At 66.1% G+C, this 110,476-nt stretch carries 111 protein-coding genes, 1 tRNA gene and 1 riboswitch (2 of these 113 only partly in view); of the genes, 60 read left to right on the top strand and 52 right to left on the bottom strand.

Features of this window, described 5'->3' with window-relative positions; genetic code table 11:
* A protein-coding gene (locus FRF71_RS05270; protein ID WP_192900050.1) for a peptidoglycan DD-metalloendopeptidase family protein crosses the window boundary here: on the bottom strand, positions 1 to 509 show its 5' portion. The gene continues 124 nt to the left of window position 1, outside the view; 509 of the gene's 633 nt are visible here — the first part of the coding sequence; the start codon lies at positions 507 to 509; its stop codon lies beyond the left edge, outside the window.
* A 273-nt stretch (positions 510 to 782) separates the two neighbouring features.
* Positions 783 to 1,778 carry an AraC family transcriptional regulator gene (locus tag FRF71_RS05265; RefSeq protein ID WP_147089572.1) on the bottom strand — a complete coding sequence of 332 codons (996 nt, stop codon included), beginning with the start codon at positions 1,776 to 1,778 and terminating at the stop codon, positions 783 to 785.
* A 112-nt stretch (positions 1,779 to 1,890) separates the two neighbouring features.
* Between FRF71_RS05265 and FRF71_RS05260 the strand changes: the two genes are divergently transcribed.
* The 22 genes from FRF71_RS05260 to FRF71_RS05155 all read left to right on the top strand — a co-directional run bounded on the left by FRF71_RS05260 (position 1,891) and on the right by FRF71_RS05155 (position 23,709).
* Positions 1,891 to 2,874 (top strand): quinone oxidoreductase family protein, encoded by a 984-nt coding sequence (locus tag FRF71_RS05260; RefSeq protein ID WP_147089571.1) that lies wholly within the window; start codon positions 1,891 to 1,893, stop codon positions 2,872 to 2,874.
* Between the two features lie 2 nt (positions 2,875 to 2,876).
* On the top strand, positions 2,877 to 3,725 hold the full coding sequence (locus FRF71_RS05255) for a TauD/TfdA dioxygenase family protein (RefSeq protein ID WP_147089570.1): 849 nt from the start codon (positions 2,877 to 2,879) through the stop codon (positions 3,723 to 3,725).
* A gap of 11 nt (positions 3,726 to 3,736) precedes the next feature.
* The gene (locus FRF71_RS05250; protein WP_147089569.1) at positions 3,737 to 4,216 is read left to right on the top strand and encodes a 2,4'-dihydroxyacetophenone dioxygenase family protein; all 480 of its coding nucleotides are present in this window, start codon (positions 3,737 to 3,739) and stop codon (positions 4,214 to 4,216) included.
* A 6-nt stretch (positions 4,217 to 4,222) separates the two neighbouring features.
* Entirely contained in the window at positions 4,223 to 5,101 is an 879-nt protein-coding gene (locus FRF71_RS05245; RefSeq protein ID WP_147089568.1) for an alpha/beta fold hydrolase, read from the top strand.
* Complete coding sequence (locus FRF71_RS05240; RefSeq protein WP_147089567.1) at positions 5,098 to 5,505, top strand: GFA family protein; 408 nt, start codon at positions 5,098 to 5,100, stop codon at positions 5,503 to 5,505. Before FRF71_RS05245 ends, FRF71_RS05240 begins: the two co-directional genes overlap by 4 nt.
* Before the next feature lie 12 nt (positions 5,506 to 5,517).
* Positions 5,518 to 6,588, top strand: coding sequence for a beta-keto acid cleavage family enzyme (locus tag FRF71_RS05235; RefSeq protein ID WP_147089566.1), 1,071 nt, complete (start codon positions 5,518 to 5,520; stop codon positions 6,586 to 6,588).
* Positions 6,589 to 6,672: 84 nt separating this feature from the next.
* Positions 6,673 to 7,050 (top strand): carboxymuconolactone decarboxylase family protein, encoded by a 378-nt coding sequence (locus FRF71_RS05230; RefSeq protein WP_147089565.1) that lies wholly within the window; start codon positions 6,673 to 6,675, stop codon positions 7,048 to 7,050.
* On the top strand, positions 7,047 to 7,871 hold the full coding sequence (locus tag FRF71_RS05225) for an SDR family NAD(P)-dependent oxidoreductase (protein ID WP_147089564.1): 825 nt from the start codon (positions 7,047 to 7,049) through the stop codon (positions 7,869 to 7,871). Before FRF71_RS05230 ends, FRF71_RS05225 begins: the two co-directional genes overlap by 4 nt.
* The gene (locus tag FRF71_RS05220; protein ID WP_147089563.1) at positions 7,872 to 9,143 is read left to right on the top strand and encodes an MFS transporter; all 1,272 of its coding nucleotides are present in this window, start codon (positions 7,872 to 7,874) and stop codon (positions 9,141 to 9,143) included.
* Between the two features lie 125 nt (positions 9,144 to 9,268).
* Positions 9,269 to 10,585, top strand: coding sequence for an ABC1 kinase family protein (locus FRF71_RS05215; RefSeq protein WP_147089562.1), 1,317 nt, complete (start codon positions 9,269 to 9,271; stop codon positions 10,583 to 10,585).
* A gap of 52 nt (positions 10,586 to 10,637) precedes the next feature.
* Complete coding sequence (locus FRF71_RS05210; protein WP_147089561.1) at positions 10,638 to 11,135, top strand: (2Fe-2S)-binding protein; 498 nt, start codon at positions 10,638 to 10,640, stop codon at positions 11,133 to 11,135.
* A gap of 5 nt (positions 11,136 to 11,140) precedes the next feature.
* Complete coding sequence (locus FRF71_RS05205; RefSeq protein ID WP_238339438.1) at positions 11,141 to 13,378, top strand: xanthine dehydrogenase family protein molybdopterin-binding subunit; 2,238 nt, start codon at positions 11,141 to 11,143, stop codon at positions 13,376 to 13,378.
* 11 nt (positions 13,379 to 13,389) lie between these two features.
* Entirely contained in the window at positions 13,390 to 13,839 is a 450-nt protein-coding gene (locus FRF71_RS05200; RefSeq protein WP_147089559.1) for a c-type cytochrome, read from the top strand.
* 13 nt (positions 13,840 to 13,852) lie between these two features.
* Positions 13,853 to 14,797, top strand: coding sequence for an XdhC family protein (locus FRF71_RS05195; protein WP_147089558.1), 945 nt, complete (start codon positions 13,853 to 13,855; stop codon positions 14,795 to 14,797).
* Entirely contained in the window at positions 14,790 to 15,398 is a 609-nt protein-coding gene (locus tag FRF71_RS05190; RefSeq protein WP_161597883.1) for a nucleotidyltransferase family protein, read from the top strand. The genes FRF71_RS05195 and FRF71_RS05190 overlap by 8 nt, the downstream gene beginning before the upstream one ends.
* 45 nt (positions 15,399 to 15,443) lie before the next feature.
* On the top strand, positions 15,444 to 16,673 hold the full coding sequence (locus tag FRF71_RS05185; protein ID WP_147089556.1) for an NAD(P)/FAD-dependent oxidoreductase: 1,230 nt from the start codon (positions 15,444 to 15,446) through the stop codon (positions 16,671 to 16,673).
* A gap of 65 nt (positions 16,674 to 16,738) precedes the next feature.
* Positions 16,739 to 17,647 (top strand): SDR family NAD(P)-dependent oxidoreductase, encoded by a 909-nt coding sequence (locus FRF71_RS05180; protein ID WP_147091534.1) that lies wholly within the window; start codon positions 16,739 to 16,741, stop codon positions 17,645 to 17,647.
* A gap of 11 nt (positions 17,648 to 17,658) precedes the next feature.
* A complete protein-coding gene (locus FRF71_RS05175; protein ID WP_147089555.1) occupies positions 17,659 to 18,834 on the top strand; it encodes an acyl-CoA dehydrogenase family protein in 1,176 nt (391 codons plus the stop codon).
* A 3-nt stretch (positions 18,835 to 18,837) separates the two neighbouring features.
* The gene (locus tag FRF71_RS05170; protein ID WP_147089554.1) at positions 18,838 to 20,070 is read left to right on the top strand and encodes a CoA transferase; all 1,233 of its coding nucleotides are present in this window, start codon (positions 18,838 to 18,840) and stop codon (positions 20,068 to 20,070) included.
* Complete coding sequence (locus tag FRF71_RS05165; protein ID WP_147089553.1) at positions 20,067 to 21,281, top strand: acetyl-CoA C-acetyltransferase; 1,215 nt, start codon at positions 20,067 to 20,069, stop codon at positions 21,279 to 21,281. Before FRF71_RS05170 ends, FRF71_RS05165 begins: the two co-directional genes overlap by 4 nt.
* The gene (locus FRF71_RS05160) at positions 21,278 to 22,858 is read left to right on the top strand and encodes an acyl-CoA dehydrogenase family protein (protein ID WP_147089552.1); all 1,581 of its coding nucleotides are present in this window, start codon (positions 21,278 to 21,280) and stop codon (positions 22,856 to 22,858) included. The genes FRF71_RS05165 and FRF71_RS05160 overlap by 4 nt, the downstream gene beginning before the upstream one ends.
* On the top strand, positions 22,858 to 23,709 hold the full coding sequence (locus FRF71_RS05155; protein WP_147089551.1) for an HTD2 family dehydratase: 852 nt from the start codon (positions 22,858 to 22,860) through the stop codon (positions 23,707 to 23,709). Before FRF71_RS05160 ends, FRF71_RS05155 begins: the two co-directional genes overlap by 1 nt.
* A gap of 130 nt (positions 23,710 to 23,839) precedes the next feature.
* On the opposite strand, the gene FRF71_RS05150 is transcribed toward FRF71_RS05155, so the two are convergent.
* Genes FRF71_RS05150 through thrS form a run of 3 tightly spaced genes read right to left on the bottom strand, consistent with a single transcriptional unit; the run spans position 23,840 to position 26,986 of the window.
* Positions 23,840 to 24,598: a sulfite exporter TauE/SafE family protein gene (locus FRF71_RS05150; protein WP_238339437.1), complete on the bottom strand. Its 759-nt coding sequence runs from the start codon at positions 24,596 to 24,598 to the stop codon at positions 23,840 to 23,842.
* 19 nt (positions 24,599 to 24,617) lie between these two features.
* Complete coding sequence (locus FRF71_RS05145; RefSeq protein WP_238339435.1) at positions 24,618 to 24,956, bottom strand: hypothetical protein; 339 nt, start codon at positions 24,954 to 24,956, stop codon at positions 24,618 to 24,620.
* Between the two features lie 38 nt (positions 24,957 to 24,994).
* Entirely contained in the window at positions 24,995 to 26,986 is a 1,992-nt protein-coding gene (thrS, locus tag FRF71_RS05140; RefSeq protein ID WP_147089548.1) for a threonine--tRNA ligase, read from the bottom strand.
* Positions 26,987 to 27,314: 328 nt separating this feature from the next.
* Here thrS and FRF71_RS05135 point away from each other — a divergent pair, with 328 nt between their 5' ends.
* Positions 27,315 to 28,388 carry a YjgN family protein gene (locus tag FRF71_RS05135; RefSeq protein ID WP_147089547.1) on the top strand — a complete coding sequence of 358 codons (1,074 nt, stop codon included), beginning with the start codon at positions 27,315 to 27,317 and terminating at the stop codon, positions 28,386 to 28,388.
* Between the two features lie 2 nt (positions 28,389 to 28,390).
* A complete protein-coding gene (locus FRF71_RS05130) occupies positions 28,391 to 29,464 on the top strand; it encodes a M48 family metallopeptidase (RefSeq protein ID WP_147089546.1) in 1,074 nt (357 codons plus the stop codon).
* Positions 29,465 to 29,468: 4 nt separating this feature from the next.
* Here the strand turns inward: FRF71_RS05130 and FRF71_RS05125 are convergent, their stop codons facing one another.
* Positions 29,469 to 31,121: an alkaline phosphatase D family protein gene (locus FRF71_RS05125; protein WP_147089545.1), complete on the bottom strand. Its 1,653-nt coding sequence runs from the start codon at positions 31,119 to 31,121 to the stop codon at positions 29,469 to 29,471.
* Between the two features lie 74 nt (positions 31,122 to 31,195).
* Here FRF71_RS05125 and FRF71_RS05120 point away from each other — a divergent pair, with 74 nt between their 5' ends.
* The 4 genes from FRF71_RS05120 (at position 31,196) to FRF71_RS05105 (ending at position 38,598) form a co-directional block, all read left to right on the top strand.
* Positions 31,196 to 31,927 carry an alpha/beta fold hydrolase gene (locus tag FRF71_RS05120; protein WP_147089544.1) on the top strand — a complete coding sequence of 244 codons (732 nt, stop codon included), beginning with the start codon at positions 31,196 to 31,198 and terminating at the stop codon, positions 31,925 to 31,927.
* Positions 31,924 to 32,772 (top strand): tetratricopeptide repeat protein, encoded by an 849-nt coding sequence (locus FRF71_RS05115; RefSeq protein WP_147089543.1) that lies wholly within the window; start codon positions 31,924 to 31,926, stop codon positions 32,770 to 32,772. Before FRF71_RS05120 ends, FRF71_RS05115 begins: the two co-directional genes overlap by 4 nt.
* Positions 32,769 to 33,752: an LLM class flavin-dependent oxidoreductase gene (locus FRF71_RS05110; protein WP_147089542.1), complete on the top strand. Its 984-nt coding sequence runs from the start codon at positions 32,769 to 32,771 to the stop codon at positions 33,750 to 33,752. The genes FRF71_RS05115 and FRF71_RS05110 overlap by 4 nt, the downstream gene beginning before the upstream one ends.
* Positions 33,753 to 33,909: 157 nt before the next feature.
* The gene (locus FRF71_RS05105) at positions 33,910 to 38,598 is read left to right on the top strand and encodes an NAD-glutamate dehydrogenase (RefSeq protein WP_147089541.1); all 4,689 of its coding nucleotides are present in this window, start codon (positions 33,910 to 33,912) and stop codon (positions 38,596 to 38,598) included.
* A gap of 517 nt (positions 38,599 to 39,115) precedes the next feature.
* On the opposite strand, the gene queG is transcribed toward FRF71_RS05105, so the two are convergent.
* A complete protein-coding gene (gene queG / locus FRF71_RS05100; protein ID WP_147089540.1) occupies positions 39,116 to 40,177 on the bottom strand; it encodes a tRNA epoxyqueuosine(34) reductase QueG in 1,062 nt (353 codons plus the stop codon).
* A gap of 68 nt (positions 40,178 to 40,245) precedes the next feature.
* On the opposite strand from queG, the gene FRF71_RS05095 reads away from it, so the two are divergent.
* The 4 genes from FRF71_RS05095 (at position 40,246) to msrB (ending at position 44,381) form a co-directional block, all read left to right on the top strand.
* The gene (locus FRF71_RS05095; protein ID WP_238339434.1) at positions 40,246 to 41,223 is read left to right on the top strand and encodes an ABC transporter ATP-binding protein; all 978 of its coding nucleotides are present in this window, start codon (positions 40,246 to 40,248) and stop codon (positions 41,221 to 41,223) included.
* 1 nt (position 41,224) lies between these two features.
* Positions 41,225 to 42,472 carry an ABC transporter permease gene (locus FRF71_RS05090; protein WP_147089538.1) on the top strand — a complete coding sequence of 416 codons (1,248 nt, stop codon included), beginning with the start codon at positions 41,225 to 41,227 and terminating at the stop codon, positions 42,470 to 42,472.
* Between the two features lie 101 nt (positions 42,473 to 42,573).
* Positions 42,574 to 43,905, top strand: a complete 1,332-nt coding sequence (locus FRF71_RS05085; RefSeq protein WP_147089537.1) for a cytochrome P450 — start codon at positions 42,574 to 42,576, stop codon at positions 43,903 to 43,905.
* Positions 43,905 to 44,381 (top strand): peptide-methionine (R)-S-oxide reductase MsrB, encoded by a 477-nt coding sequence (gene msrB / locus FRF71_RS05080; RefSeq protein WP_147089536.1) that lies wholly within the window; start codon positions 43,905 to 43,907, stop codon positions 44,379 to 44,381. Before FRF71_RS05085 ends, msrB begins: the two co-directional genes overlap by 1 nt.
* On the opposite strand, the gene FRF71_RS05075 is transcribed toward msrB, so the two are convergent.
* The 8 genes from FRF71_RS05075 to FRF71_RS05040 all read right to left on the bottom strand — a co-directional run bounded on the left by FRF71_RS05075 (position 44,374) and on the right by FRF71_RS05040 (position 51,544).
* A complete protein-coding gene (locus FRF71_RS05075; protein ID WP_147089535.1) occupies positions 44,374 to 46,122 on the bottom strand; it encodes a hypothetical protein in 1,749 nt (582 codons plus the stop codon). The two genes, msrB and FRF71_RS05075, sit on opposite strands and share 8 nt — an antisense overlap.
* Before the next feature lie 9 nt (positions 46,123 to 46,131).
* Positions 46,132 to 46,551, bottom strand: a complete 420-nt coding sequence (locus FRF71_RS05070) for a GtrA family protein (protein WP_238339432.1) — start codon at positions 46,549 to 46,551, stop codon at positions 46,132 to 46,134.
* Positions 46,552 to 46,561: 10 nt separating this feature from the next.
* Positions 46,562 to 47,974, bottom strand: coding sequence for a sulfatase-like hydrolase/transferase (locus tag FRF71_RS05065; RefSeq protein ID WP_147089534.1), 1,413 nt, complete (start codon positions 47,972 to 47,974; stop codon positions 46,562 to 46,564).
* Between the two features lie 44 nt (positions 47,975 to 48,018).
* Positions 48,019 to 49,599, bottom strand: a complete 1,581-nt coding sequence (locus FRF71_RS05060; RefSeq protein WP_147089533.1) for an NAD(P)/FAD-dependent oxidoreductase — start codon at positions 49,597 to 49,599, stop codon at positions 48,019 to 48,021.
* Between the two features lie 50 nt (positions 49,600 to 49,649).
* Positions 49,650 to 50,282, bottom strand: a complete 633-nt coding sequence (locus FRF71_RS05055; protein ID WP_147089532.1) for a PilZ domain-containing protein — start codon at positions 50,280 to 50,282, stop codon at positions 49,650 to 49,652.
* A 102-nt stretch (positions 50,283 to 50,384) separates the two neighbouring features.
* Positions 50,385 to 50,469 (bottom strand) — tRNA-Leu (locus tag FRF71_RS05050).
* 301 nt (positions 50,470 to 50,770) lie between these two features.
* On the bottom strand, positions 50,771 to 51,052 hold the full coding sequence (gene ihfB / locus FRF71_RS05045) for an integration host factor subunit beta (protein WP_147089531.1): 282 nt from the start codon (positions 51,050 to 51,052) through the stop codon (positions 50,771 to 50,773).
* 153 nt (positions 51,053 to 51,205) lie between these two features.
* Positions 51,206 to 51,544 (bottom strand): GntR family transcriptional regulator, encoded by a 339-nt coding sequence (locus tag FRF71_RS05040; RefSeq protein WP_147089530.1) that lies wholly within the window; start codon positions 51,542 to 51,544, stop codon positions 51,206 to 51,208.
* Between the two features lie 177 nt (positions 51,545 to 51,721).
* Between FRF71_RS05040 and FRF71_RS05035 the strand changes: the two genes are divergently transcribed.
* From FRF71_RS05035 to FRF71_RS05020, 4 genes are read left to right on the top strand one after another with little or no spacing between them, the layout of a single operon-like run.
* On the top strand, positions 51,722 to 53,296 hold the full coding sequence (locus FRF71_RS05035) for a peptide MFS transporter (RefSeq protein ID WP_147089529.1): 1,575 nt from the start codon (positions 51,722 to 51,724) through the stop codon (positions 53,294 to 53,296).
* Complete coding sequence (locus tag FRF71_RS05030; RefSeq protein ID WP_147089528.1) at positions 53,296 to 54,699, top strand: amidohydrolase; 1,404 nt, start codon at positions 53,296 to 53,298, stop codon at positions 54,697 to 54,699. Before FRF71_RS05035 ends, FRF71_RS05030 begins: the two co-directional genes overlap by 1 nt.
* The gene (locus FRF71_RS05025; protein WP_147089527.1) at positions 54,696 to 56,024 is read left to right on the top strand and encodes an amidohydrolase family protein; all 1,329 of its coding nucleotides are present in this window, start codon (positions 54,696 to 54,698) and stop codon (positions 56,022 to 56,024) included. The genes FRF71_RS05030 and FRF71_RS05025 overlap by 4 nt, the downstream gene beginning before the upstream one ends.
* A 46-nt stretch (positions 56,025 to 56,070) precedes the next feature.
* Entirely contained in the window at positions 56,071 to 56,751 is a 681-nt protein-coding gene (locus tag FRF71_RS05020) for an NnrU family protein (RefSeq protein WP_147089526.1), read from the top strand.
* 16 nt (positions 56,752 to 56,767) lie between these two features.
* Here FRF71_RS05020 and dxs read toward each other — a convergent pair whose 3' ends face one another.
* From dxs to rpe, 7 genes are all read right to left on the bottom strand, one after another.
* Positions 56,768 to 58,690 carry a 1-deoxy-D-xylulose-5-phosphate synthase gene (gene dxs, locus FRF71_RS05015; protein WP_147089525.1) on the bottom strand — a complete coding sequence of 641 codons (1,923 nt, stop codon included), beginning with the start codon at positions 58,688 to 58,690 and terminating at the stop codon, positions 56,768 to 56,770.
* An 80-nt stretch (positions 58,691 to 58,770) separates the two neighbouring features.
* Entirely contained in the window at positions 58,771 to 59,235 is a 465-nt protein-coding gene (locus FRF71_RS05010) for a Fur family transcriptional regulator (protein WP_147089524.1), read from the bottom strand.
* Positions 59,236 to 59,255: 20 nt separating this feature from the next.
* On the bottom strand, positions 59,256 to 59,933 hold the full coding sequence (gene msrA / locus FRF71_RS05005; RefSeq protein WP_147089523.1) for a peptide-methionine (S)-S-oxide reductase MsrA: 678 nt from the start codon (positions 59,931 to 59,933) through the stop codon (positions 59,256 to 59,258).
* A complete protein-coding gene (locus FRF71_RS15415; protein WP_161597882.1) occupies positions 59,930 to 60,097 on the bottom strand; it encodes a hypothetical protein in 168 nt (55 codons plus the stop codon). The genes msrA and FRF71_RS15415 overlap by 4 nt, the downstream gene beginning before the upstream one ends.
* A 132-nt stretch (positions 60,098 to 60,229) precedes the next feature.
* Positions 60,230 to 61,819, bottom strand: coding sequence for a bifunctional phosphoribosylaminoimidazolecarboxamide formyltransferase/IMP cyclohydrolase (gene purH / locus FRF71_RS05000; RefSeq protein WP_147089522.1), 1,590 nt, complete (start codon positions 61,817 to 61,819; stop codon positions 60,230 to 60,232).
* 7 nt (positions 61,820 to 61,826) lie between these two features.
* Positions 61,827 to 63,677 carry a heparinase II/III family protein gene (locus FRF71_RS04995; protein WP_238339430.1) on the bottom strand — a complete coding sequence of 617 codons (1,851 nt, stop codon included), beginning with the start codon at positions 63,675 to 63,677 and terminating at the stop codon, positions 61,827 to 61,829.
* An 8-nt stretch (positions 63,678 to 63,685) separates the two neighbouring features.
* Positions 63,686 to 64,354 (bottom strand): ribulose-phosphate 3-epimerase, encoded by a 669-nt coding sequence (rpe, locus tag FRF71_RS04990; RefSeq protein WP_147089520.1) that lies wholly within the window; start codon positions 64,352 to 64,354, stop codon positions 63,686 to 63,688.
* Between the two features lie 152 nt (positions 64,355 to 64,506).
* Here rpe and FRF71_RS04985 point away from each other — a divergent pair, with 152 nt between their 5' ends.
* The 6 genes from FRF71_RS04985 (at position 64,507) to FRF71_RS04965 (ending at position 70,495) form a co-directional block, all read left to right on the top strand.
* The gene (locus FRF71_RS04985; protein WP_161597881.1) at positions 64,507 to 65,370 is read left to right on the top strand and encodes a hypothetical protein; all 864 of its coding nucleotides are present in this window, start codon (positions 64,507 to 64,509) and stop codon (positions 65,368 to 65,370) included.
* Positions 65,367 to 65,630 carry a PqqD family protein gene (locus FRF71_RS15410; protein ID WP_161597880.1) on the top strand — a complete coding sequence of 88 codons (264 nt, stop codon included), beginning with the start codon at positions 65,367 to 65,369 and terminating at the stop codon, positions 65,628 to 65,630. The genes FRF71_RS04985 and FRF71_RS15410 overlap by 4 nt, the downstream gene beginning before the upstream one ends.
* Entirely contained in the window at positions 65,627 to 66,028 is a 402-nt protein-coding gene (locus FRF71_RS04980; protein WP_147089519.1) for a lasso peptide biosynthesis B2 protein, read from the top strand. Before FRF71_RS15410 ends, FRF71_RS04980 begins: the two co-directional genes overlap by 4 nt.
* A gap of 235 nt (positions 66,029 to 66,263) precedes the next feature.
* Positions 66,264 to 68,180, top strand: coding sequence for an asparagine synthase-related protein (locus FRF71_RS04975; protein WP_147089518.1), 1,917 nt, complete (start codon positions 66,264 to 66,266; stop codon positions 68,178 to 68,180).
* A complete protein-coding gene (locus FRF71_RS04970) occupies positions 68,177 to 69,859 on the top strand; it encodes an ATP-binding cassette domain-containing protein (protein WP_147089517.1) in 1,683 nt (560 codons plus the stop codon). Before FRF71_RS04975 ends, FRF71_RS04970 begins: the two co-directional genes overlap by 4 nt.
* Positions 69,860 to 70,000: 141 nt before the next feature.
* Positions 70,001 to 70,495: a DUF2141 domain-containing protein gene (locus FRF71_RS04965; protein WP_147089516.1), complete on the top strand. Its 495-nt coding sequence runs from the start codon at positions 70,001 to 70,003 to the stop codon at positions 70,493 to 70,495.
* Here the strand turns inward: FRF71_RS04965 and FRF71_RS04960 are convergent.
* Both FRF71_RS04960 and FRF71_RS04955 read right to left on the bottom strand, forming a co-directional pair.
* Positions 70,492 to 71,232, bottom strand: coding sequence for a phosphocholine cytidylyltransferase family protein (locus FRF71_RS04960; RefSeq protein WP_147089515.1), 741 nt, complete (start codon positions 71,230 to 71,232; stop codon positions 70,492 to 70,494). The two genes, FRF71_RS04965 and FRF71_RS04960, sit on opposite strands and share 4 nt — an antisense overlap.
* 68 nt (positions 71,233 to 71,300) lie before the next feature.
* Entirely contained in the window at positions 71,301 to 72,401 is a 1,101-nt protein-coding gene (locus FRF71_RS04955; RefSeq protein WP_147089514.1) for an inositol-3-phosphate synthase, read from the bottom strand.
* Between the two features lie 355 nt (positions 72,402 to 72,756).
* Between FRF71_RS04955 and FRF71_RS04950 the strand changes: the two genes are divergently transcribed.
* Together FRF71_RS04950 and FRF71_RS04945 are read left to right on the top strand one after the other, a co-directional pair.
* Positions 72,757 to 73,653: a CDP-alcohol phosphatidyltransferase family protein gene (locus tag FRF71_RS04950; protein ID WP_147089513.1), complete on the top strand. Its 897-nt coding sequence runs from the start codon at positions 72,757 to 72,759 to the stop codon at positions 73,651 to 73,653.
* Positions 73,654 to 73,684: 31 nt separating this feature from the next.
* Entirely contained in the window at positions 73,685 to 74,893 is a 1,209-nt protein-coding gene (locus FRF71_RS04945) for a M20 metallopeptidase family protein (RefSeq protein ID WP_147089512.1), read from the top strand.
* Here FRF71_RS04945 and FRF71_RS04940 read toward each other — a convergent pair.
* From FRF71_RS04940 to FRF71_RS04930, 3 genes are read right to left on the bottom strand one after another with little or no spacing between them, the layout of a single operon-like run.
* Positions 74,890 to 75,492, bottom strand: coding sequence for a GNAT family N-acetyltransferase (locus tag FRF71_RS04940; protein ID WP_147089511.1), 603 nt, complete (start codon positions 75,490 to 75,492; stop codon positions 74,890 to 74,892). The genes FRF71_RS04945 and FRF71_RS04940 overlap by 4 nt on opposite strands.
* Before the next feature lie 3 nt (positions 75,493 to 75,495).
* Positions 75,496 to 75,927, bottom strand: coding sequence for a hydrogenase (locus FRF71_RS04935; RefSeq protein WP_147089510.1), 432 nt, complete (start codon positions 75,925 to 75,927; stop codon positions 75,496 to 75,498).
* The gene (locus tag FRF71_RS04930) at positions 75,924 to 76,271 is read right to left on the bottom strand and encodes a hypothetical protein (protein ID WP_147089509.1); all 348 of its coding nucleotides are present in this window, start codon (positions 76,269 to 76,271) and stop codon (positions 75,924 to 75,926) included. Before FRF71_RS04930 ends, FRF71_RS04935 begins: the two co-directional genes overlap by 4 nt.
* Positions 76,272 to 76,380: 109 nt before the next feature.
* Between FRF71_RS04930 and FRF71_RS04925 the strand changes: the two genes are divergently transcribed.
* From FRF71_RS04925 to FRF71_RS04920, 3 genes are all read left to right on the top strand, one after another.
* Positions 76,381 to 76,689, top strand: a complete 309-nt coding sequence (locus FRF71_RS04925; RefSeq protein WP_147089508.1) for an alkylphosphonate utilization protein — start codon at positions 76,381 to 76,383, stop codon at positions 76,687 to 76,689.
* 78 nt (positions 76,690 to 76,767) lie between these two features.
* Positions 76,768 to 76,899 carry a hypothetical protein gene (locus FRF71_RS15690; protein WP_272949960.1) on the top strand — a complete coding sequence of 44 codons (132 nt, stop codon included), beginning with the start codon at positions 76,768 to 76,770 and terminating at the stop codon, positions 76,897 to 76,899.
* Positions 76,900 to 76,912: 13 nt separating this feature from the next.
* Positions 76,913 to 77,374 carry a YaiI/YqxD family protein gene (locus tag FRF71_RS04920; RefSeq protein WP_147089507.1) on the top strand — a complete coding sequence of 154 codons (462 nt, stop codon included), beginning with the start codon at positions 76,913 to 76,915 and terminating at the stop codon, positions 77,372 to 77,374.
* On the opposite strand, the gene FRF71_RS04915 is transcribed toward FRF71_RS04920, so the two are convergent.
* Both FRF71_RS04915 and FRF71_RS04910 read right to left on the bottom strand, forming a co-directional pair.
* Positions 77,371 to 77,778: a GFA family protein gene (locus FRF71_RS04915; RefSeq protein ID WP_147089506.1), complete on the bottom strand. Its 408-nt coding sequence runs from the start codon at positions 77,776 to 77,778 to the stop codon at positions 77,371 to 77,373. The two genes, FRF71_RS04920 and FRF71_RS04915, sit on opposite strands and share 4 nt — an antisense overlap.
* Before the next feature lie 79 nt (positions 77,779 to 77,857).
* Positions 77,858 to 78,262 carry a BLUF domain-containing protein gene (locus tag FRF71_RS04910; protein ID WP_147089505.1) on the bottom strand — a complete coding sequence of 135 codons (405 nt, stop codon included), beginning with the start codon at positions 78,260 to 78,262 and terminating at the stop codon, positions 77,858 to 77,860.
* A gap of 390 nt (positions 78,263 to 78,652) precedes the next feature.
* Here FRF71_RS04910 and FRF71_RS04905 point away from each other — a divergent pair, with 390 nt between their 5' ends.
* Positions 78,653 to 79,306 carry a DUF2726 domain-containing protein gene (locus FRF71_RS04905; RefSeq protein WP_238339428.1) on the top strand — a complete coding sequence of 218 codons (654 nt, stop codon included), beginning with the start codon at positions 78,653 to 78,655 and terminating at the stop codon, positions 79,304 to 79,306.
* On the opposite strand, the gene FRF71_RS04900 is transcribed toward FRF71_RS04905, so the two are convergent.
* From FRF71_RS04900 to FRF71_RS04870, 7 genes are all read right to left on the bottom strand, one after another.
* Positions 79,300 to 79,665, bottom strand: a complete 366-nt coding sequence (locus FRF71_RS04900; RefSeq protein ID WP_147089504.1) for an excalibur calcium-binding domain-containing protein — start codon at positions 79,663 to 79,665, stop codon at positions 79,300 to 79,302. The two genes, FRF71_RS04905 and FRF71_RS04900, sit on opposite strands and share 7 nt — an antisense overlap.
* Before the next feature lie 71 nt (positions 79,666 to 79,736).
* Positions 79,737 to 80,210 carry a RidA family protein gene (locus FRF71_RS04895; RefSeq protein ID WP_161597879.1) on the bottom strand — a complete coding sequence of 158 codons (474 nt, stop codon included), beginning with the start codon at positions 80,208 to 80,210 and terminating at the stop codon, positions 79,737 to 79,739.
* Positions 80,211 to 80,304: 94 nt separating this feature from the next.
* Positions 80,305 to 80,778 carry a RidA family protein gene (locus FRF71_RS04890; protein ID WP_147089502.1) on the bottom strand — a complete coding sequence of 158 codons (474 nt, stop codon included), beginning with the start codon at positions 80,776 to 80,778 and terminating at the stop codon, positions 80,305 to 80,307.
* Positions 80,779 to 80,871: 93 nt separating this feature from the next.
* Complete coding sequence (locus FRF71_RS04885; RefSeq protein ID WP_147089501.1) at positions 80,872 to 81,738, bottom strand: hypothetical protein; 867 nt, start codon at positions 81,736 to 81,738, stop codon at positions 80,872 to 80,874.
* A 73-nt stretch (positions 81,739 to 81,811) separates the two neighbouring features.
* On the bottom strand, positions 81,812 to 82,186 hold the full coding sequence (locus FRF71_RS04880; protein ID WP_147089500.1) for a hypothetical protein: 375 nt from the start codon (positions 82,184 to 82,186) through the stop codon (positions 81,812 to 81,814).
* Between the two features lies 1 nt (position 82,187).
* Positions 82,188 to 84,080: a phosphomethylpyrimidine synthase ThiC gene (gene thiC / locus FRF71_RS04875; protein ID WP_147089499.1), complete on the bottom strand. Its 1,893-nt coding sequence runs from the start codon at positions 84,078 to 84,080 to the stop codon at positions 82,188 to 82,190.
* Between the two features lie 33 nt (positions 84,081 to 84,113).
* Positions 84,114 to 84,219, bottom strand: a riboswitch (TPP riboswitch).
* Positions 84,220 to 84,255: 36 nt separating this feature from the next.
* Complete coding sequence (locus FRF71_RS04870) at positions 84,256 to 84,882, bottom strand: TetR/AcrR family transcriptional regulator (RefSeq protein WP_147089498.1); 627 nt, start codon at positions 84,880 to 84,882, stop codon at positions 84,256 to 84,258.
* A gap of 160 nt (positions 84,883 to 85,042) precedes the next feature.
* On the opposite strand from FRF71_RS04870, the gene FRF71_RS04865 reads away from it, so the two are divergent.
* Positions 85,043 to 85,558, top strand: a complete 516-nt coding sequence (locus FRF71_RS04865; RefSeq protein ID WP_147089497.1) for an FG-GAP repeat protein — start codon at positions 85,043 to 85,045, stop codon at positions 85,556 to 85,558.
* Positions 85,559 to 85,673: 115 nt separating this feature from the next.
* On the opposite strand, the gene FRF71_RS04860 is transcribed toward FRF71_RS04865, so the two are convergent.
* Both FRF71_RS04860 and FRF71_RS04855 read right to left on the bottom strand, forming a co-directional pair.
* Positions 85,674 to 86,534 carry a metal-dependent hydrolase gene (locus FRF71_RS04860; protein ID WP_161597878.1) on the bottom strand — a complete coding sequence of 287 codons (861 nt, stop codon included), beginning with the start codon at positions 86,532 to 86,534 and terminating at the stop codon, positions 85,674 to 85,676.
* Positions 86,531 to 87,028: a styrene oxide isomerase gene (locus FRF71_RS04855; protein ID WP_147089495.1), complete on the bottom strand. Its 498-nt coding sequence runs from the start codon at positions 87,026 to 87,028 to the stop codon at positions 86,531 to 86,533. The genes FRF71_RS04860 and FRF71_RS04855 overlap by 4 nt, the downstream gene beginning before the upstream one ends.
* A 74-nt stretch (positions 87,029 to 87,102) precedes the next feature.
* Here FRF71_RS04855 and FRF71_RS04850 point away from each other — a divergent pair, with 74 nt between their 5' ends.
* From FRF71_RS04850 to FRF71_RS04840, 3 genes are read left to right on the top strand one after another with little or no spacing between them, the layout of a single operon-like run.
* Positions 87,103 to 87,750 (top strand): SOS response-associated peptidase family protein, encoded by a 648-nt coding sequence (locus tag FRF71_RS04850; RefSeq protein ID WP_147089494.1) that lies wholly within the window; start codon positions 87,103 to 87,105, stop codon positions 87,748 to 87,750.
* 33 nt (positions 87,751 to 87,783) lie between these two features.
* On the top strand, positions 87,784 to 88,371 hold the full coding sequence (locus FRF71_RS04845; RefSeq protein ID WP_147089493.1) for a DUF4142 domain-containing protein: 588 nt from the start codon (positions 87,784 to 87,786) through the stop codon (positions 88,369 to 88,371).
* A 44-nt stretch (positions 88,372 to 88,415) separates the two neighbouring features.
* A complete protein-coding gene (locus FRF71_RS04840) occupies positions 88,416 to 90,116 on the top strand; it encodes an N-acyl-D-amino-acid deacylase family protein (RefSeq protein ID WP_147089492.1) in 1,701 nt (566 codons plus the stop codon).
* On the opposite strand, the gene FRF71_RS04835 is transcribed toward FRF71_RS04840, so the two are convergent.
* A complete protein-coding gene (locus FRF71_RS04835; protein ID WP_147089491.1) occupies positions 90,113 to 90,514 on the bottom strand; it encodes a hypothetical protein in 402 nt (133 codons plus the stop codon). The two genes, FRF71_RS04840 and FRF71_RS04835, sit on opposite strands and share 4 nt — an antisense overlap.
* A 171-nt stretch (positions 90,515 to 90,685) precedes the next feature.
* Between FRF71_RS04835 and FRF71_RS04830 the strand changes: the two genes are divergently transcribed.
* From FRF71_RS04830 to FRF71_RS04810, 5 genes are read left to right on the top strand one after another with little or no spacing between them, the layout of a single operon-like run.
* Positions 90,686 to 92,059 carry a flavin-containing monooxygenase gene (locus FRF71_RS04830; protein WP_147089490.1) on the top strand — a complete coding sequence of 458 codons (1,374 nt, stop codon included), beginning with the start codon at positions 90,686 to 90,688 and terminating at the stop codon, positions 92,057 to 92,059.
* A gap of 1 nt (position 92,060) precedes the next feature.
* On the top strand, positions 92,061 to 93,278 hold the full coding sequence (locus FRF71_RS04825) for a cytochrome P450 (protein WP_147089489.1): 1,218 nt from the start codon (positions 92,061 to 92,063) through the stop codon (positions 93,276 to 93,278).
* Positions 93,275 to 94,144: an enoyl-CoA hydratase-related protein gene (locus FRF71_RS04820; protein ID WP_147089488.1), complete on the top strand. Its 870-nt coding sequence runs from the start codon at positions 93,275 to 93,277 to the stop codon at positions 94,142 to 94,144. The genes FRF71_RS04825 and FRF71_RS04820 overlap by 4 nt, the downstream gene beginning before the upstream one ends.
* A 5-nt stretch (positions 94,145 to 94,149) precedes the next feature.
* Positions 94,150 to 95,133: a glutathione S-transferase family protein gene (locus tag FRF71_RS04815; protein ID WP_147089487.1), complete on the top strand. Its 984-nt coding sequence runs from the start codon at positions 94,150 to 94,152 to the stop codon at positions 95,131 to 95,133.
* A gap of 1 nt (position 95,134) precedes the next feature.
* Entirely contained in the window at positions 95,135 to 95,545 is a 411-nt protein-coding gene (locus FRF71_RS04810; RefSeq protein ID WP_147089486.1) for a VOC family protein, read from the top strand.
* Here the strand turns inward: FRF71_RS04810 and FRF71_RS04805 are convergent.
* Positions 95,542 to 97,362: a DUF885 domain-containing protein gene (locus tag FRF71_RS04805; protein WP_147089485.1), complete on the bottom strand. Its 1,821-nt coding sequence runs from the start codon at positions 97,360 to 97,362 to the stop codon at positions 95,542 to 95,544. The two genes, FRF71_RS04810 and FRF71_RS04805, sit on opposite strands and share 4 nt — an antisense overlap.
* Before the next feature lie 151 nt (positions 97,363 to 97,513).
* Positions 97,514 to 98,782 (bottom strand): metal-dependent hydrolase family protein, encoded by a 1,269-nt coding sequence (locus FRF71_RS04800; RefSeq protein ID WP_147089484.1) that lies wholly within the window; start codon positions 98,780 to 98,782, stop codon positions 97,514 to 97,516.
* A 133-nt stretch (positions 98,783 to 98,915) separates the two neighbouring features.
* Between FRF71_RS04800 and FRF71_RS04795 the strand changes: the two genes are divergently transcribed.
* Positions 98,916 to 100,421, top strand: coding sequence for a L,D-transpeptidase family protein (locus FRF71_RS04795; RefSeq protein ID WP_238339425.1), 1,506 nt, complete (start codon positions 98,916 to 98,918; stop codon positions 100,419 to 100,421).
* A gap of 63 nt (positions 100,422 to 100,484) precedes the next feature.
* Positions 100,485 to 100,775 (top strand): GIY-YIG nuclease family protein, encoded by a 291-nt coding sequence (locus FRF71_RS04790; RefSeq protein WP_147089483.1) that lies wholly within the window; start codon positions 100,485 to 100,487, stop codon positions 100,773 to 100,775.
* Between the two features lie 65 nt (positions 100,776 to 100,840).
* Here FRF71_RS04790 and FRF71_RS04785 read toward each other — a convergent pair whose 3' ends face one another.
* Genes FRF71_RS04785 through FRF71_RS04760 form a run of 6 tightly spaced genes read right to left on the bottom strand, consistent with a single transcriptional unit; the run spans position 100,841 to position 105,157 of the window.
* Positions 100,841 to 101,545 carry a murein L,D-transpeptidase catalytic domain-containing protein gene (locus FRF71_RS04785; RefSeq protein ID WP_147089482.1) on the bottom strand — a complete coding sequence of 235 codons (705 nt, stop codon included), beginning with the start codon at positions 101,543 to 101,545 and terminating at the stop codon, positions 100,841 to 100,843.
* 55 nt (positions 101,546 to 101,600) lie between these two features.
* A complete protein-coding gene (locus tag FRF71_RS04780; RefSeq protein ID WP_147089481.1) occupies positions 101,601 to 102,098 on the bottom strand; it encodes a GNAT family N-acetyltransferase in 498 nt (165 codons plus the stop codon).
* The gene (locus FRF71_RS04775) at positions 102,095 to 102,988 is read right to left on the bottom strand and encodes an EamA family transporter (RefSeq protein ID WP_147089480.1); all 894 of its coding nucleotides are present in this window, start codon (positions 102,986 to 102,988) and stop codon (positions 102,095 to 102,097) included. Before FRF71_RS04775 ends, FRF71_RS04780 begins: the two co-directional genes overlap by 4 nt.
* On the bottom strand, positions 102,985 to 104,124 hold the full coding sequence (gene ispG / locus FRF71_RS04770) for a flavodoxin-dependent (E)-4-hydroxy-3-methylbut-2-enyl-diphosphate synthase (RefSeq protein ID WP_147089479.1): 1,140 nt from the start codon (positions 104,122 to 104,124) through the stop codon (positions 102,985 to 102,987). Before ispG ends, FRF71_RS04775 begins: the two co-directional genes overlap by 4 nt.
* 59 nt (positions 104,125 to 104,183) lie before the next feature.
* Complete coding sequence (locus tag FRF71_RS04765; RefSeq protein WP_238339424.1) at positions 104,184 to 104,714, bottom strand: GNAT family N-acetyltransferase; 531 nt, start codon at positions 104,712 to 104,714, stop codon at positions 104,184 to 104,186.
* Complete coding sequence (locus FRF71_RS04760) at positions 104,693 to 105,157, bottom strand: GNAT family N-acetyltransferase (protein ID WP_192900033.1); 465 nt, start codon at positions 105,155 to 105,157, stop codon at positions 104,693 to 104,695. Before FRF71_RS04760 ends, FRF71_RS04765 begins: the two co-directional genes overlap by 22 nt.
* A 203-nt stretch (positions 105,158 to 105,360) precedes the next feature.
* Here FRF71_RS04760 and FRF71_RS04755 point away from each other — a divergent pair, with 203 nt between their 5' ends.
* The gene (locus FRF71_RS04755; protein ID WP_238339423.1) at positions 105,361 to 105,810 is read left to right on the top strand and encodes a hypothetical protein; all 450 of its coding nucleotides are present in this window, start codon (positions 105,361 to 105,363) and stop codon (positions 105,808 to 105,810) included.
* A 46-nt stretch (positions 105,811 to 105,856) separates the two neighbouring features.
* Here the strand turns inward: FRF71_RS04755 and FRF71_RS04750 are convergent, their stop codons facing one another.
* The 5 genes in view from FRF71_RS04750 to crtY are tightly spaced (at most 50 nt apart) and all read right to left on the bottom strand, a layout consistent with a single transcriptional unit that may run on beyond the window.
* Positions 105,857 to 106,750, bottom strand: a complete 894-nt coding sequence (locus tag FRF71_RS04750) for a prephenate dehydratase (RefSeq protein WP_147089478.1) — start codon at positions 106,748 to 106,750, stop codon at positions 105,857 to 105,859.
* A 12-nt stretch (positions 106,751 to 106,762) separates the two neighbouring features.
* Positions 106,763 to 107,665: a phytoene/squalene synthase family protein gene (locus FRF71_RS04745; RefSeq protein ID WP_147091526.1), complete on the bottom strand. Its 903-nt coding sequence runs from the start codon at positions 107,663 to 107,665 to the stop codon at positions 106,763 to 106,765.
* A gap of 50 nt (positions 107,666 to 107,715) precedes the next feature.
* Complete coding sequence (locus FRF71_RS04740) at positions 107,716 to 108,297, bottom strand: LOG family protein (RefSeq protein WP_147089477.1); 582 nt, start codon at positions 108,295 to 108,297, stop codon at positions 107,716 to 107,718.
* Entirely contained in the window at positions 108,294 to 109,817 is a 1,524-nt protein-coding gene (locus FRF71_RS04735; RefSeq protein ID WP_147089476.1) for a phytoene desaturase, read from the bottom strand. The genes FRF71_RS04740 and FRF71_RS04735 overlap by 4 nt, the downstream gene beginning before the upstream one ends.
* A gap of 2 nt (positions 109,818 to 109,819) precedes the next feature.
* A protein-coding gene (gene crtY, locus FRF71_RS04730; RefSeq protein WP_147089475.1) for a lycopene beta-cyclase CrtY crosses the window boundary here: on the bottom strand, positions 109,820 to 110,476 show its 3' portion. It continues 525 nt past the right edge of the window; 657 of the gene's 1,182 nt are visible here — the last part of the coding sequence; its start codon lies beyond the right edge, outside the window; the stop codon is at positions 109,820 to 109,822.

Below are 110,476 nucleotides of genomic sequence, written 5' to 3'. Positions count from 1 at the left end.
CCTTCCTGCACGGAAAGTTGGGAAAGGTGGCCATAGCGGGTTTCGACTCCAGCCCCATGGTCCAGCGCCACCAGCAAACCATATCCGCCCTGCCAACGCGCGGCGGACACTCTTCCGTTTGCGGATGCGACGACTGGCGAACCATATGCAGCGGCGAGATCAACGCCAGCATGTGCGCGCCAACCGGCACCAAGCGGATCCCAGCGCAAGCCGTAACCGCTGGTGACGCGGCGACTTGAAGTCTGCGGCAAGAGGTCCCGCTTCGCGCTGCCTCCGCCAAGCTTTAAAGTGGAGCCGGGCTTCACAACCAACGTAAGCGACCGACCTTCCAGGTCGGCCGCTCGCCCAATGATCAGGGCCGGTCGATCCGACATGCTTGTGGCTGGTTCCGAACCCGCGCCGACAAACAAGATTCGCGATGACCCGACAAGCTCGGAAGGAGCCACAAGGTCACTATCGTGCAATTCCGGTTTGCTGGAAGCCACGGACGGTTGCGCAATGGCGATCATGGCGGACAATGCTCCCGCCCAACACAGTTTGCCCATGCCCCTGTCAAATGAACCGCAAGCCACGGTCATCGATTGCCCCCAACGCAGCGCGAGTCGCACCAGAGGCTATAGAATAACAGAAAAGCGCGTGATTGCTAACAACTGCCAACGACTTGGATCACTCGAGCTGATTTGGGGAGTTCAAGATAACGACGGGTTCTTGTTCGAGAAGGAGGCAAACCTGGACATGCGGTCGTCCATGATGACCTCCGAGCCTTCTCTCGGTCCGCCAGCTCAGCTCCGACGGTTTCGGGGCGATGCGCCGAATGCCTGGCTATGCCACCGGCTGAATGCTCCGATCGAGCCATAGCCTAGCATTTCGGCAACATCGGTGATCCGCATGCGCGGGTTGGCAAGGTACTGGGTGGCGAGCTGCATCCGCGCTCCGTTGAGCAGCGCGCTGAAGCTCGTGCCTTCGCCATCGAGCATCCGCTGCAAGGTCCGCACGGTGACGCCCATCGAGGCGGCGCAGTTCTGGATCGAGGCACGGCCGGCCGGCATCAGCAGGCGGATCAACTGATCAACATCCTGGGTCGCGGTTCGCTCCACCGGGCTCATCGCCTTGTCGAGCAATTGCCGCGCATGGCGGGCCAGTTGGTCGTCGGCGCGCAGGTTGGGCCGGTCGAGGTCTGCGCGGTGCAGGACGATGCCGTTAAGTTCGCTGTCAAACTGCACGGGGCAGCGGAATATGCGGGTGAAGATCGGCAGTTCAGCGGGTGGCGGTGCTTCGTGCGAAAAGCAGACCGTGCGGGGCGACCAATCGCTGCCCAGGACTTCGCTGCATAAACGCATCAGCACGCCAAGGGTGAGGTCGGATGATTGGCGCGACGGTTCCGGCCGGCGCAGCACGAAATCTTCGCGCAGGATCGCATCGTCGCCGATCTCCTCGACATTGAAGATCAGGGTGGAGTTAATCCGCGCGCGGAATTCCCGCAGTGCCGTAATTGCATGACGCAGGGTCGGCTGGTGGGCGATCAACAAGCTAGTCGCCCCCAGGTTGGCCAGTGCGCGACCTTCGGCCATGCGCAGTCCCAAGGTGATGCAGCCTGTTTCAGCGGCGCTGCGCTCAAGCAGGCGGATCGCGGCCCGCGCCGAGATCAGCTGTTCCGGGTTGACCAGCAAGTCGGCCGACAGCCCCTGTTCCTTGAGCAGGGGGCGCGGATCGCAGCCGAGGCCGGCCATGGTCTCGAAGTAATTGGTCAGCGCGGCAACACGGACGAGCTCAGCCATCGCACCCCACCACCAATGACATCAATTGGTAAAAGAATGTCATGAAATGTGAAAAGTGCAAGCGAGGACTCGCCTAGCTTCCGGCCAAAGAGCTTGGGAGAGCAGATTGGCTATGGCGAAGGCAGTGCGCCTTTACGAAACCGGTGGGCCGGACGTCCTCAAAGTGGAGGAAGTAGCGGTCGGCGCTCCGGGACCGGGCGAAGTGCTGATCCGCCACGGCGCGATCGGATGCAACTTCGCTGACACCTATTTTCGCTCAGGCTATTATCCGGTCCAGCCGCCGTGCGGAATGGGCGTCGAGGGCGCGGGGACAGTCCTGGCCGTTGGCGAAGGGGTCACCCAGGTCGCGGCGGGCGACCGGGTCAGCTACAACGGGGGCCCGCTTGGGGCCTATGCAAGCGAACGCGTGATGCCAGCCGCGCCGTTGTTCAAGCTGCCGGACAATGTCTCGTTCGAGACCGCTGCCGCTTCGACCATGCGCGGCCTTTCGGCCACCTACTGGCTGATGAAGACTGACCCGCGGCTTAAAGCGGGTGATACGATCCTGCTCCATGCCGCGGCTGGCGGCGTTGGCCTTTTGGCAGTCCAGGTGGCCAAGCTGCTCGGGCTGCGGGTGATCGGCACGGTTTCGAGCGAGGAAAAGGCGGCCAAGGCCCGCGAGCTCGGCTGCGACGAGATCATTTTCTACCGCCGTGAGGATGTTGCGGCACGGGTCAGGGAACTGACCGGTGGTGAAGGCGTGCAGACCGTGTTCGATTCGGTCGGCAAGGATACCTTTGAAGGTTCGCTGAAGTCGCTGCGGCGGCGCGGCGTGCTGGTTGGCTGCGGCACGGCTTCGGGGCCGTTCCCGCCGATCGATGCCTTCCAGACCATGCTGCAGGGCTCGGTCTATTTCATCCGCCCCGCCTTTGCCGATTTCTTCGCCGATCCGGCCGAACGCGCCGAACTGGCCGGCTTTTGGTTCGACCACCTCGCAGCCGGGCGGATCAAGGTGGAGATCGGCGCACGTTACACGCTCGACCAGTGCGTCCAGGCGCACCGCGATCTCGAAGCGGGCAAGACCATCGGATCGACAATTTTCACTTTGGGAGACTGACCATGCATGTCGAACAGCTCACGTGCGCGTTGGGCGCCGAAATAAGCGGCATCAGCCTCGCCGAGGCAGGCACCAACGACGATCTGGCCGGCGCGGTCAACGAGCTGCTGCTGAAGCACAAGGTTCTGTTCTTCCGCGATCAGGATATCACCGACGCGGAGCATGCTGCCTTCGCGCGCCGCTTCGGCGAGCTTGAGGACCATCCGCTTGCCGCCAGCGCAACTGGTGAGCCCGGGATCATCCACATCTGGAAGAGCCCCGAGAGCCCCCCCGAGCGCTATGAGAACGCCTGGCACAATGACGCGACCTGGCGCGAAATCCCGCCGATGGGCGCGGTGCTGCGCTGTGTCGAATGTCCGCCGGTGGGCGGCGACACGATGTGGGCCAACATGGAACTGGCCTATGCGCGGCTGCCGGACCGGGTGAAAGAAGATATCGCAGACCTGTGGGCACGCCATTCGATGGAAGCCAGCTTCATGGCGGCCAAGCCAGTCGATGAGCGGCTGGCGATGAAGGCCCGCTTCCCGGATCCCGAGCATCCGGTTGTGCGGACCCATCCAGTTACGGGCAACAAGTCGTTATTCGTCAACGGTTTCACGACCCATTTCACCAATTACCATACCGCCAGCCGGGTCCGGGTTGGACAGGACTTTACGCAGGGCTCGAGCAATCTCCTGCAGTATCTCACCAACCAGGCGGCCATTCCCGAATACCAGGTGCGATGGCGTTGGACACCGAACTCGGTTGCGCTCTGGGATAACCGCTGCACCCAGCACTATGCGGTAATGGATTACCCGCCCTGCGTGCGCCGGATGAACCGCGCGACAATCATCGGCGACCGGCCGTTCTGAGGAGAATTGGAATGACCTTCTTTGCCGATTCCGTGGGCACCGCCCTGGTCGAAGTCGACGCCTTGCCGTGGATCCCGTTCGCGCCCTATTCGGACGAGATCTTTCTGAAGCTGATCAAGGTCAATCCGGTCAACGGCGAATGGACCACGCTGCTCAAGCTGCCCGCCGGGACCGAACTACCCAAGCATCATCATGCCGGCACGGTCCACGTCTATACCGTTGCCGGGCGCTGGTTTTACAAGGAGCACGACTGGGTAGCCGGTCCGGGCAGCATGGTGTTCGAGACCGCCGCCTCGGCGCACACCCCGGTGGCCATGCCCGAGGCGGAGGTGATCACGCTCAACATCATCGTCGGTGACTGGAACCTGCTCGACGAGAACGACAACATCCTTGCGGTCGAAAACTGGCGGACGATGCTTAAGCGCTACGCGGACTATTGCGCGGCGCAAGGGATCGCGCCGGTCGATGTCAGCAGCTTCGCCGGCAACTGACGCATCATGACCGCGCCATGGAGCCATGCCCAAGTCCCGGTTTCCCGCGCAGTGCTGCATTGCGTCTGCGCGGGGCCAGAGCATGGGCCGGCGCTGCTGCTGCTCCACGGCTGGCCGCAAACCTGGTTCATGTGGCGCGATGTGATCCCGCCGCTTGCCGCTGCCGGATATCGGGTGATCGCTGCCGACCTGACCGGGCTGGGCGACTCAACGCGTCCGGACAGTGGCTATGACAAGATGACGGTCGCGCGCGACATGGCCGAGTTGATGGCAGCGCTGGGCCACGCATCCTTTGGGGTCGTCGCGCATGACTGGGGCGGTCCGGTCGCATTCGCGCTGGCCGCGCAGTATCCGGAGCGGGTTACGGCCATGGCGATATTTGACGCGCCGGTCCTGGGCGATGGCGGGCCGATCGAACATCAGGCCCGCTGGCATTTCGGGTTCCATGCGCTTCCCGGACTGCCTGAAGCGCTAACCGAGGGCCGCGAGGACACTTACCTGCGCTTCTTCTTCCGCATGGCCGGTGCACGCGCAGATGCGATCTCGGAAGAGGCCCAGGCCGAGTATGTTCGCGCCTACTGCCGGCCCGGAGCAATGACCGCTGGCTTCAACTACTACCGCGCAGTGCCGCAGGACATTGCCGACAATACGGCTTTCCGCGAAGCTCGCCGGCGGCTGCCTATGCCGGTCCTTGTCTACGGCGGCGCTCCCGAAACCCGCGGCCGCGGTATGTCCGCGCTGGAAAGCTGGGCCCGGGTGGCTGATCAGGTTTCCGGCGGTGTGGCCGAACGCTGCGGGCACTGGATCCCCGAAGAACGGCCAGACTTTGTTGCCAGCGTGGTTGAGCAGCATTTCCGCAACAACGCCGTGCGAGCGGCGTCATGAAAATCGACGGCACCTGCCACTGCGGCGAGATCGCCTGGGAGGCTGAGATTGACCCCCAGGCGATCCTCGTTTGCCACTGCACCGACTGCCAGGTGCTGGGGGGCGGCGCGTTCCGCTGGGGCACCCTGATCGCCAAGCAGGACTTTGCGCTGCTGCAGGGCACGCCCCGGTTCTACCGCAAGACCGCAGCCAGCGGCGCGCTCCGCGATCTGGCTTTTTGCGGCACCTGCGGCACTTCGCTTTACGGCACCCAGGCTGAAAATCCGACGCACCTCTCGCTGCGCCTGAGCGGTGCCCGGCAGGCCCGCGAACTTGCCCCGGCGATGCAGCTGTGGAGCGAGAGCGCGCTGCCGTGGGTCAGTACCGTCACCAAACTTCCTGCCATCGCCCAACCCAATCCCTGAAAGGAGAACGCCATGCAATTCTTCGACGATAGCCTGCTGCCAGAAACCCAGGATCCGCTGGTGATCCAGGTGGCCCCCTATGCGCCAAGTTTCCTGCCGCGCGATTCGGATGACATTCCGGTGAGCTTCGCCGAACAGGTCCAGAAGGCGGTCGACTGCTACAACGCCGGGGCGACCGTGCTTCATGTCCACGTCCGCGAGCCGGATGGTACCGGTTCCAAGAACCTCGATCGCTTCAACGAGATGCTCGACCGGCTGCGGACTGCAGTGCCGGGGATGATCCTGCAGGTTGGCGGCTCGATCAGCTTCGCGCCGAAGGATGAGGGCGAGGCTGCCCTCTGGCTGAGCGACGACACCCGGCACATGCTGGCCGATCTCAAGCCGGCACCGGATCAGGTCACTCTGGCGGTCAACACCAACCAGATGAACGTGATGGAACTGATCAGCGAGGACGACGCACGCGGCACCTCGATGGGTGAGACCAACTACGCCGAGGCCTATACCGAGATGTACTACGAGGCAGGGCCGAAGTTCATGAAGGAACACATGAAGCGGCTGACCGCTTCAGGCATCCAGACCCATTTCATGATCACAAGTGCGCGCGATCTTGAGACCGTCGAGCGGCTGGTCCGCACCGGACACTACATGGGCCCAATGGTCTGCAACTGGGTCGCGATCGGCGGCGGCGCCGATGGCCCCAACCCGCGTAACCTGATGGAGTTCGTCAATCGCTTGCCGCAGAACGCGGTCTTCACGGTCGAAGGCCTGATGCGCAATGTCTACCCGCTTTGCGCGATGAGCATCGCGATGGGCTTCCACGTCCGCGTCGGGCAGGAAGACAACCTGTGGGGCCGCAAGGGCGAACGGGCGACTTCGGTCCAGCAGATCGAGAAGATGGTGCGCATTTCGGAAGAGCTTTACCGTCCGATCGCCACGGCGGAACAGGCGCGGCGAATCTACAAGATCGGCACCTTCTATTCGAGCATCGATGAGACACTGCGCGAGAACGGCTGGCTGCCCAACCGCAATCCGCAGAACTTTGGCGTGGCCAACGTGCGTTCCGCACCGCTGGTTGCCGCCTGACGAGCCTGGGAGGGGGACGGGAGGCGACCGGGGCCCAGCCCTGGCCGCCTCCCGCTTGCCGTCCGGGAGAAGGAGATCGATCCAATGAGCAATACTCCGGTCAGCGATGCCGCCCGCGCCAACGGGTTCTGGAACAAGGCCTGGGACGAAGCGGCCGAGCTTGATCCCGAATGGATCGAAAAGTTTCTCGACATGGCCACCCTGCCGGTGCGCAAGGGCGTGCTCGATCCCAAGACCTATGAACTGATCGCGATCGCGGTCGATGCAAGCTGCACCCATATGTATGCCCCCGGCACGCGGCGGCATATCGCCAAGGCGCTCGACGTCGGTGCCACCCCGGAAGAGATCATGGCCGTGCTGGAATGCGTGGCGGTGCTGGGCATCCATTCGGTGGCACTTGGCGTGCCGATGCTGGCCGAAGAGATGAGAGCGCGCGGGATCAGCGCCGCCGTCACTGAATGAGCGGGGTGCAGGACAGGGTTTGCGTTGTAACGGGCGCGGGACGGGGCCTTGGGCGGGCGATCGCGCAGGCCTTGGCTGCGGGCGGCGCCCGCCTTGCGCTGTGCGATATCCGTGCGGATGACCTGGCCGAGACGGCTGCTGCGCTGCGCGCCGGCGGGAGCGAGGTCTTCACTGCGATCTGCGATGTCAGCGACAGCGCTGCGGTCGATCGGTTCTTTGCCGAGGTGGAGCGTGTGCTTGGACCGGCCGAGGTGCTGGTCAACAACGCGGCGGTGGTCCCGGGTGGGCCGGAAGACGAGGCCCGCCGCAATAAGCACTATGAATGGCTTACCACCCCGGTCGAGCGCGGCTCGCTTGGATTCACCAGCGCCATGAGCGATGCAGACTGGCTCAAGTACTGGGGGGTCAATGTCCACGGCGTGTTCTTCTGCACCCGCGCCGCGCTGCGCCAAATGGAGCCGCGCCGCTATGGGCGGATCGTCAACATTGCCTCGATCGCCGGCCTCTCGGCAATGAGTGCGCACAGCCCGCACTATTCGGCCACCAAGGGGGCCGTGATAGCCTTCACCCGTTCGGTCGGGGCTGAGGTTGCCGGAGCCAACGTGTTCGTCAACGCAATCGCGCCGGGCGGCGTTGCGACCGAGATGTTCGACGAATACCTCGCCCGGATCGGCCCGGAAGCCCGCCACCGGCTGTTCCAGATCATCCCCGCTGGACGACTTGGGACGATGGAAGAGTATGCCGGACTTGCGCTCTATCTCGCAGGGGACAATCATTACCTGGCCGGGCAGACAATCAGCCCGAATGGGGGGATGTTTTAGGTGGCCGGTCCGGTCGTAATCGATGATACCCCTGGCCCCGCGCGCGCTTCTGCATTTGGCTGGGCGGTTTTCGCGCTGAGCTTCGGCCTGCTGATGAGCGACCACATGGCGCGGCAGGTGCTCGCGGCAGTCGGCCCGCAGATCAAGACCGAATGGTCACTCAGCGATGCCGAGCTGGCTTCGCTGTCGAGCGTGGTCGCGCTTGCAGTCGGGTTGCTGACCCTGCCCCTGTCCTATCTTGCCGACCGGTTTGGACGGGTGAAGAGCCTGGTTGCCATGGCCATGCTGTGGAGCCTGGCGACACTCGCCGGGGCCTGGGCGCAGGACTATCCGCAGATGCTTGTGGCGCGGCTGCTCGTCGGGGTGGGGGAAGCGGCTTATGGTTCGGTCGGGATCGCAGTAGTCCTGGCGGTCTTTCCGGTGCACATGCGCGCCACCCTGTCGGCCTCGTTCCTGGCCGGATCGATCTTCGGCCAAATGGTCGGGGTGACCCTTGGCGCGCAGATCGCGGCCCTGCATGGCTGGCGCACGGCCTTCGCCGCGATCGGCCTGTTCGGCCTGGTGCTGGCGCTGATCTATCCGCTGGTGGTGCGCGGGGACCGGCTGGGTGCGGCGCCCGCCCGGCCGAAACAGGACTGGGGCGAACTGGCGCGGCTGCTGATCGGGCGGCCGCTGTTGCAGCTGACCTATTTCGCCGGCGGGATCCAGCTGTTCTGCACCGGCACGCTGGCGGTGTTCCTGCCGATCCTGCTGACCCGGCACTATGGCATGGCGCTGGCGACCGCCGGGCGGACCACTGCGGTGTTCCTGCTGATCTGCGCGGTCGGGATGATTGCCTGCGGCATGCTGGTCGACCGGCTGTCGCGCAGCAATCCGACTTCGACCCCGCGCATTTCGGTGCTGTTCTCGTTGTTGTCGGCCGCGCTCTTTGCGGGGGCCTTCCTGTCGCCGCCCGGGGCGGTGCAGCTGGCACTGATCGGCGGGGCACTGCTGGTGGTCGCGGGGATTACCGGGGTGACCGGATCGATGATCGCCAACGCCACCCCGCGGGCGATCCACAGCAGCTCGATGGCAGTGCTCGCGCTGGCCTACAACCTGCTTGGCCTTGCGCCGGGGCCAGTGGTGACCGGCTGGCTTTCGGACAATTACGGCCTGCTGACCGCGCTGAAGTTCCTGCCCGTGCCCTGCCTGCTGAGCGCACTGGCGATGATCTTCGCCGGCCGGCGCTATGCGGCAGAGATGGCGGAGAAGGCGGCCAAGGCGAACCTATAGCGCTGCTGGTCGCTTTGCATTGCAGCCTCCCGTCTCGCCAATTGCGCTGCTGGTAAATCAGCCGGCGTCAAGATGCGACATCGCCCAGTTGGTAACGTCGCACCGCCCGTGCGAAGGAGCGGGCAATGAGCAACGACCGCTATCGCAGGGTCCCCTCGGCGCGCCTTTCGCGCCTGGCTTCGTTTGGCCAGCTGGCAGGCGGGATCGCCGGAGGCATGCTGGCCGAAGGGGCGCGGCGGCTGGCGGCAGGGGAGCGCCCGCAATTGTCCGACATGCTGCTCACCCCCGGCAATGCCCTGCGGCTGACCGAGCAGCTCTCCCGCCTGCGCGGCGCGGCCATGAAGCTGGGGCAGATGATCTCGCTTGATGCCGGGGACCTGCTCCCGGCCGAGCTGACCGCAATCCTCGCTCGGCTGCGCGATTCGGCCCATTACATGCCGCCCTCGCAGCTCAACCAGGTGCTGATCGGCGAATGGGGCAAGGATTGGCGCAAGCGCTTTGCCCGGTTCGAGGCGACGCCGATTGCCGCCGCCTCGATCGGCCAGGTCCACCGCGCGACCCTGCCTGATGGGCGCGTGGTGGCGATCAAGGTGCAGTATCCCGGCGTTGCCGCCAGCATTGATGCCGATGTCGATAATGTCGCGACGCTGCTGCGGCTCTCCACCCTGCTGCCGGACAGCCTCGACATCGCGCCGCTGCTGGCCGAGGCCAAGCAGCAGCTGCGCGAAGAGGCGGACTATGTCCGCGAGGCCGAACAAATGCGCCACTATGGCGCGCTGCTGGCGGGCAATCCGGCCTTTGTCGTCCCGGTCCCGGTGGCCGAGCTATCGGGCGAGCGGGTATTGGCGATGGACTTCATCCCCGGCGCGCCGATCGACACGCTGGAGAGCGCCGATCAGGCCACCCGCGATGCGGCCATGGGCGCCCTGCTAGGGCTGGTGCTGCGCGAGCTGTTCGAGTTCGGCTTCATGCAGACCGATCCCAACTTCGCCAATTATCGCTGGCAGGCCGATACCGGCCGGGTGGTGCTGCTCGACTTTGGCGCGGCGCGCCCGGTGCCTGAAGCGACTACGGCGGCCTATCGCCGGCTGATGCACGCCGGCCTGGCTGAGGACCCGGCGGCGCTGAAGGCCGCGCTGCTGGAGGTCGGCTTCGTCTCACCTGTCACGCTGGAGCGGCACGCCCCGGCGTTCGATGCGATGATCGCGGTGCTGATCCAGCACCTGGGACGGCCGGGGCTGTTCGAATTCGCCGATCGCTCGTTCGTCGCAGAAGTGCGGCGCAGCGTCGAAACGGTCGCGGCGGACCGGGCCGCCTGGCACATCCCGCCGGCCGAAACGCTGTTCGTCCAACGCAAGGTCAGCGGCACGGCGCTGCTGGCGGTGCGGATGGCGGCGCGGCTGCCGCTGCGCGACATGGTGGCCGAAGCGGTTGGCGCTTGAGCGCAAGGGCGCTTCCGGAGTAGCGTGCAGACAAACAAGGGGATCTGGCGGCATGGTGAAGTTCACGATCAACGGGCAGCCCGCGTCGGTAGAGGCCGATCCGGCCATGCCGATCCTGTGGGTGGTGCGCGAACAGCTGGGGTTGACCGGGACCAAATTCGGCTGCGGTGCGGCGCTGTGCGGGGCCTGCACGGTCCACCTTGATGGCCAGCCGGTGCGCTCTTGCTCGACCCCGATTGCCGAGGCCGAAGGCAAGGCGATCACCACGATCGAGGGGATTGCCGGTCCCGAGGGCGAACTGAGCAAGGTCCAGCAGGCCTGGATCAGCGAGCAGGTGCCGCAGTGCGGCTATTGCCAGTCGGGCCAGATCATGGCGGCGACGGCGCTGCTGCGTGACAATCCAAGGCCCAGTGATGAACAGATCGATGCCGCCATGGCCGGCAATATCTGCCGCTGCGGCACCTATGTCCGCATCCGCCGCGCGATCAAGGTGGCGGCCGGGATCGAACCGGCCAAGGGCGCCGCGCAAGCTGCAGAGGTGAAGGCATGAACGACATGGCCAAACCCCCACGCAGCCGGGCTGCCAAGTGGACCCGCCGCGGCTTTATCGGCGCTGGTATCCTCGCTGGCGGCGCGCTGCTGATCGGCGTTGGTGTCCGCCCCGGCAATCCGGTTGGCGAACTCGGTCCCAAGGTTGCGGGCGGCGAGGGCGAGCAGCTGATCAATTCCTGGCTCAAGATCGATGCCGACAATGTTGTCACCGCGATCGTCCCGCACTGCGAGATGGGCCAGGGCGCGCATTCGGTGCTGGCGCAGATGCTGGCGGACGAGCTGGATGCCGACTGGTCGCTGGTCAAGGTGATGCAGGCGCCGACTGATGGCAGCTATGTCGTGACCGACACGATCCGGATGTTCATCGCCGGCGGTACGGTCGGCGCGCCGGACTGGCTCGAGCCGACCTGGAACGGCCTGTTCACCAAGATCGGCCAGCTGGCGGACGGGCTGATCACCGGCGGCAGCTCCTCGATCCGCACTACCGGCCAGCACACCATGCGCATTGCCGGCGCGGCCGCGCGGCAGATGCTGGTCGGCGCGGCGGCCAAGGAATGGGGCGTTCCCGCCAGCGAGATTGTCACTGCGGGCAGTACGCTGAGCCACAAGGCCTCGGGCAAGTCGGCCCCCTATGCCCAGTTCGCCGCCGCTGCGGCCGAGCAGGACATGCCGCAGACCCCGGTGCTGAAGGCGCCCAAGGACTATCGCCTGATGGGGACCGACGCCCCCCGCACCGATATCCCGGCCAAGGTCAACGGCACGGCCGAGTTCGGGATCGATACCAAGATCCCCGGCCAGACCATGACCTATGCCGCCGTGCGCCGCGTGCCGGTGCCGGGCACGCGGGTGGCCAAGATGGATGCCGGCGCGGCCAAGGCCATGCCCGGCGTGCTGCAGATCCTCAACATGGGGGATTTCATCGCGGTTGTTGCCGACAGTTACTGGCAGGCGCAGCAGGCGCTGAACGGGATTACGGCGGAATATACCGCGGCCGAAAGCAAGATCCGCTCAAGCGCCGATCAGTCCGCCGCCTTTGCCGCCGCGCTCGACCAGGCCGGGGATGGCGGCGGCGAGGAAGTGATCGGCAAGGGCAAGGTGGCCGAGGCGATGCAGGTCGCGGCCAAGAAATTGAGCGCCGAATACCAGGCGCCCTACCTGGCCCATGCCCCGCTCGAGCCGATGAATGCGACTGTCTGGGTCCGCGATGGCAAGTGTGAGATCTGGACCGGCACGCAGGTCCCGCTGTTCGCGCGCAGCGCTGCGGCCAAGGCGCTGGGGCTTTCGGCAGACGATGTGACCGTCCACCACCCGATCATGGGCGGCGGCTTCGGGCGGCGGCTGGAGACCGATTACGTGATCCAGGCGGTGCGGATTGCCCAGGCCACCGGCTATCCGGTCAAGATGATCTGGTCGCGTGAGGAGGACACCCAGAAGGGCCTGTTCCGCCCCGCCGACATGAGCCGCTTCACCGGCGGTCTTGATGCCAAGGGGCGGCTGGTTGCCTACAACAATGTCTTCACCCAGCGGCACGATCCGCAGGAAGCCTGTGACTGTGCGTTCTATGAAATTCCGCACAAGTCGATCCGCGTTGCTGAGGCGCCGCTGCACCTGCCCTTCGCGGCCTTCCGCTCGGTCGATCACAGCCAGCAGGCCTTCTTCATCGAAAGCTTTATCGACGAGGCGGCCCATGCCGCCGGGCACGATCCGGTCGAATTCCGGCTGGGCATGCTGGGCAATTCGCCGCGTCACAAGGCGGTGCTCGAAAAGGTCACTGCGATGGCGAACTGGAGCAGCAAGCCAGCCGCAGGGCGAGGCCGCGGCGTGGCGCTGACCGAATCCTTCGGCAGCATCGTTGCCGAAGTGGTCGAGGTTGACATGACGGGCGGCAAGCCGCGCGTCACCAACGTCTGGTGCGCCGCCGATCCCGGCTATGCGATGAACCCCGATGGCTTCCGCAACCAGATGGAAGGCGGGATCGTGTTCGGCCTGACCGCCGCGCTCTATGGCGAGATTTCGCTGAAGGACGGCGCGGTTGAGCAGGGCAACTTCAACGATTACCAGCTGATGCGGATCAACGAATGCCCGGTCATCGCGGTCGAGATCATCAACGGCAACCATGAGAAGCTGGGTGGTGCGGGCGAACCGGGCCTGCCGCCGGCGGCGCCGGCGCTGGCCAATGCGATATTCGCCGCCAGCGGCAAGCGCATCCGCGTGCTGCCGATCGCCAAGCAGTTCGCCTGAGGGGAAGAGTGATGCACCGTTCAGTCCTGCTGGCATGCGCCACGCTCGCTCTTGCCGCCTGCGGTTCCAAGGCCGAAGATCCGGTTGAACAGATCGTGGTCCGCAAGCCTGGCGAAACGGCCGATGCTGCCGCGGCTCCGGCCGTTGCGGGTGACCTGCTCGCCAAGGGCAAGGCCGCCTTTGCCGCCTGTTCATCATGCCATGCCGTTGAAGCTGGCGCGGCGGCGGGGATCGGCCCCAACCTCAACGGCGTGGTCGGTCGCAAGGCCGGGTCGCTGGCCGGGTTCGCCTATTCAGAGGCCATGGCCAAGTCGGGGATTACCTGGAGCGAGGATGAGCTCAATGCCTTCCTCGCCAACCCCGCGGGCAAGGTGCCTGGCACGGCGATGGCCGCTGGCAAAGTTGCCGATGCCGAACGCCGCGCCGCCGTGGTTGCCTATCTCGCCAGCCTGAAGAACTGAGCGCCCGCCACCAATGGACCAACGCAGGATCTTCCGGTTCCTGATCGAGCAGAGCGCGGCCGGGCAGGCCTGCGTGCTGGTCACGGTCCTCGCGGTCGAAGGCAGCGCGATGCGCAATCCCGGCACGCATATGGCGGTGGCGGCGGACGGCAGCTTCGTCGGCTCGCTCTCCGGCGGCTGTATCGAAAACGCCGTGGTGGCCGAGGCGCTGGCGGCGCTCAAGGCCGGCGCGGCGCGGACCGTCCGGTTCGGTGCGGGCTCGCCGTATCTCGACATTCGCCTGCCCTGCGGCGGTGGGCTCGATATCCACTTTCAGCCGCTGGCTGATGCCGCGCTGGCCGCTGAGTGCCTGGCCGCCAGCGAAGCGCGGCAGCCCTTCACGCTCGCGATTGCGCCAGGCGGGGTGGCGTTTCGCGCCGGCTGGGATCCGGCGCCCTTCGATCCGGTAGCGGGCACGGCCCGCTTCGGTCATTGGCCGGCGCTGCGGCTAGTCCTGATCGGCCATGGCGAGGGACCCTGCGCGCTGGCGCACCTGGCGCTGGCCATGGGGCTTGAAGTCGAGGCGCTCACGCCTGACGAGCGCGCCCTGGCCCGCCTGGCCGAGCTGGCCGTTCCGGCGGCCCGGCTGGAGCGAACCACCGACACCGGCCTGCTCCGCAGCGATCCGTGGACTGCGATCGCCTTCCTGTTCCACGATCACGATTGGGAACTGGCGCTGCTGCAACGCGCGCTGGAATTGCCGCACTGCTACCTTGGCGCAATGGGTGGGCGGCGGGCTCATGCCGCGCGGCTGGCGGCGCTGGAAGCCGCGGGCATTGCCCCGGACCGGCTGGCAAGGATCCACGCCCCGATCGGCCTGTTCCATTCCTCGCGCGATCCGGAAACGCTGGCGCTTTCCACCCTGGCGGAGATTGTCCGGGCCTATCAGGCGGCCGATTTCGAGGCCATGCTTGGCTGAGCCGCGCCTCGCCGTGGCGGTGCTCGCCGCCGGCCAGTCGCGCCGCTTTGGCCCGCAGGACAAGCTGGCCGCACCCTTCGGCGAAGCCCTGCTTGGCGAGCAGGCTGCACGAACGCTGGGTGGCCTGGCTTTCGCGCACCGCTGGGTGATTGCCGCGCGCGGGGACCATCCTTGTGCGCCGGGCTGGGCAGCGGCAGGTTTTGACATCGCGGTCAATGACCGGGCGGCCAGCGGAATGGGCTCATCGCTCGCGCTCGCTGCGCAGCTGGCGCAGGCTGCCGGGGCCGATGCCTTGCTGGTCGCCTTGGCCGACATGCCGCTCGTCCCTGCCGGCCATTTCGCGGCGCTGCTGGCCCGCGCTGTCGCGCTTGGCCCGGGTGCGATCGTCGCGTCCGAAGCGGATGGCCAGCGTTCACCGCCGGCGGTGTTCGGATCGAGCCACTTGCCCGCACTCGCTAAGGCCGCCGGTGATCAGGGCGCACGCGCCTTGCTCGGCCGGGCGGAGCCGCTTGTCTGCGCCGCCGACTGGCTGGCCGATGTGGACGATCCCGCTGCCCTGGCGCGAGTCCGCGCGCTTGTGACCCGGGGGGAATCTTGTTAGCGGCCATGGCGAGGACCGGGCAAGATTCAGTCGGGCGAGGATACGATGCAGCACTATGATGTCGTGATTGTCGGGGGCGGACATGGCGGGGCCCAGGCCGCGATCGCGCTGCGCACCCAGGGCTTCGCCGGGTCGATTGCAATCGTCGGGCGCGAGGACGAACCGCCCTACGAACGCCCGCCGCTGTCGAAGGAATACCTTGCCCAGGAAAAGCCGTTCGAGCGGCTCTATCTGCGTCCGCGCGAGTACTGGACTGATAAGCAGGTTGAGCTGCTGCTGGGGCGCGAAGTCACCGCGGTTGATCCCGCCGCCCGCCAGCTGACCTGCGCCGACGGCTCCGCGCTGACCTATGGCGAGCTGATCTGGGCCACCGGCGGCGATCCCCGCCAGCTGTCCTGCCCGGGCAGCGACCTGGCCGGTATCCATTATGTCCGCACCCGCGCCGATGTCGATGCGCTGATGGCCGAGCTGCCGCAGGTGACCCGCGCCGTGGTGATCGGCGGCGGCTATATCGGGCTGGAAGCGGCGGCGGTGCTGTCCAAGCTGGGCAAGCAGGTCACCCTGCTCGAGGCCCTGCCGCGCGTCCTGGCCCGCGTTGCGGGTGAGGACCTCTCCCGCTTCTACGAGGCCGAGCACCGCGCCCACGGCGTCGATCTGCGCACCGGGATGGCGGTTGAAGGGATCGAGGGCGAAGGCCGCGTTTCGGGCGTGAAGCTGGCCGATGGCACGGTGATCGCGGCGGACGTGGTGATCGTTGGCATCGGCATTATCCCCTCGATCGGCGTGCTGGTCGCGGCCGGGGCCGCGGGCGGCAACGGGGTCGACGTCGACGAACAGTGCCGCACCAACCTGCCGCACGTCTTCGCGATCGGAGACTGTGCTGCCCACGCCAACGGCTTTGCCGATGGTGCGGTGATCCGGCTCGAGTCGGTCCAGAACGCCAATGACATGGCGACCGTGGTGGCCAAGGTCATCACCGGCCAGGAGGCGAACTATGGCGCAACGCCGTGGTTCTGGTCGAACCAGTATGATCTCAAGCTCCAGACCGTTGGCCTCTCGACCGGGCACGATGCCACCGTGCTGCGCGGCGATCCGGCCGCGCGCAGCTTCAGCGTAATCTACCTGAAAGGCGGCAAGGTCATCGCGCTCGACAGCGTCAATTGCGCCAAGGACTATGCCCAGGGCCGCAAGCTGGTTGAACAGCGCGTCGCGGCCGATCCCGCGGCGCTGGCTGACCCGGCAATACCGCTCAAGGACCTCATTCCTGCCAGTTGATTTTCGCCGCCGTCCTCGTAGGGGATTAACCGAACGATTAAGAACGCGGAGTCGGCGAGATGGGAATGCTTGAAGGCAAGGTTGTCGCAGTCACCGGTGCCGGGCGCGGCGTGGGGCGCGAGATCGCGCTGCTCTGCGCCAAGCATGGCGCGGCCGTGGTGGTCAACGACCCCGGCGTCGGCGGCGGCGGTGAGGGCGGGGATGAAGGCCCGGCCCAGGAAACCGTCAACGACATCGTGGCGGCGGGCGGCAAGGCCTGGGCCAACCTCGCTTTCGTGAACGATCCGGCCGGCGCCACCTCGATCATCGAGGATGCGGTCCAGCGGTTCGGGCGGATCGATGCCGTGGTCAACAACGCCGGGATCCTGCGCGACACGATCTGGCACAAGATGAGCCATGAGGACTGGCGCGCGGTGATCGACGTGCACCTCAACGGCACCTTCAACGTTTCCAAGGCGGCGACCCCCTATTTCCGCGAGCAGCAGTCCGGCAGCTTCATCCACTTCACCTCCACCTCGGGCCTGATCGGCAATGTGGGCCAGGCTAACTATTCGGCGGCCAAGCTGGGGATCGTCGGCCTGTCGCAGTCGATCGCGCTCGACATGGCCCGCGCCGGGGTGCGCTCCAACTGCATCGCACCCTTCGCCTGGAGCCGGATGACCGCCTCGATCCCAGCCGAAACGCCCGAGCAGAAGCAGCGGGTCGAACGATTGAAGACGATGAGCGCGGACAAGATCGCGCCGCTGGTGGTCTATCTTGCCTCGGATGCCAGCCAGGAGGTCACCAACCAGATCTTCTCGGTCCGCAAGAACGAGATCGTGCTCTACAACAAACCGCGCCCGATCCGCTCGATGACCAAGCTGGAAGGCTGGACGCCGGAGTCGATCGCTGACGAGCTGATCCCGGCCTTCAAGCCCAGCTTCGCCCGCGCCGACGAAGTTTCGGCCCACGTCTTCCCCTACGATCCTATCTGAGGAACAGCGCCATGAACCCCGGCATGGACCCCGAAATCTTCGACCAGTTCATCGAGCAGCTGCGCCGCTATGTCCGCGAACGGCTGATCCCGGCGGAAGAGGACGTGATCGCGCAGGATCGCATCCCCGACGATATCCTGGCCGAGATGCGCGAAATGGGCCTGTTCGGGATCACCATCCCCGAAGAGTTCGGCGGCGCCGGCATGAACATCAGCCAGTATATCGAGACGGTGAAGCAGCTGAGCTACGCCTCGCCCGCCTACCGCTCGACCATCTCGATCAACATCGGGATGACCGGCAGCGCGATCAAGAATTTCGGCACGCCCGAACAGAAGGCCGAATGGTTGCCCCGGATCGCCAGCGGTGAGATTGCCTGCTTCGGCCTGACCGAACCGGGCTCGGGCTCGGACAGCGCGGCGATGCAGACCAGCGCCGTGCGCGATGGCAACGGCTACAAGCTCAACGGCACAAAGCGCTACATCACCAACAGCCCTTCGGCGAAGATCGGCCTGATCATGGCCCGCACCTCGAAGGAAGCGCTGCCCAAGAACGCCCACGTTTCCTGCTTCATCGTCGACATGACAACGCCGGGGATCACCATCGGCAAGCCCGACAAGAAGATGGGCCAGTCGGGCGCGCATATTGCTGACGTGATCATGGAAGACGTCCATATCCCCGGCTCGGCGCTGGTCGGCGGCGAGGAAGGCCGCGGCTTCCAGATTGCGATGCAGAGCCTCGACAATGGCCGGCTGTCAGTCGCCGGTATGAGCGTCGGCATGGGCCGCCGCGCGCTCGATACCGCGATCCGCTATGCGACCGAACGCAAGGCCTTTGGCGAGCCGATTGCCAACTTCCAGCTGATCCAGGCCATGTTGGCCGATAGTGAGGCCGAGCTCTACGCCGCCGAATGCATGATCGCCGATGCCTGCGCGCGGGCCGACCGGGGTGAGAACATCCAGCGCAAGGCTGCGGCCGCGAAGCTGTTCGCCTCGGAAACCTGCGGCCGGGTCGCCGATCGCTGCGTCCAGGTCTATGGCGGTGCCGGTTACCTCGCCGAATATCCGGCCGAGCGGTTCTTCCGCGATGCCCGCATCCTGCGCATCTACGAAGGCACCAGCCAGATCATGCAGCTCCAGATCGCCAAGCACCTGCTGCGCGAATTCGCCAGCGAAGGGACCGTCTGGTAAGCCATGTATCAGCTGCTTTCCGGGCTCTCGATCATCGAGACATCCTCGTTCGTCGCCTCGCCAACTGCCGGCCTCTACTGCGCGCAGTTCGGAGCCGAGGTGATCCGGGTCGATCACAAGGCGGGCGGGCTCGACTATGATCGCTATCTGCTGACCCGCGAGGGCCGCTCGCTCTCGTGGGAGAACCTCAACCGCGCCAAGAAATCGGTCGCGCTCGATCTGCAAAGTGCCGAGGGGCGCGAGCTGCTGGTCGAACTGGTCCGCAAGACCGGGCAGATGATCACCAACCTGCCGGTGAACAGCTTTCTGGCCCACGACAAGATCGCCGCCGAACGGCCCGATCTGGTTTCGGTGCGGATCATGGGCTGGCACGACGGGCGCCAGGCGATGGACTTCACCGTCAATGCCGCCTCGGGCTATCCGCTGATGACCGGGCCGGAAGAATGGGACCCGGCCACCGCGCCGCCGGTCAACCAGATCCTGCCAGCGTGGGATTTCATCACCGGCGCCTATTGCGCCTTCGCCATGCTGGCCGGACTGCGCCACCGCGACGCCACTGGCCAAGGCAGCGAGCTGCGCGTGCCGCTGGGCGATGTCGCGATCGGCACGGCCTTTAACGCGGGCGCGGCGGCGGAAATGCTCTATCGCGGTGCCGACCGCGAGCGGATCGGCAACGCCATCTGGGGCGCGTTCGGGCGCGATTTCCTCAGCCGCGATGGCAAGCGCTTCATGGTCGCAGCGCTGACCGCGAAGCAGTGGAATGCGCTGCTCGATGCCTTTGAGGTGCGCGGCGAAGTGGCGGCGCTCGAAACGCGGTTAGGAGTGGACCTGTCCGCCGGCGATCACGAACGCTTCCAGAACCGCCACGCCCTGTTCGATCTGTTTCAGGCGGCGGCGGCGCGGTTCGACTATGCCGACCTTGCCGCGCGGATGACCAAGGCCGGGGCGACTTTCGAGCGCTATCGCACCATGCACGAGATGACGACTGACCCCGAGCTTGTCACCAGCAATCCTTTGTTCGGGCCATCCCCCGCCAACCCAAGCGGTTTTGAATATCCCGCCACCCGCAGCTTCGCCAATATCCCTGACCGCGAGGTTGGCGATCCGCAAGCGGCGCCGTACCTCGGGGAGCACAGCGAGGAAGTGCTGGCCGAGCGGCTCGGGCTTTCCTCGGGCCAGATCGCCACGCTGATCGATCGCGGCGTGGTTGCCACTTCAGACAAGGACAGGACATGACCCAACTGCGCCGCGCCGCCATCGTCGCCCCGATCCGCACCGCCGTCGGCAAGTTCGGCGGCAGCCTTGCCCCGCTTACCGCCGGGCAACTGGGCGCGACGATCCTGAAAGCGCTGATGGAGCGCACCAAGATCGATCCCACGCGGGTCGACGATGTGATCTTCGCCCAGGGGTACGGCAACGGCGAAGCGCCCTGCATCTCGCACTGGTCGTGGCTGCTCGCCGGCTTGCCCGAGGAAGTGCCGGGCTATCAGCTTGACCGCCGCTGCGGCTCGGGCCTGCAGGCGATCGTCAATGCGGCGATGATGGTCCAGACCGGGGTGTCGGACGTGGTCGTGGCGGGCGGCTGCGAATCCATGTCCAACGTCGAGCATTACAGCACCGACATCCGCAAGGGCGTGCGCGCCGGTAACCTGACGCTGCATGACCGGCTGACGCGCGGCCGGGTGATGAGCCAGCCGATCGAACGCTACGGCGTGATCAGCGGGATGATCGAGACGGCCGAGAACCTGGCCAAGGACTGGAACATCAGCCGAGAGGCCTGCGATGCCTATGCCGCCCGCAGCCACCAGCGTGCCGCCGCCGCCTGGGCGAACGGGCTGTTCGCCGATGAGCTGGTCTCGGTTGAGATCCCGCAGAAGAAGGGCGATCCGGTGGTCTTCGCGCATGACGAAGGCTACCGCGCCGATGCTTCGCTGGAGACGCTGGGCAAACTGAAGCCGATCGAGGGCGGCGTGGTGACGGCGGGCAATGCCAGCCAGCAGAACGATGCCGCAGCGGCCTGTCTGGTCGTGGCCGAGGACAAGCTGGAGGAACTGGGCCTCGAGCCGATTGCCTACTTCCACTCCTGGGCGGCGGCAGGCTGCGATCCGGCGCGGATGGGCTTCGGCCCGGTCCCGGCGACCGAGCGGCTGTTCGCCAAGAACGGCCTGTCATGGAACGACATCGGCCTGATCGAGCTCAACGAAGCCTTCGCCCCGCAGGTCCTGGCCTGCCTCAAGGGCTGGGGCTGGGCGGACGATGACAGCCGGCACGACATGCTCAACGTCAACGGCTCGGGCATTTCGCTCGGCCATCCGATTGGTGCCACCGGCGGCCGCATCCTCGCCAACCTGACCCGCGAGATGCAGCGCCGCGACGTGAAGTACGGCCTCGAAACCATGTGCATCGGCGGCGGGCAGGGCATCGCGGCGGTGTTCGAGAAGGCATGAGCGTCGACCTCGGCAAGGTGCTTGGCGCGGCGCGCGGTTATCGCGACCTCGCCCGGGCGGCGCTTGCGGATATTCCCGCCACCAACCAGCGCGCCCATCACGGCTTTGCCTGGATCGCAACCTCGGTAGCCGCGCTGGAAGCCGTTGCTGACTGGCTGGCGGCAAATGGCGGCGGGACCGAACTCGACCGCCAGGTGGCCCTGCTCGGCTTTGCCGAGACGCTGGCGCAACTCACCGGCGGCCTGCCGATGGGGCAGAACGAGCTGCTGCGCCCCGGCGACCTGGGCCTCGCCGGCGAAGCGCGCGACCTGGCGCTCGCCTGCGCCGACCTGATCGATGCCGACCATGCCGCAACCCGCACTGCCGTTGCCGCTGCGCTGGCGGCGGGACAGTGGCCAAGCGAGGGTCTGCCCGAAGCCGATCTCGACACGATCCGCGACCAGTTCCGCCGCTTCACCGAGGCCGAGATCCTGCCCAATGCCCACAAGTGGCACCTGGCGAATGACCTGATCCCCGATGCCACGGTCCAGGCCATGGCCGACCTTGGCACCTTCGGCGCGACGATCCCGGCCGAGTTCGGCGGGCTCGGCCTGAGCAAGCTGGTGATGTGCGTGATCACCGAGGAGCTGTCACGCGGCTGGATCGGGGCCGGTTCGCTCGGCACCCGCAGCGAGATCGCGGGTGAGCTGGTCGCCATGGGCGGCACGCCCGAACAGCAGCAGCACTGGCTGCCGAAAATCGCCAGCGGTGAGATCCTGCCGACCGCCGTCTTTACCGAACCCGATACCGGTTCCGACCTCGGCTCGCTTCAGACAAGGGCACGGCTGGTCGAAGGCGAATGGGTAATCGACGGGGCCAAGACCTGGATCACCCACGCCAGCCGGTCTGACCTGATGACCCTGCTGTGCCGGACCCGCCCTGACACCCAGGGCTATGCCGGCCTGTCGATGCTGCTGGTGCCCAAGCCGCGCGGGACCGATGCCGATCCCTTCCAGGCCGCGGGGATGAGCGGCAGCGAGATCGAGGTGCTGGGTTATCGCGGTATGCGCGAATATGCGCTGCAGTTCGATGGCCTGAAGGCGCCCGGCGATGCCCTGCTCGGCGGCGAGGAAGGGCAGGGCTTCAAGCAGCTGATGCGCACCTTCGAGGCCGCGCGAATCCAGACTGCCGCCCGCGCCGTGGGCGTGGCCAAGCGGGCACTGGAGCTGGGGCTGAGTTACGCCCTGTCGCGCAAGCAGTTCGGCAAGGCGCTGCTCCACTTCCCGCGCGTGGCTGACAAGCTGGCGATGAGCCTCACGGATTTCGTCCTCTCGCGCGAGCTGACCTATGCCGCCGCGCGGGCCAAGGACACTGGCAAGCGCTGCGATATCGAGGCCGGCATGGCCAAGCTGCTGGCCGCGCGCGCCGCCTGGGCCAATGCCGATGCCAGCCTGCAGATTCACGGCGGCAACGGCTATGCGCTGGAGTACGAGATCAGCCGGGTGCTGTGCGATGCCCGCATCCTCAACATCTTTGAAGGCGCAGCCGAGATCCAGGCGCAGGTGATCGCGCGCGGGCTGCTGGAGGGACGCAACTGATGAGCGAATGGCAAGCGTGGATTGGCCGCGAAGAGCAGCGCAGCGACCATGCCGACCCGGGCCTGTTCACCCGCTGGTGCGCGACGCTGGACCGCGCTGCCCCGGCTGATGGGCTGGTGCCGCAGGGGTTCCACTGGTGCCTCTGCACCCCCGATGCCGCGACCGCGCAACTGGGCCCGGACGGCCATCCGCGCCGCGACGATAGCCCCGACAGCTTCCTGCCGCCGGTCCCGCTGCCGCGCCGGATGTGGGCTTCCAGCAAGGTCGAATTCCTTGCCCCGCTCAAGGTCGGCGAAGCGGTGACGCGGACCTCGCGGGTTGCTTCGGTCACCGAGAAATCGGGCGGCAGCGGCAAGCTGGTCTTCGTCGACGTGGCGCATGAAACGCATGGACCAGCCGGGTTAGCCGTGCGCGAGGTCCAGTCGCTGGTCTACCGCGAACCGGCTGCCCCCGGCACCCCGCCCGCCCCGCCGCCGCTGGGCGAGGGGCGCTTCGATCCCACCGGCTGGGACCAGCACCGCGTGATCGAACCCGGCGCGCCGCTGCTGTTCCGCTTTTCGGCGCTGACCTTCAACAGCCACCGCATTCACTACGATGCGCCTTATGCGGTGGGCGAAGAGGGCTATCGCGGGCTGGTGGTGCATGGTCCGCTGACCGCGACGCTGCTGCTTGACCTGGCGCAGCGGACACTGGGCGACAATGCGCTCAAGTCCTTTGCCTTCCGCGGCATGAGCCCGGCGGTGGCGGATGAGCCGCTCCACCTGGTGATGCGCGGATCGGGCGAGGCGATCGAGCTGGGGACCTTTGCCGCCGATGGCCGCCAGGTCATGTCGGCCAGCGCCAGCGCTTAAACTTTTGGAAAGCGCGCGGGCGGATAATGCCGCCCATGGCCAAAGCCTTTGCCTTTGCTGCTGCCCACTCGCGCGATCTGCTGCGCGGCACGGTGGTATGCGGCTGCGCGCTGGCGCTGATCCTCGCCGGTTAGGCGTGGAGTAGCCGCCACAGCGCGGCGATTGCCGTTGCCCCCAGCACGACGCCAACAAACAGCCGCCAGGCCGTATCGCTGACCTTGCCGAAGGCCTTGTTGCCCAGCGTGTTGCCGATCAACACACCGGGGAACAGCAAGGCCGCCAGCAGCAGCTCGCGCCAGGTCGCTACCCGCAGCGCCACGGCCGAGCCCACGCCCGCGACCGAAGTGGCGAGGAAGATCGTCATCATCGAGGCCCGCGCCAGCTGCGGCGCAAGTTGCCGGCGCAGGTAGAACGGTACCACTGGCACCCCTGGCATCCCGGCAAAACCGGTCAGCACGCCGCAGGCCACGCCGGTTCCGCCCAGTTCGATGCCGGACGGCTGGTGCCCATCCGGCCGCTTGGGCAGCAGCACCATGACGAATGCGCCAAGTGCAACGACGGCGATGATCAGCCGCGCCAGCGCCGGATCGGTGATCGAGAGCAGCCAGACCCCCAACGGCGTTGCCAGCATCGCCAGGCCGCCAATCACGAAGGCCGAGCGTTCGCTTGCCCCCAGCATGGCCTTCAGGCCGACCAGGCCGATGAAGATGCCCAGCCAATTGGCGGTGACCACGGCCTCGGCCGGCGGAATGGCGAGACCCAGCACCGGCACCAGCAGGATCGCCATACCGAATCCGGCCAGGCCGCGCACAAAGGCTGCCGCCAGGGCAGCAACCACAGCGATTGCGATCTGTCCGGGGGTAAGCCCTGCGACCTGGTCTAACTGCACCTGCTTCCCCTCAGTCCGGCTAGCTCTTGGCCTGAAATATTGTCGCCACCGTCGCCGCATGGACGGCGGCGATGGCCAGGTTGCTCAGCACCACCGGATTGGCGATTGTGCCAACTGTGAACGGCGTGGTCACCTTGTAAACGATCTGCACGATCAGCAGCGCCGCCACCATCGCCGGTACCGGCTTGAACAGCAGGCCGACTGAAACGACCAGGATTGCGAGATAGATCGATAGCAGGATACCCCGCGCCGGACTGGCCGGTCCATAAGCGGCCAAGGTCCAGCCTGCCCCGGTCAGCAGACTGCCGCAGACTGGGACCAGAACCAGGATATTGAGCGCGAGGGACAGCTTGATCATCAGGTTCATTGTCTGTCTCCCGCGCTCCGCCGCAAGCCTCAGCGCCGATCCGGCGGGGTGGCTTCAGCCTTCAGCATGGCGATCGCCTCGGCCAGCGGCATGACCTTCTGGTGTTCGGCGCCCAGGGTGCGGACGGCGACCGTGCCTTCCTCGGCCTCGCGCTTGCCGACCACCAGCAGGTGCGGGACCTTCTGCAGCGAGTGTTCGCGGACCTTGTAGTTGATCTTCTCGTTGCGGCAGTCGGTCTCGGTCCGGATGCCCGCGGCCTTGAGCTGTTCGGCAACGTCGGCGGCATAGCCATCGGCGTCGGAGACGATCGTCGCCACCACGGCCTGTACCGGGGCGAGCCAGACCGGCAGCTTGCCGGCGAAGTGCTCGATCAGGATCCCGATGAAGCGCTCGTAGGAACCGAAGATCGCGCGGTGCAGCATGACCGGGCGGTGCTTTTCGCCGTCCTCGCCGATGTAACTCGCATCCAGCCGTTCGGGCAGAACGCGGTCGGACTGGATCGTGCCGACCTGCCAGGTCCGGCCGATCGCATCGGTCAGGTGCCATTCGAGCTTGGGGGCATAGAACGCACCTTCGCCTGGCAGCTCTTCCCAGCCGTATTCTTCGGTCGCCAGGCCCGCCTCGATCACGGCGTTGCGCAGCTCGTTCTCGGCCTTGTCCCAATCGGCATCGCTGCCGAAGCGCTTTTCGGGGCGCAGCGCCAGCTTGATCGAATAGGTGAAGCCGAAGTCCTTGTAGACCCGGTCAGCCAGTTCACAGAAGGCGCGCACTTCGGCCACGATCTGGTCTTCGCGGCAGAAGATATGGGCGTCGTCCTGGGTGAACTGACGCACCCGCATCAGCCCGTGCAGCGCGCCGTGCGGTTCGTTGCGGTGGCAGCAGCCGTTCTCGTAGATCCGCAGCGGCAGGTCGCGGTAGCTCTTGATCCCCTGGCGGAAGATCAGGACGTGGGCCGGGCAGTTCATTGGCTTCAAGGCCATCCAGTCGGCCTCGCCCGAGATCACCGGGCCTTCGTCTTCGGTGTTCGGCACCTCGTCGGGGATCACGAACATGTTCTCGCGGTACTTGCCCCAGTGGCCGGACTGCTCCCACTGGCGCGCGTCCATCACCTGCGGGGTCTTGACCTCGCGGTAGCCCGCACCGTCAATCGCGCGGCGCATATAGGCTTCCAACTCGCGCCAGATCAGGTAGCCCTTGGGATGCCAGAAGACCGAACCGTGGGCTTCCTGCTGGAGGTGGAACAGGTCCATCTCCCCGCCCAGCTTGCGGTGATCGCGCTTGGCGGCTTCTTCCAGCCGGGTCAGGTGGGCATCGAGCTGCTTCTTGTTCAGCCAGCCGGTGCCGTAGATCCGGCTCAGCATCGCGTTGTTCTGATCGCCGCGCCAATAGGCGCCCGACACGCGCGTCAGCTTGAAGGCCTGGGCATCAAGCTTGCCGGTGGAGGGCAGGTGCGGTCCGCGGCACATGTCGAGCCAGTCATCGCCCGACCAGTAAACCGTCAGCGGTTCATCACCCGGCAGTTCGGCGGCCCATTCGGCCTTGAAGCTTTCGCCCTGCTGCTTCCAGCGGCTGATCAGCTGTTCGCGGCTCCAGACCTCGCGGCGCAGCGGCTTGTCGGCCTGGATGATCTTGCGCATTTCGGCCTCGATCGCCGGCAGGTCTTCCTCGGTAAAGGGGCGATCTTTCGGGGCGAAATCGTAATAGAAGCCATCGTCGGTGCTGGGGCCGAACGTGATCTGCGTGCCCGGGAACAGCGCCTGGACCGCTTCAGCCAGGACGTGGGCATAGTCATGCCGCGCCAGGTCGAGCGCCTCGGCCTCGTCGCGCGAAGTCACCAGCGCGAGCTGGGCATCGGCCGTGAAGGGCCGGGTCAGGTCAACCAGCTCGCCATCGACCTTGGCGGCCAGCGCCGCCTTGGCGAGGCCCGGCCCAATCGCCGCGGCGACATCGGCCGGGGTCGAGCCGAGCGGCATTTCGCGCACGGAACCATCGGGCAGGCTGATCTTGAGCAGTTCGGACATTGCAAGGCACTCGTCTGATTTGCGGGCGCTTTGGCACAAGCCGGGGCGCTCCGCAAAGGGGCGGTGTCGGAAAGGACGATTTCGGGAGGAGACACCAGCCGCCCGAAACCGGACGGCGGGGCAGCGTTCAGCCTTAGGCCAACGCGCTCCGCCCCCGGCCAGCCGGGGTGGTAGTAGTCAGGGTCAGGGCGATCCGCAGAACCATGGCCGCGCTTTTAGCAGGTCAGGGGTTACTGTCCAGTTGCTGCACAAGCCGGTCGCAACTTTGGGCTTTACCTTTGCGTGACAATGGGTTCCTTTCATGGCTTGATCTGCAAGGGGGATGCGCATGACTGACGAGAGTGCCGATAAGGCCTTTGAATTCCACGGCACCTGGCAGGAATATGCGCCGATTGCCTTTACCAATCTGCTGCTGACGATCGTCACGCTGGGCATCTACCGCTTCTGGGCGACGGCGCGGACCCGGCGTTATCTGTGGTCACGCACCCGCTTTATCGATGATCGGTTCGAATGGGCCGGGACGGGGATGGAACTGTTCAAGGGTGCCGTGATGGTGTTCTTGCTGATCGGCTTGCCGCTGATCGGCTTCAACTTTCTGATCCAGCGGCTGGTGCTCAACGGTGATGCCCTGACCGCCGGGGTGCTGGGCGTCGGCTTCTTCATCCTGGTCTACTGGCTGGTCGGTGTCGCCCGGTTCCGCGCGCTGCGCTATCGCCTGGCGCGGACCTATTGGCGCGGGATTCGCGGCGGCAGCGACGATCCGGGGATGGGCTATGGCGTGTCCTATATGTGGAAGAATTTCGTCGGCACCATCGCGCTGGGCCTGCTGATCCCCTGGTCAATGGTCTCGCTGTGGAACGAGCGCTGGCGGGCGATGAGCTTCGGCCCCTACAAGTTCGAAGCAGCCGGCCGGGTCGAGGGGCTGATGGGCCGCTTCCTGCTGTGCTATGCCGCGCCGTTCCTAGCGATGATCGCAGCGGTCGTGGTGGTCGTGCCGATTGCCATGGCCGGCGGTGCCACTAGCGGCGCTGGCGGTATTGGCTCGTTCATGGCGGGCCTGGTCGCCGTGTTCGGCTTCTACTTCATCTTTGGCCTGGTCGTACTGGCCTACTATGCCAAGTTTTTCCGCCAGATGGTCGAAGCGACCAGCCTCCACACCTTGAGCTTCGGCTTCACCGCATCGACCAGGGACTGGCTCAAGCTGTTCCTCGGCGATGTCGCGCTGGTGGTGCTGACGCTGGGGATCGGCACGATTTTCCTGGCCTATCGTCACTGGTCGTTCGGGGTGCGTCACCTCCACGCTTTCGGTTATGTCGAGGTCGATCACCTGACCCAGTCGACCACCAAGGAGCTGCGCGAAGGCGAAGGGCTGCTCGACGCCTTTGACATGGGGGCCATCTGACGATGGCGGACAGCGCCGCTGCCGACCTGTTCGACGGGACCAGCGCGATCCGCCACCCCGTGACGCTGCGCTGGCAGGCGGCGGGGCTGGAGATCGTGCGGGCCGAAGGCGCGGCGGAAGTGATCCCCTTGGCCGCGCTGACCTTCAACGAGCATCGCGGTGACCGGCTGGTCTATGGCCACCGCGACCAGCCCGGCTGGCGGTTGCTTGTCCCCGTCGATGCCGCGCCCGCAGTGCTTGAGCGAATGCCGCAGGGCGGCAAATACGGCGGCTGGATTGATCGCTTCGGACTGGTTCGGGCCAGCGTGGTGCTCGGCCTGGTCAGCGCTGCGGCGGTCGCGGCGGTGATGACCGCGCCAAGCTGGCTCGGGCCGATGGTGCCGGAAAGCTGGGAGCAGCGGATCGGTTCGGCGCTGGTCGGCGATCTTGAGCAGTTCACCTGTTCGACCCCGGAAGGTGACGCCGCCCTGGCCGCGCTGACCCGCGATGTCGATGATGGGAAGAGCCCGATCACGGTCCAGCTGGCCAAGATCGACATGGTCAATGCCGTCGCCCTGCCCGGCGGGCGGGTGCTGCTGTTCGACAAGCTGGTGCAGGAAGCCAAGTCGCCTGACGAGCTGGCCGGGGTCCTCGCGCACGAGGTTGGCCATGTCCGCAAGCGCCACGTGATGCAGGCGCTGCTGCGCCAGTTCGGCCTGTCGATCCTGCTCAGCGGGGCCAACAGCGATATCGGCGGGACGCTCGGCGGGGTGGCGGCGATGGGCTACTCGCGCGAGGCCGAGCGTGAGGCTGACGAATATTCGCGGATGCGGCTGGCCAAGGCGGATATCTCCCCGGCGGCGACAGCGGCCTTCTTCGGGCGGCTGCGCAAGCTGGATCCGACCGCCGGGAACAAGCAGCTGTCCTACCTTAACAGCCACCCGGATTCGGGCGAGCGCGAGCAGGCCTTTGCCAAGGCGGTCCAGCCGGGCAAGGCCTATCGCCCGGCCCTGACGCCCGCGCAGTTCACCGCGTTGAAGACGGCCTGCAAGCAGGACACCAAGGCCAAGGAATGGTCGCTCGGCTGGCCGGACTAGCTGGTCAGCTGAACTTGCGCTGCCCCGCCAGCACGGTCATCCGCTTGGTCCCGGCCAGCGCGGTCGATTTCTGGCGCACGGTCGAGAGGAAGCGATATTCGCCAGTCGCCGCCTTGGGGGTCAGCTCGACCGCCAGGTAGCCACGCTGGCTGGTGTCGCACCACTTCAGCGCCGGGCTGGCTGCCATCACATCCTGCGCCAGGGCATCGGGCTTGATCCAACCGAGGTAGTGCTCGTACCCCGGCGAGGTCACGCTCTGCCCGGCCATTTCGACGCCGACGCGTTCGTTCTGGTGGGTATGGTCAAAGGCCCAGGCGTTGTGGCTGTCACCGGCCAGGACCAGCAGGTTGGCATTGGCATCGAGCGCCGACTGGTAAAGCCGCTCGCGCGCCGCCGGATAGCCCGACCACATGTCCATCGCATAGGGGATGCCGCTCTGCTGGGCGCGATTGGCGGCGAGGATCCGGGCCCGCATGCCCGCATCGACATCCTTGGTCATGCCGGCGATCAGGTCCTTGCCGAAGCCGAACTGGCCCATGATGATCTGCTGGGCCAGCACCTGCCAGGGCTTGCCCGCCTTGGCCGAGCCCTTCAGGCCCTTGGTCAGCCAGGCCTCCTGCTCGGCGCCCATCAGGGTGCGATTGGGATCGCGCCAGGCACCATCGCGGAAGGCCGCCAGCGCTGCTTCCAGCTCGGGCCCGCGCTTGCCCTTCATCAGGTCGCCAAGGTCAAACGGCTTGTCGCGCGCCAGGTGCCGGGTCTCGAGCCGGAACAGCGTGGCGAGCTTGCCGATCTCGTACTGCGCCCAATAGGCTTCGGATACCGGCAGCCATTCGCGGTAAGCCTTCTCGGCCACGCTCTCGCGCACGGCATAGGGGCCTTCCTTATCGGGCTGGTGGTTTTCGGCGCCATCCTTCCAGGCGTCGTTCGCCACCTCGTGATCGTCCCACATGGAGATCACCGGATAGAGCTGGTGCAGCCGCTGCAGGTCGGGATCGTTGCGATAGGTCGAAAACCGCTCACGATAGCCGGCCAGGGTCACTGCCTCGTCGATGGGGAGCAGCCGCTCGGCCAGACCCTCCTTGGCATCGGGATAGGTGCCGCGGGCATATTCATAGAAATAGTCGCCCAGGTGCAGGACCAGGTCGAAATCGCCCGCTTCAGCTGCATGGCCATAGGCGTTGAACCAGCCGAAGCCGAAGTTCGAGCACGAAAAGACTGCGATCCGGAACTTGTCGACCTTGCCAACCGGCAGCGTCTTCGTGCGGCCGACCGGGGACTTCTCACCATCGGGGGCGACGAAGCGGTAGAAGTACCAGCGCCCCGGCTTCAGCCCCTTGGCCCAGGCCCGGGCACAGCAATCGTTGGCGGGGGAGGCGGCGGCATCGCCCTGAACGACGATCCGGGTGAAATCGGCATCTTCGGCCAGCTCCCACTTGAGCGGCGTTTCCTCCGCGCTGGCATAGCGGGTCCACAGCAGCACCTGATCCGGTCCGGGCTCGCCGCTGGCGACACAGTGGGTGAAACCCTTGTTCACCTGCGCCAGCGCCGGCGCGCCGATCCCGGCCCCTATCCCGGCAAAGCCGAGCAGCCCCAGCTTCAGGGCGCTCCGGCGGTTGGCGGCAAGTAGCGGTGCCTGGGGCGGCGGTGGCAGCATCGGTATCTCCCTCATCCTCTTTGCCGGCACACTAGCCTTGAATTGTGACGGGGCAATGGCGCAGGAGGGGGGACATGACCGAACCGCGCTTTCACGCCCTGCCCGGCGGCACCCGCATCGCCTTTCGCCACACCGCCGGGACCGGCCCGACCCTGGTGTTCCTGCCCGGCTACATGTCCGACATGGCCGGCGGCAAGGCGACCGCCGTGTTTGACTGGGCAGCTGCGCAGGGGCGGGCTTGCCTGCTGCTCGATTACTCGGGCTGCGGGCAGAGCGACGGCGACTTTGCCGATGGCACCCTGAGCAGGTGGCGCGACGAGGTGCTGGCGCTGATCGCGGCCCATGTGGACGGCCCGGTGGTGCTGATCGGTTCCTCGATGGGCGGCTGGCTGATGCTGCTGGTTGGTCTCGCGCTGGGCGAGCGGCTGGCCGGGCTGGTCGGCATTGCCGCCGCGCCGGACTTTACCGCTTGGGGCTTCAGCGACGAGCAGCAGTCCGAACTGTTGGCGGGCGAAACCGTGCTCGAAGAAAACGCTTATGGCCCGCAACCAACCCCGACTTTCCCGGGCTTTTGGGCTGATGGCCAAGCCAACCTGCTGCTCGATACCGAGATTGCGCTCGCTTGCCCGGTCCGCTTGCTCCACGGCCAGCGTGATCCCGACGTGCCGTGGGAATTGTCGCTCCGCCTGGCCGAGCAGCTCCATTCGGACGATGTTCAGGTCACCCTGATCAAGGACGGCGATCACCGCCTGAGCCGCGATGGCGATATCGCGCTGTTGCTGCGGGTGATTGCGGAGCTGCCATGATCCTTTCCCTACTGCTGCCTCTCATCGCCCAGGTCGGCCCCAGCGTCGGCGTCGGCGCGGGCGGCTCGCTGCCCCAGGCCCCGCTCGAGATCCCGCGCAAGAAGGCCGAGGCCGCTGCCCCGCCCGCGCCGCTGACCCCGGCGGCGCAGTGCCGCAAACTGCTGGCGGGCAATCCGGCCGAGGCCCAGGCCTATGCTGAAAAGTGGCTCAAGGACCTTAAGGGTTCGGCCCGGGTCGAGCCGGGCCAGTGCCTCGGCATGGCGCTGGCCGCGCAGGGCGAGTGGGACGAAGCCGAGGCGGCCTTTGCCGAGGCGCGCGAGCTGACCCCGGCGAACGAACCGGCAAACCGCGCGCGGCTGGGCGGGATGGCGGGCAACGCCCTGCTCGCCGCCGGCAAGCCCGAGGCGGCATTGGCGCGGCTTGACCAGGCCCATGGCGAGGCGCTCGGCGCTGCCGATCCGCGCCTGGCTGGCGAGATCTCGATCGACCGCGCCCGCGCGCTGGTGGCGCTTAAGCGCGATGGCGATGCGGCAACGGCGCTGGCGACCGCGCGCACCAATGCTGCCGATAACGGCCAGGGTTGGCTGCTTTCGGCCACGCTGTCGCGCCGCCAGGGCAAACTGGCCGAGGCGCAGCAGCAGATCCAGGTCGCGGCCCAGCTCATGCCGCTCGACCCGGAAGTTGGGCTGGAGGCCGGGGTGATCGCGGTCCTCGCCGGCAATGAAGGCGCAGCGCGGCGATCGTGGCTCTCGGTGGTCAAGGCCGCGCCCGGGAGCGAAACCGCGCGGACCGCGCAATCCTATCTTGACCAGTTGGGTCCGGACCCGGCACCATCCGGCCGGTGACCCCGCTATCCGTCCTTGACCTGATCCCCGTCCGCGAAGGCGGATCCGTTTCCGAAGCGCTGACCAGCGCCGCCAGCCTGGCCCGCGCGGCCGAGGCGGCGGGCTACAAACGCTTTTGGGTGGCCGAGCATCACGGCATGGACGGTATCGCCGGCGGCGCCACGGCGGTGACCCTGGCCCATATCGGCCATGCCACCTCCACGATCCGGATCGGCGCGGGCGGGATCATGCTGCCCAATCACAACCCCTTCGTGATTGCCGAGCAGTTCGGCACGCTCGATGCGCTGTTTCCAGGGCGGATCGACCTGGGACTGGGCCGCGCGCCGGGGGCGGACAGCCGGATTGGCCAGGCGCTGCGCAAGGACCTGATGCGCGCGTCAGAGTATTTCCCCCAGGACGTGGTCGAGCTGCGCGCGCTCGTCACGGGCGATCCCGAACTGGCGCTGCGGGCCACGCCCGGCTTTGGTGCAGCGCTGGAATTCTGGATCCTTGGCTCCAGCCTGTTCGGGGCCTCGCTCGCCGCCGCGCTGGGCATGCCCTATGCCTTCGCCTCGCACTTTGCCCCGGATCACCTCGACGCCGCGATCAAGCTTTACCGCGAACGCTTCACCCCGTCGCCCGCGCTCGGCAAACCGCATGTCATGGCCGCGATGACCGTGCTGACGGCGGAAAGCGATGCCGAGGCGACGCTGCTTGCCTCCTCCTTGGACCAGAGCTTCGTCGCGCTGCGCACCGGCAATCCCGGCCGGCTCAAGCCGCCCATTCCGGGCTATCGCGAGAGCCTGCCGCCGCACACCCAGGCCATGCTTGAACACGTTCGCCAGGCCAGCGCAGTTGGCGCGCCCGCCACGGTCCGCGCCGCGATCGGCCGCTTCGTCGAGCGCACCGGGGCGGACGAGATCATTGTGGCCGGGGCCACTTACGACCCGGCGGCGCGCGAACACTCACTGGCGCTGACGATGGAGGCCCTGGCCGGCTAACCAACGGCCTGCAAACGATTAGGCAGGTTTCCCTAGCGGCAAACTGGTTGCAGTGGTGACCACTTGTCCTTAGGATGAATACGAATGCTGCGTTGGTCAGCAATAATATTGTTTGCACGGGCAACGGCAAGAATGGCCGGTCCGCAGGAGTGTGATCATGGTCAAGTCCGCTGGCAGCACTGCCAATGCTCTCGAACAGGCCCTGGCTCAGCGGCTCAGCGCCGCGCTGCTGCCCGGCGATGCGCCGTTCTCCGCTGAAGGCCTGGCTGCCGCCGCCACCTTCCTGTGCACCGCCGCCAGCCAGCGTGATTCTGGGGAAGCCGCGATCACGATCGAGACGGTCTCGGGCTCGGCCGCCGAACGCTTCATGCGCATCGCGGTGATTAACGATGACATGCCGTTCCTGGTCGATTCGATCGCCACCACGATCGCTGCCCAGGGGCTGACGATCGACCGACTGGTCCATCCGGTCCTTCCGGTCCGCCGCGATGGCCAGGGTACGCTGACCGCCGTGGTCGAAGGCGATGCTGCCGGCGAAAAGCGCGAATCGATGGTCTATATCGAGACCCGCCGCGCCGACGCCAGGATCCGCCGCGCGCTCGAGACGGCGCTGCGCACCACGCTGGGCGATGTCCGCGCGGCCGTGGCCGACTGGCCCAAGCTGCAACAGGCCATGGCCGACGATGCCGACAGTCTGGCCGATGGCGAGGGCGCGGCCCTGCTGCGCTGGTTCAAGGACGGGATGCTGACCCAGCTTGGCCATGTTGTGCGTCACCGCGATGGCACCCAGTCCGGCGCGCTTGGCATCTGCCGCCGCGGGGCGAAGAGTCTGCTTGGCCCGATCTCCTATGACCGCGCCTTTGCCTGGTTCGAAGGCAAGGGGAAGCGCGGGCGCGGGCCGCTGGTGGTCAAGTCCAACCACGTCAGCAATGTCCACCGCCGCACGCCGCTCGATCTGTTTATCGTGCCGGTGTTCGAAGGCGGAAAGCTGGAAAGCCTCTCGGTCCATGCCGGCATCTGGACCAGCGCCGGCCTTGCCGCTGCGCCGACCCAGGTGCCGCGGATGCGCACCCAGCTGACCGACCTGATGAGCCGCTTTGGCTTTGCCCCGCAGGGCCATGCCGGCAAGGCGCTGGTCCATGCCCTTACCGCCCTGCCCCATGACCTGCTGATCGGTTTTGCCGAGGACGACCTTGAGCGGATCGCCACCGCGATGATGAGCCTGGTTGACCGCCCCCGCCCCAAGCTGGCGCTGGTCCCGGCGGCGCTGATGCGCCACCTGTTTGCTTTCGTCTGGCTGCCGCGCGACATCATGTCGACCGCCACGCGCCTGCAGATCGAGGCCATGCTGGTCGAGGCTTGCCAGGCGCCGATGCTCGACTGGAGCCTTGAGGTTGAAGGCAGCCTTGCCGTGCTGCGCTATGTGCTCGACCTGCCCGAAGTGGCCAAGCTGCCCGACGAGGCCGCGCTCGATGCCCGTCTTCAGGGCATGCTGCGCGGCTGGAACGAAGCGGTCGAAAGCGAGATCGCCGCGAGTGAAGAGCCAAGCCGCGCCGCCGCCATTGCCGCCCGCTATGCCGAGGCATTCCCGCTGGCCTACCGCAGCACCTATGGCCCGGCCGAGGCCGCGCAGGACATTGCGCGCCTGCGCAAGCTGGCGGGCGAGGGGGAGGCCGGTCCGCGCCGCGATGCCCGGCTGCACCAGGTAGCCGATGACGGGGCCGGCATGCTCCGGCTCAAGCTCTACCAGCGCGGCGGAGCGATTGCCCTGTCCGATGCAGTCCCGGCGCTCGAGAACTTCGGCTTTCGGGTGGTCGAAGACCTGCCGACCGAGCTTGACCAGGGCCGGCTGGGCACGATCCACGATTTCCAGCTGGCCCTGCCGCAAGGGCTTGAGGCCGGCGCCGTGATGGCCCGCGCCGGGGCGATCGAAGCGGCCTTTGCCGAAGTTCTCAATGGCAGCGCCGAGGACGATCCGTTCAACCGCCTGATCGCCACAGTAGGGTTGGCAGCGGCCGAAACCAACTGGCTGCGGGCCTGGTATCGCTACCTGCGCCAGGCCGGGCTCAACTATGGCGTGCCGACCGCGGTCGATGCGTTGCACCATGCGCCGCAGGTTACCCGCGGGCTGGTCGATCTGTTCGTCGCCCGCCACGATCCGGCCTTCAAGGGCGACCGGCTGGCCGCCGAGGCCAAGGCGCAGGACGCGATCCGCGACGGGCTGGCGCTGGTTTCGGCCATCAACGACGACCGCTTGCTGCGCCAGTATCGCGCCGTGGTCGAAGCCATGCTGCGGACCAATGCCTTTGTCCCGGCTCGGCCAAATGGACAGGAACTGGCGCTGGCCTTCAAGCTCGATTCCGCGCTGGTCCCGGGCTTGCCCAAGCCGCTGCCGTGGCGCGAGATCTTCGTCTATTCGCGCCGGGTCGAGGGCATTCACCTGCGTTCCGGCCCAGTGGCGCGCGGCGGCCTGCGCTGGTCCGACCGGCGCGATGACTTCCGCACCGAAGTGCTCGGGCTGATGAAGGCCCAGCGGGTCAAGAATGCCGTCATCGTCCCGACCGGGGCCAAGGGCGGGTTCTATCCCAAGCAGCTGCCCGATCCGGCGCGCGACCGCGATGGCTGGCTGGCCGAGGGCAAGGAAAGCTACAAGCTGTTCATCCGCACGCTGCTGTCGATCACCGACAATATCGTTGGCGCCAAGGTGGTCCATCCGAAGCAGGTCGTGATCCGCGATGGCGAGGATCCCTATTTCGTGGTCGCCGCCGACAAGGGCACGGCAACCTATTCCGACACCGCCAATGCCATTGCCGAAGAGCACGATTTCTGGCTCGACGATGCCTTCGCCAGCGGCGGGTCGAAGGGCTATGACCACAAGGCCATGGGCATCACCGCCAAGGGAGCCTGGCTCTCGGTCCAGCGGCACTTCCTGGAAATGGGCGTCGACGTGCAGACGGACCCGATCCGGGTGGCCGGCTGCGGCGACATGTCGGGCGACGTGTTCGGCAATGGCATGCTGCTGTCCAAGGCGCTGAAGGTCGTCGCAGCGTTCGATCATCGCCACATCTTCCTCGATCCGAATCCCGATCCGGCCAAGAGCTGGGCCGAGCGGGCGCGGATGTTCGCCCTGCCGCGTTCGAGCTGGGAAGACTACAACGCCAAGCTGATCTCAAAGGGCGGCGGGGTCTTCGCCCGCAGCCTCAAGGAAGTGCCGCTCTCGCCTGAGGTCCAGGCCATGCTCGGGCTGGAGCAGGCGAGCATCGACCCCGATGGCCTGATCACCGCGATCCTCAAGGCCGAGGTTGACCTGCTGTGGTTCGGCGGGATCGGCACCTATGTGAAGGCCAGCACTGAAAACAATGTCCAGGTCGGCGATCCGGCCAACGATGCGCTGCGGATCGATGGTGCGCAGGTCCGCGCCCGGGCGATCGGCGAAGGCGCGAACCTGGGCTGCACCCAGGCCGGGCGGATCGAGTTCGCCCTCAAGGGTGGGCGCATCAACACCGACTTCATCGACAATTCGGCCGGGGTCGATTGCTCGGACAACGAGGTCAACATCAAGATTGCCCTTGCCGGGGCCAAGCGCGCCGGGCGCCTCACCGAGGATGACCGCGTCAAGCTGCTCTCCGCCATGACCGACGAGGTTGGCGCGATCGTGCTTGAGGACAACCGGCTCCAGGCGCTCGCCCTGTCGATCGCCACGGCCGGCGGGCCGGCGACGACCGCCTCGCACCTGCGGCTAATCGAAACGCTCGAAGCCAGCGGGCAACTGGACCGCAAGACCGAGGGCCTGGCCGAAAGCGATGTCCTCGCCCGCCGCGCGGCCGAAGGGCATGGCCTGACCCGGCCTGAACTGGCGGTGGTTTTGTCCAGCACCAAGCTGGTCCTGCAGGACGCGCTCGAGCATTCCTCTGTCCCCGATGATCCGCTGCTCGAGGACGAACTGCTGGCCGCCTTCCCGGTGCCGATGCGGGCCAAGTTCAAGGCCGATATCCTGGAGCACCGGCTGCGGCGCGAAATCATCGCCACCAAGCTGGCCAACCGGATGGTCAACCGCCTCGGGCTGATTCACCCGTTCGAGCTGGTCGAGGAAGAGGGTGCGACGCTGGCCCAGGTCACCACGGCCTTCGTCGCCGCCGAGCGCCTGCTCGGCATGGGGGCGATCTGGCACGGGATCGAAACCCAGCCGATGCCCGAAGCCGCGCGCATCCTGCTGTTCGACCGTGCCGCGGCCGCCATGGTCAACCACATGGCCGACCTGCTGCGCATTTCCGGCGGGGCGCTCTTGGCCGGTGAACTGGTTGCCCAGCTGGAAGGCGGGGTCACCTTGCTTTCCGGCGCGACCGGGCGGCTGCTGTCACGCGAAGGGCAGGTTCAGTCGGCCGCATTGCAGGAACGGTTTGTTGCCGCCGGCGCGCCGACCAAGCTGGCCGCCGAGGTGGCGCACCTGTTCGATCTCGATGGTTCGGTCGGCCTGGCCATGCTGGCGCGGCAGACCGGGACCAAGCCTGAAGCCCTGACTCGCGCCTTCATCGCGCTGGGCCGCGAACTTGGGCTCGACTGGGCGCAGCAGGCGGCCGAACGGCTTGCCCCGACCGATCCGTGGGAGCGCCTGCTGGTTAACAGCCTGGCCCGCGACATCCAGCACATGCGGCTTGATTTCCTGCGACGCCATGCCGGCGACCAGGGCGAGCCGCTGGACGTGGTAGAGGGTTGGACGGCGGCGCAGGCCGCCGCAATCAGCCAGTTCCGCGCCGTCGTCACCCGCGCCCAGGCCGCCCCGGCGCTGAGCCCGACGATGCTGGCGCAGATCGGCAACCAGGCCCGCAACCTGCTGGCGCGCTAGGCACAGCCTTCCCCTTCCTCGTCATCCCCGCGAAAGCGGGGACCCATCACGTATCATTGCCGCCGGCGCGCCGGATGCCATCTTGGGAGATGGGTCCCCGCCTTCGCGGGGATGACGGTGTTGGTTGGGCAGAGTAGCTCATCCGGCGGCGAACCCGGACCTTACGCCAGAGGAGAAACGCGAACGGGCGGGCCGGCGCGGGGTGCCTGAACCGGACAGGCTTGGCTGGCGCGCTTTCGTGCGAAAGGCTGACAAGCAGCGCGCAGGTCTTGTCGGCGCGATCCTGACGTGCAGGGCGAAAGCGGGGCGGACTCGCACCTTTGCCGCTGTTCACCGGGGCATACCCCGGGCGTTCTGCAGGCGGGGATCGCCGCCTGCTCCCTGCATCGTGGGGGCGCAGACGCCTCTGCTGGGAGGGACGCGCCGGCCGCGCGGGTGATAAGCGCAGCTGACCGCCCGCACCCGTCGCACCAGTGGTTACTGGCGGCGGCGTATATAACCCATATGGTTATAAATGTCAAGTCAGTTGTGCCAAAGCCCAGGCTGCCGCCTCGGCCACGACCGGGTCGGGATCGCCAGCCAGCGCCTGCACCTGCGGCGTCAGGGCTGGATCGCCGCTATTGCCGGCGGCGTAGAGGCAATTGCGCACGAACCGGTCGCGCCCGATCCGCTTGATCGGCGATCCGCTGAACAGCTTGCGGAAGGCGGCGTCATCCAGCGCCAGCAGATCGGCCAGCCGCGGCGCAGCCAGTTCGGCGCGCGGCAGAAAGGCGCGCATGGTGTGGGCGGTACTGGCAAACTTGTTCCACGGGCAGACCGCCAGACAATCATCGCAGCCGTAGATCCGGTTGCCCAAGGCCGGGCGGAATTCCTCGGGCACCGGTCCCTTGTGTTCGATCGTCAGATAGGAAATGCAGCGGCGCGCATCGAGCTGATAGGGCGCGGGGAACGCATCGGTCGGGCAAGCGGTCTGGCAGGCGCTGCAAGAACCGCAGCGGTCTTGCCCTGCATCATCCACCGGCAATGCCAGCGTGGTATAAATCGCGCCGAGGAACAGCCAGGAGCCATGCTCGCGGCTGACCAGGTTGGTGTGCTTGCCCTGCCAGCCAAGGCCCGCAGCCTCACCCAGCGGCTTTTCCATCACCGGGGCGGTATCGACGAAGACCTTCACGCCGATCTCGCCAAGTCCTCGGTTCGCCGCTTCCGCCACCAGCCAGCGGGCGAGCGCCTTGAGCGCCTTCTTGACCGTGTCGTGATAGTCGGCGCCTTGGGCATAGACCGAAATTCGCGCCCGCCCTGCCCGTTCCAGCAGCGGATCGGCCGAAGGGGCATAGCTCATGCCCAGCGCAATCACCCGCTGCGCCTCGGGCCACAGGCCTTGCGGGCTGCGGCGGTGGTGGGCGCGGGCTTCCATCCAGTCCATGTCGCCGTGACGGCCCTGGTCCAGCCATTCCTCCAGCCGCGCGGCGCGCAAGGGGTCTTCCGCCGCCGCGGTCACACCGCAGGCGGCAAAGCCCAGCCGCCGCGCTTCCCGCGCGAGATCGGCCTTAAGCGCTGCGATTTCTGCGGCGTTAACCAAACTTCCTGTTGCTCCTGTTCACGCCGCTTCCATAGTGGCCGCAGACTATGAAGCTAGGGGAATGGCAGATGGCGGGCAATCTCGGCGCCGCAGAGACGAGTGGCGCGGGACGTCCGCTGGCAATCGAGGCCAGGGGCCTAGTCAAGCGGTTTGACGGGTTCACCGCAGTCGACGGCGTCGACATCGCCGTTCCCGAAGGCGCGATCTATGGCATCCTCGGCCCCAATGGCGCGGGCAAGACCACGACGCTGCGGATGCTGCTGGGCATCATCGATCCGGATGAGGGCCTGCGCCGGGTGCTGGGGCATGACCGCCCGCACGAGATCAGCCATGCGATCGGCTATCTGCCCGAGGAGCGCGGGCTCTATCCGGCGATGAAGACCTATGAGGCGATCGGTTTCCTGGGCGCGCTGCGCGGCCTGCCGCTCGCCGAAGGGCAGCGGCGCGGCAAGGCGCTGCTTGAGGAGCATGGCCTGGGCTATGCGATCGAGCGCCAGATCCGCCAGCTCTCCAAGGGCATGGCGCAGCAGGTGCAGTTGCTGGGGACCCTGGTTCACGAACCGCGCCTGGTCGTGTTCGACGAGCCGTTCTCCGGCCTCGACGCGCTTAACCAGGGCAAGCTCGAACGGATGATACGCGCGCTCGCCGCCAAGGGGACGACCGTGATCTTTTCGACCCACGTGATCGCGCATGCCGAGCGGCTCTGTGATGACGTGGCGATCATCGCCGGGGGCAAGGTGCCCTTTGCCGGGCCGGTCGACGTGGCCCGCGACCGCATCCGCCCGCAGGTGCGGCTGGAGACGCGGGCCAGCGACGGGCCGTGGCGCGCTGCGCTGCCGGCCGATGTCCGGCACGAGGGCGCCTTCTGGTTTTTCTCGCTGCCCGAAAGCGGGATCGAACCGCTGCTGCGCGCGCTGATCGAAGGCGAGGCAGGGATCCTCTCGCTCTCGATCGAACGCGCCGGATTGCACGATGCCTTTGTGGCAATCGCCGGCGAAGCCGCAGCGCGCGCGCTGGAAGAAGGCAATGGCGAAGAGGGCCGCTGAGATGAACGGACGTCTTTCAACCTTTGCCGCTGCCATGGTCATTGCCCGGCGCGATTTCACCGCGATCCTGTTCTCGCGCTCATTCTTCTTCTTCCTGCTGGGTCCGCTGTTTCCGCTATTGATTGGCGGCCTCGCCGGCGGGATCGGCAGCGAGGTGCGCAGCAATGCCGCCCGGCCGCAGCTGGGTGTGGCCATGTCCGCTGGCGACGCCCGCGCACTGCTTGCAGCGCAGGAACGACTGGCGCCGCAGCTGGGCAGTGCCGTGCCGCAGCTTGTGGTTGTCAGGGAACTCGGCCCCGGCGAGCGCTTCGATGCTGCAGCGGCCATGCAGGACCGGCGGGTCAACCTTGCCGCCGTTGTGACCGGCACCCTGCAGCGCCCCGACCTTTCCGGTCCGCAAGAACGGATTGCCGAGTGGCGCGGGCCGGTCGCCGTGCTCGCGGCGGAGGCACGGCAGGCGGGCGGCACGGCCTATCCCGCGGTTGGGCTCACCCCGCTAAAGCTGTCCACCACCGCCGATGAGACGCGCGGCCGTGCGGTAACCGCCCAGTTGGGCCAGACCGTGCTGTTCCTGCTGACCATGCTGCTGGCCGGCATGGTCCTCTCCAACCTGGTCGAGGAAAAGGGCAACAAGATCATCGAGGTTCTCGCGGCAGCGATCCCGATGGATGCGGTGTTCCTGGGCAAGCTGTTCGCGATGCTGGCGGTTTCATTCGTCGGAATATCGGTCTGGGCGACTGTCGGCGGCGCCGTGTGGCTCGGTTCCGGCGGCAGCCTGGGGCAATACCCGGCGCCGGCCGTTGGCTGGCCTTTGTTCTTCATGCTTGGTGTCGCCTATTTCGCGATGAGTTACCTGCTGCTCGGATCGCTGTTCCTGGCGATCGGTTCGCTCGCGGCGACAGTGCGCGAGGTGCAGACCCTGTCGATGCCCGTCACCATGCTGCAGCTGATCAACTTCTTCTTCGCCTCGTGGGCCATGGCCCGGCCGGGGACCGCGGTCGAACTGGCGGCGATGGTGGTTCCGTTCAGCTCACCCTTTGCCATGCTGGCCCGTGCCGCGCAGAGCGAGGCGCTGCTGCCGCACCTGCTGGCGCTGGTCTGGCAAGGCATCAGCGTGGTGTTCTTCGTCCGGCTTGGCGCCATGCTGTTCCGGCGCTGGGTCATGAAGAGCGGCCCCGCGCGCGGCGCCGGCAAGGGACCGTGGCAAAGACTGGCTGCGCGCCTGTTCGCGCGGCGGGCCGTGCGCTGAATCCGGTCCGTTCCTGAGACGCTATTGACTCTCCGGTAAGTTAGACCAAGTAGGTCTCGATGGGAAACTGATTGCGAAGACTCGCGGCAGAGAGGAATGACATGGCCACCCAGATCGCCGATGCCCCGTTCAAGTATCGTAGCTCTCCTACCGCGACCGAAGCGTTCGAGGCCTGGCTGAAGGAATATGGCCAGAACCTGCCCGTCCACACCCATCCGTGGGACGTTTCGCGCTCTGACATCTATGTCGAGGACCGCTGGCAGCCGATCTTTGCCGAGATGCGCGCCCAGGCCCCGGTCAACAAGGTTACCGGCACGCCCTATGGCGACTATTGGAACGTCACCACAGTCAAGACGATCCAGCACGTCGAATCGCTGCCCGAACTGTTCTCCTCGTCGTGGCAGCACGGCGGGATCACGATCGGCGATCCGCCGGCCGACATGACGCCCGAGCGGCTGGAAGAACGGCGCCTGCCGATGTTCATCGCGATGGACCGGCCCGAACACACCGGCCAGCGCCGCACCGTTGCCCCGGCCTTTACCCCCGGCGAGATCGACAAGATGGCCGCCGAAGTGCGGATGCGCACCGCCGCAACGCTCGACAGCCTGCCCTGGGGCGAGGAGTTCGACTGGGTCGACAAGGTCTCGATCGAGCTGACCACCGGCATGTTGGCGATCCTGTTCGGCTTCCCCTGGGAAGACCGCCGCCTGCTGACCTTCTGGTCGGACTGGGCCGGCGACGTCGAACTGGGCCTGGCGCGCGAGCTGGCCGATACCCGGCATGAAATCCTGCTCGAAATGGCGAGCTATTTCCAGCGGCTGTGGGTCGAGCGGACCGGCGCCCCGCCGAGCCGCGACCTCATCTCGATGATGATCCATTCGGACGCGATGAACCACATGAGCCCGCAGGAGTTCATGGGCAACCTCGTTCTGCTGATCGTCGGCGGCAACGATACCACGCGCAACACCATGTCGGGCATCGTCCACGCGCTCGATAAGTTCCAGGACCAGCGCGCGATCTTTGAGGCCGATCCCTCGGTGATCCCCAACGCGGTGCAGGAATGCATCCGCTATGTCACGCCGCTGGCCCACATGCGCCGCACCGCGACCGATGATGCCGACCTGTTCGGCAACCAGATCAAGAAGGGCGACAAGCTGATCCTCTGGTATCTCTCGGCCAACCGCGACGAAACGGTGTTCGAGAACCCGGACAAGCTGATCGTCACGCGCGAGAATGCCCGCCGGCACCTTTCGTTCGGATATGGCATTCACCGCTGCGTCGGCGCGCGCCTCGCCGAACTGCAGCTCAAGATCCTGCTGGAAGAGATGCACGAGCGGCGGATGCGCGTGAACGTGACCGGCAAGGTCGAACGCGTTCGCGCCAACTTCGTCCACGGCTTCCGGAAGCTGGGCGTTACGCTCAGCAAGTTCTGATGCAGGGCCGGCGGCAGTTCCTCGGCTGGCTGGCCGCAGGGGCGGCTGCCTCGGGCCTGGCCGCCTGCTCCAACGCCGAAGCCAAGACCTATCCGGTCCGCTTCAGCGATGCCGAATGGAAAAAGCGGCTGACGGCGGAGCAGTACTATATCCTGCGCCAGAAGGGCACCGAAGTGCCCGGCTCATCCCCGCTGCTGCATGAAAAGCGCAAGGGCGTGTTCGTCTGCGCGGCCGATGGCAATGTGCTCTATTCCAGCGCGACCAAGTATGACAGCAAGACCGGCTGGCCCAGCTTCTGGGACGTGGTGCCGGGTTCGATCGGCAAGTCGATCGATTTCGAGACCGGCTATCCGCGCACCGAAGTGCATTGCATCAAGTGCGGCGGGCACCTTGGGCACGTCTTCGATGATGGCCCCAAGCCGACCGGCAAGCGTTACTGCATGAACGGTGACGCGCTGGTGTTCAGCCCTACCTGACGGCGTAGACCCGCAGCGCTCCGGTCTCGAACCCCGGCACTGGCACCAGCCAGGCGGGCGGACGACCATGGGCGATCAGGTTGGCGAGATTGTCGGCACGGGCCTGGCCATAGGTCGGGATTTCGCTTGAGCTCAGGCAGGCGACCACATGGGTCGCGCCATTGCGATGGACGATCGCGGCGGCATCGGACGGATCGCCCGTGAATGCCGCGATAACGTCGACCATCCGGGTCTGGTTGCGGTGGTAGGGCCCGGAGACCACCGTGTGGCCGGTGCGGACCAGGATCTCCGGCCCGCGATCGAGCGGCGCGAACAGGTGGCCGCGCGGCAAGCGATTGAGCGAAGCATAGTCGCAGGTGCCAAGCGCCGGATCGGTGCGGACTGCGGCCGAACTGCCGGCGGCCTGATCGAACGGCTTGAGCGCAGCGCTGCCGAAGGTCGGCGTGCACAGCGCAATGACTGCCAGCGTCGCGGCAATCCGCGGCAGCGCAGCGGGAATCGCGCGGGCGCGCGGCAGCCAGTGGACCAGCAGCAGGGCGGCGGCAGGAATGGCCAGCAGTTGCGCGGCCAGACCTTCGCGCATCACCAGCAACGAATAGAGCCCGGCGGCGAGGGCGTAGCCGGTCAGCAGATTCCAGCGATCGGCCGGCAGGCGCAGGCGGCGTGCCAGCCGCCAGCCCGCAGCGATCACCGCGATCGTCCAGACCAGGGTGAAGGCCATCGACAGCGGCTGCTGCCAGATCGGGCGCCCTTCGAGCACAAAGGTGTACCACCAGGTCTGCAGCAGCGGATCGAGCTGGCCAAACGGGTTGGCGGCGCAGCGGCCAAGCCCGGCAAGCGCCGCAGGAATTGCGGCAAGCGGGACCAGCCCCACCCCCAGCAGACGGCCGCGCAGGCTGTCTTTCCCTGGCAGCCACGGCAGTACCAGCGCAGCCAGGGCAGCGACGAAGAAGGCGGCCACATGACCCGGGCGCAAGATGTCGCAATGGGGGCCGGTCAGTTCGGTCAGCGGCCGGGTGGCCAGCGAAAGCAGCACTGCTGCGGCGCCAAGCGCGCCAAGGTACCAGGGGAGCGACCGGTCGCGGGCCAGCGCCCAGCGCAGTCCATAGAGCCCCGCCAGCGCCGCGAGCAGCGGCAGCGCCTCAAGCGAGACGACCGCCCAGGCCGCGCCGACCAGCCCGCAGGCCACCGCCGCAAGGCGCGAGCCGGTGCGCAGCAACAACGCCCCGCAGACCAGCGCGGCGACGGATTGCGCGGTGTGATGGTCGATCCGCAGCGGCGCGAAGTTGCCCGGTAGCAGCGGGAACAGCGGGAAAAGCACCAGCGTCAGCAAGGCCGCAGGGCGGGGCAGGGACAGGCTGTTCGCCATGTCACGCAGCGCCAGCAGCGCCGGCAGCAGCCACAGCAGCGGGACCAGCGCCATGGCCGCCAGCTCAGCCTGGCTGCGCGGCAGCACGGTGTCGAACAGCAGGATCAGCCCAGCAAGCGGCAGATCGATCAGCCGCGACCAATGCATGCTGGCCCCATCGGGCGGGCCCATGCGGTATTGCGTTACATCGAACCAGGCCTGCCCGTGCAAGAGGTCACGCACCTCAAGCAGGCGCATGTAATCGTCAGGATCGGGCAATTGGGTGCCGGTCAGCGGCAGCAGCGCCAGCCGGAACAGGGCCCAGGCCGCCCAGATCACCAGGACCAGGGCCAGGGCGGGCGGTCCCTCCTTGGCAAGCTCTGCGCGCAGCATGGCGCTATGCTAGCGGAAAACGATGCGACTGCGCAGCAGCCAGGTGCAGGTAAAGCTGACTGCGATCGCAGCGCCCTTGGCCAGGCGCGGGTCGATCCCGGCCTTGTCACCCAATCCAACGATGACGGTGGTCAGCACCAGGCCGATCAGGGCCGAGCCGACGAATTCCGCCTTCTGCCGCATCCGGGCCGTGCCGCCGGGCGCGGCACGCAGGGCGAAGACCAGCCGGCTCGACAGGATCCAGTGGACTGCGATGCCAAAGCTGTAACCCGCCGCGCCGGCCAGCGCCGGGGCCACCCCGGCCCGCAGCAGCGCCAGGAAGGCGGCCATATCGCCGGCCAGCGCCACGGCGCTGACCAGCAGATAGGCGAACCATTGGGTGCGCAGCAGTGGCAGGATGGTGCGGTTGAGCATGGCGGTGGCGGTCACTGGCCTCAGATCACTTTGCCTTGCCAGCCACGGCCAGCTGCGGCGCGTCCGGCTTGCCATCACCCTTCCAGCGTAGCAGCAGGTAAGGCACGCGATCAGGCGCGAACTGCGAACGGGTCTTGCGATCGAAATAGGGCGGCATGTGATCGCCCACGATCAGGATGTCGGTCGCCGGGAAATCGGGCGCGGTGATCTCTTTGACGATCGCGGCATCCAGCTGCGACCACAGACCAACCTGGCGGCAGACCATCGGGAATTTCTCCCGTAGCTCGGCCGAAACCTGGCCGCAGCGATCGACATCGAGATTGCTGCCGGTCGGCACCGGCAAGTGTGTGTTGACCGTCAGCCAATAGAGGAATTGCGGCTTGGTTGCCGCCTTTAGCTGGACAGCCAGCTGGCGCGGCACGTCGCGGTCGCAGGCACCGGGGAAGACGCCGCCACAGTTGCCGGCGCCCTTGGCGATCAGCTCCGGACCAAAGGTGCGGTGCTGGAAGCCAATGTTGGGATACCAGTACTGGCGGTCGAAGAATTCTCCGGTGAAGCTGTGATAGGCGCGGGTCTCATAGCCCTTGCGCGCCAGTTCCGCCGGCAGGCAGGTGCTGTCCCTGGCCTCGATCAGGTCATAATAATCGCCCCAGCGGCCGCACAGTTCGCGGATCTCCGCGGCTGTGGTCGAATTGTAGTAGGTCGTGCTGCCAAAGCTCAGGTCGAACTTCGCCTTGACCTCGGGGCTTTTGTAGCGGGCAAACAGCAGCCGCTGCAGCTCAGCATTGCCGTTGGGAACGCCGAGCGATTCCACCACGATCACCATCACATTGCGGCCATGGGCATGGGCCGGACCCAGCAGGCCCGACTTGCTGCGGGCGGATTCGAACGGAGCATCGGCTGCTGCGATCCGCTTGTAATGGCCGCGCATGCCAGCACCCATCCACTGGTCGAACAGCGCTAGCGCGATGACGATTGCCCCGGCGATCAGTACGATGCGGGCATCGGCAAAGCTGGCCGGACGGCGCAGCGCCTTCCAGGCGATCCCGCACAGCAGGATCACCGCCGATCCGGCAATGACGTACTCGACCGACTGGCTGGGATCGAGTTCGACAAAGAACCCGACGCTCGAGAGGAGCGAGCTGATCGCCAGGTTGAACAGCGCGGCGATGAAGTTGAGCAGGCTGTAAAGCGAGACGCCAATGAAGGCGAGGTACTGGATCCACCGGACCTGGGTGCGAACGATCAGCCCGACCACACCGATTGCAAGAATCTCGCTGTGGCGCGGCGGCGCGCCAATGATCCACATCAGCATGTAGCCCAGATTGGCCAGCACCACCCAGGCCAGCAGCCAGTTTGCCAGATGGCGCCATTCGTGATGCGCAATCGGCTGGCGGGGCTGCTTCGCGGTGGTGGCGGCCAGCGGAGCACTAGCCATCTTGGCGGCTCCAGATCGGGCCTGAGCGGCGGCGGACAGTCATCTCAGGCGACCTTGCGCGGCACATCGCGCACCGATGCGAGCGCTGCGGCCTGATCTTCTGTCAGTTCGGCGCGGGCCGGAGGCAGCGTCTGCTGGGCACCCTCGTCACCGGCTTCGTGGTATTCGGCGTCCTCGTTGACGCACCAGGTGTCATAGATCCGGCTGCCGGCGATGATGTTCTCGACCGTCAGCATGGCGGTCATCATCGCGTGGTCCTGGTTGTTATAGCGGTGCATACCGTTGCGCCCGACCAGGTGCAGGCTGGGCCAGGTCGCTTCCAGCTCGCGGCGCATGGCATCGACGTGCGCGGCATAGTCTTCGTCATAGACCGGATAGGCCTTTTCCTGGCGCACAACGACCCCGCCGATCACCTGCTCGGCCGAAACCAGGCCAAGCTGAGCCATCTCGCGGGTGGCAAGGGCAACCAGATCGTCGTCGTGCAGCGACCACAGGCCATCGCCTTCGAAGCAGAAGTATTCGAGTCCGACGCAGGCAACCCCCTGGTCCGGCACCATTTCGGGCGACCACGACCGGAAATTCTGAATTCGGCCGACCTTCACCTTGCTGTCGTGGATGTAGATCCAGTTATCCGGGAACATATCCTCATCCGCGCGGATCTTCAGCGCGACGGTCAGGAAGTCACGGTACTTGAGCTGCTTGGCGTTGAAGCTGGTGGCCGGCAGCGGGTGCAAGCGGGCGGCCAGTTCGCGCATCGGAGCCGAACTGATCGTGTGGCGGGCCCGGATCATGACTTCGCCGACCGGGCCGGTCGCGGTCATGCGCCAGCCGCCCTCGTTGTCGCTGGCCAGCTGCTTGAGGCTGTGGCCCATCAGCACCTGCCCCTTGCCGGTCGCCACAATCTTGTCACGCGCGGCATTCCACATCATGCCGGGCCCGAGCCGCGGGTAGCGGAAGGTTTCCAGCAGGGTCTTGGTCTGCATCCCGTCGTTGGGTGCCTTGTTGAGGCCCAGGCTGCGCTTGAGGCCATCGACCACCGCACCCCATAGCGACAGGCCCTTGATCCGCTGGGCCGCCCAGTCCGCGCTCATTTCGTCGCAGGGCATGCCCCAGACCTTCTCGGTATAGGTCTTGAAGAAGATCGAATAGAGCTTGTGGCCGAACTGGTTGACGGTCCAGTCCTCGAATGACTTGACGGTCTTGTTCGGGAAGGCCTTGGCCTTGGCAAAGCTGATCATGCACAGCGCCGAGCGGACCACGCCCAGGTTCCACAAGGCCTCGAAGGCGCGCAGCGGATAGGAATAGAACTTGCCCTCGTAATAGATCCGGCTCATCCGCGGGCGCTGGATGAAATCATCGGGTAGGATCTCGTTCCACAGATCGACAACCTGCTGACTTTTCGAGAAAAAGCGGTGTCCGCCGATATCGAAGCGATAGCCCTCGTGTTCGACCGTCCGGCTTATTCCGCCGACATAGGTCTTGTCCTTTTCGATAATCGCTACGGTCAGGCCTTGCTTGGTCAGCAGATAGCCGGCGGTGAGGCCGGCCGGACCCGCGCCGATGATCGCGACGTCCACCGCGGTCTCGCGCGGCTGGTGTCCGCTCGCAAAGCTCTGCACCGACATTCAGGCCCCCTTCGATCTGGCGTCACCCAGATGTGAAGGAGAATGCCTAATCACTGGTTAACGCGCGTTAGTGAACCTGGTGATCGCGCACGGTTTTGCAGCTTGGCGACCAGCTGGGCGAGTTCGTCGAGCAGGAAGCCCTCGATAAAGACCAGACCGTGGAGATCGCCCCGGCGCCAGCGCACCCGGGCATGGCGCAGCGGAAACAGGCCGCCACGCAGCTCGACCGGCTGGCGCAGCGCCAGCGGGGTGTCGAGCGCGATCAGCGCCCCGTGCTGCGAAAGGTTCATCAGCTGCGCTGGATGTTCGGTTTGCTGGCTGACCAGCGTGACCGGATAGTCGACCGCCAGCCTTAGCTGCCGCTTGGGGAACCGGCCGGATTCCTCGACCAGCGCAGATAGGTCGATCGGCGGCGCAGCAAACCGGAAGCCGACATGCTGATCGCGTTCCCACACGGGCTCGATTCGATAGCGCACGCCCGTACCCAGTTCGAGCGCATAGGGCCCCTCAGGCGGCAGCGAGTGGAACAGTCGGGCCTTCAGGCCAGTGGCCGATACGTCGCGCAGGATGCACAGGAACTCGCCTGCCGGGCCGACCAGCTTGGCCGCGCGCAACATCAACGAAATGCGCGGCGCAGCGCGCAGTTCGGCTGCAGTCCAGTCGTGCAGGTCGGCCTCGGCCATGACGTTCTCCGCCCCCGGAAGCGGGGATGGGCCAAGGCTAGGTGGGCATGGTGAGCAGGCGGCTAAGCGGCACGTCAGGAAAAGACCCTAGGTAACGCGCGCTGGTGCGGACGGTGGGACTCGAACCCACACGAGCAAGGCTCAGGGGATTTTAAGTCCCCGGCGTCTACCATTCCGCCACGTCCGCTCCGGACCTGTCGTGATTTGGCCCATGCCGGGCTGCAAACGGCACTGCTCTGCGCTTCCGGTGCTCACGACCAGCAGGTCGCTGCGCGCCGGTTCTCGACCAGCACCATTTTCGCCTCGGCCTGAGCCAAATCACGACAGGTCCGGCATGCCTTACGGCGGTACTGTCAGGAATTCCATCCCTGCTAACGCAACATCGGCCCGGTTCCCCGGCCCAACCACCTGATCACAGTACTCTGTGGGTGGTTGGGCCGGGGGAGCGGGCCGGTGTTGCGCGCAAAGGCCGGATGGCCTTTGCGAATTTAGTCCGCGTTCAGGCGCGCGCGCATTTCCTTGCCGGGCTTGAAATAGGGCACCTTCTTGCCCGGCACCGCAACGCTGGCGCCGGTGCGCGGGTTGCGGCCCTGGCGGGGGTCACGCTCGCGGGTCGAAAAGGCTCCAAAGCCGCGCAGTTCGACCCGGCCACCCTGGGCCAGCCGCGTCTCGATTTCCTCAAAGAAGGTGTCGACCACCTTTTCGACCTCTTCGGCGCGGAGGCCAGGATTATCGCGGGCGAGCGCCTGCAGCAGTTCGGATCTTATCATAACGTGCCTTCCTAAGGGCGTGCGAAACCCCGTGACCTGGTTATTGGTTCATTTCGGTGCGACGCGGCCCTCGACCCGAAGCAGGACGCGCTGCAATGAAGCAATTGCCAGAGTACGGCTCTGTACGCAATGCACGAAAATGACAGATGTGGCTTAAATCGCAAGCAAATCTGCTGGCGCGATTCCCAGTCGTTCCATTCTGGCGCGGATTTCCGGCCAGTCGCGCGACAGGAACAGCTCCCTTTCGCTGCGCCGCAGCTTTTCCGCGGCGCCGCGGGCGACAAACATGCCGACTCCGCGCTGCACCTCAACCAGACCATCGAGCTGGAACTGCTGATAGGCTTTGGCGACGGTCAGCGGGTTGGCGCCCTGATCGGCCGCCAGCGCGCGGACCGAAGGGAGCATGGCTCCTTCGGGATAGGTACCGTCGATAATCGCCGCCGTGATCAGATCGCGCAGCTTGAGATATACAGGTTGTGTGTGCCCAGTCATGCTGTTTCAGTGCCATAATACAGCGTGGCAGGCAAGCAAAAACAGAGTGCGACTCGCCCGGGCAATAATCCGAAAGGCGCGATTAATTTTGCTTCACACCGGCGCAAACCCGGCTAGTTTGCCGCCATAACGGTCCGGCCGGCGCGCGCGGATCCACCTGATAGTGGGGAGCACTTCATGAAAGACATGGCCTTGTGGAACGAGGGTGACTGGATCGCGGCAATCGCGGTCGTCGTTCTCGCCATTTTCCTGGCGATCGGCGGCAAGATCGCAATCCAGAAAGAACCGGAATTCGCAGGCCATCCCAAGGGCCTCTACATGCTGTTTTTCGCCGAAATGTGGGAACGGTTTTCCTACTACGGCATGCGCGCACTGCTGATCTTCTACCTGACCAAGCACTGGCTGTTCAGCGATGGCAACGCCAACCTGATCTATGGCGCCTATACCAGCCTCGTTTACATCACCCCGGTGCTGGGAGGCTATCTGGCCGACCGCTACCTGGGGCAGCGCAAGGCCGTGCTGTTCGGCGGGCTGTTGCTGGCGATCGGCCACAGCCTGATGGCGGTCGAGGGCGTTCACGGCGTTACCGACGCGGCTGTGAAGCAGGCCGATCCGGCGATCAACGTGTTCTGGGCGGCCCTGGCCTTCATCATCGTCGGCTCGGGCTTCCTCAAGGCCAACATCTCGGTGATGGTCGGCCAGCTCTACAAGCTGACGGACGTGCGCCGCGACGGGGCCTACACCGTGTTCTACATGGGCATCAACGTCGGCGCAGCGATCGGGACGATCCTGGTCGGCTACCTCGGTGAAACGATCGGCTGGGGCTATGGCTTTGGCCTGGCCGGCATCGGCATGCTGCTGGGCCTGGTGGTCTTCGTCCTTGGCAAGAGCGCGCTGAACGGGGCGGGCGAGGCGCCGGTTCCGCTCGCCAAGTCGCGCGAGATGACGCTCTATGGCATTGGTATCGCCGCCGTGGCGGTGTGCTGGGCGCTGGTCCAGTATCAGTCGGTGATCCAGAACCTGCTGGTGATCTCGGGCCTCGGCCTGCTCGGCTATGTGCTCTACGAAACCTTTAAGCTGGAAAAGGAACCGCGGGAACGGATGTTCGCGATCCTGTTCCTGATCTCGCTCAATCCGCTGTTCTGGGGCCTGTTCGAGCAGGCGGGCGGCTCGATGAGCCTGTTCACCGATCGCTATGTCGATCGCGGCGCCACCCCGGCCTCGCTGTTCCAGTCGATCAACCCGATCTACATCATCATCCTCGCCCCGCTGTTCGCCGCGCTGTGGCAATGGCTTGGCAAGCGCGGGAAGGAACCATCGGCCCCGGCCAAGTTCGGCCTGGCGCTGGCCCAGATGGGCCTGGCCAACCTGGTGCTGGTCTGGGGGGCAGAAGCCTATGGCCTGGCGGCGATGACCCCGGTGATCTTCGTCTTCCTCTATTACCTGCTGGCCACCACAGGCGAACTCTGCCTCTCCCCGGTCGGGCTTTCGGCAATGAACCGCCTTGCGCCCAGCTACCTTGCTTCGCTGATCATGGGGGCCTGGTTCTACATGACTGCGGTCGGCAATTTCGTCGCCGGCAAGATCGGTGAAGCGACCGGCGGCCATGGCGGTGAAATGAGCAAGGAAAAGCTGCTCGAAATCTACCAGATGTTCGGCTGGATCTCGATCGGCGCGGCGGTGGTCGTTCTGCTGCTCTCGCGGATCGTCAAGGGCTGGATGCACCTCGATACCCTGGAGGACCGCAAGTGATGCGCGCGCCCAAACTGCTGGCGGGAATCGCCGCGCTGGCTCTGGCTGCAAGCCCGGGCCTGGCCGAAAAGAAGAAGAAGGAAGAAACGGTCTCCCCCGCCGCCAAGGCCGCGCGGGAATTTGACAAGAACCCCTTCCCTTCGACCTACAAGCCCTATCCGGGTGAACCCACCGCGCTGGTCGGCGCGACCGTGTTTGACGGGGCGGGCGGCCGGATCGACAATGGCACGGTACTGCTGGCCGATGGCAAGGTGGTTGCCGTCGGCGGCGCGGACCTCGTCATTCCGGCCAACTTCCGCCGGATCGATGCCGCCGGCAAATTCGTGACCCCCGGGATCATCGATATCCACTCGCACCTGGGGGACTATCCCAGCCCCCAGGTTCAGGCGCTGTCGGACGGCAATGAAGCAACCGCGCCAACCACCCCCGAAGTCTGGGCCGAGCATTCGGTCTGGCCGCAGGACCCGGGCTTCAGCCGGGCGCTGGCCAATGGCGGGATCACCAGCCTGCAGATCCTGCCCGGTTCGGCCAACCTGATGGGCGGGCGTTCGGTTGTGCTCAAGAACGTCTATTCGCGCACGATCCAGGGGATGAAGTTCCCCGGCGCGCCCTATGGCCTGAAGATGGCCTGCGGGGAAAACCCCAAGCGCGTCTATGGTTCGAAGGGGCGGATGCCCTCGACCCGGATGGGCAATATCGCGGTCAACCGCATGACCTGGATGAAGGCCAGCGAATACCGCGCCAAGCGCAATGCCGGCAAGCTCGAGACTCGCGACCTGGGCATGGAAACGCTGGCGGGCGTGCTCGATGGCGAAATCCTGATCCAGAACCACTGCTACCGCGCCGATGAAATGGCCCTGGTCCTCGATATGGCCAAGGAGTTCGGCTACAAGGTCAGCGCCTTTCACCATGCGACCGAAGCCTACAAGATCGGCGACCTGCTGAAGGCCGCAGGCACCTGTTCGGCGATCTGGGCCGACTGGTGGGGCTTCAAGATGGAAAGCTACGATGCGATTCCCGAAAATGCGGGAATCCTGCAAAAGGCCGGTGCCTGCGTGGTGATCCATTCGGATGACGAGAATGGCATCCAGCGCCTGAACCAGGAAGCCGCCAAGGCCCAGGGCGATGCCCGCCGCGCGGGGATCGACATTTCCGACGCCGAAGTGATCCGCTGGCTGACGCTTAACCCCGCCACGGCCATGGGGATCAACCAGCAGACCGGCAGCCTGGAAAAGGGCAAGATGGCCGACGTGGTGCTGTGGAACGGCAATCCGCTGTCGGTCTATTCGCGGCCCGATAAAGTCTGGATCGATGGCGCGCTGCTGTTCGATGCGGCCGATCCCAAGCGCCGTCCGGTGAGCGATTTCGAGCTGGGCCAGGTCGGTGAAGGAGACGTGAAATGAGCCCGCGCCAGCTGCTGCTCAGCGCCGCTGCGCTGCTCGCCCTTTCCGCGCCCGCAATGGCCGAAGACGTGGCGATCACCAATGCCACGGTCGTGATTGGCGATGGTTCGGCCCCGATCCCGAACGGCACGGTCGTGCTGCGCGGGGGCAAGGTGCTCGCCGCCGGTGCCGGCGTTGCCGTGCCGGCCGGTGCGCGCACCATCGATGCCTCCGGCAAATGGGTCACGCCGGGCCTGGTCGTGGCGGTCACCGATATTGGCCTGTTCGATGTCGAAGGGGTTGAGGAATCAAACGATGAGCGCGCCGACAAGGGTCCGTTCAACGCCGCGCTCGACCTCTCGCCTGCAATCAATCCGCTGGCGCAGCACATTGCGGTCAGCCGCGCCGGCGGGGTGACTCGCGCGGCCGTGGCGCCGCTGCGAACGGGTGCGATCTTTGGCGGCCAGGGGGCGATCATCGATCTGGCCAGCGACGGCCAGCCGATCACCCAGGCCCGCGCCTTCCAGTTTGTCCAATTGGGCGAAGATGGGGCACGCTCGGCCGGGGGCAGCCGTGCGGCGGTCCACGCCGTGCTGCGCAACGCCTTCATGGAAGCGCGCGAGCTGGCCCGGCGCGGCGGCGGTCAGGGCGCCGATCCGCGCCTGCAGGATGCTGCGCCCGAACGGCCTGGCGATGCCCTGCTGACCCGCTTCGATGCCGCCGCGCTGGTGCCGGTGGTAACCGGGCGTCAGCCGCTCTACGTCCGCGCCGAACGGGCTGCCGATATCCGCATGGCGCTGGCGCTGAAGGCGGACTTCCCGGCGCTGAAGATGGTGATCGTCGGGGCGACCGAAGGCTGGATGATCGCCAAGGAACTGGCCGCCTCGGGCGTGCCGGTGCTGGCGACGCCGCTTAACGATCTGCCCGCCAATTTCGAGCAGCTGGGTGCGACCCAGTCCAATGTCGGCCGGATGGCTGCGGCGGGGGTCAAGGTTGGCCTTGGCGCCTTTGGCGATCAGCCGCGCTATGCCCCGCAATATGCCGGCAACCTGGTTTCGCTGACCAAGGTGCCGGGAGCCACCGGACTGAACTGGGGGCAGGCCTTTGCATCGATCAGCTCGGTCCCGGCGGCCATTCTGGGCATGGGTGACAAGTTCGGCAGTCTGAAGCCCGGGCTCGCCGGCGATGTGGTGATCTGGGATGGCGATCCGCTGGAGAACAGCTCGGGCGTGGTCCGGGTGATGATCGACGGGGTCGAACAGTCGCTGGTCAACCACCTGACCAAGCTGCGCGATCGCTACAAGGTGCCAACCGAAGGCGCGCTGCCGAAGGCCTATGAGTGGTAAGTTGTCCCCCTCCCGCTTGCGGGAGGGGCGTAACGGAGGAATTGCCATGGACCCGCTTGCCAACTTGATCGCCGCCTCGGTTGCCTTTGTCGGCAGCCACTTTGCGATGTCGCATCCCCTGCGGGCCGGACTGGCCGGGCGGCTGGGGGCGGCCGGGTTCTCAGTGGTCTATTCACTGGTGTCCCTGGTCACCTTCGGCTGGATGGTTCTGGCCTTCCGCGCCATTCCGCCCAGCGCCGGCCTGTGGGACGGTTCGCAGAACCTGCCCTGGGGCCTGGCCACGCTCCTCATGCTGATCGCCAGCGTGCTCTTCGCTGGCAGCTTCGCCGGCAACCCGGCACTGCCCGCCCCCGGTGCCGAGGCGCTGGCGCAAAAGCCGGTCCGCGGCGTATTCCACGTCACGCGCCACCCGATGATGTGGGGCTTCGCGCTCTGGGCGGTCAGCCACGCGTTGGTCAGCCCGACCCCGCGCAGCCTGGTCCTGACCGGCGCGCTCGGCTTCCTGGCGCTGGTCGGCTCGCACCTGCAGGACCGCAAGAAGGAAGCCCTGATGGGCGCCGCCTGGGCCGGGTGGGAGGCCAAGACCTCCTATTGGCCCAAGCTGGGCGGCCTCGCCAAAGCCGGGATAGTGCCGTGGCTTGGTGGTCTGGTGCTGTGGCTGGGTGCGACCTGGGCCCATATTCCCGGCAACGGGATGGCGGCCGGGATCTGGCGCTGGGTCGGTTGACGTCACAGCGGGCTGACTAGGCCCGCGCTTCCTCCACGCCGGCGCTGTTGTGGCGCAGCGCCTTCAGCACGGTATCGACGATCTGCGGCGCATTGAGGCCGGCTTCGTCATATTGCTTGTCCGGGTTGTCGTGATCCTGGAAGCTGTCGGGCAACCGCAGCGTCCGGATCTTGAGGCCGGCATCCAGCAGGCCCTCGTCGCTGGCCATGGTCAGGACATGGGCACCCAGCCCGCCGATCGAACCTTCCTCAACCGTCACGACCACTTCGTGGCTGGCCATCAGGCGGCGGATCAGATCGGTATCGAGCGGCTTGGCAAAGCGCAGGTCGGCGACCGTGGTGGAAAGCCCCTTGGCCTCAAGCACCTCTGCCGCTTTCAGCGCTTCGGCCAGCCGCGTGCCGAGCGAGAGCAGGGCAACCTTGGTTCCTTCGCGCACGATCCGGCCCTTGCCGATCTCAAGCCGCTGCGGGACTTCGGGCAATGGCACGCCAATGCCGTTGCCGCGCGGATAGCGGAAGGCGATCGGGCCAGAGTCGTGGCAAGCCGCGGTATAGGTCATGTGGACCAGCTCGGCCTCGTCGGCCGCGGCCATCACCACCATGTTGGGCAGGGTGGCAAGATAGGTGATGTCGAAGCTGCCGGCATGGGTCGCGCCGTCGGCCCCGACCAGCCCGGCGCGGTCGATCGCAAAGCGGACCGGCAGGTTCTGGATCGCCACATCATGGACCACCTGGTCAAAGGCGCGCTGCAGGAAGGTCGAATAGATCGCGGCGAAGGGCCGCATCCCTTGCGCGGCAAGGCCAGCGGCGAAGGTCACGGCGTGCTGCTCGGCAATGCCGACATCAAAGCTGCGGGTGGGGTGCGCCTTGGCGAACTTGTCGACGCCGGTGCCGCTCGGCATGGCGGCGGTGATCGCGCAAATCTTCGGATCGCTCTCCGCCAGTTTGGCCAGTGTTTCGCCGAAGACGTTTTGATAGGCCGGGGCCTTGGCCGGTGCCTTGACCTGTTCGCCGGTGATCACGTCGAACTTCTGGACGCCGTGATACTTGTCGGCGCTGGCCTCGGCCGGGGCATAGCCCTTGCCCTTTTGCGTCACGACATGGATCAGGCACGGCCCTTCGGCGGCATCGCGCACATTCTCCAACACCGGGATCAGGTGATCAAGATTGTGCCCATCGATCGGGCCGACGTAATAGAAGCCCAGCTCTTCGAACAGGGTCCCGCCCATCGCCATGCCCCGGGCGAACTCGTCGGTCTTGCGGGCGGCAATGTGCAGCGGTTCGGGCAGCTTGCGCGAGATCTTGCGCGCCACTTCGCGCAGTTCGAGGAACGGGCGCGAGGAGACGATCTTGGCCAGATAGGCCGAGAGCCCGCCAACCGGCGGCGCGATCGACATGTCGTTGTCGTTGAGGATCACCACCAGCCGATTGCCGGCTTCGGTGGCATTGTTCATCGCCTCATAGGCCATGCCGGCGCTCATCGCGCCATCGCCGATCACGGCGATGCCCTTGCCGGGCTGGTTCTGCAGCTTGTTGGCGATGGCAAAGCCCAGCGCGGCCGAGATCGAGGTGGAGCTGTGCGCCGCGCCGAAGGGATCGTACTCGCTCTCGCTGCGCTTGGTGAAGCCCGAGAGGCCGCCGCCCTGGCGCAGGGTGCGGATGCGGTCACGCCGCCCGGTCAGGATCTTGTGCGGATAGGCCTGGTGGCCAACGTCCCAGATCAGTTTGTCGTCGGGCGTGTTGAACACATAGTGGATCGCCACGGTCAGCTCGACCACGCCCAGACCGGAACCAAGGTGCCCGCCCGTGGTGCCAACGGCGCTGATCATCTCGGTGCGCAGTTCGTCGGCCAGCTGGCGCAGCTGCTCAGGGGCAAGCTTGCGCAGATCGGCAGGCAGATTGACGGTATCGAGCAACGGCGTGTCGGAAGTCTGACTCATCCCCCCGGCCTTACACGGTTGAATTGTTGGTGTCGATTGAGACTATCGGCCAAGGTCCGTGCAGAACCGGTGCAGACCGTTCAGTTGCAGCGCTCGCACACGCCGCGCAGCTCGACCACCGGGCGGATATCGGCAAAGCCCGCAGTGCGCGCGGCCTCGACCAAAGATCCGGTCAGCTTGTCGTCATCGATATGCACGGCCCGGCCGCAGACGTCGCAGATCAGGAAGATGCAATCGTGGCGGCAGCCGGGGTGGCTGTTGGCGATATAGGCGTTGGCGCTCTCAACCCGGCGGGCGAGGTTGGTTTTCACGAACAGATCAAGGATCCGGTAGACCGAGTTGGCCGCCACCCGCTTGCCGCGGCCCTTTGAGACGTTCTCGGCAATGTCATAGGCCGAGGCTGGCCGATCCTGCGCGGCAAGGGCGTGGAACACTTCGGCGCGCATATCGGTCCACTGCTCGCCCGCATCGGTCAGCGCATGGCGCGCAGCCTCGACCAGGCCGGGGCCCGAATGCTCATCGTGGTTGTGATGGTGACCTGACATCGCGCCGATATAGGCGCTAGTTAGCCCTTGGTGAAGTCCGGCTTGTAGAAACCCGGGAAGCGCTTCTTCAGCGCCGCCACCTTGGCCGCGTCCCAGGCCAGGATATAGGGGTGCTGCGGGTTCTTGGCCATGAAGTCCTGGTGATAGCCCTCGGCCGGGTAGAACCGATTGTATCCCTCGATCCCGGTCACGATCGGCCGCTTCCAGATCCCGGAAGCCTTCATTTGCGCCAGATAGGCGCTGGCGACGAGCCGCTGCTCCTCGCTCGTCGGCACCAGGGCGGCGCGGTACTGGGTGCCTTCGTCCGGCCCCTGGCGGTTTTTGAGCGTAGGATCGGCGACGACCGAGAAGAAGATCCGCACCAGTTGGTCATAGCGGACCACGCCCGGGTCGTAAGTGATCTGCACTGCCTCGGCATGCCCGGTATCGCCGTAACCGACACGCTCGTAATTGGCAGTCTTGGCGCTCCCGCCGTGATAGCCGGTCAGCACGCTTTTCACGCCCAGGACGTGGCTGAACACGGCCTCAACGCCCCAGAAGCAGCCGCCGGCAAAGACGGCGGTCTTCAGACCGGGCACTTCCTTGGCCGGTCGCGCGGCAGCAGGGGCGAGCACATCAACTTCGCCGGCGGTAGCCGGAGCTTGCTGACAGGCGGCGGCGAGCGCCAGAATTACGGGAAGAAGGAGCTTGCGGCTCACCGGGTGCGATCGGGTAGGGTCGGCGCGGCGGCTTCGGCCTTGGGGATCACTTTTCCGGAAATGCCATCTTCGCTCTGCGCCCAGACCGAACCGACCAGCAGCACGGCGCCCAGGACAAAACCGAGGCCGAAAGAGCGGTAGAGGTCGGACTTGAACAGGCCCATCAGGGGATTCCCGGAACGAATATTAAGGTCGGCGCCCTCCCTGCGGAAAAACGCCTTACTTCCAAGTGAACAATGCGCTTCGCCGCACGGCCGAGCGGTGAAGCGATTGCAGCTTGCGGCGAGCCGAGGAACTCAATGCCGGAAGTGGCGCATCCCGGTGAAAACCATGGCCAGGCCGGCGGCGTCTGCAGCGGCGATCACCTCCTCGTCGCGAATCGATCCGCCCGGCTGGATCACGGCAGTCGCCCCGGCCTCGGCTGCGGCCAGCAGGCCGTCGGCGAAGGGGAAGAAGGCATCAGATGCCACCGCGCTGCCCACTGCGCGGCTCTGCGCCCAGCCGAACTTCTCAGCCGCCTCGGCAGCCTTCATGGCGGCGATGCGGCTGGAGTCACGGCGGTTCATCTGGCCCGCGCCGATCCCGGCGGTGATCCCGTCCTTGGCATAGACGATGGCGTTCGACTTGACGTGGCGGGCGACGGTCCAGGCGAACAGACAGTCGTTCAATTCCTGCTCGGTCGGCGCGCGCTTGGTCACGACCTTCAGGTCATCGCGGCCGATCGCGCCGTTGTCGCGGCTCTGCACCAACAGGCCGCCGGTGATCGGCTTGACCATCAGCCCGCCCCGGCGCGGATCGGGCAGGTCACCTGTCAGCAGCAGGCGCAGGTTCTTCTTTCTGGCGAAAGCGGCGATCGCTGCTTCGTCGGCATCGGGGGCCACCACCACTTCGGTAAATATCTGACAGATCGCCTCAGCCGTTGCGCCATCAAGCGGCTGGTTGACCGCGACGATCCCGCCAAAGGCCGAGACGTCATCGCATTGCAGCGCGCCGGTCCAGGCTTCAAGCAGGCTGGCGCCCTGGGCCACGCCGCAAGGGTTGGCGTGCTTGACGATCACCACGGCCGGGTCCTGCCCGCGGAACTCTGCGGCCAGTTCCAGGGCGGCATCGGCATCGTTGTAGTTGTTGTAGGACAGCTCCTTGCCCTGGAGCTGCCGGGCCTGCGCGATCCCGCGGCCGTGCGGGCCGGCCGGGACATAGAGCGCGGCGCGCTGGTGCGGGTTTTCGCCATAGCGCAGTTCTTCCACCCGCTTGCCGATCACGGCGAGGGTTTCGGGGAAAAGCTGCTGCTGGTCGGCAAAGGCGAACCACTGGCTGATCATGGAATCGTAGGCAGCGGTCGCGGCATAGGCGCGGGCGGCCATCAGGCGGCGGAAGTCATAGGTGGTGGCGCCGCCCGTTGCCTCGAGCTCGGCCAGCAGGCCGGCATAGTCGGCCGGATCGGTGACGATGGTCACATAGGCGTGGTTCTTGGCCGCCGAGCGGACCATCGAAGGGCCGCCGATATCGATATTCTCGATGATCTCGTCGCGGCTCGCGCCCTTGGCGACGGTCGCTTCGAAGGGATAGAGGTTGACCACCACCAGATCGATCGCCCCGATTGCGTGCTCGGCCATGGCCTTGGCGTGCTCGGGATTGTCGCGCACAGCCAGCAGCCCGCCGTGGACCTTGGGGTGCAGCGTCTTGACCCGCCCGTCCATCATCTCGGGAAAGCCGGTCAGCTCGGAGATGTCCTTCACGGTCAGGCCCGCATCGCGCAGCGCCTTGGCCGTGCCGCCGGTCGAGACCAGTTCCACCCCGCGCGCGGCAAGGGCCTGGCCCAGTTCCACCAGCCCGGCCTTGTCGGACACCGAAAGCAGCGCCCGGCGGATCGTTACCTCAGTCATGTGAATGCTATCCCATCTTCTTCAGCAGCCAGGCAAAGTTGCCGCCGCCGCGTGATACCAGGCCCTGCAGGACCAGTTGCTGGATCGGCTGGGGCCGGCCCTGGCCATCAGCCCAGATGCTTTCCTCAACCGTTACCTGGCCCGCGGCGCGGAACTGCCAGTAAGAGCCATCGGGCATGGCCAGGCCCGCGCCCTGGCCGTCTTCGCTCAGGCCCACCTCGATCCCAGGGCCAAGATGGAAGCGGATCGCGAAGGCGACCTTGCCGCTCTTGCCCTTGCCACCAGCCGGAATCAGCAGGTCCTCGCCGCGCAGCTCGGTGCCTTCGTCGCGCAGAATCAGGATGCGGCGGTGGGTCAGGCCATAGCGGGCGACATAGCCGTTGTGGCTCGCCTCAAGCCGGGTCGCGCCCAAGAGCTTTTCGCCAGCAATGGTCCGCCGGTCGACCTCGACTTCCGAAACCCCGCTGCCAATCCGGCCGTTGATCAGCACGGCAGTCGAATTGGCGTCGTCGAGCGCCAGGGTGGAGTGCGCCGCGGTGGCGCGCAGGCCCTGCTCAAGCCGCACCGGGATCAGCCCGCCGGCACAGGCCGAACCGCCGCAGTTGACCACGATCCGCTGGCCCAGATGCGAGAACTCGAAGGCCAGGGTCGAGGCGCAGCCGGAACGGGCGTGCTTGGCCAGCGGCGGCGGAGCGGCATCGAACTGCAGGATCGACTTCTGCGCGACAACGCGCTGGAAACCCCACTGGCGCACATCGCGCAAGGGCCGGGTCCGCACGCCCGAAGCGGCGATCAGCGCCGCCACGTCGACCGCGTCGACCGCCCAACCACCTTGCCAAGAGCCAAGCGAGCCATCGCCATGGGTCAGCGCCAGCAGCGGCGGAACCAGCAGCGCCAGGATTGCTTCCAGCGCGGCCGGCGGATCCCGCCGGACCGCGCTGTAGCAGGCGCGCAGCCGGACCAGCAGGGCGATCGCCTCCATCTGCCCCAGCGGGCTGCGCGAGAGGATCCCGCCATCATCGCCCACCAGTTCGCCCAGGGCCTTGATCAGCCCTGCCTCACCAAACAGGCGGCGCGGCTTGCCATCGGGCAGCAGCAGCCCGGCGGCAACGATACCGCACCAACCGGCTACTTCGGCCAGCAGGTCCTCGGCGCGGCCGACATTCTTGTCGAGCCAGCGGGCCGTGTCGTTCATCGCCGCAAGCACGCGGGCGCGCTGGGCCTTGTCATTGCCGGAAAGGATCAGCGGCGCGTGAACCAGCCAGTTCAGTTCGCGGGTGCCGGCATTGGCGACGGTCCAGGCCGGCCCCTTGCCGGGACGCGACGGGGGTGAAGGGTTGGCATTGAGCCAGGCGGCGAGCACCCGCTCAGCCACTGGCACAACCTGCTCGCGCGGGGCCGAAGCCTCGAGATCGGCGAGCCAGGCAAAGGAATGGACCACGCGTTCGAGCGGCGGCGCCATCCGCGCGGCGCCGGCAAAGTCGATCTGGGCGATCGGTGCCTTGACCCCGTGGACCAGGAAATGCCCGGCGCGAATGGCGGTTCCGGCCATCTTCTGGCCCGGCAGCGGATTGAGCACGGTCGCCAGCAGGCGCGGCTTGGCCGGCTTGCGAAAGGGCGCGGCCAAAGTCGAGCCTGGCACGCCCAGACGATAGGCCAGCCGCAGCAGCCGCTCGCCCGCGCCGAGCGCTGGCGGGGTGAAATCGGCGAGGGCGAGCGCCCGGCCTGGTTCGACCAGTTCGCTGGGGTTGGCCGCCGCGCCATGATCAATCAGCGGCGCATCGGTGCCCGCGCCAAGGGGGATCGCGATTGCGGGTTCCCCGTCATTAGGGGTGGTATGATCGCGGGTTTGGCTCATCGCCTCCATCATGCCCCGCCGGCAGCCTTCAGCGCAGCGATATTGGCGGCATAGCGCTCTGGCCCGCCGCGGAAAGTGGCCGTGCCGGCCACCAGCACGTCGGCCCCGGCCATCACGCAGAGCCGCGCTGTCTCCACATCGACGCCGCCGTCCACTTCCAGCCGGATGTCGCGCCCGCTCTTGTCGATCGCCTTGCGCACCGCCTCGATCTTGCGGAGCTGGCTGGTGATGAAGCTTTGCCCGCCGAAGCCCGGATTGACGCTCATCACCAGAACCAGGTCGATATCGTCGATCAGGTAGTCCAGCATCTTGGCCGGGGTGCCGGGATTGAGCGAGACGCCGGCCAGCTTGCCCAGCCCTTTGATCGCTTGGACCGTACGGTGGATGTGCGGGCCGGCTTCGGGGTGGACGGTGATGATATCGGCCCCGGCCTCGGCAAAGGCGGCCAGGTAGCTGTCCACCGGGCTGATCATCAGGTGGACGTCAAGCGGCTTGGTCGTGTGCGGGCGCAGCGCCTTTACCACCATCGGCCCGATCGTGATGTTAGGCACGAAATGCCCGTCCATCACGTCGACATGGATCCAGTCAGCCCCGGCAGCGTCAACCGCGCGCACTTCCTCACCCAGCCGGGCGAAGTCGGCAGAGAGGATCGAAGGTGAAATCAGCGGATGGGGCATGGCTGCGGCGGAGGCCTCCCTTACCCGGCGCTTACCCACCACATCTGGTAGGAACAACCGGAGAAGCCGTGTTTTCCACACGGTATCTGGCGCATAAATCGCTCGTTTGGGCGATTGACCACTGCCAGCCGTCCCGGCACAGGGTCAAGCTGATGATTTCCTTGCGGACCTCTGCCGAAGCCATGGCCGTGCTGGCGCGAGAGACGGCAGCACGGCATGGCCCGGTGCCGCGCGACCTGGACGGGATTACCGTGCCGCTGGGCCACCGGTTGATCACCGGCGGGCGCTATCTGCAATGGACCGACAGTGGTTATGGCTATTTCCACGCGCCAGGCGCAGGGATCGTGATCGAGCAGCCCGAAGGGGCGGATCCGGACGAGGAAGCGCTGTGGCTGAACGGCAGCGTCTATGCCGGGGTCGCCTGTCTCAAGGGCTTCCTGCCGCTGCATGCCTCGGCCGTGGCAGTCGATGGCCGGGCGATTGCCTTCACCGGGCCGACCGGGGCGGGCAAATCGACCTTGGCGGCGGGGCTGGGGCAGCTGGGCTTTCCGCTGTTCTGCGACGATTCCCTGCTGGTCGATCTGCACAACACCGAGGGCCTGATCGCCATGCCGGGGCACAAGCGACTCAAGCTGCTGCCCGATGCGCTGGCACTTGCTGGCGCGGTCGCCGAAGCGCCGGTGGGAGCGGCAACGGGCAAGTTCTATGCCCGGCCCGCCGCGGGCGATCTGGGCCAGCCGCTGCCGCTGGCCGGCCTGGTATTTCTGGAAACCGGCCCGGACGTCCGCTGGCACGAAGCGCGCGGCGCGGAACGATTTGTCCGGCTGGAAGACGATCACTATACGCAGGAACTCTTCCGCGAGGCAGCCCAGCCAGGCCGGGCCGAACTGTTCGCGCTGCGGGCGCGGCTGGCGGGGCAGGTGACGATGGCGCGGCTGGTGCGGCCGATCTCGGCGGAAGGGTTCGCCGCGTCGCTGGCTCTGGCGGCACAGCGGATCAGGGAGTTGGGACGATGACTTTGGCCAAGGCCGCCGGACAGTTCACCGAGGCGACGATCGATGAAGAGGTGGTGGTGATGAGCCTGGCCAGCGGGGATTTCTTCTCGCTCACCGGCACGGCCCGGTCGATCTGGCTGGCGCTTGATGCGCAGAATGACCGCGCCGGCCTGATTGCGGCGCTGGCGGCGGAATATGGGGTCGAACCCAGCGCCATTGCCCAAGATGTCGATCCCTTCCTGGCCCAGCTCGCGGCGGCGGGGCTGTTGACGGGGGCATGATGCGCTGGCGCCTGCTGGTGGCCGAAGCCCTGGTGCTGCTTGCTGCGGCACGGTTGCTGGTGGCGGGCGTGCGGCTTGGTCGGTGGCGGCACCTGCTTGGACCCGTGGCGGTAGCGGCGCAAGCCCGGTCGGCCAGCGATGGGGATCGGCTGCTGGCGAAAGCGGTTGAACGGGCCAGCCTGCATCTGCCCGGGCAGACCAAGTGTCTGCCGCAGGCCATGGCGCTGCACTGGATGCTGCGGCGGCGGGACCGGCCGGCTCAATTGGTGATCGCCGTCCTGCCGGACGCAGCCCGCGGCGGAGTGGATGACCTGCACGCCTGGGTTGCCTGCGGTGATGAGATCCTGATCGGTGCGCTCGATCAACCTTTCCAGGCCCTGGCGCGGTTCGGCCACTAGCCAGAGGCTTGTCATACATGTATATTTGCGTGCAGCGGGCCGGTCGCCCGGCCCACCGGAGTTGGAAAAAATGTCGCAGCAGAACCGGCCGCAGGACAAGACGTGGACCAAGCCCGAACTCGTCCGCCTGGGTCAGCTTGCCGATGTCGGACCGCGCCCTGGCCCTGGTACGACGCAGGGGTCGAACCGCCGATCCTGAGCGTGAAGGGGCGGGCCGCCACGCCCGGCGGTTGACGTGATCGCGGTCGATTGGCAGCGCTCTGGCCGGCATGAGCCGACCGCCGCCCACTTGGCGCAGGCTCTCGCGGCCGGTACCGGACGGATTGCCAGTGCAGCTTCGGTTGACCAGTGCCAGGTAGCTTCGCTCCTGCCGGGGACAGCTTCGCACCGGGCACGTCAGTGGCAGCCGCCCAAAGTCGGGCCGCTGCTGGTGCTGTTTGCCGGACGGATCGACAATGCCCGAGAAGCGGCGGGCCTGCTGGAGGTCGACTATCCCGGTGATCGGCCGGATCCGGCCAAGCTGGCCCGGCTCTATGGCGCTGCGCGGTTGGCCTGGGGCGATGCCGCAGACCTACGGCTGATCGGCGAATATGCCGCAATCCTGATTAACGGTGCAGCGCAGGAGTTGTGCCTGGTACGCAGTCCGCTGCGGGCACCGCCGCTGCATTTCCATGCCCGTCCTGAACGCTTGATCGCCGCTTCGGTGACGCGCGCATTGTTTGCTTGCGGAGTGCCGCGGCAGATCAATGATGCCAAGCTGGCGGATAACGCGCTGTTCAATCCCGGCGATGATCGGACCGGCTGGTTCGAAGGGGTGGAACAGGTCCCGCTCGGCACCGAACTGCGCTTCAATCCGGCGGGCATGCGTGAACGGCGCTATTACGATTTGTACAGCTTGCCCAAAGTGCGGCTTGGCCGCGATGCCGAGTATCTTGAGGCAGCGCACAGCCTGCTGACTGAAGCGACCAAAGTTGCGCTTCGAGGGTCGCATCGCCCAGCCATCATGCTTTCGGGCGGACTCGATTCATCGCAGGTCGCCGCAAAGGCCTTGGCTGCCCTGCCTGCCGGAAGCCAGCTCCATGCTTTTACCTTCACGCCTGAGAACGGCTGGGATGGTCACCAGGATAGCGGCACCTTCGGTGACGAGCGGCCTTATGTTGAAGCCTTTGCCCAGCAGCACCCGGGGCTGGTCCTTCATTTTGAGGACAATGCCGGCACGGGTTTCGATGCCGGCCTTACCGAGCTGTTCTTTGCGACCGGCTCTGCCGCGATCAATCAAACCAATTTCAGCCACTTCCATTCGCTCTGGCGCGCGGCGCGGGCGGCGGGCTGCGATGTGGTGCTGGGTGCCGACTATGGCAATTTCACTTTCAGTGCCGAGGGCGGCTGGGGTTTCCCCGAATACCTGCTGCGCGGGCGCTGGCGGCAGCTCTGGCTGGCTTTGCGCCATGCCGAGAACGATGACCGCTCGCTGCTGCGGCGGTTCCTGGCACTGAGCGTCCTGCCGATCCTGCCGGACAAGCTGTGGCAATGGCAGCGGCGGCTGCGCGGGCAGCCAGACATCTTCGCCATCGCCTCGCCGCTGCGGGCTGACTATGCGCTGTCCTCTGGCGCCCAGGCACGGGCGCGGCAGGCGGGGCAACCGGTGCGACGCTGGCCCGAGCTGGGCCGCTGGCGCGAGTTCGAGCTGTTCCAGCGCAACGACCATTGCGACATCATGCACGGCTTCGAGGAGATCTATGGCCTGCCCCAGCGCGATCCCACGGCCTGGCGCCCCTTCGTCGAATTCTGCCTGGGCCTGCCGACCGAGCTGTTCCTGCGCGATGGCCAGACCCGCTGGCTGGCGCGCGAAATGGCGCGCGGAATCATGCCTGAGGCGCAGCGGCTGGAAACCCGCCACGGTCGCCACGGGGCCGACTGGCACCTCAAGCTGGGCCGCCGTCGGCGCGAATTGCTGGCAGAAGTGGAGCAACTGGCGCAGAACGAGCGGCTCAGCGCCATGATCGATTTTCCGAAGATCCGCCACGCCCTTGAAGACTGGCCTGCCACTGGTGCGATCCCGGTCGAGGAGCGGCTGCTGCGCGAGGGCGCGATCCCGCGCGCCATCATGCTGGCGCGCTATGTGAACTATTTCGAAGGCTGCAATCAATGAGCGCCGGCTTGCGTGATCCGCAGGTCCGTCGGCTCGTCCCGCGCCTGGCCCTGTTGCAGACTTTGTCGGCCCTGACCGAAGGCGTCGGCCTGGTGCTGCTGGTCCCGTTGCTGGGTACTCTGGCCGGTCGCGACACGGTGGCAGTGGGACCCATCGCCAAGGCGGTCACGAGCCTTGGGTTCGACCAGACGCTGCCTGCCCTGCTGGCGCTGTTCGTTGTCCTGGTGGCGGCGCGTGCAGCGCTGGTGCTGGCCCGCAACCGTGCGGCGCTGTCACTGGAGCTGGCGCTGATCGACGGACTGCGGCAACGCGCCTGGCGGGCCTTGCTGGGCGCTGACTGGCGAACGCTGCAGGGTCTGCGCCGGTCCGATCAGGCCAGCCTGCTGATCACCAATCTCGACCGGGTCGGGCACGGCGTGAACCAGTTGCTGCTAGCGACCACCAGCGTGGTGACCTTGCTTGCGCTCGCCCTGGCGGCGCTGGCGATCTATCCGCTGTTTGCGCTGGGCGGACTGCTGGCGGGCATGCTCGTGCTGTTGGCCTATCGCAGGCTGCGGCAACAGGCGACAGCGCTGGGCGAAGCTTTCGGTGCAATCTGGGACCGGGTCCACGGCGCGATTGGCGAGGCGCTTGGTGCGCTGCGCTCGATCAAGACGCTGGGTCGTGAGGCCCAGGCCGAAGCCATGGTTATGCAGGGCTTTGCGGAGCTCGGCGCGGCACGTCACGCATGGCACAGCAGCCAGGCCATGGGGCAGTTCCTGCTCCAGACCGGGGGCGCGGCGGTGTTGGCGCTGCTGGTCTGGCTGGCGCTGGCCGGGTGGCATCTGCCGGCCGCCACGGTCCTGCCGCTGATCGCGGTCTTTGCGCGGGCCTTGCCGCTGCTCGGCACCTTGCAGGAAGCCTGGCAGCAGTGGCGCCATGCCGCTCCGGCTCTGGCCGCCGCCGAGGCCCAGATCGCGGCGATGGACGCAGCGGCGGAGCCCTCGGCAATTGCCGCCGAGCGGATCGAGCTGGCCCGCGCGATGCACCTGAGCAGCGTCACGTTGCACTATGCCGGGCAGGTGGCACCTGCGCTGGCCGGGGTGAGCGTCGCCATCCCGGCCAGGCAGATTACCGCGCTGGTCGGACCATCGGGTGCGGGCAAAAGTTCGCTTGCCGATCTGCTTGCCGGCCTGTTGGTCCCGGACGCCGGCACCATCGCAGTTGACAAAGCGGTGCTTGATCCCGCGAAACTGCGCACCTGGCGCGGCCAGGTTGCCTATATCGACCAGGAACCGCTGGTCCTTGCGGCTTCCGTAGGGGACAACTTGCGGTGGGCCGCACCGGCGGCGGACGAGCCACGGCTGTGGCAGGCACTGGAAGATGCAGCAGCGGCAGACTTCGTCCGCGCTCTGCCGCAGCGGCTCGAAACCCGGTTGGGCGATGGCGGGCGGCGGCTATCCGGGGGTGAGCGCCAGCGGCTGATGCTGGCCCGCGCGCTGCTGCGCGATCCGCAGCTGCTGATTCTCGATGAGGCAACCTCGGCTCTTGATACCGAAAACGAGATGGCAATTGCCGCGGCGCTGGCGCAGTTGCGCGGGCGGATGACGATCGTGCTGATCGCCCATCGCGGTGCCCTGCTTGATCTTGCTGACCACGTGATCAGGCTCGACTCAGGCCAGGTGGTTGACGAATCCTAGGTGGTTACCCAATTGTTGCCCAATTCACCGGCTATTCAGCGGGCGAATCGTAATTGGGGGGCAACACTGGCAGGCGATGCACCGTAATGCAGGTGCCATAATGGCGTGCCAGCTTCTCCCAACAGACAGGATGACGAAGCGATGATCCAGCCCCGACGTATCCGCGCCGCGGCCCTTGCCCTTGCTGCGCTGGTGTCGGCTGCGGCTCCCACGGCGGCCAGTGCGCCTGCCGCCGCGCCGGCCGGCTGCACCGGCCCGGCCAGCGCAACCTGGCTCAATGTCGTGGTTGATGGCGTACGCAATGGGAATGGCGTGGTCGCGATCACGCTTTATGCCGACGATTCGTCGAAGTTCCTGGTCAAGCGCGGTTCGCTCTATGTCGGCCGAGTCGATGCCAACACCGGCACGACCCGCGGCTGCATCTTTGTGCCCAAGCCGGGGGTCTATGCCCTGGCGCTTTACCATGACGAGAACCGCGACGGCCGGTTTGACCGCACCGGCCTGGGCCTCCCGGCCGAGGGCTATGGCTTCTCGAACAACCCGGCGACGCTGGCCGGCCTGCCGCAGTTCCGCTCGGTCCGGCTCAACGTGCCGAAGCCCGGGCTGACCACGCGGATCTCGATGAAGTACCCCTAAAGGGTAGCGTAAATCTCCGGCAGCTCGCGCGGGGCCTGGTCTTCGGCCAGTTCATAGGCGCGCGGGTCATCGACATCGAGCCACCAGGCCGTGCCGATATCCATCGTCGCCGCGCGTCCCGCGTCGGCGAGCCGCTGCATGCCTTCTGAGAGGCTCCCGGCCTTGCCTTCGGCAATCGCGGCGCGGATCGCCTCGGCCAGCTCCGGCGTCGCCAGGAAGGCTCCGCAATCGACCGCGTCATATGCGGGAATGGTCTTGCCGATAGCGGTGATGAAGCCGCGCTGGTCCAGCTTGACCCAGGTCGCGTCGTCGGGATCGACCAGCGGATTATCGCAGCGATAGTCTACCGCCAGGGTCACGCCGCGATCGGGCCCATGCTGCTGGGCGAGCGCGGTCAGGATCCGGGCGGAAAAGATGTGGTCCGACATCATCAGCAGGTAATTGCCATCGATCGTGTCGGCACCGGCGATGACCGACCAGCCGTTGGGTTTGGACCAGTCCGCGACCCGATGCGATACGACCGGGACGCCTACGCGTTCGGAAATCGCGGGCAGCGCTGCCTCGATGCGCTCTGCCTCGTGCCCCGTGACCACGACAACGCGCTCAACGCCCGCAGCCTTGGCCTGCCGTGCGCCCAGTTCGAGCAGCGGGACGCCTGCAATCGGTGTTAGCGGCTTGGAATCCGATACGTCGCGCAGTCGGCTGCCAAAACCTGCCGCAATGATGAGAGCGTCCATTGGCGTTTCCTCAAACAGAAACGGCGCCGGAATTGTCCGGCGCCGCCTCTAGTTCCAGACCGTTGGCCTTATTCAGCGGCCAGCGCGGTGTCGGCGATGTATTCCTCAACCATCTGGGCGGCGAGGTCATCGTTGAACTGCTGCGGCGGGTGCTTGCAGAAGTAGGCCGAGGCACCGATCACGGCGCCGCCTTCACCGCGGTCCAGCGCCAGCTTGGCGCAGCGGATCGCGTCCATGACGCAAGCGGCCGAGTTGGGGCTGTCTTCCACCGAGAGGCGGAGTTCCAGTTCCATCGGCACGTTGCCCCACTGCAGGCCTTCCAGGCGCAGGAAGCACAGCTTGTTGTCCTTTTGCCACGGAACATAGTCCGACGGGCCGACGTGGATGTTTTCGTCTTCGAGGCGCTGGGCCAGCATGGCCTGGACGGCTTCGGTCTTCGATTCCTTCTTCGAACCGAGACGCTGACGGTCCAGCATGTTCATGAAGTCGGTGTTGCCGCCGGTGTTGAGCTGGTAGGTCCGCTCAACCGTCACGCCGCGGGCGGCGAACAGGCTGGACAGCACGCGGTGGACGATCGTGGCGCCAACCTGGGCCTTGATGTCGTCACCCACGATCGGCAGGTTCTTGGCGCGGAACTTGGCTTCCCATTCAGGGTTGCTGGCGATGAACACCGGCATGCAGTTGACCACGGCAACGCCGGCTTCCAGCGCGCAGTTCATGTAGAACTCGGTAGCTTCCTGCGACCCGACGGGGAGGAAGTTGACCAGCACTTCGGCGCCCGAATCCCTGATCGCCTGGACGATGCGAGCCTGGTCGGCTTCGGCCTCGTCAGAAACGATGAAGCCCTTTTCACCGACCGTGGTCATGTGCGGGGCAACGCCGTCCGACACCTTGCCCATGATCACCTTGGCGCCGGTCAGCGGCACTTCGGCCTGGAACACGGCAGTGTTGTTCGGCTTGGCAAAGATCGCTTCGGCAATGTCTTTGCCGACCTTGCGGGCGTCGACATCGACGCCAAGTACGAAGTCAACGTCGCCCGCGCCAAAGCCACCGATCTTGTCGTGGATCAGGCCCTGCGAGGAGTTGTTCTGGCGATAGTAGGTAACCCCCTGGACCAGCGAGCTGGCGCAGTTGCCAACACCGATAATGGCGACCTTGATCGGCTTCATTAGGTTTTAATCCTTCTCGAACGGCGCAGCACGGCCTGAATCAAGGCCGCCCCATTGTGAAATCGCGCGCCAAAAGCAAGAAGTTTGGCGCAGGTCAAGCCGAATAGCGGGATTGGGCGGCTTGCTGTGGCCACCGCGACCTCTCCCTTTTCGGCCCCGAATCCGGCGCTTTCCTGTTGGAATCCCGCCACATCCGGACATTACACCTGCGCAATGCAGGCTTACTAGCATAGCACCATTCCTGCGCGTGGCAAATCCGCCGTCAGGCCCTTGTTAGGCGGGCCCTCGCGCCGCTAAGGGGAGGCAAGGCCGCAGGGCCATTTGCAGCGAAGCGGGGCAAGACTTGGAACAGGCGATGGCGGGCGTAACGCAGGGCAAACCGGCACGGCCGCAGCGCCCGCGCGAACTGCAGGATCCGCTCAATCACTACATCTACCATCCGCTTGCCTGGCAGCTGGCGCGCGGCCTGGCGCATACGCCGATCACCCCCAACATGGTTTCGGTGTTCGGCGGGCTGATGGTGGTCGCGGCAGGCATCGTTTATGCCGGCCTGGCCTGGCCGGTCGGCGCGGCGCTGGGCATGGCGCTGCACATGGGCTGGCACGTGGTCGATGGCGCCGATGGTGACCTGGCCCGGATGACCGGCCGCACCAGCCCGATCGGCGAGATGGTCGATGGCGTCTGTGACTATGCCAGCCATATCGTGCTTTACCTGATCCTGGGCTGGGTGCTTTCGCAGGAGCCCGGCTACTTCAGCGGCGGCATGGGCTGGGCGCTGATCGTCTTCGCCGGGATCAGCCATGCGGTTCAGTCCAACCATGTCGAGGTCCAGCGCCGGCAGTATCAGTGGTGGGTCTATGGCACCCCCTGGATCCGCCACAGCCATGGCCAGGCGGATTCGGCCACGAGCAAGAGCCTGTTCGGGGTCTTCGTCTCGGCCTACCTCAACGCCGCCAGCGGGATGACCCCGCATGCGCTGCGGATCGACGCTGCGGTCGATGCAGCCAAGGGCGATTCCGCCCGCCTGGCCGAGATTGCTGCCGCGGTGCGCGCCGAAGCCCCTCCGCTGCTGTTCATGTGCAAGGTGCTGGGCCCCAACCCGCGCGCGATCGTGCTGGGCCTGTCGATGTTCGCGGGCACGCCGCTCTATTACATGGCCTACCAGGCGGTCGTGCTCAACGTGCTGCTGGTCGTATCGGTCCTTATGCACAATGCTGCGGCGCGGCGCATTGCGGTGAAGATCGGGGCCTAGACGCACAGCGCCGGGCAGCTATCATCCGCCCATGCTCCACAGTCACCTGCTAGACGCTGCCCGCGCGATTTCGGATGAGGTTGTTGCGCTGCGCCGCGCGATTCATGCCGAGCCCGAACTTGGCCTCCACACCCCCCGCACCCGCGACAAGGTCCGCGCCGCGCTGGCCGACCTGCCGCTGACCTGGCGCGAGGGACCATCGACCACCGGCATGGTCGCCACGCTCCAGGGTGGTTCACCGGGCCGCCATGTCCTGCTGCGCGGCGACATGGACGCTCTGCCGATGCCGGAAGAGACCGGCCTGCCCTTCGCCTCCCAGATCCAGGGCGCGATGCACGCCTGCGGCCACGATGCCCATACCGCCATGCTGGCCGGTGCGGCGCGGGTGCTGGCGGCGCGGCAGGCGGAGCTGCAGGGAACCGTTTCCTTCATGTTCCAGCCGGGAGAGGAGGGCCACCACGGTGCGCGCTTCATGCTGGATGATGGCCTGATTGGCGGTGAAGGATTTGGGCCCCTGCCCGATGCGGCCTTTGCGCTCCATGTCATGCCCAATGCCCGGCACGGTCTGGTTGCCGGCCGGGCCGGGCCGCTGATGGCAGCGGCCGACCAGTTCGAGATCATGGTCACGGGCGCGGGCGGCCATGCCTCGATGCCGCACCAGACCCATGACCCGGTGCCGGTCGCCTGCGAGATTGTGCTGGGCATTCAGACGCTGGTGACGCGCCAGTTCAACGCTCACGATCCGGTGGTGGTCACCGTCGCCCGGATCGAGGGCGGGACGGCGCACAATGTGATCGCCGATTTCGCGACGTTGAAGGGCACGATGCGCACGCTTTCGCCGCGCCACCGCGCCAAGCTCCACGCGGCGCTCGACCAGCTCGCCAAGGGGATTGCAGCGGCACATGGCCTCAGTGCGGAGGTCCGGATCATCGAAGGTTTCCCGGTCACGATCTGCGATGCCAAGGCGGTCGCCTTTGGTGAGCGCGTGACGGAGGGCCTGCTCGGCCCCGGCGCCTGGCAAACCTTGCCCGCGCCGATCATGGGGGCAGAGGACTTCTCCTATGTGCTCGAGATGGTTCCCGGCGCGATGTTCTTCCTGGGCGTAGCCGAGGACGGGGCCGACTGGAATTCGTGCTGCGGTATCCACTCACCCCGCATGATGGTGGACGAGGCGGTCCTGCCGCGCGGCACCGCCCTGCTGGCGGGGCTGGCCGAGGAGTTTCTCGCTAGCGGCTTCTAAACTGGCCGCGACATCGACCAGAAGTGCGGGCCGTCTCTGGCCGGCACGTCCCACTCCTCGTGCACGCCAAAGCCGAGCCGCAGGTAGATGCCGACATTGCTCTCGGTCGCGGTTTCCAGCAGCGCCGGTTTGCCGGCTGCGGTCGCCTCGGCAATTCCGGCGCGGATGGTGAGGCCGCCCAGCCCCTGACCCTGGCAGTCTGGCCGCACTCCGGCATAGCGCAGGTAGTACCAGTCCTCGCCCTTGGCGAGGTGCGCAGCGATCGCATCGCCGACCGTGCTGGCCCGCAGGATCCGCCGCCCGAAGATGCGCAGCAGACGCAAGATCTCGGGCGGCCAGAGCGGATCGTGGTGATGGACCTTGCCTGGCAGCCGCCACAGCGTCACCGCCTCACACCCCGGCGTGCCGAGCGCGATCCCGTGGCGCTGGTGATCGTCCCACAGCCAGGCGAACATTTTCGGCAGGCGGCGGGCGCGTTCGGCCGCATCGGGGATGATCCAGCTCACCGCCGGATCGCCCTGAAACGCCGCAGCCAGCGTGGCAATCGCGTCATTGCGGTGCTGCGGGCCAAGGCGGATGATGGTCTGGTCAATCGCCACAGGTCACTCGCCTCGCGCCAGCAAACCGCGCAAGACCAGCCCCAGCCCCACCAGGATCGCCAGCGACAGCGCCAGCAGCGCGGCCGCGATGACGCTTTCCTGCCAGGCAGTGCCAGTCATGCCCTTGGCGGCAATCGGCATGGTGGTGGCCCCGGCCCCCCAGATCGCGGCCAACAGCACCGCCGCCCAGTTGGTCACCGCGCCGAAGGCCAGCAGGCCGCTGGCCCAACCGTGGCCGCGCGAGCTTAGGGTGACGCGGTGCCAGATGGCCGAGAGCGCGATCAGCATCAGCGCGCTGGTCGTGCCGGCCAGGTGCGCGGAGAGCGCCATGCGCGGGTTGGGCACGGCGCCAGTGGCAAACCCGGTCAACATGGCGGCCAGCAGCAAGGCAACACCCACCACGGCCAGCCGCCGCGCGGCAAGGTCTCCAGTCATTGCATCTCTCCCCTGTTCCGCCCGGGCCCGAGCAGCAGCGCCAGGAAGGCGGCTGTAAACAGCAGATCGCCCGCCAGCACCGGGGCCGTGCCAGGTGCCGCCGTGCCCGCCGCGATCGAGGGAGAGAGCAGCACGACCAGCCCCAGCTTGCCGACTACCCCAGCCCACAGCGCCGGGGCCAGCCGCGCCGGATTGCTCGCGACCAGGGCGTAAAGCACCCCGAATCCCGCCACCAGGACGGCGCTGACCTTGTCGCCCGCAGCAATGTTCAGCAGCACTGGCAGACTGACCAGCCAGTTATAGGCCGCCGCCCCCCACAGCATCCATGACCACCCCTTCGCCATCGCGGTACCCTCCTGTCGGGGCCAAGACTTGGCCGGGCACCGATCATTGTCAACGCCCGTTGCGCTGCGCCCCCTGGCCTGTCATGGCGGGCACGGAAGGGGTAATCCGATGGCTGGCGACGACGAAGACTATGTCTATGACGAGGACAGCGGCGAATGGCTGCCCGCCTCAGAACTTGCGGCTAAGCGCGCTGCTGAAAACGCCGTCGAGGTGCGTGATGCCGTGGGCAACCTCCTGGCCGATGGCGATGCCGTCACGCTGATCAAGGACCTGACCGTCAAGGGGGCCGGGCAGACGCTCAAGCAGGGCACCGTCATCCCCTCGATCCGCCTGACCGGCGATGCGCAGGAGATCGACTGCCGCTATCCCGGCATCAAGGGGCTGGTCCTGCGCGCGGAGTTCGTGCGCAAGCGCTAGGTTCGATTTCGTGCCGCGATTGGCGCAAATGCGCCTAGGATCGCCGCCAGGGGCATCTGCCCCGCAAAGGAACGTGCCATGGCCAAGGGCCAGAATAAATCGAACCGCGAAGCCCGCAAGCCCAAGGCGGAGAAGCCGCCCAAGCCGAACGCCTCGCAGCCCAGTCTCAAGCCGGGCGTCCTGGCCGGGCTGGAGCACATGAAGCGCTGACCGCCGCCCGCCGATGACAGTCCAGCCGCTCCGCATCCTGGTCGATGCCGATGCCTGCCCGGTCAAGGAAGAGATCTACAAGGTCGCCTTCCGCCGCCAGGTCGCGGTCAAGGTGGTCAGCAACATGCGGCTGCGCGTGCCCGATCACCCGCTGATCGCACGCGTCACCGTGTCGGACGCCTTCGATGCCGCGGATGACTGGATCGCCGACAACGCCGATGCCCGCGCCGTCGTGATCACCAGCGACATCCTGCTGGCCGATCGCTGCCTGAAGGCCGGTGCGACAGTCATCTCCTCCACCGGCAAGCCCTTCACCCATGCCTCGATCGGCAGCGCGATTGCCACCCGCGCGATCATGGCCGACCTGCGCGCCGGGGGCGAGGCGATTGGCGGACCCGCCCCCTTCGCCAAGACCGACCGTTCACGCTTTCTCCAGGCGCTGGATGAAGCGCTGGCCCGGCTGGCGCGCGCCTAGCCTGGGTTGCCCGGCACCCCCGGCACGTCGGGGATCTCGATCCAGTGCTGCTTGCTTGCCGTCCAGAACTGGATCTGCGGATTGAAGCTGCTGGTATCGTCGAGCGAGCCCGCCTTGACGAAGATCCACCCGGCCTGGGCCGGCACGCGGGTGAAGACCGGCGATCCGCAGGTCGGGCAGAACTGGCGGTGGACCTCACCGCCGCTGGTGCCGTGATCGACATAGGTCTGGACCGAGCCAGTGATCTCCACCCCGTCCTCAGGCAGACCCAGGATCATCGACCAGCCGCTGCCGGCCTGGCGCTGGCAGTTCTTGCAGTGGCAGACCGCCTGCATGAACGGCTCGGCCGTGATCTTGTAGCGCACCGCGCCGCACAGGCAGCCACCGGTCTGTTCCTTGGTCATGCGTCTCTTCCCGCCGTTTGTTATGCCCGCAGCCTAGCGCTGCGCGGCCGCGCTGCCCACTGCCACATTTGCCGAACCTTCAGGCCAGCTCGCGCTTGATCGAGGCAAAGCTGGTGAAGACCACGCGCGTATCTGCGGCAAAGGTTGCGGGCAGCCGGGCGGCGAATTCGGTCGCCGCGCCCGCGCCGTTCAGCGGCGTCAGGAAGGTGCGCATCGACCAATAGGGCACCTCGCGCGCCGGGCGCACATCGCGCCGGATCACCACCAGATCACGGTGGCGCGGATCGGCCGCAATCCGGGCCAGCAGTGCCTCAACCGCCGCATCCTGGCCCTCGAGCAATTGCATGAAGTGCTCACCATTGAAGGCCAGCATCCCGGTAATCCCGCGCGCTGCATTGGCCGCCGCAGCTGCCTCGCCCAGTGCTGCCAGGTCTTCGGGGGTAAGGTCAGCCGTCGCCGTACTGACGTAGATCAGTGAAACCATCCAGTCCTCCCCTCCCCCCGGAGCATCCGGAACCAGCCGCGCAGGACTCGGTGCAGGACACTGGCAAGGCAGCAGATTATCGGCGGGAGCGCAAGGGCGGCAGCGTTACGCTGGGCTTGACACAGTTGACACTGCGTCCGCTTCTTCCAACAGCGCAAAAGCCGCAGAATTCCGCGGCAGAGCGCGCAAAACCAGGCTGAGCGTCACCGGGGGCGGAAAAAATTCCGGACGAGGCGCACCACACCGCGCAGATCGACAATTGCAAAGAGCCGAAGCAATCATAGCAGGCCGCGAGGGTGTAGGAAAACGGCGGGGCGGCCTGCGTTAACCTGCTGCTATTGTCGGATGATTTATACTGTCACTGGCGGATTAAGTTGGATTTGATGCGTGATGCCACCAGAAATAGTTGCCCTGATCGATAAGCCGCTGCTGCTCATGGCAGTACTCGCTGTCGGTGCATTCTTCGGAATGTTTGTCGAACGCTTTGTCGAACGCGGCGAGCGTGAGAAGCGCAAGGCCTATTGGCGCGGCCGCAAGAATGCCGACAATAAGGTGACGCCGTTCCGCAAGGAAAAGACGTCGATCCCGCTCAAGGGCACGCCCGAGCGCGCCGCGCTCGATGCGGCGGAGCAGCTGCGCTGCGTGATGGAGGCTGACTTTTCGGCCCGCGCGCTGCTCAACCGGCCCGAGGCGGCCGTGTTCAAGGCGCTCGATAGCGCCGTGATCGCGCGCAATCCGGGCTGGCAGGTGATGGCCCAGGTTTCGCTGGGGGAGTTCCTCGCCAGCGATGACAAGGACGCCTATTTTGCGGTCAATTCCAAACGGGTTGATTTCGCGCTGATGGATGACAAGTGCCAGGTCCGCCACGCGCTGGAATACCAGGGCACCGGCCACCACCAGACCGGCAACGCCGCCGCCGCGCGCGATGCGGTGAAGAAGGAAGCGCTGCGCAAGGCCGGGATTGGCTATCACGAAGTCGTCGCCGGCCACACCACCCCGGCCGAGCTGAAGCGGCTGGTGGAGAAGCTGGTCCCGGCTCAGTAACCGTTATAGGGCTCGCAGGCCACGCCATCGCCGTCGCCGTCCATGTCGTCGCGGTAGCCTGGCTCGCTGGCATTGATCGAGCTGACCCCGGCGCGGCGGGCGGCGGCGCAATTCTCCCAGTAATCGCCGGCTTGCGGTTCGCGGGTTTGACCGTCCGGGGCAGCAGCTGGCCTGAGCCCGGCCGAGAGGATCGCCCGCCCGTTTGCCGTAAACGCCAGACTGCCAATGCCGATCACCGATCCCAGCAGAGCTGCTTGCAGCAGCAGCGGCACCCGGGGCGTGGTATGCTCGGGCGGGTTGCGGCGATGGCGCGGTCCGGGCTTGATCGGCACCGCCTTGAACGGCTTGCGAAACGACATAGCCCGCAGGGTAACGGGCAAGTGGTGAAGGAAGCGTTTTGCTGGCGATCAAGCGCCGCCGCGCGCAGCCTTTACCGTTTGCCCTTCGCCTTCGCTGTCAGCCGCGCGACGACCTTGATTTCGACCACGGCGGTGGGTTCGTAGAGCCGGCGCACGCCGATTGCGGTCCAGGTTGGGAAGGGGGCCTTCACATAGCGGTTCTTGGCGGCGGAGAGCGGGGTGAGCGAGGCATCGATGTCGGTGTGGAAGGTGGTGATGTCGAGCACGTCATCCCAGCTCGACCCGGCCCGCGCCAGGATCGCGCCGATCCGCTCGAAGGTGCGGGCATAGTGCTCCACCGGGTCAGCACCGGCCGGCGGCGCCCCGGCGACCACGCCGGAGAGGTAGACCGTATCGCCATGCACCACCGCGTCGGAAAAGCCGAACTGCTCCTGAAATGCGCGTGCCTCGGGGTTCTCGGGCATCACGGTCTGCTTGGGCGCGGCGAGGGCGGGCACGGCGACCAGCGCAGCAAGCGCGGTTGCAAGCGGGATCAGGCGGGGCATGGCGGCTCCTGCGTTAGGGGGCGACCCACGCCATTCTGGCACAAGGTTGGCGGGCGGAACAGGCCCTGTCGGTCTGGCGCGCATCAGCGCCGCGTCAGCGCTTTTGGGGCTTGTGCGCCCAGCACTCCATCTCCACCCGCGCGCCCAGCGCCAGGCCGTTGACCCCCATGGCCGAGCGCGCGGGGTAGCGGCCGGGCTTGAAGTGGCGCGCGTAGATCGTGTTGAAGGCCGGCCAGTCCGCCATGTCGGCCAGGAAGACGGAACACTTGAACACGTCGTCAAAGCTCAGGCCGTGCTGGGTCAGGGTCTGGCTGATCCGCTTGAACATCTGCTCGCTCTCCGGCCCGATCCCGCCGGGCACCACCTTGCCGCCCCCATCCTCGGCGCCCAGCTGGCCCGAAAGGTACAGCACATCCCCCACCTGCACCGCGCTGGAGAACGGATAGGGCAGCTCCGACGGGGTAAAAACCGGGCCGGGCGCGGTCGCAGGCTTGCTGGCGGCAACGGGGGAAGCGGCCACCAGCGCGGCGAGGGCCAGCACGGCGGCGGCAGGGATCAGGCGAGGCATGGCGGCTCCGGGGCAGAAGAGGACTGGGCCGGAGGTTCGCATGAATGTGGGGGGATGGGTAGGGGCGACTAAGGTGGGATGGACGCGTCGAAACTATCCCGCTTGTTCTTCCGTGAGTGCCGAAAGGCTCTGGAACAGAGTATTCAGTTGCGTGACCAACGGTTCGCTGCGGACATACTCAGCGAATGAGGACAGCGCCCCATGCAGTGACAGGATGCTAACAATTAGATTTGTTTGAGCATGTTGGTGGAGGGTGTTGATAAATTCTCCATCCTTCAGTTGGCTATGGCCCTTGTCTTGAATGCCGTAAAAATGCAGTGCACTGTATAGACTGCCGTGAAGATACTCCGATGAGATCTCGTACGAAAGAGCAGCCGCTCCACCATAATATAATGATATTTTTTTGAATTTTCCGCTAATTGATTCGATCTTTTTATAAATACTGTCCGCACTCCAACCTTTCTTGTGCCCCTTCTTGGTCGTGAATTTTTCACTCAGCTCAAGAAGTCGCGATTCCAGCGCGTCATTATGGGGATCGTCGGTGCCTAGCTGAATTCGCCAACTCCCGATTGATCGATCAATCTTCCTGTTCTTCAAAAGAAGGAACTCGGCATGTTCCCTGAGTTTTGAAATCGTTCCATCCTCGCTAATAAGCGCGTATGAAAAGTTGACCGAAAGCTCTAGTATTGATCTTGAGATTCCATAAGAGTCCCTTATTACAACTCCTATATCTTTACACAAAATCCCAATTGTAACACTCGAGACTCCAGCCATATGCAAAAGCATGCGACATGATTCAGACTTATCCAACGCGTTTTTATCGGTGAATATTTTACTCATTTCCTTAAACTGAAAAGAAATGAGGTGAGAGAGTTTTGTGTATTCGGTGAGTACAGCGACAAGCGCCTTCGTCTGTTGATGCGGAGCCATTGTGCCAATCCGATTCGAATAGGCAACCACCCTACACGCTCCCGTTCAAAGCGCCGAGCTAACGGCGCAGATTACGAGGAAGATCGACTAAGACGTAGACGCCTCAGTCGTGCGCGCGCCCGCTAGCCAAGAGCGCCTGCAGTTGTTCCTCTGCAGCTGGGTTGCGCTCGATCGCATAGCTGGTCTCGACGCCGGTAGGGTCAAAGTATCCGGTCCAGATGAAATTGAAGCCCATGGCCCGGTAGGGTTCAAGGATGGCCGCAATCTCCGGATCGGTTTCGATATGGTGCTTGAACTCGGGCTCGAAGGTTCGCTCGAAATCCCTCGAATCCGCGACCGCCGCCTTAATGCCGATCAGTTCGACAAATCGGCGGTTGGGCTGGATGGCTGCAGTCAGATCACGTAGAATGTGCTCTGGCTGAAGCCGCCCGCGCAGGTACGCGGCGCGATGTTCGGGATCGATGCACCACGCACCCATTTCAATCGTGCTCCCGATCCCCAGCCCCCATATATAGCTCCCGCCCGGTCGCGTCGTAGACCTTGCTCATTGCCGCCATGCCGGCCTCGGCCTCTTCGGCGGCGACGAAGGTGGTGCTGTCCTGGTTCTGGAGCTTTGCGAATTCGCGCACTTCCTGGCTGATCTTCATCGAGCAGAACTTGGGCCCGCACATCGAGCAGAAGTGGGCTGACTTGGCGCCTTCGGCCGGCAGGGTCTGGTCGTGGTATTGCTCGGCCGTGTCGGGATCGAGCGACAGGTTGAACTGGTCGCGCCAGCGGAATTCGAAGCGGGCCTTGCTGAGCGCATTGTCGCGCACCTGCGCGGCCGGGTGGCCCTTGGCCAGGTCGGCCGCGTGGGCGGCGAGCTTGTAAGTGACGACGCCGGTCTTCACGTCATCGCGGTCAGGCAGGCCCAGGTGTTCCTTGGGCGTGACGTAGCAAAGCATCGCCGTGCCGTACCACCCGATCATCGCCGCGCCGATGCCGCTGGTGATGTGGTCATAGCCCGGGGCAATATCGGTGACGAGCGGCCCGAGGGTGTAGAACGGCGCTTCGCCGCAGACCTCAAGCTGCTTGTCCATGTTCTCCTTGATCTTGTGCATCGGCACGTGGCCGGGGCCCTCGATCATCACCTGGACGTCTTCCTTCCAGGCGCGGTGGGTCAGCTCGCCCAGGGTATAGAGCTCGGCAAACTGGGCCTCGTCGTTGGCATCGGCGATCGATCCGGGGCGCAGGCCATCGCCCAGGCTATAGGCGATGTCATAGGCCTTCATGATCTCGGTAATCTCGTCAAACCGTTCATAGAGGAACGATTCCTTGTGATGCGCCAGGCACCACTTGGCCATGATCGAGCCGCCGCGGCTGACGATGCCGGTGACGCGCTTGGCCGCCAGCGGCACATAGGGCAGGCGGACCCCGGCGTGGATCGTGAAATAGTCCACGCCCTGTTCGGCCTGTTCGATCAGAGTATCGCGGAACACTTCCCAGGTCAGGTCTTCGGCAATGCCGCCGACCTTTTCCAGCGCCTGGTAGATCGGCACGGTGCCGATCGGCACGGGGCTGTTGCGGATGATCCATTCGCGGGTGTCGTGGATGTTGCGGCCCGTCGAAAGGTCCATCACGGTGTCCGCGCCCCAGCGGATCGACCAGACCATCTTGTCGACTTCGCTGGCGACGTCGGAGGCGACGGCCGAGTTGCCGATATTGGCGTTGATCTTGACCAGGAAGTTGCGACCGATTGCCATCGGCTCAGATTCCGGGTGGTTGATGTTGCTGGGGATGATCGCGCGGCCGCGGGCCACTTCATCGCGGACGAATTCGGGGGTCACATAGTCCGGAATGGCGGCGCCATAGCTCTGCCCGTCACGGGCATATTCGCGCAGCATCTCGCGCCCCAGGTTTTCGCGGGTGGCGACATATTCCATCTCGGGCGTGATGATGCCGCGGCGGGCATAGTGCATCTGGCTGACGTTCATGCCTGGCTTCGCGCGCAGCACCTGGCGGCGGACATTGGGGAACGGGGGGACGCCGCCCGACCGGTCCGGGCCAAGCTGGCCATTGTCCTCGGGCTTGACCTCGCGCTGGGTCACTTCCTCCACATCGCCGCGGCCGCGGATCCAGTCGCGGCGCAGCTCGGTCAGGCCCTTGGCGATGTCGATCGTGGCTTCGGGATCGGTATAGGGGCCGGAAGTGTCATAGACCCGCACCGGCGGCTCACCGCTGCCCGGCTCCAGGTGAATCTCGCGCATCTTGACGCCCAGCGGGCCGACGTGGACCTTTTTCGAGCCACGGATCGGCCCGGTGGTGACGCCGATTTCGAGGCCTTGGGCTTGCGGCTTAGCAGCCCCTTCTACAACGCTGTTGATGTCGGCCATGTGCGCTCCTTCGAAGGCGGAACGGGAGCGATGGCGCGAAGTCCAACCACTCCCTCCGCCCGTGCTAACGGGTTCAGGTTCAACGGGTCGGGCGATGCTAACCGCCCCTCTCAGCCAAGCGGCTCCCCGGGGATGGCGCATAGATAGGCGCTTGGTGCGCGAAGGTCCAGCCGCGTTACGAGCCGGGTGATGCCGTATCTGCTTCGCGCAGCGCCCGCAGGCCGGCGCTGACGAATTGCGCTGCGATCGGGGCGTAGTCTTCCAGTTTGCCCGGCATCCCGCGCCGCACCCAGACCTGGGTCAGCTGTTCGGGCGGGCCGAGCATGTAGGACTGGAACAGCCCCGGCGGCAGCATCGGCAGCGCGCCGGATTGGAAGTGCGGCAGCGCCCACTGCATCACCGGTGCTTCCACTTCACGTACCAGTCCAGCCCAGATGGCCTCGTTCCGGAACAGCCATTCGGAATTGGAAAAGGCCGCGATCAGCCGCATGTAGCGCTGCGGGTCGCGGGCGTGGAACAGCACCGCCGCCGCCGCCCCGGCACCGAAGGCATCGCAGGGATCGCCCGCGTGCGCGATGATCGCCGCGCCCACGCTGCCGAGATAGGCCCGCCGCTCCGCCACGAACAGCGCCTCCAGAATGCCGTCCTTCGAGCCGAAATGATGGAAGATCGAGCCGTTGGAAACGCCGGAGCGCTCCTGCACGTCTTTCATCGTCACTTCGGAAATGCCCTGCTCCATCAGCAAGGCGCAGGCCGCTTCAAGGACCCGGTTCTTAGTCTCTTCGCTGCGTGTTTGAACCATGACGCTTCCTTGGCAGGCCCCATGCCCAATGTCACTCTAGACTTTATATCTAGATTTACACTCTAGACTATCACTCCAATAAAGGCTAGAGGCGAGTCGTCGTCGGAGCAAAAACGACTCCGGCGGGAGAACAACGTGAGAGAGCTGAGAGGACCAGACCATGAGCAAGATCCACTATATCCGACCCGCGCTGCAAGCCGCGTCAATTGCCACCCTCGCCGCGCTGACCCTGGCGGCAACTGCGGCGCAAGCCGGTGACCGCGCCAAGGCTCCCAACCAGACCGCTTCGGGCATCTGGGTGGCGAGCGGAGATGTGAACGGTGACGGGCGCCCGGACGCGGCCACGCGCGGCAAGCTCAAGCAGAACGGCACGACTGTCGCCACGGCCGGCGAGGTCCAGGCCCCGCAGCATGAAGCACAGGCCGCACTGCTGCTCCCCGCTGTCCAGAAGGTACGCGAACCGGCCAGATCGCAGCGCGCCAAGCTGAAGCAGAACGGCACCACCGTTGCGACTGCTGGCGAGGTGCAGGCCCCCGGTGCCAAGCCCCGCGCCGGTCTGCTGCTACCGGCAGTCCAGAAGGCCCGGATGCAGCCGCAGGCGCAGCGAAGCCAGCTTAAGCAGAATGGCACAACCGTTGCCACCGCCGGCACCGTCACCACGCGCCCGCGCAACTGACTGGTGCCCTAGCGCCAATCCCTGGGGGTTGCACGGCGCGTGCAACCCCTTTTGGTTCGCGGCGAGTGTATTCTCGAAAGGGCCGCTGGCCGGCTGATATGGTCCCGCCTGGCGATCAGGCGAACCGCGCCGGTATTTCCGGATCAGCCGTGTCGAGCAGCGGGATGCGCCCTTCGGGCAGGTCGGCATAGGCCCCGGCCCATTGCGCCACCCAGGCCGGATCGCGCGCCTTCGACGGATGATAGCCCGGCAGCAGCGAGCGCAGCATGGCGGGCGAGGCGTGGCGCAGGAAGCGCGCGACCATGGTCCACAGCCGCAGCCGGCTGCGCGGATTCCGCCACAGGCCGTCGCGCCGCAGCATTCGGACATAGCCCTTGCGGCTGGCCAGCGCGACGTGGACGGTGCCGCAGATCAGCCCCCAGGTCCGGCCCAGCCAATCGCCATAGAGGTGGTTGTAGAGATCCCAGGCGACATTCTTGTGCTCGGTCTCCTCGACCATGTGCCACAGCACCAGCGAGGCGATGGCGCTGTCCGATCCCGCGAACAGCGGCTTGCGCCGGCGGATCAGCCATTCAGTTATGCCCATGGTCATCGTCTCGAACCCGGCGGTATAGGCCAGCCGCCACTTCAGGCTGCGCTTCTGGAAGCGGCGGTAGTCCGCGTCCATCTCCGCCTCGGTCTGGGCGAGTTCGGGATAGGTCTGCTTCAGGATCTCGTTGTAGCGGCGGTGGCTTTGATAGTGGACGCCTTCCTGGCCGATGAAGGCCTGGACATCGGCCTTGAGTGCCGGGTCCTGCACCTGTTTCAGCGCCTCGGTCACGGTCTTGATCAGGAACGGTTCGAGATAGGGCATGGCGAGCGAGGCGCCGTTGACCATGTGGCTCCATTCCGGCTGGCCGGGGTGCCAGACCGGGTCGATCCCCTCGTCAAAGGCAAAGGGAATGCGGCGCACGAGGATGGCCGGGCGGGCGCTCACTTGCCGGCTCCCTGACGGTGATGCTGCCAGGCGCCCCACAGCAGCAGGACGATTGAGACATGCACCCCGATCATCGCCGGCCAGCCAAACAGGAAGATCACGTTGTTAATCGTGACATCGCCGGGGAAGGGCCCGCCGCCAAACTCCAGCCCGCGCGTGCCGAACAGGGCATTGGCGATGGCCGGCAGGGTGAACAGCCAGCCAAAGGCCAGCGCGGCCCAGAACAGCACCGCCTGGGCGCGCTCACCCAGCCGGATGTAGTTGCCGGCCGCGCCGATCGCGATCAGCATGGTGCCGTTGGTGATCCCTTCCAGGTGCGCCATGTTCCAGGCGCGGCGATCACCGCCGATGCTGACCGGTACGTCGGTTACAAAGGGCCAGAGATCGATCGCCCCCAACAGGAAAAAGAAGTAGAACCAGCCCGACAGGATCGCCATTGCGATCAGTCCGATGCCGTTGAATACCAGCAGCCCCCGCCGCCTTTCGCTGAGCATGGCAGTCCCCCCACCCGGCCGCTGTTGCCGCGGCACACGGGGCACTATGTCAGCACCGCACGAAAAGTCCAGCAATGACCGTGCTTTATCGCCTTGATGCCACTGCGAGAGAGATTGCTGCCCGGTTCGGGGCCCGCGCGGCGGCCGAAGACCCGTGGGCGGGCGGTTCCGTCTCCCCCGGCAGCTTCGCTCCGGTGGTGACGGCAGGGCGGGAGTTCATCGCCGGCCCGCGCCCATCGGGGGTGGCCGAGCGGCGGCTGGTGCCGCGCCTGTGGGGCGTACCGCCGCCACCCTCGGCCGGCGACCCGGGCCGCTCCGTCCTGACCGTGCGCAATCCGGATTCGCCGTTCTGGATCGGCAACCTGCGCAACAGCGAGTTCCGCTGCCTGGTGCCGGCCACCGCCGTCATGCTGTGGGGCGGGACCGATCCCACCACCGGCAAGCGCCGCCAGGTCTGGCTATCCTGCGCCGACCAACCGCTCTGCGCGATGGCCGGGGTGTGGAAGGACAGCGAGGTCGCCTCCTTCGCGCTGCTGACCTGTCCGGCCAACGCCGTACTGCGCGAAGCGGGGGTGGAGCGGATGCCGGTGATCCTGCCGCCTGATCCGGCAGCAACGCATAGCTGGCTGGTTGGTGGCTGGGACCGCGCCGCAACGCTGATCGCGCCCTATTCGTCGCATATGAGCAAGCCTTCCGGGGCGGGGGGCGGTGGCGGCGGTTAATCGCCGGTCAATTTACCGAAAGGCCGCCAACCCATGCGCACCATCATCCTGCTTTCCGCTGCGAGCCTGGCGCTTTCCGCCTGCGGCTCGAACTCCGATGAACCCGCCGGCACGGCTACGTCTGACGCCGCCGTAACTGGCGACATGGCTGCCGGGGCCGGCGCCGCGACCGGCACCAATCAGGAATCGGCGATGGCCGGGAGCAACCAGCAGTTCGTCGATACGGTTGCCGCCAGCGATGCCTTTGAAATACAGAGTTCGCAGCTTGCCCAGACCAAGGCCACCAGCAAGGCGGTGAAGGACTTCGCGGCGATGATGATCGATCATCACACCCAGTCGACCGCAGACCTCAAGAGGGCTGCGCTGGGCGCGTCGCCCTCGGTTCTGGCCAGCGGACAACTGACTGCCGCGCAACGCGTCGATCTTGATGCCTTGCGCAATGCCGGGGCCGATTTCGACAAGGTCTATGTCCAGCAGCAGGTCGCCGCGCACGAAGCGGCCAAGGCGCTGCTGAGCGATTACTCCGCCACCGGGGCACCGGGCCCGTTGCGCGACTTTGCCAGCAAGACCGTGACCGTGGTCTCGGGCCACCTCGACCAGGCGCAAAAGCTGCCGCAATAACGCCAGCTTGCCAGCACGTCATGGAGCGGGAATAGTCCTGTTCCATGACGCTCACCGCCACCCGCCGCGCTTTCACCGCCGGCCTCGCCGCCCTAGCCGTCTCGCCCGCGATTGCCGAGGCGCGAAAGTCAGGCCGTTACGACACGATCGTGCGCGGCGGGACGGTGTTCGATGGCCTGGGCGGCGCAGGGCGCGAGGCGGATCTGGGCATCATTGGCGACAAGATCGCAGCCATCGGCAACCTCTCCGCCGCGCGCGGCGCGCTGGAGATTGACGCCAAGGGGCAGGCCGTCGCCCCCGGCTTCATCAACATGCTGTCCTGGGCCACCGACAGTCTGATCGAGGACGGCCGCTCGCAGAGCGACATTCGCCAGGGCGTGACACTGGAAGTGCTGGGCGAAGGCTGGTCAATGGGGCCGCTGACCGCCGAAATGAAGGCGCGCGAGCGGCGCGAGCAGGGCGATATCAAGTACGACATCGGCTGGACCACGCTCGGCCAGTATCTGAATTTCATGGAGGCGAAGGGGGTCTCGTGCAACGTTGCCTCCTTCGTCGGGGCGACGACGCTCAGGATGCACGAAGTCGGCTATGACGATGTTCGCGCCACGCCCGAACAGCTGCGCCGGATGCAGGACCTGGTGCGGATGGAAATGCGCGCCGGGGCGCTGGGGATCGGCTCTTCGCTGATCTATGCCCCGGGCAACTTCGCCAACACCGACGAGCTGGTCGCGCTGACCGCGGCAGCAGCAGAGAGCGGCGGCAGCTATATCAGCCATATGCGCAGCGAGGCGGAGCGCTACCTCGAATCGATCGACGAACTGCTGGAGATCGGGCGGCGGGCCAGGGCGCGGGTGCAGATCTATCACATCAAGCCGGCGGGGAAGGAGAACTGGCACAAGGCCGACCTCGCCCTGGCCAAGCTCGACGCCGCGCGGCAGGCCGGGATCGACGTTTCGGCCAACCTTTATACCTATACCGCCGGCTCGACCGGGCTTTATGCCACGATGCCGCTGTGGGTGCAGCAGGGCGGGCACGATGCCTGGGTGGCGCGGCTCAAGGACCCGGTGATCCGGGCACGGGTGCTGGCCGAGATGCGCGGCGTGCCGCAGGGGTGGGAGAACCTGCTCCACAACACTGGCTCACCCGAGGGGGTGCTGCTGATCGGTTTCAAGAACCCGGCGCTCAAGCCGTTGACCGGCAAGACCCTGGCCCAGGTGGCAGCCATGCGCGGGACCAGCCCGGAAGACACGATCATCGACCTGGTGATCGAGGATGACAGCCGCGTCGACGCTGCCTTCTTCCTGATGAGCGAGGAGAACATCAAGAAGAACATCCGCTGGCCCTGGACCATGCTCGGCTCGGATGCCGGATCGATGGCACCCGAAGGCAAGTTCCTGCTCAAGAACACCCACCCGCGCGCCTATGGCAATGTCGCGCGGTTCCTGGGCAAGTATATCCGCGATGAGCAGGTGATTGGCCTGGCCGAAGGGATCCGCCGCCTGACCTCGCTCCCCGCCCAGCAGGCCGGCATCCGCGGGCGTGGGCGGCTGGCGGCGGGCTATGCCGCAGACGTGGTGGTGTTCGATCCCGCCAAGATCGCCGACACGGCGACGTACGACAAGCCGCACTCCTACGCAGTCGGCGTCTCCGACGTACTGGTCAATGGCACAGCCGTACTGCGCAGCGGCGAACACACCGATGCTCGCCCCGGCCGGTTCGTGAAAGGGCCCGGCTGGAAAGCCTAGTGGAAGCGCGCCGCTGACAGCACTGCCAGCACCAGCCCGAACAGGCTGGTAGTCATGGCCCAGCCGCGGTGCATGTGGGTCAGGTTCTTGAGCCAGAACTGGCTGTAGAGGTCGACAAAGCTCAGGATCACCAGGGCCTCGATCATCATCAGCCCGCCGATCCCTTTCATCACGCAGGCCAGCAGATCGGCCGGGACCCACGGGTTGATGAGATAGACCACCGTGCCGACCACCAGTTCCAGCATTCCGCACAGGAACTGCAGCGCGGGCGATTTTTCGACCTCTTCCAGCATGGTGCGCCAGGCGCCCGGTTTGCGCAGCGCGCCGATGCCGGCGAACAGCGCAGTCATGCCAAGGACCAGCCCGGACCAGGCGGTGGGATCGAAGGTTTCGTTCATGCGGGCCGCTCTCCATTGCCGTCCCTGTGCCGGGACTTCCCCAAGGCTGATCTAGCCGCGCCTGCGGACAAGCGCTTTGCGCCAGATCAATCAAATGGCCGCTGGACTTTAATCGCGCGCTTAAACATACTCCCCGCCAGGGCCCGCAGAGGCCCATCGAGAGAGGCATAAATGGCTGAAGCGCGCGCACTGCCCCGGGTCTGCATCATTGGCGCGGGGTGTTCCGGATTTACCACGGCCAAGCGGCTGCAGGACTATGGCATTCCGTTCGACGTCTATGAGGCGTCGGACGATATCGGCGGCACCTGGTACTATAACAACCCCAACGGGATGAGCGCCTGCTACCAGAGCCTGCACATCGATACGTCGAAGTGGCGGCTGGCTTTCGAAGACTATCCGGTGCCGGCCGAATGGCCCGACTATCCGCACCATTCGCTGCTGCTGCAGTACTTCCATGATTACGTCGATCACTTTGACCTGCGCCGCCACATCCGCTTCAACACGCGGGTGGAAAGCGCCGAGCGAATGGCCGAGGGGGGATGGCGGATCACGCTCTCAACCGGTGAGATGATGCATTACGATGCGCTGTGCGTCGCCAATGGCCACCACTGGGCGGCGCGGATTCCGGAATACCCCGGTCACTTCGATGGCGCGCAGCTCCACAGCCACAATTACCGCACCCCGTTCGAACCGGTCGATTGCATCGGCAAGCGGGTGCTGGTGGTCGGGCTTGGCAACAGCGCGATGGATATTGCCAGCGAACTGTCGCAGCGGCCGATGGCCGGGCGGTTGTTCGTATCGGCCCGCCGCGGCGTCTGGATCTTCCCGAAGTACCTGGGCGGGCAGCCGATCGACAAGAACCCGGCCCCGGCCTGGATGCCCAAGGCGATGCGGCAGTGGCTGGGCGGCAAGATGATCCGCAAGGCGGTCGGCAAGATGAGCGACTATGGCCTGCCCGAGCCCGAGATCGAGCCGTTCGAGAGCCACGGCACCGTCTCGGGCGAATTCCTGCTGCGCGCCGGATCGGGCGATATCGTCGTGCGGCCGGGGATCGAGCGGCTCGATGGCGACGGCGTGGTCTTCACCGACGGCACGCGTGAGCAGATCGACGTGATCATCTGGGCAACCGGCTATGACATCAGCTTCCCCTTCTTCAAGGACCCGGCCTTCACAGCGGATTCGGACAACCGCCCGCCGCCGCTCTACAAGCGGATCATGAAGCCGGGGGTGCCGGATCTGTTCTACATGGGCCTGGCCCAGCCGCTGCCGACGCTGGTCAACTTTGCCGAGCAGCAGTCCAAGCTGGTCGGGGCCTACCTGGCCGGACAGTATCTGCCGCCCGGTCCGGCCGAGATGGAACGGATCATCAAGGACGATGAAGACTACTACACCGGTCATTACTATGCCGCGCGGCGGCACACGATTCAGCTCGACTTCGATCACTATGTCCGCGCGCTGAAGAAGGAGCTGGAGCGCGGCGCCAAGCGTGCATCAGCGGCGGGCAACGCGCTGCCGGTGCACAGCCGCCAAATGGAGACGGCCTGAGATGACTGACCGCCCGATTAATCCCTATGACGTCAGCGAAACCGGGATTTACGTGCACGATACCTGGCGCGAGCCCTTTGCGCACTTGCGCCGCGAAATGCCGATTTCCTGGCGGCCGGACAGTCCGTTTGGCCCCTATTGGTCGGTCGTCACGCACGAGCTGGTCCAGGAGACCGAGCTGCGCCACGATGTCTTTTCCAGTCGCTGGGATATGGGCAACATCACCATCGCGGAATCGGTCAACGGCGAAGGTTTTCCCAACTTCATCGCCCAGGACCCGCCGATCCACACCGCCCAGCGCCGGGTGATCGCCCCGGCCTTCTCGCCCAGCCAGATGCAAAAACTGGATGGCCAGGTGAAGGCGCGGACGCAGCAATTGCTCGATGGCTTGCCGATCGGGGAAACCTTTGACTGGGTCGAGCGGGTCTCGATCCCCCAGACGCTGGGGATGCTGTGCATCCTGTTCGACATGCCGTTCGAGGAATGGCGCGACATCAAGCGCTGGTCAGACTGGGCCAGCGGCGTTTCGGCCGAGAACCTGACCGAGGAATACCGCATGCAGTTCCTTGCCCAGATGGGCGAGATGCTGGCCCGCTTTGACCGGGAGCTGGAAGACCGCCGCGCCAAGCCGCCGACCGACGACCTGCTCAGCCGGATGGTTCATTCCGAAGCCATGGGCCACATGGAGCCGATGGAGCGGATCGCCAATATTGCCCTGCTGATCGTCGGCGGGAACGACACGACCCGCAATTCGATGTCGGCGCTGGTCGAGGCGTTTCACAGGTATCCGGAGGAGCTGGAGCGGCTCCGCGCCGATCCTTCCCTGGTTCCCAACGCCGCGCAGGAAATCATCCGCTGGCAGAGCCCGGTCACGCACATGCGCCGCACCGCGCTGGCGGACACGGAACTGGGCGGGCAGACGATCCGCGCGGGTGAGAAGATCGTCATGTGGTACATCAGCGCCAACCGCGATGAGCGCGTCTTTGCCGATGCCGAGCGGTTCGATGTGGGCCGCGAGAATGCGCGGCGGCACCTTGGCTTCGGCCACGGGATCCACCGCTGCGTCGGCGCGCGGCTGGCCGAAAGCCAGCTCGCCACGCTGATCAGTGAAATGGCCAGCCGCAACTGGCGGATCGTGCCGCAGGGTGAGGCGAGCCGCCTGCCCAGCCCGTTCCTGCACGGCTTCACATCAATGCCGGTCCGGATCGAAGCGGCATGACCGCCGCGTTCGAGACCATGCTGGTCGAGCAAGAGGGGCCGATCCTGTGGGTCCGGCTCAACCGGCCCGAGGTCTTGAACGCCTATACCAGCCAGATGGGCGCTGAACTGGTTCGCGCGATCAAGCAGGCCGATGGCGATGACAGCATCAAGGTGCTGGTCCTGACCGCCACCGGCCGGGTGTTCTGCGCCGGGGCCGACGTCTCGGCCGGGGCCGGGGCCTTCGATACCGAAAGCGGCGAGGGCGCGAAGAACTTCGGCAGCCGCGATGGGGCCCGCACCGACAGCGACTTCACCTCGGCCATGATGGGCGCGAAGAAGCCGCTGCTGGTTGCCTTCAACGGCTCCGCGGCGGGTGTCGGCCTGACGCTCACCTTGCCCTGCGATATCCGCATCGCCGCCGATACCGCCAAGTTCGGCTGCGTCTTCACCCGGCGCGGGCTGGTGCCAGAGGCTGGCTCGGCCTGGTTCCTGCCGCAACTGGTCGGCCTCTCGACCGCGCTCAAGTGGTGCATGACCGGGGCGCTGGTCCCGGCGCAAGAGGCGCTCGCGGCCGGCCTCGTCACCGAGCTGGTCCCCGCCGACCAGGTCGAGGCCCGCGCCCGCGAACTGGCGCTGGAGATTGCCGAGAACTGCTCACCCCTGGCGCTGGCGATCACCCGGCAGATGCTGTGGAAGTTCGCCGGCGAGGACAGCCCCAAAGGCGCGCTCGCGGTCGATGCCGCGCTCAATATTGCGCTGGGGGCGCGGGCCGACGTTCACGAAGGCGTCGCCGCCTTCCTGGAGAAGCGCAAACCCCAGTTCCCGCTCAAGGTCTCGACCGACCTGGCGGGGCTCCCGTGGCCGAGCAGCAAAGCAGGGGGATAGCTGCGATGTACAAGCTCTATGGCGCGCTCGGCTCGCCCTATTCGCAGAAGATCCGCGCGTTGCTGCGCTATCGCCGCTTGCCGCACATCTGGGTCGATGAAGCCGCGCGGCGGCAGGCGGCGCTGGGGGCGGTCAAGGCGCCGGTGATCCCGGTGCTGGAATATCCGGATGGCAGCTTCGCCAACGATTCGACGCCGCTGGTCTATGATCTGGAAGCCCGCCATGCCGAACGCGGTGTCGTCCCGCCCGATCCGGCCCAGGCCTTCATTGCCCACCTGTTAGAGGACTTCGCCGATGAATGGCTGACCAAGGCGATGTTCGGCTATCGCTGGCTCGAGGAAGTCGATCAGGTTCAGATGAGCCGCTGGCTGGCCTTCGATGCGGCCAAGGGCGGCGGGCTGGAGCAGAGCCAGAAGTTCGCCGAGATGTTCCGCGCCCGCCAGGTCGGGCGAATGGCGCTGGTCGGCTGCACGGCCGAGAATTTCCCGCTGATCGAGGCCAGCACCCGCGCGGTGCTGGCGGCGCTGGAAGCCCATGTGGTGGACAGCTTCTGCCTGTTCGGCACGCGCCCCAGCCTGGCGGAATTCAGCATCTTCGGCCAGCTCTCGCAGCTCGGCACCGATCCCACCCCGCAGGCGATGATGCGCGCCGACTATCCCTATACCTATCGCTGGCTGGCGCACATCGATGACATGAGCGGGCTGGAGGGCGAATGGGAGCCGGGCTTTGCCCCGGTGGTGGCCGAACTGGTGCGGATTTCGGCGGCGGTTTATGCCCCGTTCCTCGCCGCCAATGCCGCTGCGGCGGCGGCCGGGGCCGAGACCTTCCGGATGGAGGCGATGGGCCTGCCTTACGAGCAGGGCGTGTTCAAGTACCAGCTCAAGTGCCTGGCCGACCTGCGCAGCCGCTATGCCGCCCTTGATGGCGCGGCGCGCGGGGCGGTCGATCCGCTGCTGGGCGAAGGCTGGCTGGGGCTGCTGCGCGGCTGACATGCGCCTGGCCCATGTCTCGCTGGTGGTGGCCGATTATGATGCGGCGATCGCCTGGTATTGCGGCAAGCTGGGCTTCACCCTGGTCAGCGACGAATACCAGCCCGCGCAGGACAAACGCTGGGTGGTGATTGCCCCGCCGGGTGCGGGGTCGGATGGCACCACGATCCTGCTGGCGCGGGCCGCCACGCCAGAACAGGCCAGTTGTGTCGGCAACCAGGCAGGTGGCCGGGTCTTCCTGTTCCTCGAAACCGACGATTTCTGGCGCGACTATCGGGCCTATCAGGCGGCCGGGGTCCGCTTCACAAGAGAACCGGCGACCGCGCCCTATGGCACGGTCGCCGTGTTCGAGGACCTCTATGGCAACCGCTGGGACCTGATCGAATATCGCCAGGCCCCAACAGCAGACTAACCCTTCTTCGTCGCCTTGATCCAGGCGCGGATCTTGGCTTCCAGCACCGGCATCGGCAGGGCGCCGGTGTTCAGCACCTGGTCGTGGAAGGCGCGGATGTCGAACTGCTGGCCCAGCGCTGCCTCGGCCTCGCGCCGCAGCTTCTGGATCGTCAGTGCACCCACCTTGTAGGACAGGGCCTGGCTGGGAATGGCGATATAGCGTTCGACCTCGGCGGTGGCGTCGGTCCGGCCCATCGCCGAGTTGGCGAGCATGTATTCGATCGCCTGATCGCGGGTCCAGCCCTTGGCGTGGATGCCGGTGTCGACCACCAGGCGCATGGCCCGCAGCATCTCGTCATCCAGCGTGCCCTGGCGCGAATAGGGGTCCTTGTAGAAGCCCATGTCATAGCCGAGCGTCTCGGCATAAAGCGCCCAGCCTTCGACATAGGCGGTGTTGCCGCCAAAGCGCATGAAGGCCGGCAGCTTGTCGTTTTCCTGCGCCAGGCTGATCTGGAAGTGGTGCCCCGGCGCGCCTTCGTGGAGGTACAGCGTGATCTCGCCCGGGGTGGTGCGGCTCGGCAGGTCATAGGCGTTGAAATAGAAGGTGCCCGGGCGCGAACCGTCGGGTGTGCCCTGCTGGTAGGAACCGCCGGCTTCGAACTTCTCGCGGAACTCCTCATAGGGGCGGATCTGCAGCGGGCTCTTGGGCAGGACCGAGAAGTACTGACCGACCTTGGCATCGACCATCTTGCCGATGTCGTAATAGCGCTGGGTGATCTCCTCGCGGCTCTTGCGCTTGAACTGCGGATCGGTGCGGATGAAGGTGAAGAATTCCTGCAGCGTGCCCTTGAAGCCGACCTCGGCCTTGACCTGCTCCATCCCTTCGCGAATCCGCTTCACTTCGCTGAGGCCCAACTGGTGCAGTTCTTCTGCCTTGTAGGGCAGGGTGGTCGAACCTTCGATCAGCAGTTCGTACAGCTTTGCGCCGCCCTTCATCTGGCTGAGGCCGACGCTGTCGCGGGCCGAGGCAAGGTAGCTGCCCTTAAGGTAATCGAGCAGCCGCTGATTGGCGGCATAGACCTCACCGGTCACCCGGCGGTAATCTGCGGTCAGCCGCGCCTTGTCGGCATCGGAAAAGTCGGCCGGCATGGCCTTGACTGGCTCCCAATAGGGGCTCTCTTCCATCGGCTGCTTGAGCTGGGTTTCGAGCTGCTCGATCACGTTGCGGATCGTCAGCTTGGTTTCGACCACGCCCGTCTTCTGGCCTTCCTGGAATTTGGCGATCGAGCGGTCGATCAGCTTCACGTAATCGGCGTGGCGCTTCAGGTTGTTCTCGTAATCGGTGATGGTCTTGAACGGGATCCCGGTCTTGCCGCTGGCCAGCGTCGGGTAGAAGGTGTGGAAGCCGAAGAAGTGGTTGACCGGGCGTACCTCGGTCAGTGCCAGGATTTCCGGGGTCAGCCGCTTCAGGCCCTGGACATTGCTCTCCTTGAACACGTCATAGGCGATCTGATCGGTGGGGGAGAGCTTGGCGCGGTCGATCTTCGCCAGTTCGGCCAGCTCGCTGATTGCGGCCTGGCGCTCCGCCTCGTTATACTCTGGGGTCAGATAGTCACCCAGGCGATCAGCATAGCGCGTATCGCCGCGGAACAGCGCCGATAGCGGGTTGCGCTTCAGGCTGTCTTCGTCCGACTTCGCGAACAGCGCGAACAGCTTGTCGTGTTCGCTCTGCACGGCGGGCGCGGCCGGGGCGGCGGACTGGGCCAGTGCCGGGGCAGCGGCCAGCGGGGCAGCGACCAGGGCTGTGGCAAGCAGGGCAGAACGAAGCATCTTCATGGGCTAATCCTTTGGTGGGACAATTGGTGTATTGTCTGAATAATACAGTTGGTCGCCACGCACAAGTGGCAGCGCTGACGGCGGCTTAGGCCGCGCTGGCGCTGCGGGCGGTCAGGCTTCGATCAACAGCGTGAGGCGCTCGACGGACGGCTCAGGGGGCGATGCGCCCGCGCTCCATCACCCAGCGCACCTTTTCCAGCGTGCGGATATCGACCAGCGGATTGGCATCGACTGCAATGAGGTCGGCGGAAAAACCGGGCGCAATCTGGCCAAGCTCGCCTTCCATGCCGAGCGCCTTGGCAGCTACCGTGGTGGCGCTGGCCAGCGCCTCGCGGTTGGTCAGGCCGTTCTTGACCAGCAGCGCAAACTCCTCGCCATTGCGGCCGTGCTCGAACACCCCGGCATCGGTCCCGAAGGCGACTGGCACGCCGAGCTGTTTCGAACGCTGGACCTGCTTGCCAGCGGCTTCCACTGCCTGCCGGCCCTTGACCTCGACCGTCGGGGTATAGACCCCCTTGCCCAACCGGGCCCGGACGCCTTCCAGCGCCATCAGCGTCGGGACCATGTAGGTGCCCTTGGCCTTCATCGCCTTCAGCGCCGCCTCGTCGGCGAAGGTGCCGTGCTCGATCGTGTCGACCCCTGCCAGCACCGTGCTTTCGATCCCGCGCGCGCCATGGGCGTGGGCCATGACCTTGAGCCCCAGCGAGTGGGCCGTGGTCATGATCGACTCAAGTTCGGCCTGGCTGAAATGGCCTTCCAGGCCCCGGCCCTGCTGGCTGAGCACGCCGCCAGTGGAGGTAATCTTGATGACGTCGGCGCCGGCGCGGCTGGCCTTGCGGACCTTTTCGGCACATTCGACCGGGCCGGTGCAGGTATAGCCCTGATCCAGCACCGAATGGACATCCTCGCGGAAGCCCGTGGTGTCGCCGTGCCCGCCGACGATCGACAGCGCGGGCCCGGCGGCAACGATGCGGGGGCCGGGGATCAACCCTTCGGCAGTGCCGCGCCGCAGCGAGAAACCGCTGTACTGCGCCGATCCCGCATCGCGCACCGTTGTGAAGCCGGCCCGCAGGGTCAGCAGCGCATTCTTGGCGCCGACCACCACCCCCCATTCGTCTGGCTCGACGGCTTCGTTGCGGTAATCGGTGCCGGGATCGCCGGTCAGGTGGACGTGGAGATCGATCAGGCCGGGGACAACCGTCTTGCCCGAAAGATCAACCTCGCGCGCACCAGTGGGGGCGGCGGGCGAGCCGGGGACGACACTGACGATCTTGCCGTCGGTCACGGTGATGGTCGCCGGGCCGCTGGGCTCGCTCGCGGCATCACGCAGTACTGATCCGGCGCGGATCACCACGGTATCCGCCAGGGCCGGGCTGGTGCTGGCCAGCAGGCTGGCGACGGCGATCAGGACTTTGCGCATTGCGGATTCCCCCCTCAATCTGGCGTTCAGGTGTGCCGCCTTAAATGGCACCTGACAAGCCGTGCCGGCATCAGGAACCTGCGGACGGTGGCGGGGTTGATGCTTGAAGCAGGGCAGCGAAACGGGCAATTAGATGACGGGCAAGGACAATACCCGCTGCGGGATGGGGCAGCGCCTGCAACGGAGTTTTATGATGGTTGGGCATGGCTGGGCAGTTTGGCGGACGGCACGCGGCGTCTCTGGCCTGGCGCTGGCACTCGCGGCCGGGGCGGCAGTGGCCCAGGCAAATCGCGCACCCGAAAATATCCTGCCAGCCCCTAAGCCGGCGGCGCCGGCAACCCCGGTGCCGCCGGTCAACCAGCAACCCGCTGTTCCTGCACCGAGCAGCCAGCAGCCGGCCACTACCCCGCCAGTCACCACCCCGGCGCCCGCCGCCCCGGTGATCGAGCCCGACCTCTCGGTGGTCGAACCGGTCCTGGCCTGGCAGGTGGCGGACGCCCAGGCGCTGGCCAAGGTGATCGATGGGATCGGTGCGCACGGCCTGATTCCGGCAGACTATCAGCTGACCGACCTGCGCGCCGCGATCCTGGCCGGTCCCGGTGCCGCGCTTGACGCCCAGGCCAGCCGATCGTTCGCCTGGCTGATCGAGGACATGCGCGATGGCCGCACGCGCTATGATTCGCGCCACCAGTGGTTCGTCGTCGATCCCGATGTCGATGCGCGGCCGACGGCGACCGTGATGGCCGAGGCGCTGGCCAGCAAGGATATTGCCGGCGCGATTGCCAGCCTGGCCCCGACCCATCCGGACTATGCCAAGCTTAAGGAAGCGCTTGCCAAGACCCCGGCGGCCGACAAGGCGACCCGCGCGCTGATCCAGGTGAACCTGGATCGCTGGCGCTGGCTGCCACGCGACCTCGGTAAGTTCTACCTGCTGACCAACGTGCCGGAATTCCAGCTGCGGCTGACAGTTGATAACGAAATCATCCGCTCCTACCGCACGATCGTTGGCAAACCGGGCCGCACGGCGACGCCGCAGCTCGCCGAAGTGGTCGAGGGGGTGGTCTTCAACCCGACCTGGACCGTGCCGCAGTCGATCGTGAAGGGTGAGAACCTGGGCGCACAGCTCCTCGCCAACCCGGCGCGGGCGAAGCGCGAGAACTATAAGGTCACCAAGAACAAGGATGGTTCGGTCACTGTTGTCCAGCAGCCCGGGCCGAACAATGCGCTTGGGCTGATGAAGCTCGACATGCCGAACGAGCACGCGATTTTCCTCCACGACACGCCCAATCGCAACCTGTTCAAGCTGGCCCAGCGGGCGCTGAGCCATGGCTGCGTGCGAACCGAGCGCGCGACCGAACTGGCGATAACGATGGCGATCCTGGGTGCGGGCGTGACGCCGGACGATGCCGTGGCGATCGTCACCTCGGGCAAGTACACCCGCGTCGCCATGACCCGGACTTTCCCGGTCTATCTGACCTATTTCACCATGGCGTCTGACATTACCGGCAAGATGGGCACCTTCAACGACCTCTACGGCCGCGACGCCCCCGTCCTCGCCAGCTTCGCCGCCCCCCGCGCCCCGTGGGACGGCAAGCGTCAGTCGACCGAGAAGGTGATCAAGCTGGATAATCCATTGTGATCCACATCGATCTACCCATCGTCATCCCCGCGAAAGCGGGGACCCATCACCCGGACTGAAGGTTTGAGCGGCGGCTGGGTCTACATCCTTGCCAACCGCAAGCAAGGCGCGCTTTACACCGGGGTCACCGCCGATCTTCCCGCGCGCATGGTCCAGCATCGCTCAGGCATCGGCAGAAAATTCTGTGCGGAATACGGCATCGACAAGCTGGTCCACGTGGAGTGGCATGATCGAATCGAAGATGCGATTGTTCGCGAGAAAGCGATCAAGCGGTGGCGGCGGGCGTGGAAGATCGAGTTGATCGAAGCCGCGAACCCGGATTGGCGGGACCGCTGGTTCGAAATTTGCGGATGATGGCTTGATCCGAAACGGTCGGTGATGGGTCCCCGCTTTCGCGGGGATGACGAACTAGTGTTTGGTCAGCCTAGCTCAATCCGGTCCGCGTAGAGCAGGCGTCCGCCAGAGAGGTTCCACAGCGCTTCGTTGAAGTGCGCGGGCGACATGGCGAAGCAGCCTTCGCTGCGGCCCAGGCGGCCGAAGCGAGTAATGTAATCCTCGCGCGCATAGTCGGCCGGGTGCATCACAATCGCGCGGTCGAGCGCGTTGGAATTGTCGTGATCCAGCCCTTCAAGGCGCACGGAAGTGCCGTATTTGCCCTTGTACCATTCACAGGTCAGATAGGCCCCGCGCGAGGTTGCTTCGGAACCTGGGACGTTCGAAAACGCCTGCAGGAAGCCGCTGTGCGCCGGGTCCGAACCGCGACCATGGCTGACCAGGAATGACTTGATCGTCCCGGCTTCGAGGTTGACGAAATGGAACCGCGGCAGGGTGCTGGGCCGGGCGAAATCGGCGATGCCGACAATGTCATGCCGCCAGACGGTGTTGCCGGCACGCTGCAGCTCGCGCCGGGCGATCTGCAGCAGCCTGGCGTCATAGGCGGGGTTCGGCTCGGCCACGACCGGCAGGGCCGGCGGCAGGGCCGGCGGCGGGGGCGGCGTGGCTGACGGCGGCACGCCAAAAGCCTCTTCAAAGGCGCGCGCCAGATTGCGGGCATGGGCCGTACCCGGCACGGCCAGAGCCGCGCCGGCGGCCAGTCCGCCCAGCAAGATGTCACGCCTGTTCATGGCCCCGCTCATATCACCCTGTGGATAACCGACCGATTAACGCCGTTTCAAGCCCCTAAACGGCAGAAACGCGCGCAGCCGCGCCAAGCTGTTGTAATGCGGTGCCATCGACCCGCATCACCGTCCATTCGTCCATCAGCCGCGCGCCGAGTTTCTTGTAGAACCCGATCGCCGGCTCGTTCCAATCGAGCACCGACCATTCGAGTCGCGCGCAGTCGCGCTCTACCGCCAGCATGGCGAGGTGGGAGAGCAAGGCCTTGCCCAGACCCGACCCGCGTGCTGCAGGCCGCACGAACAGGTCTTCCAGGTAGATCCCTGGCTTGCCCTCGAAGGTCGAGAAATTGTGAAAGAACAGCGCAAAGCCCTGGGCTGCGCCGCCCAGTTCGCCGATCACGACTTCGGCATAGGGACGTTCGCCGAACAGTTTCTCGCCCATCACCGCCTCGTCAAAGCGGACTTCGTGGGCGAGCTTTTCGTATTCGGCGAGGTCACGGATCAGCTGCGCGATCAGCGGCAGGTCCGCTGGGGTGGCGGGGCGAATCGAGATGGTCATGCGCGCGGCTTTGCCATGAAGCGCGGCCAGAGCACACCCAGCGAAAGGCCTGCCATGACCAGCGCGAACGCCAGGATCTTCCACCATTGCAGCGGCTCGCCCAGCAAGAGCGCAGAGGAGCCCAGCCCGAACACCGGCACCAGCAGTGCCAGCGGAGCGACCTGGGCGGCCGGATGCTGGCCCAGCAGCCAGCCCCAGGCAGCATAGCCAAACATGGTGTTGCCGACCGATTGCCAGACCACGGCGGCCCAGGTCGCGCTATCGGCGGAAGCTATCCCGCTGGCCATCTTCGGCCAGCCCTCGGTCAGCAGCGCCATGGCGAAGAGCGGCGGGACGGCAAAGACGCTCGACCAGACGACATAGTTAAGCATGGGCACCGGACCGGCCGCGCGCGCGGTCATGTTACCGAGCGACCAGCTCAAGGCGGCGCCCAGCACCAGCAGCAGGCCCAGCGGCGTGGCGCTGCCATCGGTATGCCAGCCGATCGTGCCAAGGCCGGCGACGGCCAGCGCCATGGCGACAACCTGGTAAAGCGCGATCCGCTCTCCCGTCAGCCGCATCGACAGACCGATGGTGATGAAGACCTGGGTCTGCACCACCAGGCTGGCGAGCCCCGGCGTGATATCCGCGCGCATCGCGGTGAACAGCAGCCCGAACTGGCCCGCCCCGATCAGCACGCCATAGGTCGCCAGGTTCTTCAGCGGCACTGCCGGGCGCTTGATGAACAGCGCGAGCGGCAGGAAGGCGAGGGCGAAGCGCAGCGTCGCCAGCGTCAGCGGAGGCAGATGCGCCAGCGCCAGCTTGATCACCACGAAATTGGTGCCCCAGACGGCCATCACCGCCAGCGCCAGCAGCAGGTGAAGCGGCGGCAGGCCCGCGCGTGCGGTCACGCCGCCTTGCCGTGCAGGCTGTCCATGCTCGCGACGGTGCCGGCTTCGATCTCGGCGGCCTTTTCTTCGACCAGTTTGACGATGTGGTCGATCATGTTGTCGTCCTGGACGTGGTGATCGGTCACTCCGCGCAGGTAGACCATGTGCTTGCCGTTGCCGCCGCCGGTCACGCCGATGTCGGTCTCGCGCGCTTCGCCGGGGCCGTTGACCACGCAGCCGAGCACCGAGAGGCTCATCGGCGTCTTGATGTGGCTGAGCGCGTCTTCCAGCTTCTGAACCGTGCGGATCACGTCAAAGCCCTGCCGCGCGCAGGACGGGCAGGACACGACGCGGACGCCGCGGGTGCGCAGGCCGAGCGACTTCAGGATTTCATAGCCGACCCGCACTTCCTCTTCCGGCTCGGCTGAGAGGCTGACGCGGATCGTGTCACCGATCCCGGCCCACAGCAGGTTGCCGATGCCGATGGCGCTCTTGACCGTGCCGCCGATCAGGCCGCCGGCTTCGGTGATGCCCAGGTGCAGCGGGCAATCGACCGCTTCGGCCAGGCCCATATAGGCGCCGACCGCCAGGAACACGTCGCTGGCCTTCACCGCCACCTTGTATTCGTGAAAATCGTGGTCCTGTAGTAGCTTGATGTGGTCGAGCGCAGACTCGACCAGCGCTTCGGGGCAAGGCTCACCGTATTTCTCGAGCAGGTCCTTCTCCAGGCTGCCTGCGTTGACGCCGATGCGGATCGCGCAGCCGTTGGCTTTGGCGGCGCGGACCACTTCGGCAACGCGTTCGCTGGAGCCGATATTGCCCGGGTTGATCCGCAGGCAGGCCGCGCCGGCATCGGCCGCTTCGAGCGCGCGCTTGTAGTGGAAATGGATGTCGGCGACGATCGGAATGCGCGCCGCCTTGACGATCTTGCCGAGCGCCGCAGTGCTCTCAACATCCGGGCAGGACACGCGGATGATGTCGGCCCCGGCCTCTTCGCAGCGGCGGATCTGGTCTATCGTCGCGACCGGATCGGAGGTCAGCGTGTTGGTCATGGTCTGGACCGTGATCGGCGCATCGCCGCCCACGGGGACCGAACCCACCATGATCTGCCGGGACTTGCGCCGCGCGATATCGCGCCAGGGTCTGACTGAGGACATGGCCCGCATATAGGGGAGAGGACCGGCGGCGCAAAGCCCGATCCTTGTGCAGATTCAGCTCAGAACAGCTGCGCGAAGAGAAACTCCTCGTCGAGCTGTTCGCCGACGCGGAAGGTGATGTCGGCCACCTTGTCGAAGCCATAACGGCGGTAGAAGCGGTGGCCGCCGTCGTTATAGGCATAGACCGAGATCTGCACCTCATCCGCCCCGCGCGCGGCGAACTCGGTCATCGCCCAGTCCATCAGCTTGCCGCCAATGCCCAGGCCGGTGGCATCTGGCGCGGTGTATAGCTGCTTCAGCTCCATCACCCGCTCACCGCGGGCATGATCAGGAAAGCCGCAGGTCAGGCCGATCTTGCAATAGCCCAGCAGCACACCGGCACGCTCGGCCAGGCGGTAGACCCGGTCCGGATTGGCCAATTCGGCGCCGATCGCCGGTTCGGACAGGCTTTCGGAGAGGAAGGTGTTGAGATCAGCCTCGGAATAGAGCGGCCCGAACTTGGCCACGAAGGCATCGATGGCCAGCCGTGAAAGGGCGGGAATATCAGCCTTGGTCGCCGGGCGCAGGATCAGAGCGTCTTGGTCATGCATATCGAGAAGGGATCTTCTGTGTAGTCCGCGAAAGGCGGGCATTCGGTGAAGCCGTGGCTTTCATAGAGCCGGCGCGCCGGCAGGAAGGGTTCGGGCCGCCCGGTTTCCAGGCTGACGCGGCGGTATCCGCGTTTGGCGGCCTCGTCCAGCAGGCGCAGCAGGATCGCCTTGCCCGCACCCTTGCCGCGATAGTCCGGATCAGCGCGCATCGATTTCACTTCGCCGTGGTCATCCGCCAGGTGCTTGATCGCGCCGCAGGCCGCGAGCCGCTCTCCGTCCCAGGCCGAGAAAAAGGTTACGTCCGGTTGTCTGAGCCGCTCGATCGGCATGGCATGGACGCTCTCGGGCGGCGACCACTGGTGCATCTCATCGAGGTGAAGCCGCAGCAGGGCTGCGATCTCCGGACCGGTCAGGTCGTCGGCAATAATGCGATAGTCTGGCATCAACCCATTCTGCACAAGGACTATTCCGCCGCAAGAGGCTCAGGCAAAGGGTTTCCCCTACGGAATCTTTGACTCCCGCACCGATGAGTCCTAGCCTCCGCAGCACTTGGTGCCGGTAAGAACCGGGTCGCCCGACTCCGAGCAAGGGGCGCGACAGCAGCGGCATGGGCCGTCGGCTGAACGCGTTAAATGGAGGGATGTTCATGAAACTGATGCTGAAAGCGGCCGTTCTGGCCGCAACCCTGTCGTTTGCCTGTGCAACGCCGGCCTTCGCCGACGATCCCTGGCCGAACGAGGAAGGCGATTATGTCCAGGTCGGGATGATCTCGGTCGAGGACGGGCATGATCTTGAATACATGACCCACATGGCCGGCCAGTGGCGCAAGGGGCAGGACTTTGCCGTCGCCCAGGGCTGGATCACCAGCTACGAAATCCTCGTCAACCTGAACAAGCGGCCGGGTGAGCCGGACTATTACCTGATCACCCGCTTCCCGCGCTTTGCCGACAAGGCCGAAGCCAAAAAGCGTGACGAAGCCTATGATGCCCACATGAAGATGACGGTGGCTGACGCGCAGGCCGGTTCGGCGGCGCGGGCGAAGTATCGCACCGTCATGGGCAGCCAAATGCTCCGGGCGCTGGTCTGGAAGAAGTAATCTGAGCGGGGGCGCGGGCGGTGCTGGTGCGCCGCCCGGGTCCTCACTAACCGCGCGGGCGGCCCTGCGGATAGGTGCCCAGCACCAGCAGTTCCTTGCAGTGGAAGGCCAGCTCCTCCAGCGCCCGATCGACCGCCGGATCACCCGGGGCACCGACGATATCGGCATAGAACCGGGTCGCGGCAAAGCTGGCGCCCTTCTGGTAGCTTTCCAGCTTGGTCATGTTGACGCCATTCGTGGCAAACCCGCCCAGCGCCTTGTAGAGCGCGGCCGGGATGTTCTTCACCTCGAACACAAAGGTGGTCATCGTCACCGTGCCGGCCAGGCTCGCCGGATCGAGCGGCTGGCGTGACAGCACGACGAAACGGGTCATGTTGTCGGCCGCGTCCTCGACATTCTCGGCGATGATCTTCAGGCCATAGAGCTCGGCGGCGATCTTCGGCGCGATCGCGCAGGCCTCGGGATCGCGCTGTTCGGCTACGAAGGCCGCAGCCCCGGCGGTATCGGCATAGGCCAGCGGCACGATGCCCCGCTCACGCAGGAAAAAGCGCGACTGGCCGAGTGCCTGCGGGTGCGAATAGGCCGCCTTGAACGGTCCTTCACCCAGTGCCATCAGGTCATGGTGGATCGCCATGAAATGCTCGCCGACGATCGACAGTCCTGATTCGGGCAGCAGGAAGTGGATATCGGCCACGCGGCCATGCTGCGAATTCTCGATCGGGATGATCGCGCGGCCAGCGCGGCCGTCCTTTACCGCTTCCAGCGCATCTTCGAAGCTGAAGCAGGGAAGCGGCAAGCAATCCGGGGCATATTCGGTCGCGGCGCGGTGGCCGTTGCAGCCGGGCGCACCCTGGAACGACACGGCGCGCGCCGGATCGGTGGCCGCAGCGCGGACCATTTCCTCGACACGGGCGAGCGCAGGGGCGGGATAGGAATGCATGACGCGAAGCCCCTAGGCCGCGCGGGCGCGCTCTGCAAGCTGGCGGCGTCCGAGCAGCGGGCGCACGCTGGCGCGGGGCGGCGGGGTGGCGGCTTCCCAAAGGGCATGGGCGACATGCCACAGCTTGCGCGCGCCAGAGGTGTGGATGCGGTGATCCCAGGCATGTTCGCCGGCCGCATCGACCGCGCGGGCAATCTCGCCATAGATCCCCGCGGCCGCCAGCACGGCCCAGCGCTGGCGGAAACCAAGCCGCCCTGCGCCGATCCGGGCCGAGGCTTCGTAGGCCTTTTCCATCTCGCACATCCGGTGGGCCAGCGCCGCCAGCTGCCCGCGGTAATGTGGCTTCATCTGTTCGCCGGGGGGAATGTCAGCCTCGACCAGCCATTCGAGCGGCAGGTAGCAGCGGTCCGCCGCGTCATCCTCGTCCAGGTCGCGGGCAATATTGGCGAGCTGGAAGGCGAGGCCCAGGTCACAGGCACGGTCGAGCGTATCCTCATCATCCGGGGCAACGCCCATGACCACAGCCATCATCACCCCGACGGCGCCGGCGACATGGTAGCAGTATTGCAGCAGGTCGGCCTCTGTGCGCGGGCGCCAATCGGCGGCATCGAGCGCGAAGCCGGCGATCACGTCATCAGCCATCGCGGCGGTGATCCCGCATTCGCGCGCGACCAGGCCAAAGGCATCGAACGAGGGATCGCCGGCCGGTTCGCCGGCCAGGGCCTTGGCAGTCAGGTCATAGATCGTGGCAAGGCGCGCTTCGGCCCCGGCCTGTTCGCCCAGCGTGCCGCCGTGATCCTGGTTGTCGGCCAGGTCATCGCAGCGCCGGCACCAAGCATAGAGCAGCCAGACCCGCTCGCGGGTGGGCGCATCGAACAGGCGACTCGCCATGGCGAAGCTCTTCGAGCCGCGCATGATCGATTGGCGGGCATGGGCAAGAAGTTCGGCGCGGTCGGGCGCCGGGCTCACAGATCGCTCGTCTTCATCGCAAAGATCGGGGTGTGCGGCTCGTGCGCAGCCATGCGGGTCAGCAGCAGATCCAGCTCAGTCTCGGCCATGATGATCCCGGCGTGGGCCGGGCGGATGAAGCCGACCGCGATCATGTGGTGGTTGAAGGCCAGCAGCTGGTCATAGAAGCCGAAAGCGTTGAGCAGCCCGACCGGCTTGGTATGATAGCCCAGCTGAGCCCAGGACACCGCCTCCCACAGCTCGTCCATCGTGCCAACCCCGCCGGGGATGGTCAGGAAGCCATCGGACAGGTTGGTGAAGGCCAACTTGCGCTCGTGCATCCCGGAAACGACATGCAGCTCGGTGCAGCCGCGATGGGCCACCTCGGAATTAACGAGCGCTTCCGGGATCACGCCGATCACTTCGCCGCCGGCGGCCAGCGCGCTATCGGCCACCGCGCCCATCAGGCCCAGTTTGCCGCCGCCATAGACCACGCCGATGCCGCGTGTCGCCAGAGTCCGGCCGACTTCCTGCGCCAGCTGGATATAGCGCGGGTCTTCGGGCGTCGCCGAACCGCAATAGACCGCAAGCCGCTTCACCGCAGGTCCTCCACCATCAGCCGCGCGGTCGCCTTGGCGCTGCCGACCACGCCGGGGATGCCAGCGCCCGGATGAGTGCCGGCGCCGACCAGGTAGAAGTTCTTCACCTTGTCATCACGGTTGTGGCCGCGGAACCAGGCGCTCTGGGTCAGGATCGGCTCAAGGCTGAAGGCGCTGCCGAGATAGGCGTTGAGGTCCAGCGCGAAATCGCGCGGGGCATAGTGGAACTTGGTCACGATCCGGTCATGGATGTCAGGGATCAGGCGGCGGCCGACCTCATCCAGGATCCGCTTTTCCAGCACCGGGCCGACGGTCTCCCAGTCGATCGGCAGCTTGCCCTGGTTGGCCACCGGGATCAGCGCATAGAAGGTGCTCTTGCCCGGCGGCGCGACCGAGGGATCGGTGACCGAGGGATGATGGAGATAGATCGAGAAGTCCTGCGGCAGGACTCCGTGCTGATAGATATCGTCGAGCAGGCCTTTGTAGCGCGGCCCGAACAGGATCATGTGGTGCGGGATGCCCGGCCAGGTGCCTTCGAGGCCGAAGTGGACCACGAACAGGCCGGGGGAAAAGCGCTTGCGCGAGAGACTGCGCGCCATCTGCGGCCCGCGCGGGCTCTCGGATAGGAGGTCGCGGTAGGAATGCATGATGTCGGCATTGCTGGCGACCGCGTCGAATCGCTCGGTCCAGCCGCTCGAACACTCCACTTCGGTCACCTTGTTGCCCAGAGTGTGGACCTGGACCACCGGATCGTGCAGTCGCAGCGTGCCGCCCAGCCGCTCGAAATGCTTGACCATCCCGGCGATCAGCTGGTTGGTCCCGCCCTTTGACCACCAGACCCCGCCATCCTTTTCCAGCTTGTGGATCAGGGCATAGATCGCGCTGGTGGTCATCGGATTGCCGCCGACCAGCAGGGTATGGAAAGTCAGCGCCTCGCGCAGCTTCTCGCTCTTGATGAAGCTTGAAACCATCGAATAGACCGAGCGCCAGGCCTGATACTTGGCCAGCGCCGGGGCGGCCTTGATCATGCTGGCAAAGTCCAGGAAGGGCACGGTGCCGAGCTTGACATAGCCCTCCTCGAACACCCCGGCAGAGTATTGCAGGAATTCCTCGTAACCGGCGAGGTCGCCCGGAGCGACCCGGGCAATCTCGCGCGCGAGGCCGGCTTCGTCGTTCGAATAGTCGAAGTTGGTGCCATCGGGCCAGTTGAGCCGGTAGAACGGCATGACCGGCATCAGTGTGACGTCTTCGGCCATGTCATGGCCGGTCAGCGCCCACAGTTCCTGCAGGCACGGCGGGTCGGTGACAACGGTCGGTCCGGCATCGAAGGTGAAACCGTCCTTTTCCCAGAAATAGCCGCGCCCGCCGGGCTTGTCGCGGGCTTCGACCAGCACGGTCTCGATCCCGGCCGATTGCAGCCGGATCGCCAGGGCCAGGCCGCCGAAGCCGGCGCCGATCACGCAGGCGCGCTTGCCGGTTGGGACAGGGAGAGTGGGAGTGGCGGGGACTACAGTTGTCATCGTCATGTTCTTTCGGTCATCGGCGCGCCGGACGCAAGCAGCGCGCGTATCGCCCCCCGCACCGAAACGGGCGGCTTACCCACCAGCACCCGGGCCTTGTCGGCCAGGGTAGAGCGGGCGGCGTAGAAGCGTTCGATCGCCGGTTCGGGCAGGCGGTAGAAATGTTCGAAGATACGATAGCGCTGATCGGGCGCGCCGGCGCCGAACAGCATCGATCCCAGCATCCGGTAGAAGCCGGTGGTCGACCAGTGGCGGGCGGCCTCGCCCTCCAGCCGCGCGGCAAGCTGCTCACCCGGCAGATCAATTTCGCGCGCGATCAGGTGCGCGGTCTGCACGGCCTGGGGCAGGGTATAGCTGGTAAGCGGATGGACAAACCCGGCCCGCGCCCCGGCTCGGGCCACACCGGCAATGCGCAGGCTATCCTGCCAGGCGCGGAAATTGCCGCCGGTCACGACGGGCAAAACGCCGGTTTCGTGGCCCAACTGCTCGCCGCTCCAGCCGTGCTGCAGGCAATAGGCATCGATCCGGCGCTCCAGTGTGCTGCGATCCAGCACTGGGCTATCGGCGTAATAGGTGTCTTCAATGAACAGCTCGTCATGGGCCAATGGCAGGACATAGACGAAGCGATAGGCACCGTGCTGTGTCACCTGGGCATCCAT

This window comes from Novosphingobium ginsenosidimutans (assembly GCF_007954425.1).
GTDB classification, from domain to species: domain Bacteria; phylum Pseudomonadota; class Alphaproteobacteria; order Sphingomonadales; family Sphingomonadaceae; genus Novosphingobium; species Novosphingobium ginsenosidimutans.
Note: the sequence above shows the minus strand (reverse complement) of the source record. Positions and strands in the feature narration are given on the sequence as shown.

Coding starts and splice junctions, on each gene's coding strand:
- FRF71_RS04810 (WP_147089486.1), top strand. CDS start 95,135: ATGCGCCTGGCCCATGTCTCGCTGGTGGTGGCCGATTATGATGCGGCG.
- FRF71_RS05210 (WP_147089561.1), top strand. CDS start 10,638: ATGGTGAAGTTCACGATCAACGGGCAGCCCGCGTCGGTAGAGGCCGAT.
- FRF71_RS04890 (WP_147089502.1), bottom strand. CDS start 80,778: ATGCCTCGCCTGATCCCTGCCGCCGCCGTGCTGGCCCTCGCCGCGCTG.
- FRF71_RS05065 (WP_147089534.1), bottom strand. CDS start 47,974: ATGGCTAGTGCTCCGCTGGCCGCCACCACCGCGAAGCAGCCCCGCCAG.
- FRF71_RS05055 (WP_147089532.1), bottom strand. CDS start 50,282: ATGGCCGAGGCCGACCTGCACGACTGGACTGCAGCCGAACTGCGCGCT.
- FRF71_RS04960 (WP_147089515.1), bottom strand. CDS start 71,232: ATGGACGCTCTCATCATTGCGGCAGGTTTTGGCAGCCGACTGCGCGAC.
- FRF71_RS04825 (WP_147089489.1), top strand. CDS start 92,061: ATGACTGACCGCCCGATTAATCCCTATGACGTCAGCGAAACCGGGATT.
- FRF71_RS04850 (WP_147089494.1), top strand. CDS start 87,103: ATGACCGTGCTTTATCGCCTTGATGCCACTGCGAGAGAGATTGCTGCC.
- FRF71_RS05115 (WP_147089543.1), top strand. CDS start 31,924: ATGATCCTTTCCCTACTGCTGCCTCTCATCGCCCAGGTCGGCCCCAGC.
- FRF71_RS04950 (WP_147089513.1), top strand. CDS start 72,757: ATGGCGGGCGTAACGCAGGGCAAACCGGCACGGCCGCAGCGCCCGCGC.
- FRF71_RS05090 (WP_147089538.1), top strand. CDS start 41,225: ATGAACGGACGTCTTTCAACCTTTGCCGCTGCCATGGTCATTGCCCGG.
- FRF71_RS04880 (WP_147089500.1), bottom strand. CDS start 82,186: ATGGGTGCGTGGTGCATCGATCCCGAACATCGCGCCGCGTACCTGCGC.
- FRF71_RS05030 (WP_147089528.1), top strand. CDS start 53,296: ATGCGCGCGCCCAAACTGCTGGCGGGAATCGCCGCGCTGGCTCTGGCT.
- FRF71_RS05240 (WP_147089567.1), top strand. CDS start 5,098: ATGAAAATCGACGGCACCTGCCACTGCGGCGAGATCGCCTGGGAGGCT.
- FRF71_RS05180 (WP_147091534.1), top strand. CDS start 16,739: ATGCTTGAAGGCAAGGTTGTCGCAGTCACCGGTGCCGGGCGCGGCGTG.
- FRF71_RS05025 (WP_147089527.1), top strand. CDS start 54,696: ATGAGCCCGCGCCAGCTGCTGCTCAGCGCCGCTGCGCTGCTCGCCCTT.
- FRF71_RS04800 (WP_147089484.1), bottom strand. CDS start 98,782: ATGCGCAAAGTCCTGATCGCCGTCGCCAGCCTGCTGGCCAGCACCAGC.
- FRF71_RS05125 (WP_147089545.1), bottom strand. CDS start 31,121: ATGCTGCCACCGCCGCCCCAGGCACCGCTACTTGCCGCCAACCGCCGG.
- FRF71_RS04735 (WP_147089476.1), bottom strand. CDS start 109,817: ATGACAACTGTAGTCCCCGCCACTCCCACTCTCCCTGTCCCAACCGGC.
- FRF71_RS05250 (WP_147089569.1), top strand. CDS start 3,737: ATGACCTTCTTTGCCGATTCCGTGGGCACCGCCCTGGTCGAAGTCGAC.
- FRF71_RS04870 (WP_147089498.1), bottom strand. CDS start 84,882: ATGGTTCAAACACGCAGCGAAGAGACTAAGAACCGGGTCCTTGAAGCG.
- FRF71_RS04925 (WP_147089508.1), top strand. CDS start 76,381: ATGGCTGGCGACGACGAAGACTATGTCTATGACGAGGACAGCGGCGAA.
- FRF71_RS04840 (WP_147089492.1), top strand. CDS start 88,416: ATGACGCTCACCGCCACCCGCCGCGCTTTCACCGCCGGCCTCGCCGCC.
- FRF71_RS04760 (WP_192900033.1), bottom strand. CDS start 105,157: ATGCCAGACTATCGCATTATTGCCGACGACCTGACCGGTCCGGAGATC.
- FRF71_RS04780 (WP_147089481.1), bottom strand. CDS start 102,098: ATGACCATCTCGATTCGCCCCGCCACCCCAGCGGACCTGCCGCTGATC.
- FRF71_RS05170 (WP_147089554.1), top strand. CDS start 18,838: ATGTATCAGCTGCTTTCCGGGCTCTCGATCATCGAGACATCCTCGTTC.
- thiC (WP_147089499.1), bottom strand. CDS start 84,080: ATGGCCGACATCAACAGCGTTGTAGAAGGGGCTGCTAAGCCGCAAGCC.
- FRF71_RS04955 (WP_147089514.1), bottom strand. CDS start 72,401: ATGAAGCCGATCAAGGTCGCCATTATCGGTGTTGGCAACTGCGCCAGC.
- FRF71_RS05135 (WP_147089547.1), top strand. CDS start 27,315: ATGACTGACGAGAGTGCCGATAAGGCCTTTGAATTCCACGGCACCTGG.
- FRF71_RS04915 (WP_147089506.1), bottom strand. CDS start 77,778: ATGACCAAGGAACAGACCGGTGGCTGCCTGTGCGGCGCGGTGCGCTAC.
- rpe (WP_147089520.1), bottom strand. CDS start 64,354: ATGCCCCATCCGCTGATTTCACCTTCGATCCTCTCTGCCGACTTCGCC.
- FRF71_RS05160 (WP_147089552.1), top strand. CDS start 21,278: ATGAGCGTCGACCTCGGCAAGGTGCTTGGCGCGGCGCGCGGTTATCGC.
- FRF71_RS04835 (WP_147089491.1), bottom strand. CDS start 90,514: ATGAACGAAACCTTCGATCCCACCGCCTGGTCCGGGCTGGTCCTTGGC.
- FRF71_RS05060 (WP_147089533.1), bottom strand. CDS start 49,599: ATGTCGGTGCAGAGCTTTGCGAGCGGACACCAGCCGCGCGAGACCGCG.
- FRF71_RS05040 (WP_147089530.1), bottom strand. CDS start 51,544: ATGACTGGGCACACACAACCTGTATATCTCAAGCTGCGCGATCTGATC.
- FRF71_RS04865 (WP_147089497.1), top strand. CDS start 85,043: ATGAGCAAGATCCACTATATCCGACCCGCGCTGCAAGCCGCGTCAATT.
- FRF71_RS05105 (WP_147089541.1), top strand. CDS start 33,910: ATGGTCAAGTCCGCTGGCAGCACTGCCAATGCTCTCGAACAGGCCCTG.
- ihfB (WP_147089531.1), bottom strand. CDS start 51,052: ATGATAAGATCCGAACTGCTGCAGGCGCTCGCCCGCGATAATCCTGGC.
- FRF71_RS04795 (WP_238339425.1), top strand. CDS start 98,916: ATGACGGGCAAGGACAATACCCGCTGCGGGATGGGGCAGCGCCTGCAA.
- FRF71_RS15690 (WP_272949960.1), top strand. CDS start 76,768: ATGGCCAAGGGCCAGAATAAATCGAACCGCGAAGCCCGCAAGCCCAAG.
- FRF71_RS04815 (WP_147089487.1), top strand. CDS start 94,150: ATGTACAAGCTCTATGGCGCGCTCGGCTCGCCCTATTCGCAGAAGATC.
- FRF71_RS05245 (WP_147089568.1), top strand. CDS start 4,223: ATGACCGCGCCATGGAGCCATGCCCAAGTCCCGGTTTCCCGCGCAGTG.
- FRF71_RS05035 (WP_147089529.1), top strand. CDS start 51,722: ATGAAAGACATGGCCTTGTGGAACGAGGGTGACTGGATCGCGGCAATC.
- FRF71_RS05145 (WP_238339435.1), bottom strand. CDS start 24,956: ATGATCAAGCTGTCCCTCGCGCTCAATATCCTGGTTCTGGTCCCAGTC.
- FRF71_RS04985 (WP_161597881.1), top strand. CDS start 64,507: ATGATTTCCTTGCGGACCTCTGCCGAAGCCATGGCCGTGCTGGCGCGA.
- FRF71_RS15410 (WP_161597880.1), top strand. CDS start 65,367: ATGACTTTGGCCAAGGCCGCCGGACAGTTCACCGAGGCGACGATCGAT.
- FRF71_RS05230 (WP_147089565.1), top strand. CDS start 6,673: ATGAGCAATACTCCGGTCAGCGATGCCGCCCGCGCCAACGGGTTCTGG.
- FRF71_RS04895 (WP_161597879.1), bottom strand. CDS start 80,210: ATGCCCCGCCTGATCCCGCTTGCAACCGCGCTTGCTGCGCTGGTCGCC.
- FRF71_RS04845 (WP_147089493.1), top strand. CDS start 87,784: ATGCGCACCATCATCCTGCTTTCCGCTGCGAGCCTGGCGCTTTCCGCC.
- msrB (WP_147089536.1), top strand. CDS start 43,905: ATGCAGGGCCGGCGGCAGTTCCTCGGCTGGCTGGCCGCAGGGGCGGCT.
- FRF71_RS05225 (WP_147089564.1), top strand. CDS start 7,047: ATGAGCGGGGTGCAGGACAGGGTTTGCGTTGTAACGGGCGCGGGACGG.
- FRF71_RS04995 (WP_238339430.1), bottom strand. CDS start 63,677: ATGAGCCAAACCCGCGATCATACCACCCCTAATGACGGGGAACCCGCA.
- FRF71_RS05195 (WP_147089558.1), top strand. CDS start 13,853: ATGGACCAACGCAGGATCTTCCGGTTCCTGATCGAGCAGAGCGCGGCC.
- dxs (WP_147089525.1), bottom strand. CDS start 58,690: ATGAGTCAGACTTCCGACACGCCGTTGCTCGATACCGTCAATCTGCCT.
- FRF71_RS05075 (WP_147089535.1), bottom strand. CDS start 46,122: ATGCTGCGCGCAGAGCTTGCCAAGGAGGGACCGCCCGCCCTGGCCCTG.
- FRF71_RS05175 (WP_147089555.1), top strand. CDS start 17,659: ATGAACCCCGGCATGGACCCCGAAATCTTCGACCAGTTCATCGAGCAG.
- ispG (WP_147089479.1), bottom strand. CDS start 104,124: ATGTCCTCAGTCAGACCCTGGCGCGATATCGCGCGGCGCAAGTCCCGG.
- FRF71_RS05085 (WP_147089537.1), top strand. CDS start 42,574: ATGGCCACCCAGATCGCCGATGCCCCGTTCAAGTATCGTAGCTCTCCT.
- FRF71_RS04900 (WP_147089504.1), bottom strand. CDS start 79,665: ATGTCGTTTCGCAAGCCGTTCAAGGCGGTGCCGATCAAGCCCGGACCG.
- FRF71_RS05095 (WP_238339434.1), top strand. CDS start 40,246: ATGGCGGGCAATCTCGGCGCCGCAGAGACGAGTGGCGCGGGACGTCCG.
- FRF71_RS05155 (WP_147089551.1), top strand. CDS start 22,858: ATGAGCGAATGGCAAGCGTGGATTGGCCGCGAAGAGCAGCGCAGCGAC.
- purH (WP_147089522.1), bottom strand. CDS start 61,819: ATGACTGAGGTAACGATCCGCCGGGCGCTGCTTTCGGTGTCCGACAAG.
- FRF71_RS05185 (WP_147089556.1), top strand. CDS start 15,444: ATGCAGCACTATGATGTCGTGATTGTCGGGGGCGGACATGGCGGGGCC.
- FRF71_RS05265 (WP_147089572.1), bottom strand. CDS start 1,778: ATGGCTGAGCTCGTCCGTGTTGCCGCGCTGACCAATTACTTCGAGACC.
- FRF71_RS04965 (WP_147089516.1), top strand. CDS start 70,001: ATGATCCAGCCCCGACGTATCCGCGCCGCGGCCCTTGCCCTTGCTGCG.
- FRF71_RS15415 (WP_161597882.1), bottom strand. CDS start 60,097: ATGGGCCTGTTCAAGTCCGACCTCTACCGCTCTTTCGGCCTCGGTTTT.
- FRF71_RS04970 (WP_147089517.1), top strand. CDS start 68,177: ATGAGCGCCGGCTTGCGTGATCCGCAGGTCCGTCGGCTCGTCCCGCGC.
- FRF71_RS04820 (WP_147089488.1), top strand. CDS start 93,275: ATGACCGCCGCGTTCGAGACCATGCTGGTCGAGCAAGAGGGGCCGATC.
- FRF71_RS04805 (WP_147089485.1), bottom strand. CDS start 97,362: ATGAAGATGCTTCGTTCTGCCCTGCTTGCCACAGCCCTGGTCGCTGCC.
- FRF71_RS05020 (WP_147089526.1), top strand. CDS start 56,071: ATGGACCCGCTTGCCAACTTGATCGCCGCCTCGGTTGCCTTTGTCGGC.
- FRF71_RS04855 (WP_147089495.1), bottom strand. CDS start 87,028: ATGCTCAGCGAAAGGCGGCGGGGGCTGCTGGTATTCAACGGCATCGGA.
- FRF71_RS04945 (WP_147089512.1), top strand. CDS start 73,685: ATGCTCCACAGTCACCTGCTAGACGCTGCCCGCGCGATTTCGGATGAG.
- FRF71_RS04930 (WP_147089509.1), bottom strand. CDS start 76,271: ATGGCGAAGGGGTGGTCATGGATGCTGTGGGGGGCGGCGGCCTATAAC.
- FRF71_RS05165 (WP_147089553.1), top strand. CDS start 20,067: ATGACCCAACTGCGCCGCGCCGCCATCGTCGCCCCGATCCGCACCGCC.
- FRF71_RS04910 (WP_147089505.1), bottom strand. CDS start 78,262: ATGGTTTCACTGATCTACGTCAGTACGGCGACGGCTGACCTTACCCCC.
- FRF71_RS04765 (WP_238339424.1), bottom strand. CDS start 104,714: ATGCATGACCAAGACGCTCTGATCCTGCGCCCGGCGACCAAGGCTGAT.
- FRF71_RS04920 (WP_147089507.1), top strand. CDS start 76,913: ATGACAGTCCAGCCGCTCCGCATCCTGGTCGATGCCGATGCCTGCCCG.
- FRF71_RS05255 (WP_147089570.1), top strand. CDS start 2,877: ATGCATGTCGAACAGCTCACGTGCGCGTTGGGCGCCGAAATAAGCGGC.
- FRF71_RS05010 (WP_147089524.1), bottom strand. CDS start 59,235: ATGTCAGGTCACCATCACAACCACGATGAGCATTCGGGCCCCGGCCTG.
- FRF71_RS05235 (WP_147089566.1), top strand. CDS start 5,518: ATGCAATTCTTCGACGATAGCCTGCTGCCAGAAACCCAGGATCCGCTG.
- FRF71_RS05130 (WP_147089546.1), top strand. CDS start 28,391: ATGGCGGACAGCGCCGCTGCCGACCTGTTCGACGGGACCAGCGCGATC.
- thrS (WP_147089548.1), bottom strand. CDS start 26,986: ATGTCCGAACTGCTCAAGATCAGCCTGCCCGATGGTTCCGTGCGCGAA.
- FRF71_RS05200 (WP_147089559.1), top strand. CDS start 13,390: ATGCACCGTTCAGTCCTGCTGGCATGCGCCACGCTCGCTCTTGCCGCC.
- FRF71_RS04755 (WP_238339423.1), top strand. CDS start 105,361: ATGAAACTGATGCTGAAAGCGGCCGTTCTGGCCGCAACCCTGTCGTTT.
- FRF71_RS04750 (WP_147089478.1), bottom strand. CDS start 106,750: ATGCATTCCTATCCCGCCCCTGCGCTCGCCCGTGTCGAGGAAATGGTC.
- FRF71_RS04980 (WP_147089519.1), top strand. CDS start 65,627: ATGATGCGCTGGCGCCTGCTGGTGGCCGAAGCCCTGGTGCTGCTTGCT.
- FRF71_RS05215 (WP_147089562.1), top strand. CDS start 9,269: ATGAGCAACGACCGCTATCGCAGGGTCCCCTCGGCGCGCCTTTCGCGC.
- FRF71_RS05120 (WP_147089544.1), top strand. CDS start 31,196: ATGACCGAACCGCGCTTTCACGCCCTGCCCGGCGGCACCCGCATCGCC.
- FRF71_RS04785 (WP_147089482.1), bottom strand. CDS start 101,545: ATGAACAGGCGTGACATCTTGCTGGGCGGACTGGCCGCCGGCGCGGCT.
- FRF71_RS04905 (WP_238339428.1), top strand. CDS start 78,653: ATGCCACCAGAAATAGTTGCCCTGATCGATAAGCCGCTGCTGCTCATG.
- FRF71_RS04830 (WP_147089490.1), top strand. CDS start 90,686: ATGGCTGAAGCGCGCGCACTGCCCCGGGTCTGCATCATTGGCGCGGGG.
- FRF71_RS04745 (WP_147091526.1), bottom strand. CDS start 107,665: ATGCGCGGCTCGAAGAGCTTCGCCATGGCGAGTCGCCTGTTCGATGCG.
- FRF71_RS04935 (WP_147089510.1), bottom strand. CDS start 75,927: ATGACTGGAGACCTTGCCGCGCGGCGGCTGGCCGTGGTGGGTGTTGCC.
- FRF71_RS05205 (WP_238339438.1), top strand. CDS start 11,141: ATGGCCAAACCCCCACGCAGCCGGGCTGCCAAGTGGACCCGCCGCGGC.
- FRF71_RS05260 (WP_147089571.1), top strand. CDS start 1,891: ATGGCGAAGGCAGTGCGCCTTTACGAAACCGGTGGGCCGGACGTCCTC.